109 protein-coding genes, 10 tRNA genes and 3 pseudogenes (1 of these 122 only partly in view) are annotated in these 112,383 nt (G+C 59.4%); 43 read left to right on the forward strand and 79 right to left on the reverse strand.

The genetic code is table 11. The features are described from left to right. Positions 1–317: 317 nt before the first annotated feature. On the forward strand, positions 318–536 hold the full coding sequence (locus tag KW840_RS28560) for a hypothetical protein (RefSeq protein ID WP_223510931.1): 219 nt from the start codon (positions 318–320) through the stop codon (positions 534–536). Between the two features lie 119 nt (positions 537–655). Here KW840_RS28560 and KW840_RS17345 read toward each other — a convergent pair. The 10 genes and pseudogenes from KW840_RS17345 to thrS all read right to left on the reverse strand — a co-directional run. Then, positions 656–955 (reverse strand): annotated as a pseudogene (locus tag KW840_RS17345) (tyrosine-type recombinase/integrase); the annotation flags it as partial. Positions 956–1,365: 410 nt separating this feature from the next. Next, a tRNA-Pro gene (locus KW840_RS17350) sits at positions 1,366–1,442 on the reverse strand. Positions 1,443–1,531: 89 nt separating this feature from the next. After that, positions 1,532–1,888 carry a MerR family transcriptional regulator gene (locus KW840_RS17355; RefSeq protein WP_003179985.1) on the reverse strand — a complete coding sequence of 119 codons (357 nt, stop codon included), beginning with the start codon at positions 1,886–1,888 and terminating at the stop codon, positions 1,532–1,534. Continuing rightward, entirely contained in the window at positions 1,869–2,171 is a 303-nt protein-coding gene (ihfA, locus tag KW840_RS17360; protein ID WP_002553164.1) for an integration host factor subunit alpha, read from the reverse strand. Before ihfA ends, KW840_RS17355 begins: the two co-directional genes overlap by 20 nt. 3 nt (positions 2,172–2,174) lie before the next feature. Beyond that, positions 2,175–4,553, reverse strand: coding sequence for a phenylalanine--tRNA ligase subunit beta (gene pheT, locus KW840_RS17365; protein ID WP_218496529.1), 2,379 nt, complete (start codon positions 4,551–4,553; stop codon positions 2,175–2,177). 26 nt (positions 4,554–4,579) lie between these two features. Next, the gene (pheS, locus tag KW840_RS17370) at positions 4,580–5,596 is read right to left on the reverse strand and encodes a phenylalanine--tRNA ligase subunit alpha (RefSeq protein WP_007975711.1); all 1,017 of its coding nucleotides are present in this window, start codon (positions 5,594–5,596) and stop codon (positions 4,580–4,582) included. Positions 5,597–5,705: 109 nt separating this feature from the next. Then, the gene (gene rplT, locus KW840_RS17375) at positions 5,706–6,062 is read right to left on the reverse strand and encodes a 50S ribosomal protein L20 (RefSeq protein ID WP_007905879.1); all 357 of its coding nucleotides are present in this window, start codon (positions 6,060–6,062) and stop codon (positions 5,706–5,708) included. Positions 6,063–6,090: 28 nt separating this feature from the next. Continuing rightward, on the reverse strand, positions 6,091–6,285 hold the full coding sequence (gene rpmI / locus KW840_RS17380; protein ID WP_002553160.1) for a 50S ribosomal protein L35: 195 nt from the start codon (positions 6,283–6,285) through the stop codon (positions 6,091–6,093). Between the two features lie 60 nt (positions 6,286–6,345). Further along, the gene (gene infC, locus KW840_RS17385) at positions 6,346–6,897 is read right to left on the reverse strand and encodes a translation initiation factor IF-3 (protein ID WP_172435703.1); all 552 of its coding nucleotides are present in this window, start codon (positions 6,895–6,897) and stop codon (positions 6,346–6,348) included. Further along, positions 6,897–8,819, reverse strand: coding sequence for a threonine--tRNA ligase (thrS, locus tag KW840_RS17390; protein WP_090454263.1), 1,923 nt, complete (start codon positions 8,817–8,819; stop codon positions 6,897–6,899). Before thrS ends, infC begins: the two co-directional genes overlap by 1 nt. Positions 8,820–9,194: 375 nt before the next feature. Between thrS and KW840_RS17395 the strand changes: the two genes are divergently transcribed. Both KW840_RS17395 and KW840_RS17400 read left to right on the forward strand, forming a co-directional pair. Further along, a complete protein-coding gene (locus KW840_RS17395) occupies positions 9,195–9,497 on the forward strand; it encodes a hypothetical protein (protein WP_218496530.1) in 303 nt (100 codons plus the stop codon). A 292-nt stretch (positions 9,498–9,789) separates the two neighbouring features. Then, complete coding sequence (locus KW840_RS17400; protein ID WP_003179963.1) at positions 9,790–10,002, forward strand: cold-shock protein; 213 nt, start codon at positions 9,790–9,792, stop codon at positions 10,000–10,002. Positions 10,003–10,072: 70 nt separating this feature from the next. On the opposite strand, the gene KW840_RS17405 is transcribed toward KW840_RS17400, so the two are convergent. Both KW840_RS17405 and KW840_RS17410 read right to left on the reverse strand, forming a co-directional pair. Further along, on the reverse strand, positions 10,073–10,393 hold the full coding sequence (locus KW840_RS17405; RefSeq protein WP_008047240.1) for an I78 family peptidase inhibitor: 321 nt from the start codon (positions 10,391–10,393) through the stop codon (positions 10,073–10,075). A gap of 165 nt (positions 10,394–10,558) precedes the next feature. Then, positions 10,559–10,864, reverse strand: a complete 306-nt coding sequence (locus KW840_RS17410) for a hypothetical protein (protein WP_102668728.1) — start codon at positions 10,862–10,864, stop codon at positions 10,559–10,561. A gap of 132 nt (positions 10,865–10,996) precedes the next feature. Between KW840_RS17410 and KW840_RS17415 the strand changes: the two genes are divergently transcribed. Continuing rightward, complete coding sequence (locus tag KW840_RS17415) at positions 10,997–11,209, forward strand: hypothetical protein (protein WP_218496531.1); 213 nt, start codon at positions 10,997–10,999, stop codon at positions 11,207–11,209. Between the two features lie 33 nt (positions 11,210–11,242). On the opposite strand, the gene KW840_RS17420 is transcribed toward KW840_RS17415, so the two are convergent. The 8 genes from KW840_RS17420 to KW840_RS17455 form a co-directional block, all read right to left on the reverse strand. Then, the gene (locus tag KW840_RS17420) at positions 11,243–12,211 is read right to left on the reverse strand and encodes a nucleoside hydrolase (RefSeq protein ID WP_218496862.1); all 969 of its coding nucleotides are present in this window, start codon (positions 12,209–12,211) and stop codon (positions 11,243–11,245) included. A 103-nt stretch (positions 12,212–12,314) separates the two neighbouring features. Continuing rightward, positions 12,315–12,719: a D-ribose pyranase gene (gene rbsD, locus KW840_RS17425; protein WP_057715542.1), complete on the reverse strand. Its 405-nt coding sequence runs from the start codon at positions 12,717–12,719 to the stop codon at positions 12,315–12,317. Further along, positions 12,716–13,633, reverse strand: a complete 918-nt coding sequence (rbsK, locus tag KW840_RS17430; protein ID WP_218496532.1) for a ribokinase — start codon at positions 13,631–13,633, stop codon at positions 12,716–12,718. Before rbsK ends, rbsD begins: the two co-directional genes overlap by 4 nt. A gap of 91 nt (positions 13,634–13,724) precedes the next feature. Further along, on the reverse strand, positions 13,725–14,744 hold the full coding sequence (locus tag KW840_RS17435) for a LacI family DNA-binding transcriptional regulator (RefSeq protein ID WP_218496533.1): 1,020 nt from the start codon (positions 14,742–14,744) through the stop codon (positions 13,725–13,727). A 3-nt stretch (positions 14,745–14,747) separates the two neighbouring features. Next, complete coding sequence (locus tag KW840_RS17440) at positions 14,748–15,725, reverse strand: ABC transporter permease (RefSeq protein WP_218496534.1); 978 nt, start codon at positions 15,723–15,725, stop codon at positions 14,748–14,750. Then, on the reverse strand, positions 15,722–17,275 hold the full coding sequence (locus KW840_RS17445; protein WP_150812526.1) for a sugar ABC transporter ATP-binding protein: 1,554 nt from the start codon (positions 17,273–17,275) through the stop codon (positions 15,722–15,724). The genes KW840_RS17440 and KW840_RS17445 overlap by 4 nt, the downstream gene beginning before the upstream one ends. A 55-nt stretch (positions 17,276–17,330) precedes the next feature. Further along, positions 17,331–18,287, reverse strand: a complete 957-nt coding sequence (locus KW840_RS17450) for a sugar ABC transporter substrate-binding protein (protein ID WP_057715547.1) — start codon at positions 18,285–18,287, stop codon at positions 17,331–17,333. Positions 18,288–18,478: 191 nt separating this feature from the next. Beyond that, complete coding sequence (locus tag KW840_RS17455) at positions 18,479–18,940, reverse strand: hypothetical protein (protein ID WP_218496535.1); 462 nt, start codon at positions 18,938–18,940, stop codon at positions 18,479–18,481. A gap of 351 nt (positions 18,941–19,291) precedes the next feature. On the opposite strand from KW840_RS17455, the gene KW840_RS17460 reads away from it, so the two are divergent. The 3 genes from KW840_RS17460 to KW840_RS17470 all read left to right on the forward strand — a co-directional run bounded on the left by KW840_RS17460 (position 19,292) and on the right by KW840_RS17470 (position 21,525). After that, positions 19,292–20,380, forward strand: coding sequence for an asparaginase (locus KW840_RS17460; RefSeq protein WP_218496536.1), 1,089 nt, complete (start codon positions 19,292–19,294; stop codon positions 20,378–20,380). A gap of 181 nt (positions 20,381–20,561) precedes the next feature. Beyond that, a complete protein-coding gene (locus KW840_RS17465; protein ID WP_218496537.1) occupies positions 20,562–20,831 on the forward strand; it encodes a DUF1654 domain-containing protein in 270 nt (89 codons plus the stop codon). A 4-nt stretch (positions 20,832–20,835) separates the two neighbouring features. Further along, a complete protein-coding gene (locus KW840_RS17470; protein ID WP_057715550.1) occupies positions 20,836–21,525 on the forward strand; it encodes an endonuclease in 690 nt (229 codons plus the stop codon). A gap of 84 nt (positions 21,526–21,609) precedes the next feature. On the opposite strand, the gene KW840_RS17475 is transcribed toward KW840_RS17470, so the two are convergent. Then, complete coding sequence (locus tag KW840_RS17475; RefSeq protein ID WP_057715551.1) at positions 21,610–21,975, reverse strand: hypothetical protein; 366 nt, start codon at positions 21,973–21,975, stop codon at positions 21,610–21,612. 250 nt (positions 21,976–22,225) lie between these two features. On the opposite strand from KW840_RS17475, the gene csrA reads away from it, so the two are divergent. Then, positions 22,226–22,417, forward strand: a complete 192-nt coding sequence (csrA, locus tag KW840_RS17480) for a carbon storage regulator CsrA (protein WP_007975691.1) — start codon at positions 22,226–22,228, stop codon at positions 22,415–22,417. A 185-nt stretch (positions 22,418–22,602) separates the two neighbouring features. On the opposite strand, the gene KW840_RS17485 is transcribed toward csrA, so the two are convergent. Then, on the reverse strand, positions 22,603–23,058 hold the full coding sequence (locus tag KW840_RS17485; RefSeq protein WP_057715552.1) for a DUF2214 family protein: 456 nt from the start codon (positions 23,056–23,058) through the stop codon (positions 22,603–22,605). Between the two features lie 203 nt (positions 23,059–23,261). Between KW840_RS17485 and KW840_RS17490 the strand changes: the two genes are divergently transcribed. After that, complete coding sequence (locus KW840_RS17490; protein WP_218496538.1) at positions 23,262–24,014, forward strand: carbonic anhydrase; 753 nt, start codon at positions 23,262–23,264, stop codon at positions 24,012–24,014. 75 nt (positions 24,015–24,089) lie between these two features. Here the strand turns inward: KW840_RS17490 and KW840_RS17495 are convergent, their stop codons facing one another. Next, positions 24,090–24,284 carry a hypothetical protein gene (locus KW840_RS17495; RefSeq protein WP_057715554.1) on the reverse strand — a complete coding sequence of 65 codons (195 nt, stop codon included), beginning with the start codon at positions 24,282–24,284 and terminating at the stop codon, positions 24,090–24,092. A gap of 251 nt (positions 24,285–24,535) precedes the next feature. Between KW840_RS17495 and KW840_RS17500 the strand changes: the two genes are divergently transcribed. Beyond that, the gene (locus tag KW840_RS17500; RefSeq protein WP_057715555.1) at positions 24,536–24,742 is read left to right on the forward strand and encodes a hypothetical protein; all 207 of its coding nucleotides are present in this window, start codon (positions 24,536–24,538) and stop codon (positions 24,740–24,742) included. 249 nt (positions 24,743–24,991) lie between these two features. On the opposite strand, the gene KW840_RS17505 is transcribed toward KW840_RS17500, so the two are convergent. Further along, a complete protein-coding gene (locus KW840_RS17505) occupies positions 24,992–25,648 on the reverse strand; it encodes a trypsin-like peptidase domain-containing protein (protein WP_057715556.1) in 657 nt (218 codons plus the stop codon). A gap of 659 nt (positions 25,649–26,307) precedes the next feature. On the opposite strand from KW840_RS17505, the gene KW840_RS29030 reads away from it, so the two are divergent. The 3 genes and pseudogenes from KW840_RS29030 to KW840_RS17520 form a co-directional block, all read left to right on the forward strand. Continuing rightward, on the forward strand, positions 26,308–26,604 hold the full coding sequence (locus tag KW840_RS29030) for a winged helix-turn-helix domain-containing protein (RefSeq protein WP_371318475.1): 297 nt from the start codon (positions 26,308–26,310) through the stop codon (positions 26,602–26,604). Positions 26,605–26,629: 25 nt separating this feature from the next. Further along, positions 26,630–26,776, forward strand: coding sequence for a hypothetical protein (locus KW840_RS17515; protein WP_218496541.1), 147 nt, complete (start codon positions 26,630–26,632; stop codon positions 26,774–26,776). A 429-nt stretch (positions 26,777–27,205) separates the two neighbouring features. Beyond that, positions 27,206–27,523, forward strand: a pseudogene (locus KW840_RS17520) (tyrosine-type recombinase/integrase); the annotation flags it as partial. Between the two features lie 99 nt (positions 27,524–27,622). On the opposite strand, the gene KW840_RS17525 reads toward KW840_RS17520, so the two are convergent. Beyond that, positions 27,623–27,699: transfer RNA gene (locus KW840_RS17525), tRNA-Val, on the reverse strand. Positions 27,700–27,882: 183 nt separating this feature from the next. Here KW840_RS17525 and KW840_RS17530 point away from each other — a divergent pair. Further along, on the forward strand, positions 27,883–29,166 hold the full coding sequence (locus KW840_RS17530; RefSeq protein WP_090454245.1) for an FAD-binding oxidoreductase: 1,284 nt from the start codon (positions 27,883–27,885) through the stop codon (positions 29,164–29,166). Positions 29,167–29,283: 117 nt separating this feature from the next. On the opposite strand, the gene KW840_RS17535 is transcribed toward KW840_RS17530, so the two are convergent. From KW840_RS17535 to KW840_RS17555, 5 genes are all read right to left on the reverse strand, one after another. Next, positions 29,284–30,255, reverse strand: a complete 972-nt coding sequence (locus tag KW840_RS17535) for an XdhC family protein (protein WP_218496543.1) — start codon at positions 30,253–30,255, stop codon at positions 29,284–29,286. Between the two features lies 1 nt (position 30,256). Next, a complete protein-coding gene (locus KW840_RS17540; protein ID WP_218496545.1) occupies positions 30,257–31,495 on the reverse strand; it encodes a cytochrome c in 1,239 nt (412 codons plus the stop codon). A gap of 2 nt (positions 31,496–31,497) precedes the next feature. Further along, positions 31,498–32,037 (reverse strand): (2Fe-2S)-binding protein, encoded by a 540-nt coding sequence (locus tag KW840_RS17545; RefSeq protein WP_015095868.1) that lies wholly within the window; start codon positions 32,035–32,037, stop codon positions 31,498–31,500. Next, a complete protein-coding gene (locus KW840_RS17550) occupies positions 32,030–34,861 on the reverse strand; it encodes a xanthine dehydrogenase family protein molybdopterin-binding subunit (RefSeq protein WP_218496547.1) in 2,832 nt (943 codons plus the stop codon). Before KW840_RS17550 ends, KW840_RS17545 begins: the two co-directional genes overlap by 8 nt. 176 nt (positions 34,862–35,037) lie before the next feature. Then, entirely contained in the window at positions 35,038–35,979 is a 942-nt protein-coding gene (locus tag KW840_RS17555; RefSeq protein ID WP_057715562.1) for a LysR family transcriptional regulator, read from the reverse strand. A gap of 125 nt (positions 35,980–36,104) precedes the next feature. Between KW840_RS17555 and KW840_RS17560 the strand changes: the two genes are divergently transcribed. Genes KW840_RS17560 through aldA form a run of 4 tightly spaced genes read left to right on the forward strand, consistent with a single transcriptional unit; the run spans position 36,105 to position 40,870 of the window. Further along, positions 36,105–37,400, forward strand: coding sequence for an MFS transporter (locus KW840_RS17560; protein WP_090454238.1), 1,296 nt, complete (start codon positions 36,105–36,107; stop codon positions 37,398–37,400). Positions 37,401–37,417: 17 nt separating this feature from the next. Next, entirely contained in the window at positions 37,418–38,602 is a 1,185-nt protein-coding gene (gene rhmD, locus KW840_RS17565; protein WP_008067008.1) for an L-rhamnonate dehydratase, read from the forward strand. 14 nt (positions 38,603–38,616) lie between these two features. Beyond that, entirely contained in the window at positions 38,617–39,417 is an 801-nt protein-coding gene (locus KW840_RS17570) for an aldolase/citrate lyase family protein (RefSeq protein ID WP_218496549.1), read from the forward strand. Between the two features lie 19 nt (positions 39,418–39,436). Continuing rightward, positions 39,437–40,870, forward strand: a complete 1,434-nt coding sequence (gene aldA / locus KW840_RS17575; RefSeq protein ID WP_218496551.1) for an aldehyde dehydrogenase — start codon at positions 39,437–39,439, stop codon at positions 40,868–40,870. A gap of 75 nt (positions 40,871–40,945) precedes the next feature. Here the strand turns inward: aldA and KW840_RS17580 are convergent, their stop codons facing one another. From KW840_RS17580 to leuC, 27 genes are all read right to left on the reverse strand, one after another. Continuing rightward, positions 40,946–41,728 carry an IucA/IucC family C-terminal-domain containing protein gene (locus KW840_RS17580; protein WP_218496554.1) on the reverse strand — a complete coding sequence of 261 codons (783 nt, stop codon included), beginning with the start codon at positions 41,726–41,728 and terminating at the stop codon, positions 40,946–40,948. Then, positions 41,725–42,516, reverse strand: coding sequence for an ABC transporter ATP-binding protein (locus tag KW840_RS17585; RefSeq protein ID WP_218496556.1), 792 nt, complete (start codon positions 42,514–42,516; stop codon positions 41,725–41,727). Before KW840_RS17585 ends, KW840_RS17580 begins: the two co-directional genes overlap by 4 nt. 12 nt (positions 42,517–42,528) lie before the next feature. Continuing rightward, the gene (locus KW840_RS17590; protein ID WP_218496558.1) at positions 42,529–43,560 is read right to left on the reverse strand and encodes an iron chelate uptake ABC transporter family permease subunit; all 1,032 of its coding nucleotides are present in this window, start codon (positions 43,558–43,560) and stop codon (positions 42,529–42,531) included. Further along, positions 43,553–44,542, reverse strand: coding sequence for an iron ABC transporter permease (locus tag KW840_RS17595; RefSeq protein ID WP_218496559.1), 990 nt, complete (start codon positions 44,540–44,542; stop codon positions 43,553–43,555). The genes KW840_RS17590 and KW840_RS17595 overlap by 8 nt, the downstream gene beginning before the upstream one ends. Further along, positions 44,539–45,483 carry an ABC transporter substrate-binding protein gene (locus KW840_RS17600; RefSeq protein ID WP_218496560.1) on the reverse strand — a complete coding sequence of 315 codons (945 nt, stop codon included), beginning with the start codon at positions 45,481–45,483 and terminating at the stop codon, positions 44,539–44,541. Before KW840_RS17600 ends, KW840_RS17595 begins: the two co-directional genes overlap by 4 nt. Before the next feature lie 78 nt (positions 45,484–45,561). Then, positions 45,562–47,985, reverse strand: a complete 2,424-nt coding sequence (locus KW840_RS17605; protein ID WP_218496561.1) for a TonB-dependent siderophore receptor — start codon at positions 47,983–47,985, stop codon at positions 45,562–45,564. A gap of 67 nt (positions 47,986–48,052) precedes the next feature. Further along, positions 48,053–49,003: a FecR domain-containing protein gene (locus tag KW840_RS17610; protein WP_218496563.1), complete on the reverse strand. Its 951-nt coding sequence runs from the start codon at positions 49,001–49,003 to the stop codon at positions 48,053–48,055. Beyond that, the gene (locus tag KW840_RS17615; RefSeq protein WP_218496564.1) at positions 49,000–49,509 is read right to left on the reverse strand and encodes a sigma-70 family RNA polymerase sigma factor; all 510 of its coding nucleotides are present in this window, start codon (positions 49,507–49,509) and stop codon (positions 49,000–49,002) included. The genes KW840_RS17610 and KW840_RS17615 overlap by 4 nt, the downstream gene beginning before the upstream one ends. Positions 49,510–49,888: 379 nt before the next feature. Next, positions 49,889–49,965, reverse strand: a tRNA-Asp gene (locus tag KW840_RS17620). Positions 49,966–50,070: 105 nt separating this feature from the next. Then, positions 50,071–50,147: transfer RNA gene (locus KW840_RS17625), tRNA-Asp, on the reverse strand. A gap of 53 nt (positions 50,148–50,200) precedes the next feature. Then, positions 50,201–50,276: transfer RNA gene (locus KW840_RS17630), tRNA-Val, on the reverse strand. Positions 50,277–50,494: 218 nt separating this feature from the next. Continuing rightward, positions 50,495–51,271: an SDR family oxidoreductase gene (locus KW840_RS17635; RefSeq protein ID WP_090454230.1), complete on the reverse strand. Its 777-nt coding sequence runs from the start codon at positions 51,269–51,271 to the stop codon at positions 50,495–50,497. Next, positions 51,268–52,479, reverse strand: coding sequence for an O-succinylhomoserine sulfhydrylase (locus KW840_RS17640; RefSeq protein ID WP_057715568.1), 1,212 nt, complete (start codon positions 52,477–52,479; stop codon positions 51,268–51,270). Before KW840_RS17640 ends, KW840_RS17635 begins: the two co-directional genes overlap by 4 nt. A gap of 81 nt (positions 52,480–52,560) precedes the next feature. Further along, the gene (gene purF / locus KW840_RS17645) at positions 52,561–54,066 is read right to left on the reverse strand and encodes an amidophosphoribosyltransferase (RefSeq protein ID WP_007975670.1); all 1,506 of its coding nucleotides are present in this window, start codon (positions 54,064–54,066) and stop codon (positions 52,561–52,563) included. Positions 54,067–54,107: 41 nt separating this feature from the next. Further along, positions 54,108–54,668, reverse strand: coding sequence for a CvpA family protein (locus tag KW840_RS17650; RefSeq protein WP_007975669.1), 561 nt, complete (start codon positions 54,666–54,668; stop codon positions 54,108–54,110). Positions 54,669–54,766: 98 nt separating this feature from the next. Next, positions 54,767–55,435, reverse strand: a complete 669-nt coding sequence (locus KW840_RS17655; RefSeq protein WP_090454228.1) for an SPOR domain-containing protein — start codon at positions 55,433–55,435, stop codon at positions 54,767–54,769. After that, positions 55,419–56,726, reverse strand: a complete 1,308-nt coding sequence (gene folC, locus KW840_RS17660) for a bifunctional tetrahydrofolate synthase/dihydrofolate synthase (protein ID WP_218496565.1) — start codon at positions 56,724–56,726, stop codon at positions 55,419–55,421. The genes KW840_RS17655 and folC overlap by 17 nt, the downstream gene beginning before the upstream one ends. Beyond that, positions 56,723–57,643 (reverse strand): acetyl-CoA carboxylase, carboxyltransferase subunit beta, encoded by a 921-nt coding sequence (gene accD, locus KW840_RS17665; protein ID WP_008047319.1) that lies wholly within the window; start codon positions 57,641–57,643, stop codon positions 56,723–56,725. The genes folC and accD overlap by 4 nt, the downstream gene beginning before the upstream one ends. 191 nt (positions 57,644–57,834) lie before the next feature. Next, on the reverse strand, positions 57,835–58,461 hold the full coding sequence (locus KW840_RS17670; RefSeq protein WP_218496566.1) for a phosphoribosylanthranilate isomerase: 627 nt from the start codon (positions 58,459–58,461) through the stop codon (positions 57,835–57,837). 63 nt (positions 58,462–58,524) lie between these two features. Continuing rightward, positions 58,525–59,349 carry a tRNA pseudouridine(38-40) synthase TruA gene (truA, locus tag KW840_RS17675; protein ID WP_032829430.1) on the reverse strand — a complete coding sequence of 275 codons (825 nt, stop codon included), beginning with the start codon at positions 59,347–59,349 and terminating at the stop codon, positions 58,525–58,527. Positions 59,350–59,629: 280 nt separating this feature from the next. Continuing rightward, the gene (locus tag KW840_RS17680; protein ID WP_218496567.1) at positions 59,630–62,239 is read right to left on the reverse strand and encodes a FimV/HubP family polar landmark protein; all 2,610 of its coding nucleotides are present in this window, start codon (positions 62,237–62,239) and stop codon (positions 59,630–59,632) included. 206 nt (positions 62,240–62,445) lie between these two features. Next, positions 62,446–63,456 carry an aspartate-semialdehyde dehydrogenase gene (locus tag KW840_RS17685; protein WP_090454222.1) on the reverse strand — a complete coding sequence of 337 codons (1,011 nt, stop codon included), beginning with the start codon at positions 63,454–63,456 and terminating at the stop codon, positions 62,446–62,448. Positions 63,457–63,711: 255 nt separating this feature from the next. Then, the gene (asd, locus tag KW840_RS17690) at positions 63,712–64,824 is read right to left on the reverse strand and encodes an aspartate-semialdehyde dehydrogenase (RefSeq protein ID WP_057715575.1); all 1,113 of its coding nucleotides are present in this window, start codon (positions 64,822–64,824) and stop codon (positions 63,712–63,714) included. Positions 64,825–64,890: 66 nt separating this feature from the next. Beyond that, positions 64,891–65,973, reverse strand: a complete 1,083-nt coding sequence (gene leuB / locus KW840_RS17695) for a 3-isopropylmalate dehydrogenase (RefSeq protein ID WP_007997553.1) — start codon at positions 65,971–65,973, stop codon at positions 64,891–64,893. A 50-nt stretch (positions 65,974–66,023) separates the two neighbouring features. Beyond that, the gene (locus KW840_RS17700) at positions 66,024–66,791 is read right to left on the reverse strand and encodes a class I SAM-dependent methyltransferase (protein ID WP_057715576.1); all 768 of its coding nucleotides are present in this window, start codon (positions 66,789–66,791) and stop codon (positions 66,024–66,026) included. 144 nt (positions 66,792–66,935) lie between these two features. Continuing rightward, positions 66,936–67,580, reverse strand: a complete 645-nt coding sequence (gene leuD / locus KW840_RS17705) for a 3-isopropylmalate dehydratase small subunit (RefSeq protein WP_015095895.1) — start codon at positions 67,578–67,580, stop codon at positions 66,936–66,938. Positions 67,581–67,591: 11 nt separating this feature from the next. Then, positions 67,592–69,010, reverse strand: coding sequence for a 3-isopropylmalate dehydratase large subunit (leuC, locus tag KW840_RS17710; protein ID WP_057715577.1), 1,419 nt, complete (start codon positions 69,008–69,010; stop codon positions 67,592–67,594). Positions 69,011–69,158: 148 nt separating this feature from the next. Between leuC and KW840_RS17715 the strand changes: the two genes are divergently transcribed. Together KW840_RS17715 and KW840_RS17720 are read left to right on the forward strand one after the other, a co-directional pair. After that, the gene (locus KW840_RS17715) at positions 69,159–70,049 is read left to right on the forward strand and encodes a LysR family transcriptional regulator (protein ID WP_057715578.1); all 891 of its coding nucleotides are present in this window, start codon (positions 69,159–69,161) and stop codon (positions 70,047–70,049) included. A 65-nt stretch (positions 70,050–70,114) separates the two neighbouring features. Then, a complete protein-coding gene (locus tag KW840_RS17720) occupies positions 70,115–73,393 on the forward strand; it encodes a PAS domain S-box protein (protein ID WP_057715579.1) in 3,279 nt (1,092 codons plus the stop codon). A 46-nt stretch (positions 73,394–73,439) separates the two neighbouring features. On the opposite strand, the gene KW840_RS17725 is transcribed toward KW840_RS17720, so the two are convergent. The 10 genes from KW840_RS17725 to gltX all read right to left on the reverse strand — a co-directional run bounded on the left by KW840_RS17725 (position 73,440) and on the right by gltX (position 79,463). Continuing rightward, positions 73,440–73,886, reverse strand: a complete 447-nt coding sequence (locus tag KW840_RS17725; RefSeq protein WP_057715580.1) for an Hsp20 family protein — start codon at positions 73,884–73,886, stop codon at positions 73,440–73,442. A 132-nt stretch (positions 73,887–74,018) separates the two neighbouring features. Beyond that, positions 74,019–74,978 (reverse strand): tRNA-dihydrouridine synthase, encoded by a 960-nt coding sequence (locus tag KW840_RS17730; RefSeq protein WP_057396160.1) that lies wholly within the window; start codon positions 74,976–74,978, stop codon positions 74,019–74,021. Between the two features lie 201 nt (positions 74,979–75,179). Beyond that, positions 75,180–75,617, reverse strand: coding sequence for a thioesterase family protein (locus tag KW840_RS17735; RefSeq protein ID WP_057715582.1), 438 nt, complete (start codon positions 75,615–75,617; stop codon positions 75,180–75,182). A 49-nt stretch (positions 75,618–75,666) separates the two neighbouring features. Then, positions 75,667–76,500: an alpha/beta fold hydrolase gene (locus KW840_RS17740; RefSeq protein ID WP_057715583.1), complete on the reverse strand. Its 834-nt coding sequence runs from the start codon at positions 76,498–76,500 to the stop codon at positions 75,667–75,669. A 29-nt stretch (positions 76,501–76,529) separates the two neighbouring features. Continuing rightward, positions 76,530–77,069 carry a TetR/AcrR family transcriptional regulator gene (locus KW840_RS17745; RefSeq protein ID WP_218496568.1) on the reverse strand — a complete coding sequence of 180 codons (540 nt, stop codon included), beginning with the start codon at positions 77,067–77,069 and terminating at the stop codon, positions 76,530–76,532. A 193-nt stretch (positions 77,070–77,262) separates the two neighbouring features. Then, positions 77,263–77,338, reverse strand: a tRNA-Glu gene (locus KW840_RS17750). An 80-nt stretch (positions 77,339–77,418) separates the two neighbouring features. After that, positions 77,419–77,494 (reverse strand) — tRNA-Ala (locus KW840_RS17755). Between the two features lie 53 nt (positions 77,495–77,547). Further along, positions 77,548–77,623: transfer RNA gene (locus tag KW840_RS17760), tRNA-Glu, on the reverse strand. A gap of 79 nt (positions 77,624–77,702) precedes the next feature. Next, positions 77,703–77,778, reverse strand: a tRNA-Ala gene (locus tag KW840_RS17765). 203 nt (positions 77,779–77,981) lie between these two features. Continuing rightward, positions 77,982–79,463, reverse strand: coding sequence for a glutamate--tRNA ligase (gene gltX, locus KW840_RS17770; RefSeq protein WP_090454210.1), 1,482 nt, complete (start codon positions 79,461–79,463; stop codon positions 77,982–77,984). A 230-nt stretch (positions 79,464–79,693) separates the two neighbouring features. Between gltX and KW840_RS17775 the strand changes: the two genes are divergently transcribed. Next, positions 79,694–80,782, forward strand: coding sequence for an HlyD family secretion protein (locus KW840_RS17775; RefSeq protein ID WP_218496569.1), 1,089 nt, complete (start codon positions 79,694–79,696; stop codon positions 80,780–80,782). A gap of 49 nt (positions 80,783–80,831) precedes the next feature. Then, positions 80,832–82,322, forward strand: coding sequence for an MDR family MFS transporter (locus tag KW840_RS17780; protein WP_218496865.1), 1,491 nt, complete (start codon positions 80,832–80,834; stop codon positions 82,320–82,322). A gap of 103 nt (positions 82,323–82,425) precedes the next feature. Here KW840_RS17780 and uvrB read toward each other — a convergent pair whose 3' ends face one another. Then, positions 82,426–84,441 (reverse strand): excinuclease ABC subunit UvrB, encoded by a 2,016-nt coding sequence (gene uvrB, locus KW840_RS17785; protein ID WP_057715588.1) that lies wholly within the window; start codon positions 84,439–84,441, stop codon positions 82,426–82,428. Between the two features lie 336 nt (positions 84,442–84,777). On the opposite strand from uvrB, the gene KW840_RS17790 reads away from it, so the two are divergent. Both KW840_RS17790 and KW840_RS17795 read left to right on the forward strand, forming a co-directional pair. After that, positions 84,778–85,974, forward strand: a complete 1,197-nt coding sequence (locus tag KW840_RS17790) for an amino acid aminotransferase (RefSeq protein ID WP_057715589.1) — start codon at positions 84,778–84,780, stop codon at positions 85,972–85,974. Between the two features lie 251 nt (positions 85,975–86,225). Then, positions 86,226–86,435: a hypothetical protein gene (locus tag KW840_RS17795; protein WP_057715590.1), complete on the forward strand. Its 210-nt coding sequence runs from the start codon at positions 86,226–86,228 to the stop codon at positions 86,433–86,435. Here KW840_RS17795 and KW840_RS17800 read toward each other — a convergent pair. Next, entirely contained in the window at positions 86,432–86,662 is a 231-nt protein-coding gene (locus tag KW840_RS17800) for a hypothetical protein (protein WP_057715591.1), read from the reverse strand. The genes KW840_RS17795 and KW840_RS17800 overlap by 4 nt on opposite strands. 227 nt (positions 86,663–86,889) lie before the next feature. Between KW840_RS17800 and KW840_RS17805 the strand changes: the two genes are divergently transcribed. Next, positions 86,890–86,965, forward strand: a tRNA-Asn gene (locus KW840_RS17805). Between the two features lie 134 nt (positions 86,966–87,099). Here the strand turns inward: KW840_RS17805 and KW840_RS17810 are convergent. Then, positions 87,100–88,617, reverse strand: a complete 1,518-nt coding sequence (locus KW840_RS17810) for a nucleobase:cation symporter-2 family protein (protein WP_057715592.1) — start codon at positions 88,615–88,617, stop codon at positions 87,100–87,102. A gap of 254 nt (positions 88,618–88,871) precedes the next feature. On the opposite strand from KW840_RS17810, the gene KW840_RS17815 reads away from it, so the two are divergent. Next, positions 88,872–89,153, forward strand: a complete 282-nt coding sequence (locus KW840_RS17815) for a BrnT family toxin (protein WP_057715593.1) — start codon at positions 88,872–88,874, stop codon at positions 89,151–89,153. 3 nt (positions 89,154–89,156) lie between these two features. Further along, positions 89,157–89,462 carry a BrnA antitoxin family protein gene (locus KW840_RS17820; protein ID WP_090454198.1) on the forward strand — a complete coding sequence of 102 codons (306 nt, stop codon included), beginning with the start codon at positions 89,157–89,159 and terminating at the stop codon, positions 89,460–89,462. Between the two features lie 55 nt (positions 89,463–89,517). Here the strand turns inward: KW840_RS17820 and KW840_RS17825 are convergent, their stop codons facing one another. Beyond that, positions 89,518–90,348 (reverse strand): arylamine N-acetyltransferase, encoded by an 831-nt coding sequence (locus KW840_RS17825; RefSeq protein WP_218496570.1) that lies wholly within the window; start codon positions 90,346–90,348, stop codon positions 89,518–89,520. Positions 90,349–90,462: 114 nt separating this feature from the next. Continuing rightward, positions 90,463–91,257 carry an exodeoxyribonuclease III gene (locus KW840_RS17830; RefSeq protein WP_218496571.1) on the reverse strand — a complete coding sequence of 265 codons (795 nt, stop codon included), beginning with the start codon at positions 91,255–91,257 and terminating at the stop codon, positions 90,463–90,465. 355 nt (positions 91,258–91,612) lie between these two features. Between KW840_RS17830 and KW840_RS17835 the strand changes: the two genes are divergently transcribed. Further along, positions 91,613–91,939, forward strand: a complete 327-nt coding sequence (locus KW840_RS17835) for a hypothetical protein (protein WP_218496572.1) — start codon at positions 91,613–91,615, stop codon at positions 91,937–91,939. Between the two features lie 35 nt (positions 91,940–91,974). Here the strand turns inward: KW840_RS17835 and KW840_RS17840 are convergent, their stop codons facing one another. Both KW840_RS17840 and KW840_RS17845 read right to left on the reverse strand, forming a co-directional pair. Then, positions 91,975–93,381 (reverse strand): DUF1254 domain-containing protein, encoded by a 1,407-nt coding sequence (locus KW840_RS17840; RefSeq protein WP_218496573.1) that lies wholly within the window; start codon positions 93,379–93,381, stop codon positions 91,975–91,977. Between the two features lie 112 nt (positions 93,382–93,493). Further along, the gene (locus KW840_RS17845) at positions 93,494–95,065 is read right to left on the reverse strand and encodes a GGDEF domain-containing protein (RefSeq protein ID WP_218496583.1); all 1,572 of its coding nucleotides are present in this window, start codon (positions 95,063–95,065) and stop codon (positions 93,494–93,496) included. A gap of 243 nt (positions 95,066–95,308) precedes the next feature. Between KW840_RS17845 and KW840_RS17850 the strand changes: the two genes are divergently transcribed. Beyond that, entirely contained in the window at positions 95,309–95,776 is a 468-nt protein-coding gene (locus KW840_RS17850) for a hypothetical protein (RefSeq protein ID WP_218496591.1), read from the forward strand. Between the two features lie 187 nt (positions 95,777–95,963). Here KW840_RS17850 and KW840_RS17855 read toward each other — a convergent pair whose 3' ends face one another. Beyond that, the gene (locus KW840_RS17855; protein ID WP_218496593.1) at positions 95,964–97,718 is read right to left on the reverse strand and encodes a murein L,D-transpeptidase; all 1,755 of its coding nucleotides are present in this window, start codon (positions 97,716–97,718) and stop codon (positions 95,964–95,966) included. A gap of 81 nt (positions 97,719–97,799) precedes the next feature. Here KW840_RS17855 and KW840_RS17860 point away from each other — a divergent pair, with 81 nt between their 5' ends. The 6 genes from KW840_RS17860 to KW840_RS17885 all read left to right on the forward strand — a co-directional run bounded on the left by KW840_RS17860 (position 97,800) and on the right by KW840_RS17885 (position 103,467). Continuing rightward, entirely contained in the window at positions 97,800–98,501 is a 702-nt protein-coding gene (locus KW840_RS17860) for a murein L,D-transpeptidase catalytic domain family protein (protein WP_057715601.1), read from the forward strand. Positions 98,502–98,608: 107 nt separating this feature from the next. Beyond that, positions 98,609–100,315 carry a copper resistance system multicopper oxidase gene (locus tag KW840_RS17865; RefSeq protein WP_218496595.1) on the forward strand — a complete coding sequence of 569 codons (1,707 nt, stop codon included), beginning with the start codon at positions 98,609–98,611 and terminating at the stop codon, positions 100,313–100,315. Between the two features lie 10 nt (positions 100,316–100,325). Then, the gene (locus KW840_RS17870) at positions 100,326–101,228 is read left to right on the forward strand and encodes a copper resistance protein B (protein WP_218496597.1); all 903 of its coding nucleotides are present in this window, start codon (positions 100,326–100,328) and stop codon (positions 101,226–101,228) included. Between the two features lie 52 nt (positions 101,229–101,280). Beyond that, positions 101,281–101,664, forward strand: coding sequence for a copper homeostasis periplasmic binding protein CopC (gene copC / locus KW840_RS17875; RefSeq protein WP_090454177.1), 384 nt, complete (start codon positions 101,281–101,283; stop codon positions 101,662–101,664). Positions 101,665–101,667: 3 nt separating this feature from the next. Further along, complete coding sequence (gene copD / locus KW840_RS17880) at positions 101,668–102,591, forward strand: copper homeostasis membrane protein CopD (RefSeq protein WP_218496599.1); 924 nt, start codon at positions 101,668–101,670, stop codon at positions 102,589–102,591. Positions 102,592–102,681: 90 nt separating this feature from the next. After that, positions 102,682–103,467, forward strand: a complete 786-nt coding sequence (locus tag KW840_RS17885) for a transporter substrate-binding domain-containing protein (protein WP_218496600.1) — start codon at positions 102,682–102,684, stop codon at positions 103,465–103,467. Positions 103,468–103,535: 68 nt separating this feature from the next. Here KW840_RS17885 and KW840_RS17890 read toward each other — a convergent pair whose 3' ends face one another. Continuing rightward, on the reverse strand, positions 103,536–103,757 hold the full coding sequence (locus KW840_RS17890; RefSeq protein ID WP_150812485.1) for a hypothetical protein: 222 nt from the start codon (positions 103,755–103,757) through the stop codon (positions 103,536–103,538). 104 nt (positions 103,758–103,861) lie between these two features. Next, positions 103,862–104,158: pseudogene (locus KW840_RS28565) on the reverse strand (DUF6124 family protein); the annotation flags it as partial. 3 nt (positions 104,159–104,161) lie between these two features. On the opposite strand from KW840_RS28565, the gene KW840_RS17895 reads away from it, so the two are divergent. From KW840_RS17895 to KW840_RS17905, 3 genes are read left to right on the forward strand one after another with little or no spacing between them, the layout of a single operon-like run. Next, positions 104,162–104,794 (forward strand): hypothetical protein, encoded by a 633-nt coding sequence (locus KW840_RS17895; RefSeq protein ID WP_218496608.1) that lies wholly within the window; start codon positions 104,162–104,164, stop codon positions 104,792–104,794. Then, positions 104,772–105,140: a hypothetical protein gene (locus tag KW840_RS17900; RefSeq protein WP_218496611.1), complete on the forward strand. Its 369-nt coding sequence runs from the start codon at positions 104,772–104,774 to the stop codon at positions 105,138–105,140. The genes KW840_RS17895 and KW840_RS17900 overlap by 23 nt, the downstream gene beginning before the upstream one ends. Then, positions 105,137–105,418, forward strand: a complete 282-nt coding sequence (locus tag KW840_RS17905; protein WP_218496613.1) for a pyocin activator PrtN family protein — start codon at positions 105,137–105,139, stop codon at positions 105,416–105,418. The genes KW840_RS17900 and KW840_RS17905 overlap by 4 nt, the downstream gene beginning before the upstream one ends. Here the strand turns inward: KW840_RS17905 and KW840_RS17910 are convergent. Further along, positions 105,415–106,527, reverse strand: a complete 1,113-nt coding sequence (locus tag KW840_RS17910) for a tyrosine-type recombinase/integrase (protein ID WP_218496622.1) — start codon at positions 106,525–106,527, stop codon at positions 105,415–105,417. The genes KW840_RS17905 and KW840_RS17910 overlap by 4 nt on opposite strands. A gap of 101 nt (positions 106,528–106,628) precedes the next feature. Here KW840_RS17910 and dusA point away from each other — a divergent pair, with 101 nt between their 5' ends. After that, positions 106,629–107,639 (forward strand): tRNA dihydrouridine(20/20a) synthase DusA, encoded by a 1,011-nt coding sequence (gene dusA / locus KW840_RS17915; protein ID WP_218496623.1) that lies wholly within the window; start codon positions 106,629–106,631, stop codon positions 107,637–107,639. A gap of 54 nt (positions 107,640–107,693) precedes the next feature. Here the strand turns inward: dusA and KW840_RS17920 are convergent, their stop codons facing one another. Beyond that, entirely contained in the window at positions 107,694–108,527 is an 834-nt protein-coding gene (locus KW840_RS17920; protein WP_218496625.1) for an undecaprenyl-diphosphate phosphatase, read from the reverse strand. 523 nt (positions 108,528–109,050) lie between these two features. Between KW840_RS17920 and KW840_RS17925 the strand changes: the two genes are divergently transcribed. The 4 genes from KW840_RS17925 to KW840_RS17940 all read left to right on the forward strand — a co-directional run. Further along, entirely contained in the window at positions 109,051–109,791 is a 741-nt protein-coding gene (locus KW840_RS17925; protein WP_218496628.1) for a winged helix-turn-helix domain-containing protein, read from the forward strand. A gap of 29 nt (positions 109,792–109,820) precedes the next feature. After that, positions 109,821–110,564 carry an EAL domain-containing protein gene (locus tag KW840_RS17930; protein ID WP_057715618.1) on the forward strand — a complete coding sequence of 248 codons (744 nt, stop codon included), beginning with the start codon at positions 109,821–109,823 and terminating at the stop codon, positions 110,562–110,564. Between the two features lie 34 nt (positions 110,565–110,598). Next, positions 110,599–111,285 carry a winged helix-turn-helix domain-containing protein gene (locus tag KW840_RS17935; RefSeq protein ID WP_218496631.1) on the forward strand — a complete coding sequence of 229 codons (687 nt, stop codon included), beginning with the start codon at positions 110,599–110,601 and terminating at the stop codon, positions 111,283–111,285. A gap of 352 nt (positions 111,286–111,637) precedes the next feature. Next, positions 111,638–112,383, forward strand: the 5' portion of a protein-coding gene (locus tag KW840_RS17940) for an undecaprenyl-phosphate glucose phosphotransferase (protein ID WP_090454165.1). The gene runs 649 nt beyond the window's last position; only the first 746 of its 1,395 coding nucleotides appear in the window; it begins with the start codon at positions 111,638–111,640; its stop codon lies off the right edge, out of view.

The raw sequence follows: 112,383 nt of genomic DNA on the forward strand, positions 1-112,383 counted from the left end.
TTGAACGAGTAAAACAGCCGTTCCTGCCCACTCGATAACTGTCCCATCATGCTGCGTGCTTCCCTGCTGGCCAATGCAGAGATTTTGCCGCAGGCCAGACAGGGGAGCTACTTTTTCAACAGAATCGGCCGATTTCTGCCTGTCGCCACAGTCAACTTTAGGTCGCCCTCTACCGGTCAAAAATTAGGAGCGTGAGCAAGCGCAATTCAGGTGAATGTTGAATGCAAACAGCTAGATAGAACTAGGTAATTAGCCACCAGTCTCAGCCAGCGTGAGATGAGCTAGGCTTCCGGCAACATTTCTCAAGGATGACCGTCATGCTAGATAGCTCAGACTGCAAGATCGCGACGGCTGACGCTCTGACATTGCTACTCCACAATCAACACGCCCTAGGTGCAGCAATAGAAGAAATAACCAAGTGGCTTTTAGAAAATGGGGTTGGCAGTGTTGCCGCTAATGCGATATCGGCCATGGAAACGCTGGACACAAATGCTCAAGCCATCACAGATTCCATAATGAGGATACGCCAGTCTTAGGATCACTCAGTGCAGTCTAAGGCTGCCCTCTGATCTGAATCGGTCCCTGATTTTATAGGCACATTTGACCGATAGTGGAACGAGTAGCGACGGCCTAGCACGACCGTCACAATGAATGGTCAGACTTCCGTCTGCTCCGCCATTTCCAAGGCATCATCGACCTCGACTCCCAGGTACCTAACAGTGCTTTCAAGCTTCGTATGACCTAGTAAGAGTTGGACGGACCTCAGGTTCTTTGCCCTGCGATAGATCAAAGAAGCCTTGGTTCTCCGAAGCGTGTGAGTACCGTACATGGTTGGATCAAGGCCAATGGCTGCCACCCAATCTTTGACTATTCGAGCGTATTGTCTGGTGGAAAGATGGTCTGAGGCGTGCAACCAGCTCGGGCACAAGAAATCCTCGCCGCGAAGGCACTTTTGAGCAGGAAATCAGCGCAGGGGCAATCGTGCCGTTCCCCGCCTATGACCCTGCCCTGCGTACCCGTTATGCCTTCAGCCACCTGAAAGAGCGCTCACTGCCACCCGCGGTAGAGATTTAGAGCCAGTCTCTTACGGGCTCTGCTTGGAGATATGTGGCGGATACGTGGAGGTTCATACCCGAAGAGGAAAACGTTCCTCCCTATTAACGATGCAATCGTGCACGCCTCGCACCCGATGCTCTTGAACACCCCGCGTTGGAGCACTCTACGTTAATTCCCCTCCCTCTCGACCAGCGGATAATCGAAATCCTCAGTGGGGCAAAAAGTGGGGCAAAAATCAGCTCCGCGCAAAAACAATAAATCATAAAAAATCCAGTCACCGCTAAGTGACTGGATTTCTTTAAGAATAAATGGTCGGGACGGAGTGATTCGAACACTCGACCCCTAGCACCCCATGCTAGTGCGCTACCGGACTGCGCTACGCCCCGACTAGGCGTGAAACCCATCCCTCATCTCGAGGAACGCTCAAGAATATATCGCAAGCTTTTGAAAACTGGAAGTATTTAAAAGCGAGAATTTATTTCTTGAGTACCACCAGAACATCTTCGAGCTCGGCGATCATCTGGCGGATCATTTGCTTGTATTGGGTGGTGTCGTCTTTGGCTTCATCACCGGACAAACGCAGGCGCGCTCCGCCGATGGTGAACCCCTGATCGTAAAGGAGCGCGCGGATCTGCCGGATCATCAGCACGTCCTGGCGCTGATAATACCGGCGGTTTCCGCGGCGTTTGACAGGGTTGAGTTGAGGAAACTCCTGCTCCCAGTAGCGCAGCACGTGTGGTTTTACCGCACACAGCTCGCTGACTTCACCAATGGTGAAGTAGCGTTTGCCCGGGATGACGGGGAGCTCGTCGTTATGACTTGGTTCCAGCATAAGCCTCAACTCGGGCCTTCAACTTCTGCCCTGGACGAAAGGTGACCACACGGCGAGCCGTGATCGGGATTTCTTCCCCCGTTTTCGGATTGCGGCCAGGCCGCTGGCGTTTGTCCCGAAGGTCGAAATTGCCGAAACCGGACAATTTGACTTGTTCGTTGTCTTCGAGAGCGTGCCTGATTTCTTCAAAAAACAGTTCGACCAATTCCTTGGCCTCCCGTTTGTTCAGGCCCAGCTCTTCATACAGACGTTCCGCCATCTCAGCTTTCGTCAGAGCCCCCATACGTCACTTCCTTAACGTGGCGTTCAACCTTTGTTCGAGCGAGGTGAGGATGTTTTGCGTTGCGGTATTCACCTCATCGTCATTAAGAGTGCGCGATGGATGCTGCCAGGTCAAGCCGACTGCGAGGCTTTTTCTATCAGGATCAATGCCTTTACCCTGATACACGTCAAATAGCCTGAGGTCTGTCAGCCATTCGCCTGCATTTTCACGGATTACGTCCAGTACAGCCGTGGCTGCAACGTCTTTGTGCGCAATCAGTGCAAGGTCACGACGCACTTCAGGAAAGCGCGATAACTCGTGGAATTTTGGCATTTTGCCCGACGCCACTTCCGCCAGAACCAACTCGAAGACGAAGACCGGACAGTCGAGACCGAGGGTTTTCGACAATTCAGGGTGGATAGCTCCAATGAAGCCGACCAGACGACCGTCACGTTCGATGCGCGCGGTTTGACCCGGGTGCAGCGCTGGGTGCTTGCCTGGCACGAAAGTGAACGAATCCAGGGCACCGGCAAAACCCAGCACCGCTTCCACGTCTGCCTTGACGTCAAAGAAGTCGACGGTATCGCGACCCTGCGCCCAGCCTTCCGGCAGGCGACTACCGCAAACGACACCCGCCAACATTGGCTCTTGCTTCAGACCTTCAAGCTGGCCAACGAAACGCAGGCCGCTTTCGAACAGACGCACGCGATCCTGCTGACGGTTCAGGTTGTGCTGAAGCGCCTTGACCAGACCCGGCCACAGCGACGAACGCATGGCAGCCATGTCATTGGAGATCGGATTGGCCAGCAGCAACGGCTCCACACCCGGATTAAACAGTTCGAACTGTTTCGGATCGATGAAGCTATAGGTAATTGCTTCCTGATATCCACGGGCAACCAGCAGGCGCCGCAGTTCAGGCAGGTCGCTACGGGCTTCTGCCTTGGCTTGCGGCGCCAGACGCGCTTGCGGATAACGAACCGGCAAACGGTTGTAGCCATACAGGCGTGCCAGTTCTTCGATCAGGTCCACTTCCAGGCTGATATCGAAGCGATGGCTTGGAACTTCTACGCGCCACTGCCCTGCCCCATCGGCAGTAATGGTCAGGCCCAAGGCGTTGAGCAGACGCTCCACCTCGGCCGAATCCATTTCCATACCCAGCATCTGGGTAATACGCTGGGCACGCAGGGTGATCGGAGCAATTTTCGGCAGGTGCTGTTCGCTGACGGTCTCGATGATCGGACCCGCTTCACCACCGGTGATTTCCAGCAGCAAACCAGTCGCGCGCTCCATGGCTTCGCGGGCCAGCTGCCAGTCCACGCCACGCTCATAGCGATGGGATGCATCGGTGTGCAGGCCATAGGAACGGGCCTTGCCTGCTACGGCGATCTGATCGAAGAAGGCGCTTTCCAGGAACACATCACGTGTGGTCGCGGAAACACCGCTGTGCTCGCCCCCCATGACGCCGGCAATTGCCAGCGCGCGGGAGTGGTCGGCAATCACCAGCGTATCGCTACGCAGGCTGACTTCCTGGCCGTCGAGCAGCACCAGCTTCTCGCCCTCTTCAGCCATGCGCACACGGATGCCACCGTTGATTTCGGCGAGATCGAAGGCGTGCAGCGGCTGACCCAGTTCCAGCATCACATAGTTGGTGATGTCGACGGCAGCGTCGATGCTGCGCACGTCGGCACGACGCAGACGCTCGACCATCCACAGAGGCGTTGCTTTGGACAGGTCGACGTTACGGATCACACGCCCCAGGTAACGCGGGCACGCGGCGGGCGCCAGCACTTCTACCGAGCGCACTTCGTCGTGGGCGGCAGGAACCGAAGCCACCACCGGACGGACCACCGCAGCGGCGTACAGGGCACCCACTTCACGGGCCAGACCGGCCAGGGACAGGCAGTCACCACGGTTCGGGGTCAGATCGACCTCGATGCTGGCGTCTTCCAGGTCCAGGTAAACGCGGAAATCCTCGCCCACCGGCGCATCGGCCGGCAGCTCCATCAGGCCATCATTACCTTCACCAACCTGCAGCTCGGTTTGCGAGCACAGCATGCCGTTGGACTCGACGCCACGCAGCTTGGCTTTCTTGATCTTGAAGTCGCCTGGCAGCTCGGCGCCGATCATGGCGAAAGGAATCTTCAGGCCCGGGCGCACGTTTGGCGCACCGCAAACAACCTGGAAGGTTTCCGAACCGTTGCTGACCTGGCACACGCGCAGTTTGTCGGCGTCTGGGTGCTGCTCGGTGCTCAGCACCTCGCCAACGACCACGCCACTGAAAACACCGGCGGCCGGCGTAACGCTATCGACCTCAAGACCGGCCATCGACAGACGAGCAACCAGCTCGTCGCGACTTACCTGCGGGCTAACCCAGCCACGCAGCCATTGTTCACTGAATTTCATCCTGCTCTCCTAAGAATTCGTTACGACTAGCGAAATTGCGCGAGGAACCGCAAGTCGTTGTCGAAGAACAGACGCAAGTCGTTCACGCCGTAACGCAGCATGGCCAGACGCTCTACGCCCATGCCGAAGGCAAAGCCCGAGAACTCTTCCGGGTCGATCCCGGACATGCGCAGCACGTTCGGGTGAACCATGCCGCAACCCATCACTTCCAGCCAGCCGGTCTGCTTGCAGACGCGGCAGCCTTTACCGCTGCACATCACGCATTCCATGTCGACTTCAGCGGACGGCTCGGTAAACGGGAAGTACGAAGGACGGAAACGCACCGCCAGTTCCTTTTCGAAGAACACCCGCAGGAACTCTTCGATGGTGCCTTTGAGGTCGGCGAAATTGATGTCGCGATCGATCAGCAGGCCTTCGACCTGGTGGAACATCGGCGAGTGGGTGATATCGGAGTCGCTGCGGTATACACGGCCTGGGCAGACGATGCGGATCGGCGGCTGTTTCGACTCCATGGTGCGGACCTGTACCGGCGAGGTATGGGTGCGCAACAACATGTTCGCATTGAAATAGAAGGTGTCATGCATCGACCGGGCCGGGTGGTGGCCGGGGATGTTGAGCGCTTCGAAGTTGTGATAGTCGTCTTCGACCTCAGGGCCTTCGGCGATGCCGTAGCCAATACGGGTGAAGAACTGTTCGACGCGTTCCAGAGTACGGGTAACCGGATGCAGACCACCGGAGGTCTGACCACGGCCAGGCAGGGTCACGTCAATGGACTCGGCGGAGAGTTTGGCAGCCAGATCGGCTTCTTCAAACAATGCCTTGCGCGCATTAAGGACCTCTGTGACACGCTCCTTGGCAACGTTGATCAGCGCACCGACCTGCGGACGCTCTTCTGCCGGCAAATTCCCCAGGGTCTTCATCACCTGAGTCAATTCACCCTTCTTGCCAAGGTAGTGAACCCGGATTTGCTCCAGGGCATTGATATCTTCAGCGCTTTGCACAGCCTCTAGAGCTTGAGAGACGAGCGCATCCAGGTTTTCCATGTACAGACTCCAGATACAAAATAGGGGAAGAGCTTGAAGGCTCTTCCCCTATTTATGACGTTTAACACCTGACCCCACAGATGCGAGGCCGGGTGACTGTCGGGGGTACTTAAGCCAAGGTGGCTTTAGCTTTCTCGACAATCGCAGCAAACGCCGCTTTTTCGTTCACTGCCAGATCAGCCAGAACCTTACGGTCGATCTCGATGGACGCTTTTTTCAGGCCGGCGATGAAACGGCTGTAGGACAGACCGTTGATACGAGCACCAGCGTTGATACGAGCGATCCACAGAGCGCGGAACTGACGTTTTTTCTGACGACGGTCACGGTAGGCGTATTGGCCTGCCTTGATTACCGCTTGCTTGGCAACACGGAATACGCGGGAGCGTGCGCCGTAGTAGCCTTTAGCAAGTTTCAGAATTTTTTTGTGACGCTTACGGGCAATGACGCCACGCTTTACACGAGCCATGAGTTACTTCCTCTATTCTTGACTAAAATTAACGAAGGCGCAGCATGCGCTCGACTTTTGCCACGTCAGACGGATGCAGCAAGCTGCTACCGCGCAGTTGACGCTTACGCTTGGTCGACATTTTGGTCAGGATGTGGCTCTTGAAAGCGTGCTTGTGCTTGATACCGTTAGCAGTTTTCAGAAACCGCTTAGCAGCACCACTTTTGGTCTTCATTTTTGGCATGTTCGGATACTCCGCATTCAGTTGATAAACATAATCAGAAGGCCTGCCGTGCCCTGTTGATTACTTCTTCTTTTTCGGGGCGATGACCATGATCAGCTGGCGTCCTTCCATCTTAGGATGCTGTTCGACCGAACCGTACTCGAGCAAGTCACCTTCAACTCGCTTGAGGAGTTCCATCCCCAGCTCCTGGTGGGCCATCTCACGGCCGCGGAATCGCAAGGATACCTTGGCCCTGTCCCCGTCACTCAGGAAACGTACCAGGTTGCGCAGTTTTACCTGGTAATCCCCTTCCTCCGTCCCTGGACGAAACTTGATTTCTTTAACCTGAATCTGCTTCTGGTTTTTCTTGGCCGCAGCAATCTGCTTCTTCTTTTCGAAGATCGATTTGCCGTAGTCCATCAGTTTGCAAACAGGTGGTACTGCATCGGCGGAAATCTCCACCAGATCCAGCTTGGCCTCTTCAGCCTTAAGAAGCGCGTCTTCAATTGACACAATCCCGAGCTGTTCACCTTCAGCCCCAATTAACCGAACCTCGCGTGCCGAGATATTCTCGTTGATCGGGGCTTTCGGTGCAGTTCGTTTATCTTGTCTCATTTCACGCTTAATAATAATTACTCCGAATCTTGGCGACCACGCCGGGAAACCGCTTGCGCGAGGAACTCAGCGAACTGGGCGACGGGCATCGAGCCCAGGTCAGCACCTTCACGAGTACGCACAGCGACAGTCTGCATCTCGACTTCCCGATCTCCGATAACCAAGAGATAAGGAACCTTGAGCAAAGTATGCTCGCGGATTTTAAAGCCGATTTTTTCATTTCTCAAGTCAGACTTGGCACGAAATCCGCTTTCGTTGAGGGTTTTTTCAACCTCGGCGGCGAAATCAGCCTGTTTGTCAGTGATATTCATCACCACTGCCTGGGTCGGAGCAAGCCACGCCGGGAATGCACCCTCGTAGTGCTCGATCAGGATTCCGACGAAACGCTCGAAGGACCCCAGGATCGCCCGGTGCAACATCACCGGGTGCTTGCGACTGTTGTCTTCGGAGACGAATTCGGCTCCCAGACGGACCGGCAGGTTAAAATCGAGCTGCAGGGTACCACACTGCCAGACGCGACCGAGACAATCTTTCAACGAGAATTCGATCTTCGGACCGTAGAACGCACCCTCGCCCGGCTGCAGATCGTACGGCAGGCCCGCGCTATCAAGGGCTGCGGCCAGCGCAGCTTCGGCGCGATCCCAAAGCTCGTCGGAACCGACGCGTTTTTCCGGACGAGTGGACAGCTTCATCTCGACGTCTTTGAAGCCGAAATCGGCGTAAACGTCCATGGTCAGCTTGATGAACGCAGCGGATTCGGCCTGCATCTGCTCTTCGGTGCAGAAGATGTGGGCGTCGTCCTGAGTAAACGCACGCACGCGCATGATGCCGTGCAAGGCACCCGATGGCTCGTTACGGTGGCACGCACCAAACTCTGCCAGGCGCATTGGCAGTTCGCGGTAGCTTTTCAGGCCCTGGTTGAACACTTGCACGTGGCAAGGGCAGTTCATTGGCTTGATCGCGTAATCGCGGTTTTCCGACTGGGTGGTGAACATGTTGTCGGCGTAGTTGGCCCAGTGCCCGGATTTCTCCCACAGGCTGCGGTCAACGACTTGCGGCGTCTTGATTTCCAGGTAGCCATTGTCACGCTGAACCTTGCGCATGTACTGCTCGAGCACCTGGTACAAAGTCCAGCCGTTCGGATGCCAGAACACCATGCCCGGCGACTCTTCCTGGGTGTGGAACAGGCCCAGGCGCTTGCCGATCTTGCGGTGGTCGCGCTTTTCGGCTTCTTCAATGCGCTGGATGTAAGCCGCCAGTTGCTTCTTGTCCGCCCATGCGGTGCCGTAGACGCGCTGCAATTGCTCGTTCTTGGCATCGCCGCGCCAGTAGGCACCGGACAGCTTGGTCAGCTTGAAGGATTTCAGGAAGCGGGTGTTCGGCACGTGCGGACCGCGGCACATGTCGACGTATTCTTCGTGATAGTACAGGCCCATGGCCTGCTCGTTCGGCATGTCTTCGACCAGGCGCAACTTGTAGTCTTCGCCACGGGCCTTGAACACTTCGATCACTTCGGCGCGCGGAGTGACTTTCTTGATCACGTCGTAATCTTTCTCGATCAGCTGCTGCATGCGCTGTTCGATGGCCGCCAGGTCGTCCGGAGTGAAAGGACGCTCGAAGGCGATGTCGTAATAGAAACCTTCATCGATGACCGGACCGATGACCATTTTGGCGGTCGGGTACAACTGCTTGACCGCGTGGCCAACCAGGTGGGCGCAAGAGTGGCGAATGATCTCCAGCCCCTCTTCATCCTTTGGCGTGATGATTTGCAGCGACGCGTCGCTGTCGATGATGTCGCTGGCGTCGACCAGCTTGCCATCGACCTTGCCGGCAACGGTGGCCTTGGCCAGGCCTGCACCGATGGATGCGGCGACCTCGGCTACGGAAACCGGATGATCGAATGAACGTTGACTGCCGTCGGGAAGAGTAATAGTTGGCATGGCGCCTCCTCTCCTAGTGGTGACCCCTACCAAAGGTCACGTGGGTTGGGATGAGCCAGTACAAGATCCGGTCCAGGCCATTCAATGACGAACGCCTGCCTTACAGCGGCAGGAGCCTTGCGGCCAACCGGAAAACCGAACCAGAGTGACTGGGATTCAAATCAGGGTTAATCGTGCATCTGCCGCCACCGGGACTGAAGGTCCGTCGGAGCCTGCAAACGCCCGAGCCACGCATGCTAGCACAGATGAACGGTTGCCACGGTGCGCAGGTTTTGCAGCAGGGTAAATTGGCTGTTTTTATGCCAGAGTGCTGAACTTGAAGCGCACTATCGCCCTCAGATAACAAGATATCTGACCCACAAGGAGTATCTCAGCATGCGTCTGAATCGTTTATTCGCCGTAGTCGCCCCCGTCATTCTCCTCCTGCCACTGGCCGCCCATGCAGAATGGCCAAAAGGCGAACGAGAGAAATACATGGCTCAGTGCGTTCCTGCCGCTGCCGAGAAGATTGGTACGCCGGCAGCAAAATCCCACTGCGCCTGCGGTGCCGATGCCATCAAATCGTACCCTGCCGCCGACATTCAGGCCCTGATGAACAACACGGCCAGCGACACATTGAAGCAGCAGGCACTGAGCAAAATTGCAGCCTGCAAGGCCACCAAAACAGAGCAAAAATAAGCCCGCCCCCATGCTTTCAGCCCCTGAAACACTGTTAAAAAGCCGCTGAAACAGGACCTTTCGTACAATTTATTCAGGTTTTTCAGCTTTTTTTATCGCCTTAACTTTCGGCCGAAAGCCTTATAGAACGGGGCTTTCAGCCGCTAAAGGATACAAAGAAAAAACGTCTGATTGGCAAACAGTGCGTCCGGGGGGCTCCCAAACCGAACATTTCGACTATGATACTCGGGTGTGCCCAGTTGGCCTGAGCAGCACAGTACTACTGAAAATATATGTTTCTTGGAGATACACCATGTCTAATCGCCAAACCGGCACCGTTAAATGGTTCAACGATGAAAAAGGCTTCGGCTTCATCACTCCTCAAGGTGGCGGTGACGACCTGTTCGTACACTTCAAAGCTATCGAAAGCGACGGTTTCAAAAGCCTGAAAGAAGGCCAGACTGTTTCCTTCGTGGCTGAGAAAGGCCAAAAGGGTATGCAAGCTGCTCAAGTCCGCCCAGAGTAATTTCCAGGCGCACTAAAAAAACCCCGTCCATGTGACGGGGTTTTTTATGGGTGAAACAAAAGTCGAACGATCAGCCGCAGTTGACGCGGGTCACTACCCGGCTGGCATCGGTGTTCAGGTTCAGGCGATCGGAACGGTACTCCAGCGTCACCATATCGGTTGGCAGCAGGAACCGTGCACTTTGCGCCCCGGCGCGGGTACGCGCCTGCTCGAGCAGCTGCGGCGATGCCTGTTTGCCGATGGTGAACTCGGCAGCCTTTGCCTCACAGCGACTGTGACCCGTGTCAGTCGTCGCAACATCCGTTGTTGCCGACTCCGTAGAGGGAGTGCTGCAACCGGCCAGCGTGGCAACGGCCAACAAAGTACCCAATGACGCGAGCTTCCAAGGCATGAAGCCTCCTTATTCAATGATTAAGCTGAGATCGTGCGACAACCAGACTGGCGTTTGGTTTCACAGGGAGCACTGGCACCCTGCCCATGATCCGGACGAGCCGCGATTCTGCCTGAGCGTCGCCCTGCCCTTAATCACTGAATCGTGACTGAATATGAACGACGCTCAATAGACGTCGATGTAGTCGTAAGGAGGATTGGGCCAGTTCTCTTTCAAGGCATTGAAGATTTGCATGACCCAGACTTCATCGCTGGCCGCGACCCGCCCGACATAACCGGAGCCCTTGGCCCAGGTTTCGAGCCGGAACAACAACCCGTCGATATCGGTACCGCCCACGACACCCGAGGAGATGTAGGCAATGCCTCCCTTGGTGACCCGCAACTGGGTGTGCTCATCGTCACTGGCGCCGGCCAGCAAATGACGCACCGCCTCGAGGGTCAGGCCATCCGGGGAGTTCAAATCGATCTGCACAGCGCGTTCCTTGAATATTCGTCAGAGACCAAGTGTCGCACAGCCCTCCTTTCATGCCTAAGTCGACGTGTCAAAAGCCCCGCAAAATGGTTAACTCGGTACTCAGACTTCCCCGACTTCACGAGTGCCATCATGACCACCGTAAGCATCGACGCTGACATCAAGGCCAAGTGGCAAGACGGCCACAGCTCCTACAGCCCAAGCAGCACGGAAGAGCTCGCCATTATCGGTATCGACCTTCTGGTCAGGGACCTTGGAACCGAAGCCGCCCAATCGTTCATCGAGCAGATTTTCGAGAAACATCTATCGGACCAAAAGACCGAAGCGGTGAGTACGAGGGAGTAAAACCCGCAGGCAAGCACCTGCGGGAGATGATGCTTACTTCAGGCGGGCCAGGCGCTCGGCCAGCAGATCGAAGAAGCCCTGGGCGTCGCCGCTTTCTACCCAGAAGGCGTTCTTTGGCGCTTTCAAGCCGTCATACCAGTCGACGATGGTTTGTCCAAAGGTCGGCCCTTCGCGGCTGTCGACCACCACGTTGACCGAACGACCGCTGAACAATTGCGGCTTGAGCAGATAAGCGACAACCGTGGCGTCATGCACCGGGCCGCCCGGAAGGCCGTAGTGTTCCATGTCGCCCTTGATGTACTCATTGAGAATACTGCCCACCAGACGACTGGCGTTGTTGTTCAGCGCGGCAATCTGGTTCAGGCGCGCTTCGCTGGTAAGGATCTTGTGGGTCACATCCAGCGGCAGGTAGGTCAGCTTCACGCCACTGTTGAGCACCACCTCGGCCGCTTGCGGATCGGCGAACAGGTTGAACTCGGCCACCGGCGTGATATTGCCGCCATTGAAGTGCGCGCCGCCCATGACCACCACTTCCTTGATCCCCTGAACGATACCCGGCTCCCGGATCAACGCCAGGGCCAGGTTGGTCTGCGGGCCAAGCATGGCGATGGTAATGCTGTGGGGCTCGGCAGATTTCAAGGTATCGATCAGATAGGTGATGGCGCTGCCCTTGGCCAGCCCCTTCCTGGGCTCATGCACGTCAATGCCCGACAACCCTTCCTTGCCATGAATGTCCTCGGCGTAGATGGGTGTGCGCATCAGGGGCCTGGGCGCGCCCGCATAGACCGGCACCTCTTCGCGCCCCGCCCACTCCCGGGCCAGCCGCGCATTGCGTGAGGTCTTGTCCAGGCGAACGTTGCCGGCAACGGTGGTCAATGCCCGGACATTCAGTTCGTCCGGCGATGCCAGGGCGAACAACAGGGCAACGACGTCGTCAGCCCCCGGATCGGTGTCGATGATCAGGTCGATCTTTGGTGCCGCCTGGGCGTTGGTTGCGGTCATCAGGGTCAAAAGCAGCAGGCTCCGGAGCAGTGGGTTCAGTTTCCGAGCATAGCGATACGGGGCGCACGCCTTGTGCCAGGGACATCAAAACGCGGACAGCCAGTCAAAACGTAACCCCGGCGACCAGCACAATGTTGCAGTACGGCTGGCATTCGCCTGTACGAACAATCGCCCTGGCTTGTCGGCTCAGGACCTTGAATTGTTCATGGGTGAGCAACTCACGCCGACCCAACGCGCCTTCGCCATCCAGCGCTTCCAGCGTGACCAGGGCCGACGGCTTTTTATCGAAGATTTCCTGAGCCAGCACATGGCTTTCGACCTGCATTTCACTGAGCACGACCTTCAAGGTGCTGACAAAGTCCGGAATGCCATGGGTCAGGGCCAGGTCGATCAATTCAACGCCCGGAGGAACCGGCAGCCCCGCATCCCCGATGACGACCCTGTCGCCATGTCCCAATGAAGCGATCAGTCGCGACAGCGCAATGTTGAGCAGGGGTGTCTTTTTCATGGGGTTTTAAACGCCTGTACATCGCTCAAGGCGGGAATTGAAGGCTGCGCGCCGGCACGGGTGACCGACAGCGCCGCGGCCACCTGTCCGAAGCGGATCGCCTGCGCCTCATCGTTACCCGCCGCCAGTGCCGCAGCGAAACCGCCGACGAACGTATCGCCGGCCGCCGTGGTATCGACAGCCTTTACCACGGGCGCGGGGAAATGTTCGAAGCGTTGGCCATCGGCAAACAGCGAACCTTGCGCACCGAGAGTGATGATCACCTTGCCGGCGCCCAGGGCAATCAGGCGGGTTGCCGCGGCTTGTGCGGTGTCCAGGGAGTCCACTGACAGACCACTCAGGGCCGACGCTTCGCTTTCGTTGGGAATCAGGTAATCGATGGACGCGTACCAGTCCGATGGCAGCGGACGGCTGGCCGGAGCCGGGTTGAGGATGACTGTCTTGCCCAGCTCGCGGCCGCGCTTGAGCGCATGGCCAACAGAAGCATCGGGCACTTCCAGCTGACAGATGAGCACGTCCGCCGCACGTATCACCGAATCAAAACGGTCAATGGTTTCTGCGGTCAATGCACCGTTGGCACCGGGGACGATCACGATGGAGTTCTGACTGCTGTCGTCGACCACAATCAACGCCACGCCGCTGGAACCGTCAACGGTGCTCACCGCCCGGCAATCGATCCGCTCGGCCAACAGCGCCCCGCGCAGTGCCTCACCATAAGCGTCATTGCCCACGCAGCCAATCATCGACACCTGGGCTCCCAGCCGCGCCGCAGCCACGGCCTGATTGGCGCCCTTGCCACCGGAGACGGTGGTAAACGATTGACCAATCAGCGTTTCACCGCCCTTGGGCAAGCGCGGGGCCCGGGTCACCAGGTCCATGTTCAAACTGCCAATTACCACTACTTTTGCTGACATACATTGCTACTCATCGATTCTGTTTCGGCGGCGCTTTTGATTCAGCGGCTTTCTGTTTTCAACGGCTCTCTGCTTTCAACGGCTTTTTGTTTCAACGGAACTGGGCAAACACGCCGGCCAGCGGCGCCGTCGATTCACGCATGACGATACTCGGCGTTACGATCCGCTGATCGGTCGCCAGACCCGGCGTGGCGATTCGGCGCAAAAGCACTTCGGCAGCCATTTCGCCGAGCTGCAGGATCGATTGCCCGACCGTGGTCAGCGACGGGTAGACATACCGACTCATCTGGATATCGTCGAAGCCGATCACCGACAACTCGCTCGGTACGCGAATATTGCGCTCGGCGGCGGCCCTCAGCACACCGATGCCGATCATGTCGTTGGCAGCAAAAACGGCGGTAGGCGGATTGCTTTCCAGCAGAATCGCGGCAGCGCTGTAACCGCCGGTGCTGGTGAAATCGCTTTCCAGCATGCGCCCGGGAGAGACTTCGACGCCCGCCTCCTTCAAGGCCCTGCGATAACCCGCCAGACGCATCTGCGCCACACTGGTGCTTTGCGGCCCGCTGATCGTGGCGATATCCCGGTGCCCCAACTCCAACAGGTGCCGGGTCGCCAGATACGCGCCGTATTCATGGTCGATGCGCACCAGGTCCGCATCGACACCGTCCAGTCCGCGGTCGACGATCACCATTGGCGTGCGGACGCCTTTCAGGCCTTGTGCCAGGCCACTGTCGCCGCCGGCCGAGGCGACGATCAGGCCGTCGATGCGTTTTTCCAGCAGCACACGCAGGTAGCTGCGCTGCTTGTCCGGATTGTCGTCGGAGTTGCACAGGATGACGCAGTAGCCGTTTCGCTCGCAGTAATCCTCGATACCCCGGGCCAGTTCGGCGAAATACGGGTTGAGACTGTTGGGCACCAACAGGCCGATGGTCGCCGTGGTCTTGGCCTTGAGCGAACGGGCCACGGCGCTGGGGACGTAGTCGAGGGTCTGGATCGCCGCCTCGACCTTGATCCGCACCTCTTCACTGACCGGCCGGGTCTTGTTCACCACATGGGAAACCGTGGTGTAGGAAATGCCTGCAAGGGCTGCCACATCTTTGATAGTCGCCATGACTCAGGTCCGCCGGCTTGCGCGTTGACTGCGATAAGTATCCAGCACCACCGCCACCACGATCACCGCACCGGTAATGATGCGCTTGGTCGGTTCGGTTGCCCCGATCTGCGCCAGCCCCGCGGCCAGCACGGAAATAATCAGGACGCCAAAAAACGTGCTGATCACCGAGCCGCGCCCACCCATCAGGCTGGTCCCGCCGATAACGACGGCCGCGATCACCTGCAATTCAAGACCGGAGCCAGCATTCGGGTCGGCGGCTTCCAGGCGAGAAATCTGGAACAACGCAGCAATACCGGCCAGCAACCCCATCAGGCTGAAGACCAGGACCTTGTAAGGCTTCGGGTTGATCCCCGCCAGCCGCACGGCCTCTTCGTTGGTGCCGATACCGATCAGGTAGCGACCGAAGACCGTGCGGGTCAACACGGCCTGGGCGACGAAAATGATCAGCAACGCAATGATGAACGACGGCGAAATGCCGAAGGCAATCGGATTGGACAACCAGGCGAACGCGTCGCCGATGTAGGCCGTACGCGAACCGGTCATCTGGTACGCCACACCGCGAGCCATTTCCAGCACGCCCAGGGACACGATGAATGATGGTATCCGCCACGCCACAGTGATCGAGCCGGTGATGGTACCGGCAAGCGCCGCGACGGCCATGCCCAGCAACGCCGCCGGCAGCACGCCCCAGCCCCACCCAAGAATCGCCACGCTCACGGTCGAGGCCGCCAGCGCCAGCACCGAGCCTACCGACAGGTCGATGCCACCGATGATCAACACAAAGGTCATGCCGACCGCCAGCACCATCAGGTCCGGAATCTGGTTGGCCAGGGTGCTGAAAGTATCGTACGACAGGAAGTGACTGCTCAGCACCGAGAACAGCACGATCATCGCCAACAAAGCACCCGCCAGCCCCAGATAGGTGCCCAGGCCGTAGAAGTTGCCACTGCGTTTGCCGGCATAAGAAGCGGTATTCATGGAAGATCCCTAGGCGCGGCTTCAACGAGCTGCGCATCACGTTTTTGGTAGCCGGCGAAAGCAGCGGCGAGCAACTCATCCTGGGTCCAGCTGTCGCGATCGAAGGTATCGATCAGGCTTCCTGCCGACAGCACGCCGATCCGGTCGCAGATCAGCATCAGCTCGCGCAAGTCGCTGGAGACCACCACCAGCGCCTTGCCCTGGCGGGTCAATTCACCGAGAAGGTTGTAGATATCGAACTTGGCGCCGACGTCAATGCCGCGGGTCGGCTCGTCGAACAGCAACACCGAGCAATCGCGCTCCAGCCAACGGCCGATGACGACTTTCTGCTGATTGCCGCCGGACAGCTCGGACACCAGCTGTGCCGGACCGGAGCTGCGGATGCGCATGGCGTCTATCTGACGCTGGGCCAGGGCGCGTTCCTTATCGTTGTCGACAAAGCCCGCGCCGGAGATGCCGGGCATGTTGCCCAAGGCGATATTGGCGCCGATCGACTGCGTCAACAAAAGGCCTTCGCCCTTGCGATCTTCAGTGATCAACGCGATGCCATGCCCGACCGCATCCACTGGCGAACGCACATTGATGACCCGCGCCGGCGCCCCCAGGGCAATCGTGCCGCTGTCGGCGATATCCGCACCGAAGATCAGACGCAGCAATTCAGTGCGCCCCGCGCCGATCAAACCGGATATCCCGAAAATCTCTCCGGCACGGACTTCGAACGACACGTCGCGAACCTTGTCGGACCGGCTCAGGCCCTTGACCGTCAACACCGGAGCGCCGATCTTGCGCGCCCCCATATCGATATGTTCGCCGAGTTCGCGGCCGACCATCAGCGTGACCAATTGCTCGCTGTTGTAGTTGGCCATCGGCTCAACACAGACCAGGTTGCCGTCGCGCAGCACGGCAATGCGTTGCGCGACCCGCGCCAACTCTTCGAGGCGATGGGAGATGTAGATAATCGATACGCCGCGAGCCTGCAGGCGGGTGATCTGCTCGAACAGCATTTCGACTTCGCGGGCAGTGAGCATCGCGGTCGGCTCGTCGAGAATCAGCACATGACAATCGCCAATCAGGTTGCGGGCGATCTCCACCATTTGCTGGTGGCCGATGCCCAGTTCGCCGACCAGGGTGTCCGGGTCAATGGCGTCTAGCCCGACATGAGCCATGGCCTCGATGGCGGCCTTGCGCAACTGCTTGCGACTGATCCAGCCGCCTTTGCTGGGCAAGTTGTCGAGAAACAGGTTTTCCGCCACCGACAGGGTCGGCAGCAGATTGAGTTCCTGCATGACCATGCGGATACCCAGCGCTTCAGCCTGAGCCCGGCTACCCGGACGGTAGTCCTGCCCCTGATACTGCATCTGGCCGGTGGTCGGCGTGACCAACCCGCCAATAATCTTCGAAAGCGTGCTTTTGCCCGCACCGTTCTCGCCGGTCAGCGCCAGCACCTCCCCGCGCATGAGCGTCAAGTCGATGCCGGCCAGGACCGGTTGGGCGTAAGTCTTGCCGATACCACTGACCGAAAGGACAGCGTTCGGAGCGCAAACTGACATAGAAACTCTCCATGCGCCCGTCCGGCTGGACGAGCGCCGTTACGTCGCCAGAAGGCTACTTGGTGACCAGTTCTACCGGCGTTTCGATCACGCCATTGGCGCCGCCGTCGACCTTCTCGCCCTTGAGAATCTTCAATGCAGTCTCGATGCCGAACACCGCCTGTTTAGCCGCGAACTGGTCCGCAGTGGCCAGCACGCGACCATCCTTGAGCATAGGCTGGATGGCATTGATGTTGTCGTAGCCCACCACCTGCACCTTGCCGGCCTTGCCCGCGGCGCGCACCGCAGACACCGCACCGACCGCCATGCTGTCGTTGCCGGCCAACAGGGCCTTGGTTTGCGGGTATTCGCTGAGAATCGACGCGGCTACCTTGTTGCCCTTGTCGATCTCCCAGTCTCCGGATTGCAGGGACACGACCTTGATCTGCGCCGCCTCCATCGCATCCTTGAAACCTGCGGTCCGCTGCTGGGCATTGGTGGTGGTGGACACACCTTCGATGATGCCGACTTCGTCACCGGCCTTCAGCTGTTTGGCCAGGTAGTCCCCCACCAGCCGTGCGCCCTTGCGATTGTCCGGGCCTACGAACGGAACATTGATGTTTTTGCTTTTGACGACGGCGGGGTCCAGCTGGTTGTCGATGTTGATCACGGTGATACCGGCATCGATGGCTTTCTTGATCACCGGGACCATGGCCTTGGAGTCTGCCGGCGCAATCACCAGTGCATTGACCTTGGCCAGAATCATCTGCTCGACGATACGCGTCTGGCCTGCGGTGTCGGTTTCATCCTTGATGCCGTTGGAGATGAGGTCGAATTCGCCGGAGTGATCTTTCTGGTAGGCCTTGGCGCCGTCTTCCATTGTCAGGAAGAACTCGTTGGCCAGGGATTTCATGACCAGTGCGACTTTCGGTTTTTCAGTGGTTTCAGCAAAAGCCGAAGAGACAGGCAATGCAGCGGATGCAGCAGCCAACATAGCGACAGCGAGAAGACGTCCAGCGAATGGCAGCTTCATGGGTTCACTCCGATCTTATGATTATTGTGAGCAACACTTGCGCTGGCGTAAGCTTCACGGCCCGCCGCGATGAAAAGCCATCATTGGAGCCGCGCAAACGTTTGCGTGAACCAAACTATGCGAACCCTGCCGGTATTTGTCAACGACCTGAAAAGCGCTTTCAGCTATGTTTGGCGAAAAACGGCATTCAGCTATGCCGTGGTATTGACCACCGATCCCGTGCCAGAACCCTTGGTCATTTCCTTGATCAGGCTCGCACTCACTTGCAAGATGGCGCCGTTGGTGTCGGCAACTTGCCCCTGTATGGCTGCTACTGCTGTGGTCTTGGCTTCCGGGGTTGGATAGGACGCTGCCTGGGCTTGTGCCAGTTGCTGCTGTTGCTCGCGCAATTGCTGCTGCAATTCCTTCAGACGCTTGAGCAAGACCTTCACCGCAACGCTAGTGTTATCGCTGGCTTCCGATTCGGCCTGTACGCCGGCACCCTTCCCCAGACCTACCGGGCCCGTCTTGACCTGGTTGCCGTCGCTTTCCTTTGCACCCAGCGCTTGAGCAGCCGAATCAGCGGCTGCGTCGCTCAAGGCACGAAGGGTGGTGGCCGATTTGCCAGCGATGGTGATGCCGGCGGCATTGGGAATGCCAACAGATAACGACATGTGAACTCCTGAAGAAAAAGATCCCTTGAAGGAGCATCGACCGGCTCGGGCGTTTCTTTAGTCATGACGGATGATTTGACCCGTTTAAATCCTAAACAAGACCGCGATCCGTTTCGGAGAGCCGAACGCGAAAGTTAAACATGTTCGGCATTCCGGACGCCCAGCCTCGAAACCGCTCTGGACACAAACAGCAATACCGTTACAAATCATTAACTTAGGTGTGTTTTTCGATTCAGCGTATTACTGGTACAGATCCTGCTCTTCCCCTCACACCCCCGGCGTTCAGATTCGCCCGGGGCGTATCTAGATGAACCTGCATCCGCACCGTCTCACAACTAGAAGAGAAAAATAATGACATCTGCACTCAAGACCTTCGTTCCGGGCGCCTTGGCCCTGCTGTTGCTTCTACCCACTGCCCTTCAGGCCAAAGAAGCCGAAGCCCAACAAAAACTGGCTAACGTGGTGATCCTCGCCACCGGCGGCACCATTGCCGGCGCTGGCGCCAGCGCCGCCAACAGCGCAACCTATCAAGCGGCGAAAGTCGGCATTGAACAGTTGATCGCCGGCGTTCCTGAGCTGAGCCAATTGGCTAACGTTCGCGGCGAACAGGTCATGCAAATCGCCTCCGAAAGCATCACCAACGAAAACCTGCTGCAACTGGGTCGCCGCGTAGCCGAGCTGGCCGACAGCAAAGACGTCGATGGCATCGTGATCACCCACGGCACCGACACCCTGGAAGAAACGGCGTACTTCCTCAACCTGGTGGAAAAAACCGAGAAGCCGATCATCGTCGTGGGCTCCATGCGCCCAGGCACCGCGATGTCCGCCGATGGCATGCTGAACCTGTATAACGCGGTGGCCGTGGCCAGCAGCAAAGACGCGCGAGGCAAAGGTGTACTGGTGACCATGAACGATGAAATCCAGTCGGGTCGCGACGCCAGCAAAATGATCAATATCAAGACCGAAGCGTTTAAAAGTGCCTGGGGTCCGCTGGGCATGGTGGTAGAAGGCAAATCCTACTGGTACCGCCTGCCGGCCAAGCGTCACACCATGGATTCCGAATTCGACATCAAGACCATCAAGAGCCTGCCTGACGTCGAGATCGCCTATTCCTATGGCAACGTCAGCGACACCGCCTACAAGGCCCTGGCTCAGTCCGGCGCCAAAGCCATCATCCACGCCGGCACCGGCAATGGCTCGGTATCGTCGCGAGTGGTGCCCGCCCTGCAAGCCCTGCGCAAGGATGGCGTGCAGATCATTCGTTCCTCCCATGTCAACGCCGGCGGTTTTGTACTGCGCAACGCCGAACAGCCTGACGATAAATACGACTGGGTCGTGGCCAACGACCTGAATCCGCAAAAAGCCCGGGTCCTGGCGATGGTCGCGCTGACCAAGACCAACGACAGCAAAGAACTGCAACGGATGTTCTGGGAATACTGATTCGCCCTCGCCCGACCGGATCCGGTCGGGCACCCCGTGCGCCATTCGCCAGCCTTGGCGAGTGGCTGCCGCGGATCTTACAAAAAAACTCCCTTCGCCTTACGCCAAACGGAACAAATCGCTGTCAGAGGATTTTCTTGGTTTTTAAGCAGTTGCGAAATGGCCTACAGTTAAATACTGTATGCACGTACAGCTTAATAAGGATAATTCCGTGGACACCACCTCAGCCTCTCCCGACACCTATGTACGCATGGGCCAGCGCGTTCAGAAAATCATCAACTCCCCTACCGCACAAAAAGCCAGGGCAGCGTTGATCTTCCGCCTTCCCGACGAGCCGGTGGATGAATGGGAGCGCTTGCTGGAAGAAATAGACGAAAACGACAACGTCACCCTCGCCTATCGCGACGATGGCGGTGTGCAGATTTTCTGGGTTGTGCCGAAGGAAGATTAAGTCGATGAGTGTCCGCTGGTTTGCTTTGCTGTTTCTGTTTTTTGTCATGGGGGCGCAGGCCGACGCGCCGCGCACTTTTACCGAAGCGAAAAAGGTCGCCTGGAAGCTCTACGCGCCCCAGTCCACCGAGTTTTACTGTGGCTGCAAGTACACCGGCAACCGGGTGAACCTTGAAGCCTGCGGTTATGTGCCACGTAAAAATGCCAAGCGCGCATCCCGCATCGAGTGGGAGCATATTGTTCCGGCCTGGCAAATCGGCCATCAACGCCAGTGCTGGCAAGAGGGCGGTCGCAAGAACTGCACCCGCTACGACCCGGTTTACCAGAAGGCCGAGGCTGATTTGCACAACCTGGTGCCCAGCATTGGCGAGGTCAACGGCGATCGCAGCAACTTCAGCTTTGGCTGGCTGCCCGAGCAGTCGGGGCAATATGGTTCCTGCCTGACCCAGGTCGACTTCAAGGCCAAGAAAGTCATGCCCCGCCCTTCCATTCGCGGCATGATCGCCCGTACCTACTTCTACATGAGCAAGCAGTATGGCTTGCGCCTGTCGAAACAGGATCGACAACTGTACGAAGCCTGGGACAAGACCTATCCGGTACAGGCCTGGGAACGCCAACGCAATCAGAGCGTGGGGTGCGTCATGGGGCGCGGCAACGAGTTCGTCGGCCCGGTAGACATGAAGGCCTGTGGCTGAATCCAGGACGGGACACTGAAACAAAAAAGGCCCCGGTGCTAAACGCCCGAGGCCTTTTTTTGTTTCTTCAACGTCTGCGCTACGTTATTGAGCGGCTGGACGCTCAAGCACCAGCAATTCGATGTTCTGTTTCTTCGCGCGAGTGAGTGCCGCGCGAACTTCATCCTGTTTGGCTTCGGCTTCGGCTTTCGAATTGAATGGCCCCACCAGGATTCGGGTATTGCCATTCTCCTTGACGACACTGGACATGAAACTGTGCTCGATCAGCCAGCCACTCAGATCACTGACCGCCTGAGGGGTTTCACCTCGCACTTCAAGATCCCATTGCGGACCGGACACTGGCGCGGGTACGGCAGCCATGGCCGGCTTGGGCTTCGGCGCATCCACACGGCTGCCCTCGCCACATCCCGCCAGTGCCAATATCGCGATGATCAAAACCATTTTGCGCACGACGCTTCCCTCCAAATGCATAAAGCGGCGATTTTAACACCCATGAATACTTCACGAGTGCCGTAAAATGGGCTCAAAACAACGAGATTGATGATTGCGGCCTCTGTATAGTTACGCCTTGGGAATTAATGCCACATCTGCGCGTCAGAAAGAGGCACCCAAACCACGAGACTTCGCACTAATCTATACATACCACCGACCTCTGCACTGTCCGAATCAGGTGCCCCACAAAGCAATCAAGGAGAAGACCATGCTGATACTCACCCGCAAAGTCGGTGAAAGCATAAACATTGGTGATGACATTACGATCACCATCCTGGGCGTAAGCGGCCAGCAAGTCAGGATCGGCATCAACGCTCCGAAGGACGTTGCAGTGCATCGTGAAGAAATTTACCAGCGCATTCAGGCCGGCCTGACCGCCCCGGAAAAGCCGCAATCCTGAATCCTGTTGCAGTCAGTAGCCAGCCCGTTCAGTCCGGAATTACGGCTGGCTAAAGATTCAGCACCCCATCGCCCTGCGCTTTCGCCCCCACCCAACCCCCTGGGGCCGATACTAGCGGCAAGCTCCATCCTTTTGCTGTCAGACTTTTCTGGTTTACCCCAGGGAAGGATGCGTTCACTGCGCAGTCAACCAAGCATCACGCCTCGCGCCATGCCAGTCGCTGCCACCACCATCAGCAACACCAGCAGCGCCTCGATATGACTGATCCGTGCAAACAGCTTCGCACGGCCGGTATCGATCGCCACTTTACGGGCAAGCGCTATCCGCCATTTGATCAGCGTCACCATCGGCGCAATCTCCAGCAACAAGATCAGGACGAACAGCGTCATCTTCAGATGAAACAGCGGCTGATGCAGGTAATAGTCCGCGCCCTTCTCGTACCCGCCAAAGGCTCGCATCCCGCCACTGATCAATAAAACGACAGCTGAAATACCCCAGATATTGTCCGCCATCAAAACACTGCGCACCTCTGTGGCGCCATCGGCCAAACGCCGAAAAGCCGTGCCTCGAACCAATACCGCCCAGAATCCCAAGGCAAATGCCAGAAGATGAACCGCCGCCAGAAACCATTGAGTCAGCATCGAGAAACTCCTGCCAGGTCGAAGTTGTATGAGCCTGTCAGTAGTAGCCCATGAAATGGCTGCGTGCACGCCATCCGCAGACAATGCCCGGAACACAATATGACAGACCTACTAGACTCCACTGCGCCGGTATTGAGCGTCCGTGACAGTACCCGCCCCAACAGCAACTCACTCTCACCCCATTGAACTGAGTAAACAAAATCATGTGTAAATCATGTGATTCAAGCTCTGCTTCAAACACAACAGGCCGTCGTCGTTTTCTTCAATTTGCCGGATTGAGCGCAGGCGCCCTGCTGCTGACCGGCACACTGCCCGGCAAGATCATCCAGGCAGCCGAAAAAGCGTCAGCCCCACCCAAACCTCAAAACGTAATCAGTCCCGACATGGCGTTGAAAAGACTGATGGAGGGCAATGCACGATATGTAGGCGGCACTTCCACGACGCACGATTTCAAGGCAGAGCGAGAGGCCTTGGTGTCCGGCCAAAATCCGTTCGTGGCCGTGCTGAGTTGCTCTGACTCGAGGATCGCCCCGGAATATGCGTTCGACACCGCGCGCGGCGATCTTTTCTCCATCCGCGTCGCGGGCAACTTCGTTACGTCGGAAGGCTTGGCCAGTCTTGAATACGGGGTTGCCGTACTGGGCGCCCCGCTGATTCTCGTACTCGGGCATGAGAGTTGCGGTGCCATCGAGGCCGGTATCAAGGCGGTCAAGGATCAGACGATTTTCCCCGGTCATATCCCGAAACTGACTGACGCACTCAAGTCGGCAGTCGAGGCAGTACTCAAGCAGCCGGGGAACCTGATGGAAAACGCCACCGCGCAAAACGTCAAAAATTCGGTCAACAGCCTGAAACAGGCCTCGCCATTGCTGACTGATGCGCAGAGCAAAGGCGCGCTCAAGATCGTGGGCGGTATCTATCGCCTGGCGAGCGGCAAGGTGGAGTTGATCGTCTGATCCGAAATGCGCACGCCCCCAGCATCGGTGCATGACCCCGCATGCAAAGAGCCCAGCGCGACGGCTGGGCTCTGGTTATCTTCGGTTTTGCATCATTTTATCCGCGAGGACTCTGGCCCTCTCGATCAACAGGTTCTGCCTGTCCTCGTGAGTAGCCTCGCCCACAATCGGGGCAGTCAGATTGCTTTCGGCAATCAATGCAGCGCAGAAATATCGATCCCAGACAGTCGTGTCCACAGGTGCCTGTTTGCTCATTTGATCGGCGTTCATAGGCGGCTCCTTTTGATAAGGTCGCATTGCTAGTTTACGCCTGAAAAACAAAAAATCCGGACCATCATTCACAGGCACCCGCCATTCGTCGCCTGCCGGAACACAACGAGGAATTCGCCCGTATCCATGGCTTGAGGCTTGCTAAGATCGCCCGTAGCAGCGCCGGAACGACATGATTCTGACGCCGCAGCCATTCAATCAATGCTTAAGGACGCCAGCGATACGCTTGGTCAGTCACCGGGAGATGTAACGTGTCAACGCTCAACGAAATCGCAATGAACCACGCGAGAATGGCCAAGGAAAAAGCAGGAAAGTCGACCGAACTGAGCGAGCGCCACCTCCAGATCGTAGGGAGCTTCGAAGTACCGTCCATTGAAGTACAACAGAACATCCCAATGCACCTGATCGCAGGAGCACAGGAAGGCCACCACGGCCTTGCAGCGACCTTTGCCCTCTGACGCCTATTGAGGCTGGCGACGACCTGAACGATTACCTGGCAATCACTGGTGGCCCGGTATCCGCTCAGCAATCGTCGCGCCCGCATCAACGTTCACATTGCCCAGCGTGAACGAGCCCGATACGTTGTGAACACCTGAAGAAATCCGGGACAACAAAAAGGGCCCACCTTTCGGTGAGCCCTTCCAGGCCGCCCGCCAGAGCGGACTTTTCCGGGTACGCGCGATGGCCAATTGGTTGAAAGCTAAAAGTTATTTCGCGACATACTTCGCGCCGTGCGGGTCGTCAAGTTTTGCCTGCAATATCCCCCACTCGCGCTGAATGATCGAGTAAGGAATAAAGATGCTGAGCCTCTCAGCCCCCTTTACGCCGGAGTGATTGCTCACATCGTTCAGGGTGGTTGAATAGAAACCAATATTGATGCCGACAATATGGCCGTCACTTGCAAGGACCGGCCCGCCCGACATGCCCTTGATCAGCGGGGCATCGTGGATGGCATAGAGATCACCGCTGTGTTCAGCGGCATTGACGAAAGGCGTTTCATACACCTTGCCCTTCCCGGTAGTGGTCATGAAGTAAGGACTCGCCCCAACGGCAGTTATGCTCTCGCCCACACGCGGTGCGCGCCATGACGGGTAGCGACCGTTGGCCTTGTGCAGGATGAAGACGAGATCACAACCTGTGCTGCAGCTGTATTTCACGTTGGGGATGAACGGAGTGTGGCGGGTGGTTACGGCGTAGTCCTCGTTCCATTGCACGGCCGAGGCCATGTATAGATACGGTGCGGGAAAGCCCGAGTAGACTAAAAAATATGAATCATTCGCAGATCCCGAAAAGTCGGGTTTTACGATGCCGTTGCATCCTGCAGTTACAGCTCCTATTAAAAAGCAGGCCATGATCTTGATCATGATATATCACCGACTTAATAGGGAGAATGTGACTGTTTTTTGTTGTCAATATTTTGTCTTTTATTGGGTTGCAGTACTCCTCGCCGCTTGTTCCAGTTTGACGCTTTCTTACTTATGGCTGAGATTGTAATGGGGCGTATGAATAAATCGCGCTAAGACCAATCGCTTTTCGATCAACTTAAAAAGTTCAAATATTTGGCGCCTGAAAAACGTTAAAGACGAGAATAAAAACCAAGAGTTTCTATGGACTCCCTCGTTAATTACGCCAACGGTCATGGGAAGTAGCACCTACCTGAATCATTCGCCATGCCCTTCACCCACAAAAGCAACAAGAAGCCTGAAGGCAATCCAGTTGTACTGCACTACAGCGGCGCCGTAACTCACTAACGAAACTCAATATATGCTGACGGATCAGCACCCACCTTTTTTTCTCACCCGTTAAGCCCGCCCATGCGGTTTTTTTTCGCCTGCTACCTACAGTGTGCGCACCTCTTGGCTACGATTTTTTTGCATGGAGGAAGCGCGATATCAGAATGTCTTACCGCCGCCCCGCTCAATCCTTCCGACGAAGACTTTATTGCCCTCGATGAAGTTGCTGCCTGGATCGACCAGCGCGGCTCTAAGTGTGTATCTGATCGCATCAATAGGCCGACGTTACGGTGTTTAACAAACCCCAACACCTGTCTTCTAACAATCTGACGATTATCAAATTAACTCGCATTGAATGTGTAGTGCTTGATTTACTAACAAGCGGTGAGGAGCGTGTTATTGGCAACGAGGAAATCCTTATGAAGTTAAATAAGGACCCTTATAATTACAAAGGATTGCCCATATGCCTCAGTAGACTGCAAGCGAAATTCAAGAAGCTCACTAAAGGCAACAACTCCCTCCATTCAGTAAGAAGCCGCGGTTACTGCTTGATCATGTGCATCAATCATCACTTGAATGGCGTTTAGCACATGCGTCAAGGTGATGAAGAGCATGCCGGACAACTGCATCGACAGGGTGCTGGCCGATCTGCCCTACTGCACTACCCAGTGCGCGCGGGGCATGATTATCCCCTTCGAACGGCTCTGGCGTGAGTACCTGCGGATCGCTAAACCGGAAGCGGCCATTGTGGCTACGTGACTTCAGCAAGCGGCAGCTCAAAGTCATGTTCGGTTTTTTTTTGGGGGGGGGGCGCGAATGCACCGCCGACGAGGCAAAGGATCATCTGCTTGAGGCATTGGCCCAAGTAAAGAGGCCTTGCCGTTCGGATCGCCTTGCCAGGGCTTTGACTTCTCCGGCAGAGGCTGCCCCGACAAGGGGCGTGCGCTGAACGCCTGCAAGGTGCGAAAGCAGTGGCAGATCCGCCACGCTGAACTACTTGGTTTTTGTCGCCTGCACCTTATCTCGAATTGGTGCCCACCCTGACCAGTTGCTGGCCATTCAGTAATCCATCTGAAACACACCAGGCCGGGCAAGCGGTAATGACTTTACCCAGCGCAGCGCCAAGTGTCCCGAACACAACCCTGAAAAAAAATAACATTGAGTCTGCCGGTGGACGGAGGGCGATAAATCGCTATGAGGGCCGCGCTACGTGAGGTTGTCAGTGAATGCCTGCGGTCGCCGCTGGCGTCACCGCGCCTGATCCACTACAGGCCCGAGGCCCGGGGCGCCGCGCACACCTACGACCACGTACCGGCCGGAGAGCGCCCCACTTTTCATGAGATCCGAGCTTTAGGGGCATGGCTGTACGAACAGCAGAATTTCCCGGTGGAATATATCCAGGCGCTGATGGGCCATGCGGACGAGAAGATGGCGAAACACTATCAGGAGGGGCACGACGAAAAGAAGATCTTGTATCTGGAGGTGGGCGCCGAATTGGCGTTCTGAGGTGGGAGTTTTTGCAAAAGTTTTGCAAATCGCAGAAAGCAAAAAGGGGCCACCGTTTCCGGTGACCCCTCTAGACCGCCCAGCAGAGCGGATTTTGTTTGGTAGGCGCGATTGGACTCGAACCAACGACCCCCACCATGTCAAGGTGGTGCTCTAACCAACTGAGCTACGTGCCTGCTGTGAGGCGGCATTCTACGGAATTCCGGAGGGGTGTCAACACCTTTTTTCGCGCTAACCCTATGAATATGCAAAATATTTAATTTTGCCGGTACAAAGAAGATTTTCCGGGTGCTGGCGGGCGATTTTCAACTCGGGTAGGATCAACGCACTCGTAAAATATATTAAACAGAGGCTGCCGGATGGCTAACACTCCCTACCCAGAATCCTATTACGCCGCATCGGCCAATGCGGTTCCACCGCGCCCGGCGTTGCAGGATGACGTGGAGACCGATGTCTGTGTGATTGGCGCCGGTTATACGGGGCTGTCCGCTGCCCTGTTTCTGCTGGAGAACGGCTTCAAGGTCACGGTGCTCGAGGCGGCCAGGGTGGGTTTCGGGGCGTCCGGGCGTAATGGCGGCCAGATCGTTAACAGCTATAGCCGCGATATCGATGTCATCGAGCGCACGGTCGGTCCCAAGCAGGCTCAGTTGCTGGGGCAGATGGCGTTCGAGGGTGGGCGAATCATTCGTGATCGGGTCGCCAGGTACAACATTCAGTGTGACTTGAAAGACGGTGGCGTGTTCGCCGCGATGACTGCCAAGCAGATGGGTCATCTCGAATCCCAGAAGCGCCTGTGGGAGCGTTTCGGGCACACCCAGCTTGAGTTGATGGATCAACGCCGCATCCGCGAAGTGGTGGCTTGCGATCAATACGTCGGCGGGATGCTCGACATGAGTGGCGGTCATATCCATCCGCTTAACCTGGCGCTGGGTGAAGCGGCGGCGGTCGAGTCCCTGGGCGGGACGATCTATGAGCAGTCACCGGCCATACGCATCGAGCGCGGCGCCAGCCCGGTGGTGCATACGCCGCAGGGTAAGGTTCGGGCCAAATTCATCATCGTCGCCGGCAACGCTTATCTGGGCAATCTGGTGCCGGAACTGGCCGCCAAGTCGATGCCTTGCGGCACACAGGTGATTACCACCGAGCCACTGGGTGAAGAACTGGCCAAGACCCTACTGCCTCAGGATTACTGTGTCGAAGACTGCAATTACCTGCTCGACTACTACCGCCTCAGCGGCGACAAGCGTCTGATTTTCGGTGGTGGCGTGGTGTATGGCGCGCGGGATCCGGCGAACATCGAAGCGATCATCCGGCCGAAGATGCTCAAGGCCTTCCCGCAGCTCAAGGACGTGAAGATCGATTACGCGTGGACGGGCAACTTCCTGCTGACCCTGTCGCGCCTGCCCCAGGTCGGACGCCTGGGCGACAACATCTACTATTCCCAGGGCTGCAGCGGCCATGGCGTGACCTACACGCACCTGGCGGGCAAGGTGCTGGCCGAAGCGCTGCGCGGCCAGGCCGAGCGTTTTGACGCCTTTGCCGACCTGCCCCACTACCCGTTCCCCGGCGGCCAATTGCTGCGCACACCGTTTGCGGCATTGGGTGCGTGGTATTACGGATTGCGGGATAAATTCGGGTACTAAGCGACACGCAATACATTGTGGGAGCGAGCCTGCTCGCGATATCGGTCTGGCAGCCAACGAATGTGTTGGATGTTACGACCTCATCGCGAGCAAGCTCGCTCCCACAGGTTTTGGGGGTTAGAGACGATCTCGTGGGATACCGCTGCGAATCCGCAGGATGTCCGCCAGTACCGCCAGGGCAATCTCGGCTGGCGTCTTGCTGCCCAGGTTCAAGCCGATCGGCGCATGAATCCGCGCCAGTTCGGCATCGCCCAAGCCACCAATACGCCGCAACCGCTCGAAGCGCTTTTGCGAGGTCTGCATGGAGCCCATCACACCGATGTAGAACGCCTCGGTGCGAACAGCCTCCATCATTGCCAGGTCATCGATACGTGGATCATGGGTCAACGCCACCACCGCCGTGTCGCTGTGGCAACCGCCGTCAGCAATGAACACCGACGGCAGTTGACGGCGAATCTCCACGTTTTCCAGCACGACGCCTTCGAGCACTTCGTCCCGCGGGTCACACAAAATCACCTCGAACCCAAGCCCCACGGCAAACTCCGCACAGGCCTGGGCGACACTGGAATACCCCGCCAGCAGCAAGCGCTGGGCCGCGCCGACGCGTACACGCACCCGGTCGATTTCACGCTCGATACGCACCCCCTGCTCACGATCATCGAACAGGCTGCGCGCACCGCTTTGCAGATCCACTTCGCGGATCAACCGACGTCGGCCCAACAGCGCCGACTCCAGTTCCCGCAGATGCGCTTGTACCTCGCAATCGGCCTCGAGCTTCTCGACCAGCACGTCCAGCACCCCGCCACAGGGCAGGCTGACGCGTGAGCGTGGATCGTCGCCTTCGCCGTAACGAACAACGCTGACTGGCTCCAGAAACGCGCCCTCGGCGACTCGCTCGAGAAAGTCTTCCTCGACACAGCCACCGGACAGCGAGCCAATCCAGTGCCCCTGCGTGTTCACCGCCAGCAGCGAACCCGGTGCGCGCGGTGCCGAGCCGTAAGTGGCCAGCACCGTACACAGCCAGATGCGCTGACCAGCCGCCGACCACTCCAGCGCCCGACGCACCACTTGCAGATCCAGATGCTGCATATCAATGGGCCTTGTGCTCGAGCGGCGGCGCATCGGCCCGCAACTTCTGCACGTCGTTCACTGCCAGATCATTCGGCTGACCACCCCAGCCCTGACGCAGGTAGTTCAGCAGGTCCGTGAGTTGTTCGTCATTCAGCTTGTCGACAAACCCTGGCATCGGTTGCATGTGTTCGAAACCGGAGAACTTCTGCTCACCGATACCGTCGTCGATCACCCGCACCAGGTTGCGCGGATCTTCCAGGCGCAGCGTGGTGTTGCCGCGCATGGCGACGGCGATGTGCGGTTTGCCCTCACCGCCCGGTGCATGGCAACCGGCGCAGACATTCAAATATTCCTGACGGCCACGCTGGGCGCTCGGGCTCAGTTTGTCCAAAGGCACTTCGACGAGCACTTTCGCCGCAGGCGGCTGATCGCCGAGCAGGAAAGTCGCCATCGCCGCCAGATCCGGATCGCTGAGGCCCTGGGTGCTGTTGTGGAACACCGGGAACATCTCGTTGAACATCGTGCCCTGGGCGCTCATGCCGTGCTTGAGGAACGAGCTCAGGTCCTGATGATTCCAGCCACGGGCCGCCAGATCTGTCGCCAGCAGGCTCGGCGCCAGATAACCATTGAGAATGCCGCCGGTCATGCGTTTGTCCATCTGCATAGCACCGGGCAGGCCGCGCGGGGTGTGGCACTCGCCACAGTGCCCCAGCACGTCGACCATGTACTGACCGCGCTTCCAGGCTTCGCTTTTGCCTTCAGCCGGTTCCAGCTTCACGTCCTTGCCGTACATCATGTTCCAGCCCATCAGGCCCAGGCGCACGTTGAACGGGAAGCTCAGGCTGGTGACCGGTGCTGCGCGCTCGATCGGCTCGACGGTTTTCAGGTAGGCATGAATCGCGTCGGAATCTGCACGCGGGATCAGGTGATACGAGGTGTAGGGCATCGCCGGATACAGGTTCGCGCCATCACGGCGCTTGCCTTCGGTCAGCGCGGCGAAGAACTCGTCATCGTTGTACAGACCGATACCGTGCTCTTTGCTCGGGGTGATGTTGGTGCCGTAGATCGTGCCGAACGGCGACACGATCGGCAGGCCGCCCGCGTACGGCGCGCCACCCGGTGCGGTGTGGCACGCCATGCAGTCGGCGGCGCGGGCGAGGTACTCGCCTTGCTTGACCTGCGCATCATCGGCGTGAGCTGCCACCACAGGCGCAGCCAGACCAACCGCCAACGCCAGGCGGCTAAGTAGAAGCTTCATGCTTAACCCTCCTTGACCAGGCCGAGATCGGTCAGCACGTTGCGGGTGGCGCTGTAGTAGCGCACGTACCCGGTGCAACGGCAGATGTGATGACCGAGGCTGTCCTCGATGACTTTTTCCAGCTGGCTTTTGACGATGGGCTGACGCTGCAGCTTTTCCACCAGCACGGTCGCGGCATTCACGAAGCCCGGCGCGCAGTAGCTGCACTGGAAGGCGAACTCGTCGACGAAGCGCTGCTGGATCGGGTTCAGCTCGGTGACCTTGCCCTGCTCGTCGCAGGTCGCATGGCCTTCGATGGTCCTAACCTTCTTGCCTTCGAAATAGTGCGCGCCGGTGATGCAAGTGCGCACTTCTTCACTGGTGCCGTCCGGGTTGTCGACAATCACCACGCAGGCGTGGCAGATGCCCTGGCCGCAGCCCAGGCGCGAACCGGTGAGGTTCTTGTATTCGTGCAGGTAGTCGATCATCGGCAGGTCATCAGGGATGTCCACCGGGCCGACGGATTGACCGTTGAGGGTCAGTTGAAGCGGACGGTTAGCCATTGAGGGCCTCCTTGATGCGTGCAGAAGTGATAGGCAGGTCGCGGACACGTTTACCGATGGCATGGGCCACGGCGTTACCGATGGCACCGACCACCGGGATCATCACCACCTCGGCGATGCCCTTGGACGGGTCGCTCGGCGACAATGGCGGCAGGATTTCCGCAGTCTGTTTCCACACCGCGACGTGACGCGCCATCGGCAAGCGGTAACGGTTGAAGTTCCAGTCACCCTCCCCCGGCCCGCCTTCGTACAACGGCATCTCTTCCATCAGCGCATGGCCGATGCCCATGGCGATCCCGCCTTCGAGCTGACCCCTGACCAGTTCTTCCACCAGCACCCGACCGCACTCGACCCACGAGTGATGGTTGAGTACCGACACTTCGTTCGAACCCTTGTTGACCTTCACTTCCACCAGCGTCGCGACCGGGCTGTAGTAAGTCACCGCCGCGTTGTTCAGCTGGGTCGCCGGGTAGGCGATTTCCTGCCGATCCAGCAGATGGAAACCGGCGCTGTTCATCTGCGCCTTCTTCGCCTTCGGTGCACCGTCGCCGTACTTCACGGCCAGACCGTCGAGCGGCAAGCGCTCACGCACGCCGTCGATGCTGAACTCGGCCTCGGCCCAGCTCCAGCGGTTGAAACCGTGCACAGTGGCGCCGCTCACCAGGCCACGTTCGTGAACGCGCTTGGCCAGCATGGCGAAAGGCAGTGGCTCCATACCGTTGGCCGTTAGCTTGCCGTCGACCCAATGGGCGTCTTCGCGACGCACCACGTAAGGGTTGGCCTGACCGCCGTAAGGGCCTTGTCGCCAGATTTCCAGCGCCGCCGGCCACAGGCCGTGGTTGAACAGCACGCGCGCCGCTTCACGGGTCGCGTGGCTGAAGTAGTACGCCGAGTTGGTGGCCGACGAAGCCGAAGCGACCTTGCCGACCCAGCGCGGATTGCGCAGGAAGTTGTCCTGCTCGGCCTGGCTCATGATGTACGGGTTGCCGCCACTGACCAGCTGCAACTCTTTCCATTCGGTTTCGCCGGTCTTCACTTCGTGCGCCGGAACACCGAGGAAATCGGCCACGACCATGGCCTGGGAGGTGGACATGCCGGTGCCGATTTCGATACCGATGTGGCGCAGGCTGATGCGACCTTCGGCGGTGAATTCAATGCTGGCCATCGGCGCTTCGGAACCGGTGCCGAAGTCTTTCTGGCAGATGGCGAAACCCACCCCGTACCAGTTGTCCGGATCGGCGGCTTCGCGTTGTTTCTTGATCGCGTCGCGGTTTTTCCAGGTGTCGTGGACTGCCGCCTTGTCGAGAATCTCATGCAGGCGCAAGGCACCGGCCGGGATCGCGCCCTGGGTGTTTTTCATGCCCGAGCGCAGTGCGTTCTTGCGACGCAGCTCGATGGCATCGACACCGAGGCGACCGGCGATTTCATCGACCATCATCTCGGTCGCCGCCATGCTTTGCAGGGTGCCGTAGCCACGCATCGACCCGGCCTCAACGGCGCGGGAGTGATAAGCCGTGACCTGCAGATCGTTCTGCGGCATGTAGTAGATCGACTGTGCCGCCGTGGCGCCCACCGCAGCCACCGATGGGCTGTAGTTGATTCGTCCGCCACCGTCGACGCTCATCTCGGAGCGGAAAATCTTGAAGCTGTGGTCGTTCTTGTCCACCGCCAATTGGTAGCGAATGTCGAACGGGTGACGCTTGATGCCACTCTGGAACTGCTCGTAGCGGTCGTTGGCCAGGCGTACCGGTACACCCGCGCCGTACAACGCCGCGAGGGCTGCGTAGTAGACGAAAATGTTGTGGTCCTTGGAGCCGTAACCGACGGTGTAACCCGGATGCATGTTCAGGTTGGCCAGGCCGAAACGCGACGGCGCGATCATCTTCGCGGTTTCGGTCGCGGCTTCCAGCGGACACTGGGTGGCGACGACGAAATGCAGGGTCTTGGTGGTCGGGTCGTACCAGCCGTTGCCGTTGTCAGGCTCCAGGGCGGCCGGTTCGATCGACGGGGTCTTGTAGCGTTCGTCGAACACCAGCCAGTTGTCCGGCGGCGTATCGATCTGCTGCTTCATGCGCTCGGCGTAGAACAACCCGCGCTCGGTCAGATTGCCGTGCAGGTTCGGCTGGGAGTTCCACACCGGACGACGGTTTTTCAGCATCGGGAACAGAATCGAATCCTTGAGGCTGGCGAATTCGTCTTCGTCCGCCGAAGTCGCGCCGCCGACGCGCACGTAGCGGAAGCTGCCGTACGGATCGCCTTCGTAGAACGGCACCTGGGCACCGTAACGAATCGCCTTGTCATTGAATTTGAGTTGGTTCTTGGCCTGACGGAAGCGCTCGAAGTCGTTCCAGATCAGGATCGCCACCGGGTGCCCGATGAACATCGGCACCTTGCCGGCAGGCAACAGCGGATCCGGGGCGTGCTCCTCGGGGAACACGATACCGTCCTTGACCAGGTCTTCGGCCGTGACGATGCGGTCCGGTTGCAACTCGGCACCGAGCCACGACAGGTCGATGCCTGCAAAGATGTGGTCGGCCTTGATGGTTTTGAGCAGCATGGCGTGGCCTTGCTGCTGCGGCCAGCCCGGCATGTCCTTGGCGCGGATGTCGCGGGCAAAGACCTTGCTGCCGCAGACCTTGGACAAGGCATCGTTACGGGCGCGCGCCTTGCCATTGTTGCCGAGCCACTGCTCGGACGGCACGGTCACGCTGTTTTCCATCAAGGCGGCCAGCGCCTGGCTGCTCAATGGCGTGAGCGTCACGCTCACACCCGCTACCAGCCCGCCCTGAAGGAACGAGCGCCGGGATATATCACGGTTGGACATGGATCATCCTCTGGGCGGTTATGGGGTCCGCCCTTCTGGTTATGTTCTGGAAATCTCGAGTCTTGCAGAAGCCCTTTTCGACGATGCAAAGGGCTGTTGTTGACAGTGCAAAGCTGACCGAAAGGTTAAGTTTATAGGCTTATGCCTTCGCGGAAAACTAAAAACTGACCAAGAAATCAAAAAACCGCGGCTTTTCGTCGCAGCAGATCGATGAACAACCCCAACTCCCGGCTGATGTGCTCGCCCTTGCGCAACAACAACCCGAAGGGCGCCATCTGCACATCCAGTTCCACCGGCAGCGCCACCACCAGGCCCATTTTAAGATAGTCGCGCAATGCGGTTTCCGACAGGACCATGATCGCGTCGGTCAGCTGAATCAGTTGCTGCATGGAGTACACCGAACTGCATTCGATGATGTCTGCCGGCAACGGCAACGCCAGGCGCTGCAACGCCTGATCCAGACCGATGCGCGCCGGACTGGTTTCCGGTTGCAGGATCCACGGCCAACCGCTGACCAGCTCCGCCATCTCCAGTTTTTTGCGTCGCGCCAGCGGGTGGCCGGCGTGCACCACCACCAGCAAGCGTTCGTTACCCAGTTGCTCGAAGACGTAATGCTCACTGTCGGTGGCGGCATTGCGCCGGGCGATGGCAAGGTCGATGCGACCCTGTTCCAGCAACTGGATCACCTGGTCGCTGGTGTCGCCCATGATGCGGATCCGCAGCTGCGGATTGAGCGACTTGATTTCAGCAATCGAATCCATCACCAGGCCCGGCGCCGCGCCCATGATGGTACCGATCGACAGATAGCCGTAGCCGCCCAGCTGCCGCGCCATCAGATCCTCGGCACAACGGTCGAGGCCACTGAGGGCCGACTCGGCAAAGCGAATCAGCTCCTGGCCCAACGCTGTCGGGCGCATTCCCCGCGGCAGGCGTTCGAACAGATCGCAGCCGAACATGTCTTCAATCTCATGGAGCATGCGGGTTGCCGCCGGTTGCGACATGTTCAGGCTTTGCGAAGCGCGGTGCAGGTTCTGGCTGCTGCTGAGCGTCACCAACATGTGCAGATGCTTGTAACGCAGGCGATTGAGCAGGCTGCGGGAGATGATCGGCGTGGTCATGACGGGCCTTTTTTATCGATACCCTGAAGGTATCAGTTGTGAGCTAGATTCGATTTGTAACGCATCGATCAGCGGCCGTACAGTCTTCCCCATAAGAACAAATGCCCTACCAAAGGAAAACTGCGATGAAGACTCTACCCGCGCCTCTGCTCGCCAAAATTTCCTGGCGGCTACTCCCGTTTCTCCTGCTGATGTACATCATGGCCTTCCTCGACCGCGCCAACGTCGGGTTCGCCAAACAAGCCTTTCAAGCCGACACCAATATCAGCGATGCCGCCTTCGCCTTCGGCGCCGGGGTGTTTTTCGTGGGTTACGCGTTGCTTGAAGTGCCGAGCAACCTAATCCTGCACCGCGTCGGCGCCCGCCTGTGGATGTGCCGGATCATGGTCACCTGGGGGCTGGTCTCCGCCGCCATGGTCTTCGCCCACACAGAAACCAGCTTCTACATCCTGCGCTTTCTGCTGGGCGTGGCCGAAGCCGGCTTCTTCCCCGGCGTGATCCTCTACCTCACCTACTGGTTCCCCAGCGCCGTGCGCGGCAAGGCCATGGGTTTCTTCTATTTCGGTGCACCGCTGGCCTTCATCTTTGGCAGCCCGCTGTCCGGCCTGCTGCTGGAGCTGGACGGCTTCGCCGGCTTCCACGGCTGGCAATGGCTGTTTGCCGTTGAAGGCCTGATGGCGACGGCTGTGGGCATCTGGGCCTACTGGTATCTGGACAACCGCCCGGCCGACGCCAAGTGGCTGACCGTCGAGGAACGCCAACAAGTGCAAAGCCTGCTCGATCAGGAAGACAGCCATAAACAGAACCACGGCCGCAGCCTGCTCAACGTGATCTGCCAACCCTCGGTGCTGTACCTGTGCCTGATTTACCTGCTGATCCAGGCCAGCGTCTATGGCGTGGTGTTTTATCTGCCGAGCCAGGTCGGAGGGCTGCTGGGGACCAAGGTCGGGCTGATGGTCGGCCTGGTGACAGCGATCCCCTGGATCTGCGCATTGATCGCCGCCTACCTGATTCCCGGCTACAGCGACCGCACCGGCGAACGCCGCCGCACCGCGTGCCTGACCTTGCTCATGGCCGCCGCCGGGATCGCCTGCTCGGTGACCTTCAGCAACCCGCTGCTGGGGATCATCGCCCTGTGCTTTGCCGCCTCCGGCTTCATCGCCGTGCAACCAGTGTTCTGGACCTTCCCCTCCAGCTACCTCGCCGGCAGCGCCGCCGCGGCCGGGATCGCCCTGATCAACTCGTTCGGCGCTCTCGGTGGCTTCATCGCCCCGGTGCTGAAGAACTGGGCCGAAGGCGCCTTCCACTCACCGGCAGCAGGCTTGTACGTGCTGGCCGCTACCACCGTCATCGCCGCGTTGCTGGTGCTGGGCATACGCGCGCCCGGCCATAAAGCCTCGAACAAACCGGCCACCGTTTAAACCTGAGGAGTCACACCATGGGCATTCCAACCATCAAACACGTCCGCGCTTTCACCTTGCGAGGCGGTGGCGCGGATTATCACGATCAGGCGGACGGCCACTGGATCGACGATCACATCGCCACGCCGATGAGCAAATACCCGGAGTACCGCCAGAGCCGCCGCACCTTCGGCATCAACGTACTCGGCACCCTGGTGGTGGAAATCGAAGCCAGCGACGGCACCGTCGGTTTTGCCGTGACCACCGGTGGCGAACCTGCCGCGTACATCGTCGAGAAACACCTGGCGCGCTTCCTTGAAGGCGCCCGGGTCACCGACATCGAAAAAATCTGGGATCAGATGTACCAGTCGACCCTGTATTACGGGCGCAAGGGCATCGTCATCAACACTATCTCCGGCGTCGACCTGGCGCTGTGGGACTTGCTCGGCAAGATCCGCCAGGAGCCCGTGCATCAGTTGCTCGGCGGTGCGGTGCGCGACGAGTTGCAGTTCTACGCCACCGGCGCCCGTCCGGACCTGGCGCAGAAAATGGGTTTCATCGGCGGCAAGATGCCGCTGCACCACGGCCCGGCCGAGGGCGAGGAAGGCCTGCGCAAGAACCTCGAAGAACTGGCCACCATGCGCGAACGTGTCGGCCCGGACTTCTGGCTGATGCTCGATTGCTGGATGAGCCTGGACCTCAACTACGCCACCAAACTGGCGGTTGGCGCCCACGAATACGGCTTGAAATGGATCGAAGAAGCCCTGCCGCCGGACGACTACTGGGGCTACGCGGCCCTGCGCAACAACGTGCCCAAAGGCATGCTGGTGACCACCGGCGAACACGAAGCCACGCGCTGGGGTTTCCGCATGCTGTTGGAGATGGGCTGCTGCGACATCATCCAGCCGGATGTCGGCTGGTGCGGCGGGATCACTGAACTGGTGAAGATCTCGGCCCTGGCCGACGCCCACAACGCGCTGGTCATCCCCCACGGCTCTTCGGTGTACAGCTACCACTTCGTCGCCACCCGGCATAACAGCCCGTTCGCCGAATTCCTGATGATGGCGCCGAAGGCTGACGAAGTGGTGCCGATGTTCCACCCGCAATTGCTCGGCGAACCGGTGCCGGTCAATGGCCGCATGCGCCTGTCCGCGCTCGACCAGCCAGGTTTCGGCGTGACCCTCAACCCCGAATGCCAACTGCATCGGCCGTATAACCGCTGAGAAAGGAGTTCGACATGAACATGCCGCACAACGCGTTCAAGGCCGCGCTGAACAGCTCAGCGACCCAATATGGCATCTGGGCCGGGTTCGCCACCGGCTACGCCGCCGAGATCGTCGCCACCACCGGTTACGACTGGATGCTGATCGATGGCGAGCACGCGCCCAACACCGTGCCCGGAGTACTCGCTCAGTTGCAGGCCGTGGCGCCTTACTCGACCGCGCCAGTGGTGCGCGCAGTGAATGGCGATGCCAACCTGATCAAGCAACTGCTGGACATCGGCGCACAGACGCTGATGATCCCGATGGTCGAAACCGCCGAGCAGGCACAGGCACTGGTGCGCGCCATGCGCTACCCGCCCCACGGCATTCGCGGTGTCGGCGGCGGCCTGACCCGCGCCACCCGCTGGGACGGCGTGCCGGACTACCTGAATACCGCCCACGAACAACTGTGCCTGATCGTGCAGGTGGAATCGCGCACCGGTGTGGAAAACGTCGCAGCGATTGCCGCCGTCGAGGGTGTGGATGCGGTGTTTATCGGCCCGGCGGATTTGTCGATCGGCCTGGGCCACGCCGGCAACCCCGGCCATCCGGAAGTCCAGGAGCGGATTCAATACGCCGTGAACGCCACACTGGCAGCCGGCAAGGCCTGCGGCATCCTCGCCCCCAACGAAGAAGACGCCCGCCGCTACCAGCGCTGGGGCTGCCAGTTCATTGCAGTGGCCATCGACATCAGCCTGCTGCGCCAAGGCGCCATGGCCACCCTCGCCCGCTACCGCGAACCCGCTGCCACTCAAGCGCCGTCACGCACTTACTGATCTGCCAAGGAGTCGCACCATGTCATCCGTGCCTGTTTACGAAAACTTCATCGACGGCCAGTTCGTGGCCAGCGCTGCCCACCTCGATGTGATCAACCCGGCCACCGGCGCCGTGCTGTCGAAAGTCCCGGCCTCGACCGCCGAGGACGTCGAGCGCGCCCTCGCCGCTGCCCGAGCGGCGCAAAAGGACTGGTCGCGCAAACCCGCGAACGACCGCGCCGGCTACCTGCGCCGCATCGCCGCCAAGCTGCGGGAAAACGTCGCGCATCTGGCGCGCACCATCACCCTGGAACAAGGCAAGATCAGCGGCCTGGCTGAAGTCGAAGTCAATTTCACCGCCGACTACCTCGACTACATGGCCGAATGGGCCCGGCGCATAGAAGGTGAAATCATCACCAGCGACCGCCAGAACGAAAACATCTTCCTGTTCCGCAAACCGTTGGGCGTGGTGGCCGGGATCCTGCCGTGGAATTTCCCGTTCTTTCTGATCGCTCGCAAGATGGCCCCGGCCCTGCTGACCGGCAACACCATCGTCATCAAGCCCAGTGAAGAAACCCCGAACAACTGCTTCGAATTCGCCCGACTGGTGGCCGAAACCGACCTGCCGCCCGGCGTGTTCAACGTGGTCTGCGGTGACGGCCAGGTCGGCGCCGCCTTGAGCTCGCACAAGGGCGTGGACATGATCAGCTTCACCGGCAGCGTCGACACCGGCTCGCGGATCATGGCTGCCGCCGCACCGAACATCACCAAGCTCAACCTGGAACTGGGCGGCAAGGCACCGGCCATTGTGCTGGCGGATGCGGACCTCGACCTGGCGGTCAGGGCGATCCGCGATTCGCGCATCATAAACAGCGGGCAGGTGTGCAACTGTGCCGAGCGGGTGTACGTCGAACGCAAGGTGGCGGATCAATTTATCGAACGCATCGCAGCGGCCATGAGCGCGACCCGTTATGGCGACCCGATTGCCCAGCCCGACGTCGAGATGGGCCCACTGATCAACCGCCAGGGGCTGGACAGCGTCAACCGCAAAGTCCGCACCGCGCTGAGCCAGGGCGCAAGCCTGATCAGCGGCGGGCGGATGGCCGACCTGCCCAATGGCTTCCACTTCCAGCCAACGGTGCTGGCGGGTTGCCGCGCGGACATGGAGATCATGCGCGAAGAGATTTTCGGCCCAGTGCTGCCGATCCAGATAATCGACGACCTGGACGAAGCCATCGCCCAGGCCAATGACTGCGACTATGGCCTGACTTCATCGATCTACACCCGCGACCTGAGCAAAACCCTGCAGGCCATGCGTGAACTGGATTTTGGCGAAACCTACGTCAATCGCGAGAACTTCGAAGCGATGCAGGGCTTCCACGCCGGCGTGCGTAAATCGGGTATTGGTGGCGCGGATGGCAAGCATGGGCTGTACGAATACACCCACACCCACGCGGTCTATCTGCAAGGCTGAGCCTCGCACTTTCTGTGAAGGGTACGCGCCTATGCCATCGCTTAGGCGCCTGCCCATCCTCCTGAAATGGGCATCTCATCGGCATTTCCCCGGGCGCAGCAATGGGCAGGTTGAACAGTACTCAGCGGGTTCGGTGGCCAGGTAATAAAAGCAACAGGTTCGGCGAAAGCGAATGCTCCGCTGCCCATCCTCCACCAGCGTCGGCGGTCGGCGGAAATGGCTCAGCGGGTTGTAATCGAGGCCAAACAGCGCTGGTTCGGCTTGGGTCAGCAACCAATTGAAATCCGCTTCATAGCGCTCGCGTATCGAAGGGTCGTCGATTTTTGCCATGCGTTTTTCATACAGTGAATACACGCGCACGGCGGTGTTTTCCCAGAGGATGCGGCGGGAAACTCCGGTGACACGATTGAAGGTTTGCCACAGCGGTTTCAGCAGTCCGGCGAACAGTCCCTGCACCAGCATTTCCCGCCAGGCCTCGCGTTCATTGAGACCATAGGTCAGTGGCTGACCGTGATGCAGCGGCATCGAAGAAGTCCACAGCCCCTCATCGTGACCGTATTCGATCACCGTGTTATCCAGGGACATTTGCAGCCCCTTGTCATACACCGACATCGCGTACAGGCAGGCGCCAGTCGCCAGAAACGACAAACGCTTGCCCAGCAGCGAGGCCGTGATCGCCCGGGTTGGCGAGCCGATCACCGGGCCCAGTGCATCCAGCAGTTGCTCGCACACGTCTTCCTGCAACAAGTCCCGGGCCTTCATCGAACGCAACGGGTCGCGCTCGTCGCTGTCCTTGAGCCGCAAGCCACCGGACAACAGCGCCCACTCCGACGCAGTGAAATGACAGGCCAGGCTCATTGCGGCAACTCCCGGCCAAACGGAATGCACAACGGCGTTCCAAAGAACGGATCGGGAATGATCCGGCAATTGAGGTCGAACACGGTTTTGACCAGGGTCTCGGTCAACACCTCGTCGGGTCGCCCCTGGGCGAAGGCCGTCCGGTTGTGCACCGCCACCATGTGGTCGGCGTAACGACAGGCCAGGTTGAGGTCGTGCAGCACCATGATGATGGTTTTGTTTTCGAGCCGGTTGAGGTCGCGCAGCAGGTCCAGCACCTCGATCTGGTGCGCCAGGTCGAGAAAGGTGGTGGGTTCGTCAAGCAGCACGATACCGGTGTCCTGGGCCAAGGTCATGGCGATCCACGCGCGCTGGCGTTGCCCGCCGGACAGCGCGTCCACCGGTCGGTCCGCCAGTGTCTGCAGACTGGTTTGCGCCAGCGCGCGGTTGACCATGGCTTCGTCTTGCGCCGACCACTGTTGCATCCAGCTCTGATACGGATAACGCCCCAGCGCCACCAACTGCCTGACGGTGATGCCCTCCGGCGCGCTGGGGGTCTGGGGCAAAATGGCCAACTCCCGAGCCACGGCGGCCGTGGACTTTTGCTGGATATCCACACCGTTGAGAATCACCGAGCCCTGCTGCGGTTTGAGCAGTCGGGCGAAGGATTTGAGCAAGGTGCTTTTGCCGCAGCCGTTGCTGCCGATCAATACCGAAATCCTGCCCTGGGGCAGTTGCATGTCCAGCGCGTCAATAATCACCTGGCGCTGATAACTCAGGGTCAGGCCGCGACTTGCAATCGACGTCATACGTTGAATTCCTTAATGACGCTGTTTGATCAACAAATAGAGAAAAAAGGGTGTGCCCAGCACGGCGACAAAAATCCCGGCCGGCAGATCCAGCGGCAAAAACAGTACACGCCCGGCGAGGTCGGCCAGCACCACAAGATTTGCCCCGACCAACGCCGCCATCACCGCCTGACCACCGAAACCCGGGGTCACCAGACGTTTGGCAATGTGCGGCGCAATCAGCCCGACAAACGCAATCGCCCCGCCCCAGGCAATCGCCGCACCGGCCAATGCCACGCTCACCAGCAACAAGCCGGCGCGCAGCCACTGCACGTGCACGCCGATGCCTTGGGCCAGAGAGTCATCCAGTTGTTGCACCATCACCTGCCGGGCCAGCAGCACCAGCAGCGGGCAAATACCCAACAACCAGCGCCCCAGCGCCAGCGGTTCCGGCCAACTGGCGCCATACACGCTGCCGGTCAGCCAGACATAAGCCGACAGGGTCGTGGTCAGCGGACTGAAGACCAGAATGAAGGTGGTCGCGGCGGTCAACATCGCGCTGATGCCGACCCCGATCAACACCAGGCGCAGCGGTGAGGCCCCCTGTTTCCAGGCCAGCAGATAGATCGCCAATGCCGCCAGCCCGGCACCGAGCATCGCCGCCAGCGGCAGATACTGTTGGCCCAGTGCGACAGAGAAAAACGACAGATACAGCACTGCCGCCGCACTGGCGCCGCTGGTGATACCCAGCAGGTCAGGTGACGCCAGCGGGTTGCGGATGATGCTTTGCAGAATCAGCCCCGACACCGACAACGCCGCCCCCACCAGCGCCGCCAGCAGCATGCGCGGAAAGCGCAGTTGCTCGACGATGAACGTCAGGCTGGGGTCCTGGCTCGACAGCAAAATGCGCAGCACCTGCAATGGCGACAGCATGACTTTGCCCAGCGACAGCGAGGCGAGCATGATCAGCGCCGTCACCATCAGGACTGCCAGCAAGCGCCACAACGTGGCGACATTGATCCGCCGGGAAAACCCGCTGCGGCGCCAGGTCAGGACCTTATCCATAACGACCTCCGCGCCGGGCCAGCAGAATGAAAAACGGTGCGCCGAACAACGCCGTCATTACACCCACAGGCACCTCCTGCGGCAGGATCAACACCCGCGACAAGGTATCGGCCAGCAGCAGGACAATCGCGCCGAGTAGCGCACTCCCCGGCAGCAACCAGCGATAATCAATGGACAAGCCCTTGCGCACCATGTGCGGCACCAGCAAACCGATAAACCCGATGCTGCCGGCCAGTGCCACGGCACTGCCCGCCAGACAGATCACCAGCACGCTCATCAGCAGCCGGATCAAGCCGGTTCGCTGACCCAAACCGGTGGCGATCTCCTCGCCGGCGTTAAGCACGTTGACCTGCCCCGCCAGCAACATCGCGCCGAACAATCCGAGTACGCCACACACCAGCAGTGGCGCGGCGACCGACAGGCTGCGCTCGGTCAACGAGCCCGCCAGCCAGAACAGCACCGTATCCAGGCCATCCTGATTGACCACCAGCAACGCCTGGCTGAATGCGGAGAACAACGCCGCCATCGCCGCTCCCGCCAACACAATGCGCAACGGGCTGAGACTGCCCTGCCCCATGTTGCCGATCAGCCACACCAGGCTGCCGGCCACGGCCGCGCCGATGAACGCACACCACAACCAGGCATCCGGGGATGACAGAGAAAACAACGAGGAACACAGGATGATAAAAAAGGTCGCGCCGGCATTGATCCCGAACAAACCGGGGGACGCCAGCGGATTGCGCGTCAGTGCCTGCATCAAGGCCCCCGCCACGGCCAGGCTCGCGCCCACGGCCATCGCCATCAAGGTGCGCGACAGGCGTGTGGTGGTCACCAGCACATGGCTGACGCTCAGCGGGTCGGGGTGCACGAAGGCTGCGGCAATTTGCGAAAGCGGAATCCAGGTCGCTCCGACTGCCAGGCTCAGCACACTGCTGAGGATCAACACGACCCCGGCACAGCACAGTTTCAAACCATTGCTCATCCGGCCAGGTCCGCCGTGACCAGCCGCGCAACGTCATCGAGCATCAGGTTCGCACCGAGCATCCCGCCCGACAGGCTCCAGGCCACTCCGTCGATCCGCCACACCTGCCCCTGTTGCGGCGCACGCATTTGCTGCCACAGCGGATGCCGCACCAGGCTTTCATAATTTCGTTGCACTGCCGGTTTCTCCGCACGCAAGAAGACAAAGAAAATATCGGCATTGACCACCGCCAGACTTTCCTTGCTGGTGAGTTTGATCGATACCCCGCTCGCCGCCCGACTGGCCTCACTCCAGCCGAACCCCAGTTCAGTGACTATCGAACCTGGAAAACTGGCCGGCAAATAACTGCGGATATGGTCTTCGCGGACATCCAGAATCGACACCGTCGGCGGCCAGCGCCCGGCAAACTTTTGCTGCAGTTGCTGACGCAGTTGTGCCGTGCGCAACTGCCATCGGGCCAACATCTCGTCAGCCCGCTGCTGGCGGTGCAAGGCCAGGCCCATCAGTGCCAGGGTCTTTTTGAATTCGAACACCTCCTCCAGCATCACCACCGGAGCGATCTGCTTGAGCAAGGGTGCGATGCGCTCATGACGAAAACGCGAGGCGATGATCACGTCCGGCTTGAGCAGCGCGATGTCCTCAAGGCTCGGCTGGGTTTCCAGCCCGACATGGGGCACCGGCTCCAGCGCCGAGCGCAGATAGCGATAGGTGGGCTTTTCACTCCAGGAATCGACAATGCCGCACGGTATAATGCCTAACGCCACGGCGCTGTCCGTGGCACCCTGAAACAGGGTGATCACCCGCAGCGGCGCGGCGTCGGCCCGGGCCCACGCCGATGGGGTATACCTCAGCGCAAGCACGCCCAGGGAAAGGCGCAGCAGCGTGCGCCTGGAGGGCGTGTTGACCTGTTCGTTCTTGAGCGGGTAAGTGAGGCTGCGCATGCTCTTGTCCTCTGCAATCGATGCATGACACAACTCGGCGGCGCCCTTCCCTGTGGCGCAACGCACGGTTGAATCGATTCAGAAGTCGACGGTCGCCGAAAGGAGGTAGGTTCGTGGAGTCGCGAGCGTCAATCCAGGCTCGCTGTCATCCGAGGCCCCGGCAGAACTCCAGTAACGCTTGTCAGCCACGTTCTCGACATTGGCCCGCAGGGTGATGTTCTTTTCCTCGACCTTGAAGGCGTAGCGCGCGCCCACGTCGAAACGCGTCCAGGCATCGATTTCCTTGTTATTGGACTGGTCCAGATACTGCGAGCTGGAATAGATGCCGCGGCTGGTCAGGGTCAGGCCTTGTACATTCGGCACGTCCCACTCGGCACCCAGGTTGACGTTGTATTCAGGCGTGGCGGGAGCGCGGTTGCCGTCAAAAGTGCCCTTGGTGGTATTGGTCAGCTCGCTGTCGATGTACATGACGCCGCCGAGCAGGCGGAAACCTTTGAGTGGCTCACCGAACACACTGACTTCCACACCCTTGTTTTCACGTTTGCCGTTCGGGCCGAAAACCCGCGTCGTGGCGTTGGTTTCATAGGCCGGCTGCTTGATCCGGAACACCGCGGTGGTGATGGCGAATGCACCCGCATCATATTTGGCGCCGACCTCGACCTGCCGACTGATGAACGGCGGGAAGATCTCGTCTTCGTTCACCGAGGTCGACGGCGCGATCTTGCCCTGGCTCAAGCCTTCCATGTAGTTGGCATACAACGAGAGCTTATCGGTGGCCTTGAACAGGATGCCGCCCGATGGCGAAACCTTTTCCTCATCGTAGGCCGTGTCGCCTTTGACATTATCCGTCCAGTCGTCGACCTGCACTCGCTGCCAGCGGGCGCCGAGGGTCAGCAGTACCCGATCGTCGAAGAAACCCAATGTGTCGGACAACGCCACGCTGCTGGAGCGGTTCTCGGTATACACCTCGGAATCGAGTCGCGTGGGGGTAATGGGTGTCGGTGTTTGCACCGGGTTGTAGATGTTGCTCGGGGCGGCGGCGTAACGGGCGCCGCCGTTTTCGAAGTCCATGTAGAAATAGCTGGCCGCCAGGTTGATTTCATGGCTCACCGGACCGGTATGGAACCAGTTTCGCACCCCGACGTTGGCCGTGCGGACATTTTCGTCACGGGTGAAGTCACGTGGCAGAACGCTGAAATTACCCGCGTTGTTGGTGACCGCTACGGCGTGCCGGAGGAAGTCATGATTACTTTTACGCGCGCCCGCACCGGCGTACACCATGACGGAGTCGCTGACATCGTACTCGCCGGTCACCGTACCGAAGGTGTCCTTGGTCCGCGCCTTGCTCCACGGCTGCGCATAGTTGTGGCGAACATCGCTGGCATGGGGAACCTGGGCGTTGGCGCCCACCTGCACGCGCTCCTGCGGGGCGTCGGTGTCACGCTCGTTATGTCCGACGTCGGTCGAGAGCCGCAGGCGTTCACCGCGAAAATCCAGGCCCAGCACCGCCATCTCGCGGTCAACGCTCTGGTGATCCCATTCGGTGTCGCCGGACTGCTTCACGCCGTTGAAACGAACACCGAACATGTCCCCCTCTCCAAAGCGCCGACCGATGTCCACGGCCCCGCCGACCTGGCTATCGGAAGCATAGTTGCCGGTAAACGACGTAATGGGCACGTCGGTGGCGCGCTTGGGCACCACATTGATCCCGCCACCCACGCTGCCCCGCGGCGAGATGCCATTGATGAGCTGGCTCGGGCCTTTGAGGATGTCGACGCGGTCGGCCATCTCCATATCAATGGTGTAAGTCGGCAGGATGCCGTAGAGACCGTTGTAGGAGACATCACTGTTGAACAGGCTCATTCCGCGAATGGTGAACTGCTCATACCGCCCACCCGCCGGGTTGGTGGCGCGAACCGAGGGATCGCTGGCGACGAGGTCGCCCAAGGTACGCGCCTGCAGGTTTTTCACCAACTCACTGGTGTAGGTGGTCTCGCTGAACGGCGTCTCCATGAAGTCTTTCGAGCCCAGCAAGCCTTGCGATCCACGGCGTGCGACCTGCCCGCCGACATACGGATCACCGTGCGCCGTGTCCGCCGTCGCATAAATGGAGGTAGCGCCCAGTTGCAGGGTGCTGCCTGTTGGCGCCGGGGTCAGCATGTACGCCTGCTCGCCCACCGGCAGCAGTTGCAGACCGGAACCCTGTAGCAGTTGGGCGAAGCCCTCCTCCACCGCGAAGTCGCCGGAAAGACCGGGGCTGGTGCGCCCGCTCACCAGTGCCGGGTCCACTGACAGATTGACCCCTGCCAGCCCCGCGAAACGGGTCAGCGCAGCGTCGAGGCTACCGGCTGGCACCTGATAGCTGCGGCGCGGCGCGTCTTCGGCCCAACCGGCAGTGATGAACAATGGACAGGCACTCAGGCTCAACAACAGACTCAAGTGCAACAACGGGCGCAACCTGGATGGAGCCGGACGCATACTGCAAGACATCACTGCGGGCATTGTGAATCTCTCTGATTTCGTTTCACTTACCTTGAAAGACAAGCGGCACGAAAAAAGGGGACACGCTTTAAACACTATTTTTTCGCGGTACCAGCGTTACCCAATAACGCGTACGCGAATGCACTTCCAGTGGCAGGCTGGCCGCCAACAGAGCCAGAACGCGATCGGTGTCTTCAAGGCGGAAACTGCCGGTGATGCGCAGCGATTCCAGCTCTAGCGCCCAACGCAATACACCCGGACGATAGGTGCCGAGTTCACGCAGAAAATCCCCCAGGGGCTGGTTCTGCGCCATCAACACACCGTCACGCCAGCCTGGGGCCAGCACGTCGAATGGCTCCACGGCACCGGCACCCGCCGCTTGAAGGCCGACCTGCTGACCGCCGCGCAACGAAAAGACCGGCCCGCGCAGAGGCTGCAACTGCACCGCGCCGTTGAGCACTGACACTTTGCAACCCGCCTGCCCCTGACGAACACACACCTCGCCCTGACTGACGACCACCTGCCCGAAGCGCGTGAAAATCGTCAGCGGCGAGGCCCCGGGCACATTCAGTGCAATTTCGCCTTCCACGAGGGTCAGGCGCCGGTGCTTCAGGTCGATATCGACGGCACTGGCAGTATTCAATTGCACAGAGCTGCCATCGGCCAACCGGACTTTTTTGCTTTCCCCGGTGGCGGTCCGCAGGTTGGCACTCCAGGCGTCCAGAGGCAACTGTCGACTGATCAGCCAAGCGGTCGGCAGCAAAGCCACCGCCCCGACAGCGCGTTTGAGTACCGTACGTCTACTGGCTTGTGGCCGGTCCAGACTGGCCATGGCAAGGGCCGATGGCAAGTCGGCAAAGCGTTGGCGCAAGAGTTGCGCTTTCTGCCAGGCTTGCTCGTGACTGGAATGACTATCGCGCCAGCTCTGCAGCTGCGCCCGGTCCTGCTCATTAGCGCAGCCGGACTCCATGAGGGCCAGCCACTGCGCGGCGACCCGCACGACTTGCCGGGTCTGAGCCGAAGGTGCCGAACCGTTCACATGTCCACCAGCAGGCAATGTTCGTAGGCTTGAGCCATGTAGCGCTTGATCGTGCGTTCCGATACTTGCAGTCGCTCGGCAATCTCTTGATAGCCCAGGCCTTCCAGCTGACTCAAGAGAAACGCCCGGCGTACCGGGCCCGGTAATCCATCGAGCAATTCGTCCAGGGCTTGCAGGGTTTCCAGCAGGATCCAGCGTTGCTCGGGGGACGGCACGCAGTCCTCGGGCAGCAACGCCAATGCATCGAGATAGGCTTGCTCCAGGCTGCGGCGCTTGTAGAAGTTGGCCAGCAGCCGCTTGCCGACTGTCGCCAGGTAGGCGCGAGGCTCTTGCAGGTCGGCGATGCGCTGAGAGCTGGCGAGCAAACGAACAAAGGTATCCTGGCTCAGATCCGCCGCGTCGCTGCCATTGCCCATGCGTCGTCTCAACCATCCTTCGAGCCAGCTCCGGTGATCGCGGTACAGGTCGTGGAAGGTTTGCTCCGGCGGCATCGCTGCATCACTCATCTAAAGAAACCCTGCGCGAAGAAATATTTTAAATGCGACTCATTCTAATTAGTGTTGAGAGGTCAAACCAAGCCCTTTGTGCGATTCGCACCCGGTAAATGCTTGAATAATTGGATGACAGGCCGATATTTCGGCCGCGCGACGCCGGCTTATCGAGGCTGCGGATTATTGAGGGGGAGTTTTCAAGAGACAACGGAATTCACTGGCCATCCGCGCGTGGTCGGCGGATGCGAAACCGTGAGGGTCGTGAGGAAGTAGAAAAAGCCAAATCGCAGAAACAAAAAACCCCGGTCTTTCGACCAGGGTCTTTGCTATCGACTCGAAGTAACCAGTGGCTTCTTCGTAGCTCCAAGGCGTTCAGTGGGCCTCGGGGCAGATATGGCGCAGCGGACGGGACTCGAACCCGCGACCCCCGGCGTGACAGGCCGGTATTCTAACCGACTGAACTACCGCTGCGTATCGCTTTGAGCTGACGCTCAAGTAACTTGTCTGATTGAAAGCTCCGAGACTTTTCAATCTCTCTTTCAATCTCGAATCAAGGCATGCCTGACTCGGAAAATATGGCGCAGCGGACGGGACTCGAACCCGCGACCCCCGGCGTGACAGGCCGGTATTCTAACCGACTGAACTACCGCTGCGCGTCGGTGGAGGCATTTCAGCCTACCTCTTGCTTTCGCAAGTATCTCGGAAGTGGTGGGTGATGACGGGATCGAACCGCCGACATTCTGCTTGTAAGGCAGACGCTCTCCCAGCTGAGCTAATCACCCGTTTGCATCTCCGAGGCCGCGAAATTTACGCAGGTAGCGAACCTAAGTCAATAGCAGGATTGAAGTTTTTCTGAAAAAGACAAAATTATGTATGTGCAGCAAGTGCGCTTTCGCGAGCAAGCCCGCTCCCACAGGGGAATGCATTCCAAATGTGGGAGCGGCGGTGCGACGATTCGACTTGCTCGCGAAAGCAGCACATTCAACATCAATCCCGGAGCTTACTCGCTGTAAATCATCTTCTTGGTCATGCCGCCATCGACCACGAATTCCTGGCCGGTGACAAACCCGGCGTTTCTCGACAGCAGCCAGGCCACCATCGCCGCGACATCCTCGACCTTCCCCACCCTGCCCGCCGGATGCTGGGCATGATCGGCCTCGGTCAAGGGTTCGGCACGTTGCACCGAGGGGTCGCGCGCATCGATCCAGCCAGGACTGACGGCATTGACCCGGATCTCCGGGCCAAGGCTGATGGCCAACGCATGCGTCAGGGCCAACAAACCGCCCTTGCTCGCCGCATAGGCTTCTGTGTCGGGCTCCGACTGCCCGGCGCGGGTCGAGGCCAGATTGACGATGGCGCCGCTGTGTGCGCGCAGGTACGGTGCACAGTGCTTGGCCAGCAACATCGGCCCACTGAGGTTCACCGCCAACACCCGATTCCAGTGAGCCAGGTCGAGGCTTTCCAGGGTGATGTTGTGCGGATCGGCAACCGCTGCATTGCATACCAGCGCATCCAGGCGCCCGAACTGACCGAGCACCTCGGCTACGCCCAGCGCGACTTGCCCCTCGTTGGAGACATCCATGGCGATGAACCAGGCGTTGTCGCCCAGCACTTTCGCCACTTTCGAACCGCGCTCCCGGTCCAGATCCGTCAGCACGACTTGCCAGCCTTCGCTGATCAGCCAGGCCGAAATCCCCAGGCCAATGCCCCGCGCAGCACCGGTCACCAGCGCTACGCGACCATTTGAGCCGGTGGTCGGCGCAGACAACTCGATCACAACGCAGCCAGGCCGCGCGCCAGATCGGCTTGCAGGTCCGCCACGTCTTCCAGGCCGACCGCAACGCGGATCAGGCTGTCACGAATGCCCGCCGCTTCACGCTCTTGCGGCGCCAGGCGACCATGGGAGGTGGTGCTCGGATGGGTGATGGTGGTTTTGCTGTCACCCAGGTTGGCGGTGATCGAAATCAGGCGCGTGGCGTCGATAAAGCGCCAGGCGCCCTCTTTGCCGCCCTTGACCTCAAAACTGACGACCGCACCGAAGCCCTTCTGCTGGCGCAGCGCCAGTTCGTGCTGCGGATGGCTCTTGAGGCCGGCGTAATGGACTTTCTCGATACCGTCCTGCTGCTCCAGCCACTCGGCCAGTTGTTGGGCGTTGGCGCAATGGGCCTTCATCCGCAGGTTCAAAGTTTCCAGGCCCTTGAGGAAGATCCAGGCGTTGAACGGGCTCAGGGTCGGCCCGGCGGTGCGCAAGAAACCAACCACCTCTTTCATCTGCTCGCCGCGACCGGCCACGACACCGCCCATGCAACGACCCTGGCCGTCGATGAATTTGGTGGCCGAGTGCACGACGATGTCCGCGCCCATTTTCAGCGGCTGTTGCAGCGCCGGGGTGCAGAAGCAGTTATCGACCACCAGCATCGCGCCTTTGGCGTGAGCGATTTTCGCCAGTTCGGCAATGTCCACCAGCTCGGCCAGCGGGTTGGACGGCGATTCGACGAACAGCAATTTGGTGTTGGCCTTGATTGCCGCGTCCCAGCCGGACAAGTCCGCCAAGGGCACGTAATCGACTTCGATACCGAAACGCTTGAAATACTTCTCGAACAGGCTGATGGTCGAGCCAAACACGCTGCGCGACACCAGCACGTGATCGCCGGCGCTGCACAGGCTCATCACCACCGCCATGATCGCGGCCATGCCGGTCGCGGTGGCCACGGCCTGCTCGGCGCTTTCCAGCGCGGCAATGCGCTCTTCAAAGGCACGCACAGTCGGGTTGGTGTAGCGCGAGTAGACGTTGCCCGGCACTTCGCCGGCAAAACGCGCGGCGGCATCGGCGGCGGTACGGAATACATAGCTGGAAGTGAAGAACATCGGATCACCGTGCTCACCTTCCGGCGTACGGTGCTGACCGGCACGTACGGCCAGGGTATCGAACGCTACGCCTTCGAGGTCGCTGTCCAGCCGACCGGCATCCCAATCCTGACTCATGCTGTCACTCCTTGCCTTGCTCTTGATAGATAAAAGTCTTTTTGCCAGATACAAAACCGGCCCCTCAGGGCCGGTAGTTACTCAGTTGTTGTACAGATCGATGATCGCACTGACTGCCTGCGTCTTGACCTTGGAGGCATCGTTGCGTGCCTGCTCGATCTTGTTCAGATAAGCCTCGTCGACGTCGCCGGTGACGTACTGGCCGTCGAACACCGCGCAATCGAACTTGTCGATCTTGATCTTGCCGCCCCCGACCGCTTCGATCAAGTCAGGCAAGTCCTGATAGATCAGCCAGTCGGCGCCGATCAGGTCTGCCACGTCCTGGGTCGAACGGTTGTGGGCGATCAGCTCGTGAGCGCTCGGCATGTCGATGCCGTAGACGTTCGGGTAGCGGACCGCTGGCGCCGCGGAGCAGAAGTAGACGTTCTTGGCGCCGGCTTCGCGGGCCATCTGGATGATCTGCTTGCAAGTGGTACCGCGAACGATGGAATCGTCCACCAGCATCACGTTCTTGCCGCGGAATTCCAGCTCGATGGCGTTGAGCTTCTGGCGTACGGATTTTTTCCGCGCGGCCTGGCCCGGCATGATGAAGGTCCGGCCGATGTAGCGGTTCTTCACGAAGCCTTCGCGGAACTTCACGCCCAGGTGGTTCGCCAGCTCCAGCGCGGCGGTGCGGCTGGTGTCCGGAATCGGGATGACCACGTCGATGTCGTGATCCGGACGCTCGCGCAGGATCTTCTCGGCGAGTTTCTCGCCCATGCGCAGACGGGCCTTGTAGACCGAAACGCCGTCGATGATCGAGTCCGGACGCGCCAGGTAGACGTGTTCGAAGATGCACGGGGTCAGGGACGGGTTGGTCGCGCACTGACGGGTGTACAGCTTGCCCTCTTCAGTGATGTAGACCGCCTCGCCCGGTGCCAGGTCGCGAATCAGGGTGAAGCCGAGCACGTCCAGGGAAACGCTTTCCGAGGCGATCATGTACTCGACGCCTTCGTCGGTGTGACGCTGGCCGAAAACGATCGGGCGGATACCGTGCGGGTCACGAAAGCCCACGATGCCGTAGCCGGTGATCATCGCTACGACGGCATAACCACCGACGCAACGGTTGTGCACGTCGGTGACGGCGGCGAAAACGTCTTCTTCGGTCGGCTGCAACTTGCCGCGCTGGGCCAGTTCGTGCGCGAACACGTTGAGCAGTACTTCCGAATCGGAACTGGTGTTGACGTGGCGCAGGTCAGATTCGTAAATCTCCTTGGCCAGTTGTTCAACATTGGTCAGGTTACCGTTGTGCGCCAGGGTGATGCCGTAAGGCGAGTTGACGTAAAACGGTTGAGCTTCAGCCGACGTCGAGCTGCCCGCGGTTGGATAACGCACATGGCCAATACCCATGTGACCGACCAGGCGCTGCATGTGACGTTGCTGGAACACGTCACGCACCAGGCCGTTGTCCTTGCGCAGGAATAACCGGCCATCATGGCTGGTCACGATACCGGCAGCGTCCTGGCCGCGGTGCTGGAGGACGGTTAGCGCGTCATACAGCGCCTGATTGACGTTCGACTTACCGACGATACCGACGATGCCACACATGCGACGCAACCCCTACTTAATGGATCTGAACTGAGCACTACTCACTGAGGCGTTTTGGCCATCGGCAAGAGTTGCTCCTTGAACGGAATATCAGCGGGTACGCTGATTCCGCTGGCAAGCCACTGACTGCTCCACCCGAGGATCAGGTTTTTGGACCAGTCTGCAACCAATAGAAATTTTGGCACGAGCTGTGACTCTTTCCACCACCCGTCCTGCTGTACCGGCCCCAGGCTCAACAGCCCGACGGCGATAACCACCAGCAACCCGCCACGCGCGGCGCCGAAGGCCATGCCGAGGAATCGGTCGGTCCCGGAGAGCCCGGTGACGCGAACCAGTTCGCCGATAAGATAATTGATCATTGCGCCTACGATTAAAGTGGCGACAAACATGATGGCACAGCCCGTTATTATACGTGCCGATGGCGTTTGAATGTACCCGCCGAGGTACTCGGACAGTGAGCCACCGAACATCCAGGCTACGACTCCTGCGATGATCCAGGTCAGCAGCGACAGTGCTTCCTTGACGAAGCCGCGGCTCAGACTGATCAATGCGGAGATGGCGACGATTGCAACGATCGCCCAGTCAACCCAGGTAAATGGCACAGTGCAGCCTACAGACGGATAAGGCGGCGCATTTTAGCAGAGCCCATGCTTATCGGTAAGCTGCGATTGTCAGTGCATTTCATATCGGGGCGATAGTTTTAACCACGTTCCGGTTGAAAGCGCACCACAAACCCCTTGAGGTTCTGCTGGCGGTTGAGCAAGTCACGCAGCCGGTCGGCTTCGGCACGCTCGATCAGCGGCCCGACAAACACCCGATTTTTGCCGTCGGCGGTACGGATGTAGGCGTTGTAACCCTGGCTGCGCAGGGTTTTCTGCAGTTTTTCCGCGCTTTCACGGTTCGACAGGCTGGCCAGTTGCACCGACCAGCTGACAGACAAACCATTGGCATCGACACGGCTTTGCGTGGTGTCCGGCTTGCCCGGCGCCGCGGTGATCGGCTGGGCAGGCGCCGTTGCAGGCTTAGCCGCCAAAGCCGGGACCGGCGCGGGTGCAGCCGGCTTGGCTGCTGGCGCTGGAGCCGCAGGCGCTGGAGCCACCGGAACAGCTGGCACCGCCGATTCCTGCTGGGCGATTTCGTCATCGCTCGGCACGGGTTCCTGAGGCAGGGCTTGCGGCTCAGGCACCGCCACGGGCTCGACCTGTACCTGGGGCATCGCCGGCGCTTGCGGAGCCGCGGGCGCTTCGACCGTCACCTGGCGCTGTTCGTCCTGGCGGGAAAACAGCATCGGCAGAAAAATCACCGCCAGCGCGACCAACACCAGGGCGCCAACCATGCGCTGCTTGTATGCCTTATCCAGCAATGCCATTTGCCGCTTCCTCCGTGGAGCGCCGGGCCAGCCATTCAAGGGCCTCGGCGACACAATAAAATGATCCGAACAACAGGATTTCGTCGTCGCTCGTGGCCTGCGCGCACTGCCCTTCCAGGGCGGCCGCGACACTGTCGTATGACGTGACCGACGCACCAAGACCTTGCAACGCGGCGTGCAAATCCGCAACCGAACGCGCCCGAGGCGAATCCAGAGGTGCGACAGCCCAGTGCTGGACACTAGCATTCAATTCGCCGACAACACCACCCAGGTCTTTGTCCGCCAGCAACCCGAACACCGCCAGACGCTTGCCGACCGGCGGGCGGCTGGCCAGGCGACGAGCCAGATACTCCGCCGCATGGGGGTTATGCCCCACATCCAGCAATAGATTCAAGCGCTTGCCTTGCCACTCGAACTCACGGCGATCCAGGCGACCGACCACCCGGGTGGCCCGTAGCGCCTCGGTAATCTGCGCATCCGCCCAAGGCAAGCCGAGCAGCAGGTAAGCCTGCAACGCCAGCGCGGCATTTTCCATCGGTAGATCGAGCAGTGGCAGGTCGCGCAGCTCCACCACGCGCCCTTGCCCATCGACACCGCGCCATTGCCAGTTGTGATCGGTCACACCGAGGTCAAAATCGCGCCCACGCAGGAAAAACGGGCAATTAAGCTCGCGCGCCTTGTCCAGCAGAGGTTGTGGAGGATTCAGATCGCCGCAGAGCGCAGGCGCGCCCTGACGGAAAATACCGGCCTTCTCGAAGGCCACGGACTCCCGGGTATCACCGAGGTAATCCGCATGATCGACACCGATACTGGTGACCAGCGCCATGTCGGCGTCCACCACGTTGACCGTGTCCAGGCGACCGCCCAGACCGACTTCCAGCACCACTGCATCGAGCCCGGAGCGCTGGAACAGCCAGAATGCCGCCAAGGTGCCCATTTCGAAGTAAGTCAGGGAAGTGTCGCCGCGCCCGGCCTCTACCGCGGCAAAGGCCTCGCACAGCTCGGCATCCGTGGCTTCGACGCCATTGACTGTTACCCGCTCGTTATAACGCAGCAGGTGTGGGGAGTTGTACACCCCCACTTTCAAGCCCTGGGCCCGCAGCAAGGACGCCACGAACGCACAGGTGGAACCCTTGCCGTTGGTCCCGGTGACCGTGATCACCCGAGGCGCCGGCTTGCCCAGTCCCATACGGGACGCTACCTGCTGCGATCGCTCCAGGCCCATGTCGATGGCCGAAGGGTGCAACTGTTCAAGGTAGGCGAGCCATTCGCCAAGGGTACGTTGGGTCATAGGCTGGCGGGTACCGGTGGAACCACGATCGGCTCGATAGGGGCAGCAACGAACTTCGGCGTCGGCAGGCCCATCATTTGCGCCAGCAGGTTGCCCAGACGCGGACGCAGCTCCTGACGGTCGATGATCATGTCGATGGCACCGTGCTCCAGCAGGAACTCGCTGCGCTGGAAGCCTTCCGGCAGTTTCTCGCGCACGGTTTGCTCGATCACACGCGGACCGGCAAAACCGATCAACGCCTTCGGCTCACCGACAATCACGTCGCCCAGCATCGCCAGACTGGCGGAAACGCCGCCGTAGACCGGGTCGGTCAACACGGAGATGAACGGGATGCCTTCTTCACGCAGACGGGCCAGCACCGCGGAGGTCTTGGCCATTTGCATCAGGGAAATCAGCGCTTCTTGCATCCGCGCACCGCCGGAAGCGGCGAAGCAGATCATCGGGCAACGTTTTTCCAGGGCGTAGTTGGCGGCGCGAACGAAACGCTCACCGACGATGGCGCCCATCGAACCGCCCATGAAGGAAAATTCGAACGCCGAAACCACAACCGGCATGCCCAGCAAAGTGCCGCTCATGGAAACCAGTGCGTCTTTTTCGCCAGTCTGCTTTTGTGCAGCGGTCAGGCGGTCCTTGTACTTCTTGCCGTCGCGGAATTTCAGACGGTCAACCGGTTCCAGGTCTGCACCCAGCTCGGCACGGCCTTCAACATCGAGGAAGATGTCGATACGGGCGCGGGCGCCGATACGCATGTGATGGTTGCACTTGGGGCAAACGTCCAGGGTCTTTTCCAGCTCCGGACGATACAGCACAGCCTCGCAAGACGGGCATTTGTGCCAAAGACCTTCAGGCACCGAGCTCTTCTTGACCTCGGAACGCATGATCGAAGGGATCAGTTTGTCTACTAACCAGTTGCTCATGCTTTCTTTCTCCAGTACCGGCGGCCCGAACGCTCTGGTTCGCGGCCCCGTGTATGCCCTAGCGCTAAATTCATGTGTGCGGCGATGATCAGTGAATGGCCGGGTCAGCGAAACGTGACCTGCGTACCACCCCATAACCCTCAGCCGTTTTGTACAGTGCAGTGGACGGCGGCAGACTGCCAGCCGTCACATCAACGGGTGCTACCGCGTACCGCTTTGATAAATGCCTGAATCCTTGCGTGATCCTTGATGCCCTTGCTCGCCTCAACCCCGCCGCTGACATCCACGGCATAAGGCCGAACGCGCGCAACCGCCTCGGCGACGTTATCCGGCGTCAGACCGCCCGCCAGAATGACCGGCTTGCTCAGGCCTTGCGGTATCAGTGACCAGTCAAACGCCTCCCCGGTTCCTCCGGGAACGCCTTCGACATAGGTATCGAGCAAGATTCCGCTGGCGCTGGCATAAGCATCGCAGGCCGCTGCGATGTCATCACCGGCCTTGACCCGCAATGCCTTGATGTACGGCCGGTGCCAGCCTTCGCACTCAGCGGCGGTTTCGTCGCCATGGAACTGCAACAGGTCCAGCGGCACCGCGTCGAGGATTTCCCCCAGCTCGCAACGGCTGGCATTGACGAACAAGCCCACGGTGGTCACGAACGGCGGCAGCGCCTTGATGATCGAGCGCGCCTGCTGGACCGTCACCGCACGGGGGCTTTTGGCGTAGAACACGAATCCGATGGCATCCGCCCCGGCCTCGACGGCTGCCAACGCATCCTCTATGCGGGTAATCCCACAGATCTTGCTGCGAACGGCTGACATGTCGATACAACTCCAAGACAAATCCGGGAAAGTCCCGGATGGTAACAAAAGCGTTCGAGGGCGTCAGCCGCCAAGTTCCGAGAAGCCGGTCAGGAAGTGCGGACCGATGTAGCGCTCGGGCAACTCGAACTCGTCACGGTACTCGACCTGAACCAGATACAAGCCGAATGGATGCGCGGTCACGCCACCGGTCCGTCGAATCCGGCTCTCCAGCACCTCTTTCATCCACTCCACCGGCCGCTCTCCGGCGCCAATGGTCATCAGCACACCGGCAATGTTGCGCACCATATGATGCAGGAAGGCGCTGGCGCGAATATCCAGCACGATCATCTTGCCGTGACGGGTAACGCGCAGGTGATGCAATTCCTTGATCGGCGACTTGGCCTGGCACTGACCGGCGCGAAAAGCACTGAAATCATGGGTGCCGAGCAGGTACTGGGCGGCCTCGGCCATGCGCTCGACGTCCAGCGGACGGTGGTTCCAGGTCACCTCTTCGTTCAAGTGCGCCGGGCGGATCTGATCGTTGTAGATCACGTAGCGATAACGCCGGGCAATGGCCTTGAACCGCGCATGGAAATGCGCCGGCATGACCTTGGCCCAACTGACACTGACGTCATGGGGCAAGTTGATGTTGGCGCCCATGGTCCAGGCCTTCATCGAGCGCTCGACCTGAGTGTCGAAATGCACCACCTGTCCACAGGCATGCACCCCGGCGTCGGTACGCCCGGCGCACATCAGCGAAACGGGCGAGTCGGCGACTTTGGACAAGGCGTTTTCGAGGGTTTCCTGCACGGTGAGCACCCCGGACGCCTGGCGCTGCCAGCCGCGGTAGCGCGAGCCTTTGTATTCGACGCCCAGCGCGATCCGGAAAAAGCCGTCGGCTGCCATTTCGGCGGCCGGGTTATCTATATTTGCCAAGGAGGGACAGCCTGATGATGTACCAAAGGCGGGCATTATAAGGCCGCCGGGCGGGGATGCCAGAGAGTTCTCCATTGACTGTCCCGGCCTCATCGCGGGCAAGCCCGCTCCCACAGGTTTTGTGAACGACATAAATCTCTGTGGGAGCAGGCTTGCCCGCGATGAGGCCCAAGCAAACAACATCCATTAATGAGCCAAACAAAAACGGCAGCCTCAATGGGCTGCCGCTTTTTTTCAACCTGCCGATCAATCAAGCCAGGCGCGAAAGCATCTCCTCGGCTTCACTCTTCTGCTCGGCACTGCCTTCGCTTACCACCTCATTGAGGATGTCGCGAGCACCGTCGCTGTCGCCCATGTCGATATAGGCCTGAGCCAGATCGAGCTTGGTAGCGGCTTCGTCAGTGCCCGAGAGGAAGTCGAAGTCATCATCGCCATCCAGCGCGGCATCAGCTTCGGTAAAGGTCGGCTCGCCGATGCTGTTGGACAAGCTCTCCAGTTCGGCGTTGACATCATCCAGCTCTGCCGCGAACGCATCCGGCGCGTCCAGTTCCTCGGCCAGCGACAGATCGAAATCGGCCGGCAACTCCAGATCGTCCAGCGCGACCTCAGGAACAGCCGGGGTTTCGGCAACCGGGAAATCCTTCACACCCTCATCCAGATCCAGCAGGAAATCGTCTTCAGCCAGCATCGCCGGCGACGGTTGCGCACCGAGATCCAGGTCGAGGTCGAAGTCCGACAGATCGTCGAGGTTTTCCTTGATTTCAGTCTGCTGCTGCAACACCGACTCAAAGCTCAGATCGTCGTCCAGCGGGAACTCACCAAGGTCTGGCAACGCCGCCACTTCAGGCTCCGCTGCAGGTGCAGGTGCAGGCGCCAAAGGCGTAATCGCGTCCAGATCATCCAGGCTCAGGTCGAAGGCGCTGTCGAGGTCATCCTCGAACGGTGCTGGTTCTGGTTCTGGCGCCGGTGCTTGCGGCTCATCGAGCAACAGCTCCTTGACGTATTGCGCATCCAGTTCGGCAGCAACGGCGGCCGCGGCGATGCCACCGGCAGCCACCAGCGCCATGGCCGGGAAGCGACTTTTGAGTTTTTCAACCTGGGCGAAGTTGTCGCCATTAGCCACCAACTGACGCTCCTGGCCGACGAACGCATCGCGGTCGCCTTGCTGGCCGTAGACTTCCATCAGTTTCAAGCGCAGATCGCTGCGCTTGGGCTCTTGCTTGACGCCGTCCTCCAGCAACGCGGCGGCCTGGTTCAGGCGACCGGCATTGATGTGCGACTGAGCCTGACCCAGCACGTCGTCGGAACGCTCGGCAGCCGGCGCCACCAATGGTGCGGCGATCGGCGTGGTCATCACCACCGGAGCAACCACCGGCGCTGGCGCGGGAGCAGGCGTCGGGGCAGTCGCCAGCTTCACGCTCGGCGGCGGAACTTCCAGACCTTCGAAGCTGCTTTCCGGCAAGTCGAAATCGGCCGAGAACGGCTGATCTTCGGCCAAGGCACGGGCCATGCGCAGATGTTTCTCGGCTGCTTGCTGGGCTTTGCGTCGACGCGCCAGCAACAGCAGCAGGAGCAGGAGAATCACCGCACCGCCACCGACCAGGCCCAGCAGCAGCGGATTGGTCAGCAATTCATTGAACTTCTGATCGTCAGATGCCGCCGGTGTCGCCTCGACGGGCTTCTCGGCTGGCGCGGGCGTTGCCTCAGGGGCAGGCGCAGCGGCAACCGGTGCAGGCGCTGCCTCCGGGTTGGCAGCCAGCTCGGCCGACATTGCCGGCGCGGTCGCAGCCGCTGGAGCAGCGGCAGCGCCCTCGGTTTGCAACTTGGCCAGTTGGTTGTTCTTCAACTCGAGCAGGCGCTGCAGCTTGTCCACCTGGCTTTGCAGATCGGCCATGCGGCTTTTCAGTTCGGCGTTATCACGACGACTGGTGTCGAGGCTTTCCTGGGTCACCGCCAGCTTGTTGCTGAGGGCCTTGGCATCTCCGGCAGCCCCTTTGCCAGGGTTCTTGCCGGACTCGGCAGACACCAGGCTCAACTTGTCGGAGGCCGCTTGCGCCGGAGCACCCTCGGTACGAGCGCGATTGGTGGCGTCGAGCTGTTGCTGCCCTGCCCCGGGTTTCGCCACATAGCGGCGACCCTGGCGCCAGGCCTTGTTCTGTGCGGCCACTTCGGCAATGGCCTTGGCTTGCGGCAGGCCAGTGCTCTGCGCCTGGTCCGGCATGCGCAGCACCTGGCCGGTTTTCAGGCGATTGATGTTGCCGTCGATAAAGGCATCCGGGTTCAACGCCTGGATGGCCAGCATGGTTTGCTGGATCGAACCACCATTACGCGCCTTTGCGGCGATTTCCCACAGGGTATCGCGCGGCGTGGTGGTGTATTGGGACGGTTTGGTCGCACCGGTGACGGGCGCGGCAACCGTCGACGTCGGCTGTGCAGCCGCTTCAGCGGTTTGCGGCGAGAATTTGGACGGATCGAGCAGCACACTGTAGTCGCGCAGCAAGCGGCCGTTCGGCCACATGACCTGAACCAGAAACTTCACCATGGGTTCGGAAAGTGGCTTGCTGGAGGTCACGCGCAGAATGCTTTTGCCGCTGGCGTTGAGCACCGGGGTGAAGGTCAAGTCGTTGAGAAACGCCTGGCGGTCAACACCGGCCTTGGCGAAATCGTCTGGTGAGGCCAGGCTCGGTACCACTTCGGCGGCGGTGAGATCCTTGACATCGAGCAGCTCGATTTCCGCCACCAGCGGCTGGTTGAGCGTCGATTTCAGGGTCAACTCCCCGAGCCCGAGGGCATGCGCCATACCGGAGGACAGCGCCGAGGCGGCCGCTATTGCTAACACCAGTTTGCGAACTTGAACCATTAGCTCATCCTTAGTTTGAACATTCCTCGGCCAGCGAGAAGGTATTGATAGTCGCTGCCGTAAGGCATTGCACGCAACGGCGAGGGTCGTCGCGCGCGATCATTTCATTGATGCCCGGCAAAGCCCCGCAGAGTGGCTCTGCCTTCAGCACTCCGGCAAGCATAGGCTCGCGCGGAATCATTCGACAAATTGTTGCAAAGTATCTTTTACAGCAGGTCTTTTATCAACAACTCGGCCAGCTGCACAGCGTTGAGCGCCGCGCCTTTGCGTACGTTATCTGACGTCAGCCACAGATTAAGTTCCGACGTGTCGTCAATACCATGGCGAACCCGACCAACGTAGACCACATCCTGGCCTACCGCATCGCCCACCGGCGTCGGGTAATCACCGGCTTCCACCAGTTCGATGCCAGGGGCGTCTTCCAGGGCCGCATTGACTTTCCCCAGGTCGATTTCACTCGCGGACTGCAGGGTCACGCTATAGCTATCGCCAAAAAACACCGGGGCTTGAATGCAAGTGACGGAAATCTTCAATGAAGGCCGCGCCATGACCTGGCGCAGCTCACGCACCAGGCGTTTTTCCAGCAGCGTATGACCTTGCTCATCCGGTTTACCGACCTGGGCCAACAGGTTGAAGGCCATCTGCCGATCAAAGAATTTCGGCTCCAGCGGCCGCACATTCAGCAGTTCAGCGGTTTGCCGGGCGAGCTCGCTCACGGCTTCGCGGCCCTGGGCCGATACCGCCAGGCTGGCGGTCAGGCTGATGCGCTGCAAATCAAGCAAATCCATCAGTGGCGCGAGCACCACCGCCAGCGTGGTGGCCGACGGGCTTGGACTGCTGACCTGAAAGGGTTTGTTCAAGCCGGCCAACACCTGGGCATTGGCTTCAGGCACAACCTGTGGCGCCTTTTCGGCCGGCAGGGCACCGGAGAGATCGATAACCGAGCAACCGGCATCGGTCGCGCGGGAAGCGAAACTCAACGAAACCGCCGGGCCGGCGGCAAAGAATGCCAACTGCACCTTGCTGAAGTCGAACTGATCGACTTCCCGCACCCGCACGTTCTTGCCGCGAAACGGCACCGAACTGCCGGCCGACTCGCTGCTGGCCAACAGGTGCAGGTTACCGATCGGAAAATCGCGCTCTTCGAGAATCTGCACGAGTGTTTCGCCGACAGTACCGGTGGCGCCGATCACGGCAATATCAATGGACTGGCTCATGGTTTGACCTCTGGCGAAACGGGGGGAGCGGCACTTTACCGGGTGGGTGGGATACAGGCAATTTCTGCCGGGGATTTGTAGTGTCTGTACCGGCCTCATCGCGAGCAAGCTCGCTCCCACGGGGGTACGCATTCCAATGTGGGAGCGAGCTTGCTCGCGATGACGGAATATCAGGCAACCCATAAACATCAGGTTGCCGGAAATAAAAAACCCGCGCCTCTTTCAAGGCGCGGGTTCTTTCATTGCATCAACCGATCAACGCTCGAGCAGGATCCGCAGCATGCGACGCAGCGGTTCGGCCGCGCCCCACAGCAACTGGTCGCCGACGGTGAACGCGCCGACGAATTGCGAGCCCATGTTCAGCTTGCGCAGACGGCCAACCGGGATGTTCAGGGTGCCGGTGACCTTGTTCGGGCTCAGCTCCTGAATGCTGGTTTCGCGGTTGTTCGGCACCAGCTTGACCCAAGGGTTGTGCTGGCTGATCAACCCTTCGATATCGGCGATCGGTACGTCTTTGTTCAGCTTGATGGTCAGCGCCTGGCTGTGGCAGCGCATGGCGCCGATGCGCACGCAGATGCCATCGACCGGGATCGGGCTCTTGAAGCGACCGAGGATCTTGTTGGTCTCGGCCTGGGCCTTCCACTCTTCGCGGCTCTGACCGTTCGGCAGTTCCTTGTCGATCCACGGGATCAGGCTGCCGGCCAACGGTACGCCGAAGTTTTCAGTCGGGTAAGCGTCGCTGCGCATGGCTTCAGCCACACGGCGGTCGATGTCGAGGATCGCGCTGGCCGGATCGGCCAGTTGATCGGCAACAGCGGCGTGGGTCGCGCCCATTTGCTTGATCAGTTCACGCATGTTCTGCGCGCCGGCACCGGAGGCCGCCTGATAAGTCATGGCGCTCATCCACTCCACCAGGCCAGCTTCGAACAGGCCACCGAGGCCCATCAGCATCAGGCTGACGGTGCAGTTGCCGCCGATGTAGTTCTTGGTGCCCGCGTCCAGTTGCTGGTCGATGACCTTGCGGTTGACCGGATCCAGAACGATCACCGCATCATCCTGCATACGCAGGCTGGAAGCGGCGTCGATCCAGTAACCCTGCCAGCCGGCTTCACGCAGCTTGGGGAAGACTTCGCTGGTGTAGTCGCCACCCTGGCAGGTCAGAATCACGTCGAGGGTTTTCAGCTCTTCAATGCTGTAAGCGTCCTTGAGCGGAGCAATGTCCTTGCCCACGGACGGGCCTTGGCCACCGACATTGGAAGTGGTGAAAAACACCGGCTCGATAAGATCGAAATCCTGCTCTTCCAGCATCCGCTGCATGAGCACGGAACCGACCATGCCGCGCCAACCGATCAGACCTACACGTTTCATCGCAACTACACCTTCTTGAAATGTGGGCCGCTGCCTTGTCTTGAATTTGGCAGCGGGCCCGAGAGATTACAGATTCCGCAGCGCGGCGACTACTGCGTCACCCATTTCCTGCGTACCGACTTTAGTGCAACCGGCCGACCAGATGTCACCGGTGCGCAAGCCCTGATCCAGCACCAGGCTGACGGCTTTCTCGATGGCATCGGCCGCGGCCTGCTGGTTGAAGCTGTAACGCAACATCATCGACACCGACAAAATGGTCGCCAGCGGGTTGGCGATGCCCTTGCCCGCGATGTCCGGGGCCGAACCGTGGCACGGCTCGTACATGCCCTTGTTGTTGGTGTCCAGGGACGCCGACGGCAGCATGCCGATGGAACCGGTGAGCATCGAGGCCTGGTCGGACAGGATGTCGCCGAACATGTTGTCGGTAACGATCACGTCGAACTGCTTCGGTGCGCGCACCAGCTGCATCGCGGCGTTGTCGACGTACATGTGGCTCAGTTCGACTTCAGGATAATCCTTGGCCACTTGTTCGACCACTTCACGCCACAGTTGGCTGGAGGCCAGTACGTTGGCCTTGTCCACCGAGCACAGCTTCTTGCCACGAACCATGGCCATGTCGAAACCGACACGGGCGATGCGGCGGATTTCGCTTTCGCTGTACGGCAGGGTGTCATAGGACTGACGCTCGCCGTTTTCCAGGGTACGGGTACCACGAGGCGCGCCGAAGTAGATGCCGCCGGTCAGCTCGCGAACGATCAGGATGTCCAGGCCGGCCACGATTTCCGGCTTCAGGCTGGAAGCCTCGGCCAGTTGCGGGTACAGGATCGCCGGACGCAGGTTGCCGAACAGGCCCAGTTGCGCACGGATTTTCAGCAGACCGCGTTCAGGGCGGATGTCACGTTCGATGGCATCCCATTTCGGGCCGCCAACGGCGCCCAGCAACACGGCGTCGGCCGCGCGGGCACGCTCCAGAGTCTCGTCGGCCAACGGCACGCCGTGCTTGTCGATGGCAGCGCCACCGATCACGTCGTGGCTCAGTTCGAAACCCAAGGCGAACTTGTCGCTGGCCAATTCCAGCACCTTGACCGCTTCGGCCATGATTTCCGGGCCAATACCGTCACCTGGGAGAATCAGAATCTGCTTGCTCATGCTTTCCTCATGTCATCAGTCGGTGCGCCTTGGGCGCACCCGGAAAAATTCTATCGCTCGGCCATCAGTACCAGCACATCCGTACTGAACGAACCATCGGCCTCAATCTCAAAATATTCGCGTACTTCATTGCCCATCGACTGCTGCAACTCGCGGATCGCCGCGCGCATCACTTGCGGTGTGCGCATGCGCTCGACCCAGCTGTTGTATTCCAGGCGCAAGCGCTGACGGGTGGTACTGCGGGTGTGCAGCCCCGCCTCGCTGACCTGGCGCAACCACTCGCCAGCGGAATAATCGCGCACATGGCTGGTGTCGCGCAGCACTTCGACGCTTTGCAGGTAAGTGTCGAACAGCGGGCTACCCGGTGACAACACGTCGACGAACGCCGCCACACCGCCCGGCTTCAGGACTCGACGCACCTCCCGCAGGGCCACGCCCAGATCGCTCCAATGGTGCGCCGAATAGCGGCTGAAGACGAAATCGAATTCGCCATCGGCGAACGGCAGGCGCTCGGCGGCACCGTTGACCGTGGTTACGTTGCTCAAGCCACGGTCGACAGCAGCGGCAGCGACCACGTCGAGCATTTGCTGCGACAGGTCGTAGGCCACCACCTCTTTCACCAATGAGGCTACGTGAAAACTCACGTGACCTGCGCCGCAACCCAGATCCAGGACCCTGGCCTCGCCCTGCCCCGCCAGTTCGGCCTGTAGCAGCGCGAATTCGGTGCCTTGAGCGTGTACGGCGCTGCTCAGGTAGGCCGAGGCCTGTTCACCGAATTGCTTCTGGACTACCTGGCTGTGTCGGGCGGTGCTGGTCATGGGGACTTCCTTTTTGGGGTGAGTCTTGGGGTGTCTGTTCTGGCCTCATCGCGAGCAAGCTTGCTCCCACAGGTTTTGTTTACGCCGCAAATCCAATGTGGGAGCGAGCTTGCTCGCGATGGCGTCATTACGTCTTACGCAAATTCAAGCGTCGCGAAACAACCAAGGCTGGCTCGCACGATGTTTGGCCTCAAATGCCGCAATCGCATCGCCGTCCTGCAAGGTCAGGCCGATATCGTCCAGGCCGTTCAACAGGCAATGCTTGCGAAACGCATCAATCTCAAAGCTCAACACCTTGCCATCCGGACGGGTCACGGTCTGGGCCTGCAGGTCAACCTGCAACTGATAGCCCGGATTAGCCTCGACCTGCTGGAACAGTTCGTCGACTTCGGCGTCGCTCAAGATGATCGGCAGCAAGCCGTTCTTGAAGCTGTTGTTGAAGAAGATGTCGGCATAGCTCGGCGCGATGATGCTGCGGAAACCGTACTCTTCCAGCGCCCACGGCGCGTGTTCACGGCTGGAGCCGCAACCGAAGTTCTCGCGGGCCAGCAACACGCTGGCGCCCTGGTAACGTTCGGCGTTGAGGACGAAGTCCTTGTTCAGCGGACGCTTGGAGTTGTCCTGGTAAGGCTGGCCCACATCCAGGTAACGCCATTCATCGAACAGGTTCGGGCCAAAGCCCGTGCGCTTGATCGACTTCAAGAACTGCTTCGGGATGATCTGGTCGGTGTCGACGTTGGCACGATCCAAAGGCGCGACAAGACCAGTGTGCTGGGTAAAAGCTTTCATGCTGCGCTCCTTCAGATCAATTCACGGACGTCGACGAAACGACCGTTTATAGCAGCGGCTGCGGCCATGGCCGGGCTGACGAGGTGAGTACGACCACCGGCACCCTGACGGCCTTCGAAGTTACGGTTGGAGGTCGAGGCGCAATGCTCACCAGACTCCAGGCGGTCCGGGTTCATCGCCAGGCACATCGAGCAACCCGGCTCACGCCATTCGAAACCGGCCTCGAGGAAAATCTTGTCCAGGCCTTCCGATTCAGCCTGGGCTTTAACCAGGCCCGAGCCCGGCACCACGATGGCCTGCTTGATGGTCGAGGCCACTTTACGGCCCTTGGCGATCACGGCCGCCGCACGCAGGTCTTCGATCCGCGAGTTGGTGCAGGAACCGATGAACACGCGGTCGAGCTGAATGTCGGTGATCGCCTGATTGGCGGTCAAACCCATGTACTTCAAGGCACGGACGATGGAGTCGCGCTTGACCAGGTCCATTTCCTTCGCAGGATCCGGCACGTTCTGGTCTACCGCCAGCACCATCTCAGGCGAAGTACCCCAGCTGACTTGCGGCTTGATCTGGGTCGCATCGAGCTCGACAACCGTATCAAACGTGGCATCGGCGTCAGACACCAGGTCTTTCCAGGCTTCAACGGCCAGGTCCCATTCCGCGCCTTTCGGGGCAAATGGACGGCCCTTTACGTAAGCCACGGTTTTTTCGTCCGCAGCCACCAGGCCTACGCGAGCGCCGGCCTCGATGGACATGTTGCAGATGGTCATGCGGCCTTCGACGGACAGGTCGCGAATCGCGCTGCCGGCGAACTCGATGGCGTGGCCGTTACCGCCGGCGGTGCCGATCTTGCCGATCACCGCGAGCACGATGTCCTTGGCGGTCACGCCGAACGGCAATTGGCCTTCGACGCGCACCAGCATGTTTTTCATTTTCTTGGCGACCAGGCACTGGGTGGCGAGCACATGCTCGACCTCGGAAGTGCCGATACCGTGAGCCAATGCGCCGAATGCGCCATGGGTCGAGGTATGGGAGTCGCCGCAGACCACGGTCATGCCGGGCAAGGTTGCGCCTTGCTCCGGGCCGATGACATGGACGATGCCCTGGCGAACGTCGTTCATCTTGAACTCGACGATGCCGTATTCATCGCAGTTGTCATCGAGGGTCTGGACTTGCAGGCGCGAAACCTGGTCAACGATGGCGTCGATGCCGCCCTTGCGCTCCGGCGTGGTCGGTACGTTGTGGTCCGGGGTCGCGATGTTGGCATCGATGCGCCATGGCTTGCGCCCGGCCAGACGCAGGCCTTCGAAGGCTTGCGGCGAGGTCACTTCGTGGATGATGTGACGATCGATGTAGATCAGCGCAGAGCCATCGTCGCGCTGCTTGACCAAATGCGAATCCCAGAGCTTGTCGTAGAGCGTTTTGCCGGCCATCAGACGGTTTCCTCATCAGCTTGTTTCTATGCCCTGGGTCTTGAGCGACTCAATAACCCCTTGGCTTGTGAGGCTGATCCTATGGGGTTACATTAAATAACTCAAATTCATATTTTTTATGCTTTGGATAACCAACTGGAATGCAACTATGGACCTGGCTAACCTCAATGCCTTTATTGCCATCGCCGAGACCGGAAGCTTCTCCGGCGCCGGGGAACGGCTGCACCTGACCCAGCCGGCCATCAGCAAGCGCATCGCCGGGCTGGAGCAGCAATTGAAGGTGCGGTTGTTCGACCGTCTGGGTCGTGAAGTGGGTCTGACCGAGGCCGGGCGCGCCCTGCTGCCGCGGGCTTATCAGATTCTCAATGTCCTCGATGATACGCGCCGTGCCCTGACCAACCTCACCGGCGAAGTGACCGGCCGTCTGACCCTGGCCACCAGTCACCACATCGGCTTGCACCGTTTGCCACCCTTGCTGAGGGAGTTCACCCGACTCTACCCACAAGTGGCGCTGGATATTCAGTTCCTCGATTCGGAAGTGGCCTACGAGGAAATTCTCCATGGCCGCGCCGAACTGGCGGTCATTACCCTGGCGCCAGAACCCCATGCGCTGGTCAAGGCCACCCCGGTATGGGACGACCCGCTGGACTTCGTGGTTGCGCCGGAGCATTCGTTGCTCAATAACGGCAAGGTCAGCCTGGCGGACATCGCCCGACACCCGGCGGTCTTCCCCGGTGGCAATACCTTTACCCACCACATTGTGCAGCGGCTGTTTGAAGCCCAGGGCCTGACGCCAAACATCGCCATGAGCACCAACTACCTGGAAACCATCAAGATGATGGTCTCGATCGGCCTGGCCTGGAGCGTTTTGCCGCGCACCATGCTCGATGACCAGGTGGCGCGCATACCTTTGCCGGGCATACAGCTCACTCGCCAGCTAGGCTATATCTTGCACACAGAAAGGACGCTGTCGAATGCTGCGCGGGCCTTCATGGCCTTGCTGGACGCTCAACTCGATCAGCCAGGGACTCAAGGCTAAGCTGTGCTAATCCTGTAGAGCCGCGAATTCCTGCCCCAAACGCCCATTCAGCCCAAGGCTTGCCAATGCCCAAATCTGTTGACCGTATTCCGCCAATGCCGCGTATACAGGCACTTGACCCGAAAAGCTCCGAACAGAGCTGGGAAAGTGCCCCGCAATTGTTGGCCGCGCTCAACGGCGCGCGCCTGGGTGCGTGGTATTGGGACATCGAGCGCGGAAAGATCAGTTGGTCCCGGGGCACGCAGGCGCTGTTCGGCTTCGACCCCCGCAAACCGTTGCCATCGGATCTGGAATACCTCGACTTGCTGCCTCCGGAGGATCGCGCGAAAACCGTTCGCGCGTTCCACGCAGTCATCGCTGGCGCACCGCTGGAGCAAGCGATGCATCACCGCATCCGCTGGCCCGATGGCAGCCTGCACTGGCTGGAAATCAGCGGCAGCCTGTTACCGGACAAGCACGGCCGGCCACGGATGATCGGTGTAATCCGCGAGATTACCCACCAGCGCCAGCGCGAACAGGCGTTGAGCAGCTCGGAAAAACGCTTCGCCACCCTGTTCCACCTGTGCCCCAACATGGTCCTGCTGACCCGCCAGGAAGACGGCCTGATCACCGAAGCCAACCAGTATTTCGAAAGCCTGTTCGGCTGGCCGGTGCAAAACGCGATCGGCCGCACCACCCTGGAACTGGGCCTGTGGGTGCATCCAGAACAACGGGCCGAACTGGTCAAGGCCACCAAAGCCAAAGGCGACCTGGTCAGCATGGAAGTGCAGTTTCGCGCCAGCAATGGCCAGGTCCACGACGGCATCCTCAGTGCGCAAAAGGTCGAGCTCGAAGGCCAGCCCTATCTACTGAGCACGTTCCTTGACACCACCGAGCGCAAAGTCGCCGAACAGGCCCTCAAGGACAGCCAGGAACGCCTCGACCTGGCACTGGACTCGGCGCAACTCGGCACCTGGGACTGGCACATTCCCAGCGGCATGCTCTACGGATCGGCACGGGCCGCCCAACTGCACGGTCTGGACGCCAAGCCCTTCCACGAGTCCTTCGACGAGTTCTTCGAAGGCGTGCCCGGCGAAGAACGCGACACCATGCGCGACGCTTACCGCAGTCTGCGTGAAGGCCCGGCCGGCAACTATCAATTGACCTACCGCGTGCAATTGCCCGACGGCACCTCGCGCTATCTGGAAAGCCGTGCCCGCCTCTACCGCGATGACAACGGTGTGCCGGTGCGTATGGCCGGCACCTTGCTCGACATCACTGATCAGGTGGAACGCGAACAACGGCTGGTGGCCTCCGAAGAGAAATTCGCCACGCTGTTCCAGGTCAGCCCCGATCCGATCTGCGTCACCCGCCAGGACTCCGGCCAGTTCATTGAAATCAACTCCAGCTTCACCCAGACCTTCGGCTGGAGCACCGCCGATGTGATCGGCCGCAGCGCCGACGAAATCGGCCTGTGGGACGCTTCGGCGAAAAGCCTGCGACGAATCGAACAAGTGATCCGCGAACAAGGCCTGAACAACGTGGCCATTCTGGTCCAGCACAAGGAAGGACAGACCCTGACTTGTGTGATTTCCAGCCGCCAGATCAGCGTCGGCGACCAGCCCTGCATCGTCACCACCCTGCGCGATATCACCCAGCAACAGCGCTCGGAAGCGGCGCTCAAGGCCAGTGAAGAGAAATTCGCCAAGGCCTTCCACTCCAGCCCCGACGCCATCACCATCACCGAGCGCGACACCGGACGCTATCTGGAGGTCAACGACGGCTTCTGCCGCCTGACCGGCTACCGCGCCGAGGAGGTGGTGGGCCGCACGGTGTACCAGGTCGGGATCTGGGCCGAAGAAAAACAACGCTCGGCGCTGCTGGCCGAATTGCAGATCAAGGGACGGGTTCATCACCAGGAAATGCTCGGGCGCAACAAGCGCGGCGAACTGCTCACCGTCGAAGTCTCGGTGGAACCGATCACCCTCAATGAAACCGCCTGCCTGCTGCTGACCGCGCGCGACGTCAGCCTGCTGAAAAATGCCGAAGCGCAGATCCGCCACCTGGCCTATCACGACCCACTGACCAACCTGCCCAACCGTGCCTTGCTGATGGACCGCCTGAGCCAGCAGATCGCCCTGCTCAAACGGCATAACCTGCGGGGCGCGCTGATGTTCCTCGACCTCGACCATTTCAAGCACATCAACGACTCCCTCGGGCACCCGGTGGGCGATACCGTGCTGAAAATCATCACCGCGCGCCTGGAGGCCAGCGTGCGCATGGAGGACACCGTTGCGCGCCTGGGCGGTGACGAATTCGTGGTACTGCTCAGCGGCCTCGAAGGCTCGCGCAGCGAGGTCAGTGAACAGGTTCGCGAAGTGGCCGACACCATCCGCGAGCTGCTGTCCGAACCGATGTTCCTCGACGGCCAGCGCCTGCAAGTGACACCCAGCATCGGCATTGCGCTGATCCCCGATCACGGCTCGACCCCGACCGACCTGCTCAAGCGCGCCGACATCGCGCTCTATCGCGCCAAGGACTCGGGTCGCAATACCACGCAGATGTACCACAACACCATGCAGAAGGCCGCGAGCGAACGCCTGCGCATGGAAACCGACCTGCGCCTGGCCCTTTCCCGGGGCGAGTTTCGCGTGCATTACCAACCCCAGGTCGACGCCCGGGGCGACCGCATCGTCGGTGCCGAGGCCCTGGTGCGCTGGAATCATCCGGAACTCGGCCCGCAGTCACCCGCCGAGTTCATCAAGGTGCTGGAAGACAGCGGACTGATTCTGGAGGTCGGCACCTGGATCCTCGACGAAGCCTGCCAGGCCTTCAAACGGTTGATCGACGACGGTCTGGTGAATCCGTATAAATTCAGCCTGTGCGTGAACATCAGCCCGCGCCAGTTCCGCCAGAACGATTTCGTCGAACGTGTCGAAAACAGCCTGAACACCTATGGCCTGCCCTGCTCCCTGTTGAAACTGGAAATCACCGAAGGCATCGTGATCCAGAACCTGGAAGACACCATCAGCAAAATGCGCCGCCTGAAAAAACTCGGTGTGAGCTTCGCCATGGACGACTTCGGCACTGGCTACTCCTCGCTGACCTACCTCAAGCGCTTGCCGGTCGACACCCTGAAAATCGACAAGTCTTTCATCCGCGACGCCACCAGCGACCCGAACGACGCCGAGATCATCCGCGCCATCGTCGCCATGGCCCACAGCCTGGATTTGAAAGTGATAGCCGAAGGGGTCGAAACAGCGGAGCAGCTTGAGTTCCTGCAGGGGCTGGAGTGTCACTTCTACCAAGGGTATTTGCACAGCCTGCCGTTGCCGGTGGAGGAGTTTCAAAAACTGCTGAAGTGACAGGCACAAAAAAGGGCGCCAATGGCGCCCTTCTTCTTGCTCCGACTCAGTGTTGCAGAGCCGGCTTTTGCGTCCCGTTGATCGGGATGCGCTTGGCTTTCGCCTCTTCCGGAATCACCCGTAGCAGGTCGATGCTCAACAGACCGTTGCTCAGGCCGGCAGCCTTGATCTCGATGTGGTCCGCCAGACGGAAGGACAGCTTGAACGCACGCTGGGCAATGCCCTGATACAGATAAGTGACGTCTTCGTTCGCGTCGCGTTTACCGCCACTGATGGTCAGCACACCTTTCTCGACTTCGAGCTCCAGATCTTCTTCCTGGAAACCGGCCGCGGCAATTACGATGCGGTATTGATCGTCGCCGTGTTTCTCCACGTTATAGGGTGGATAGCTGCTGCCTGGCTCGTTGCGCAGGGCGGTCTCGAACAGGTCGTTGAAACGGTCGAAACCTACCGAGGAACGGAACAGTGGGGCCAAGGATAATGTAGTAGCCATGATGCAAATCTCCTGAAAACAATCAGCAAGGTTTTTTGTCTCCGCGACCCGAATTCGGCATCGCGTAATCCTTAAATAGGGACCGCTGATTGCATTTCAAGAGATTGTTTTCTGCTTTTTTTACAAAAAATTTCAGGCCGCTTCCGCCACCGGCAGCCCCAGCAAACGCGAGACGTTATCCAGCTCGGTTTCACGACGCAGCACGGTAAAGAGCTCTACCGCCTCGGGATAATTGCGGGTCAGCATCGCCAGCCATTGCTTCAGACGACCCGGCGACTGGCGTGGCGTCATTTGTGCCTTGGCTTGCAGCCAGAAGTCCTGGATCAGCGGCAACAACTCGGTCCAGGTCATCTCGACCACCTCTTCACCGGCCCGCGCCGCGGCGATCTGCCGGGCGAGATCCGGGCGCGAAACCAGGCCGCGACCGAGCATGATGTCTTCCACGCCGCTGATCTCGCGGCAACGACGCCAGTCTTCGACGCTCCAGATGTCGCCATTGGCGAACACCGGCACCTTGACCACGTCCTGCACTCGCGGAATCCACTCCCAGTGTGCCGGCGGCTTGTAGCCGTCGACCTTGGTCCGCGCATGCACCACGATATGTTCGGCACCGCCTTCGGCCAGGGCCGTGGCACACACCAGCGAGCCGTCCGGACTGTCGAAGCCCAGGCGCATCTTGGCGGTGACTGGAATGTGCGCGGGGACGGCACGACGGACGTGCTCGACGATCTGGTTGAGCAGCTCGGGTTCCTTGAGCAATACCGCACCACCACGGGATTTGTTGACGGTCTTGGCCGGACAGCCGAAGTTCAGGTCGATCACTTCGGAACCCAGCTCACAAGCCAGCGCGGCATTTTCCGCCAGGCACACAGGATCGGAACCGAGCAGTTGCACACGCAGCGGCACACCGGAGGCCGTCCGGGCACCGTTGAGCAACTCCGGACCGAACTTGTGGAAATAGGCAGGTGTGAGCAACTGGTCGTTGACCCGGATGAACTCGGTCACGCACCAGTCAATACCACCCACACGGGTCAGCACGTCGCGCAGGATGTCGTCGACCAACCCCTCCATGGGCGCCAAAGCAATTTGCATGAAAAACACACTCGAGGAAAAACGTGCGGCAGTTTACTGGATAATCGAGCAAAAGACTTGCGCATACCCTTGTGGCGAGGGGGCTTGCCCCCGTTGGGTCGCGAAGCGGCCCCGGCATTTCGTCAGATAAAATGCATCGACAGGTTTTGCGACTGCTTCGCAGCCGAACGGGGGCAAGCCCCCTCGCCACAGGAACCAGTGTCAGGCCGGGGTTTGCAACGCCGGGCCATAACCCTCGATGAACTCCGCCGGCATGCGCTTGGGCTTGCCCGTGGACAGTTCGATGCAGACGAAGGTGGTCTGCGCGCGCAATAGCGTGGTGTTGTCGCTGGGACGGACCAACTGGAAGTGCCGGGTCATTTTAAGGCGCTGGTCCCAATCGACGATCCAGGTCGCCAATTGCAACTCATCGTCCTCATAGGCTGCCGCCAGGTAATCGATCTCGTGCCGCACCACCGCCATCGCCCGGTCCAGCCGCCGATACTCGACCAGGTCCAGGCCAAGACGCTGGGAGTGGCGCCAGGCACAGCGTTCGAGCCAGGTCACGTAGACCGCGTTGTTCGCGTGCCCCAACCCGTCAATGTCCTCGGCGCTCACTTGCAGATCAATGATGAACGGCGTTTCCCGATCCCAGCCCATGCCCGACTCCCTGGTCAGATAATTTCGACCGGGGCAGTGTAACGGAAGCTCAGGCGGATTGGCGTGATTGCAGACTGCGCCCGGCCAGCAGTGATAACACGCCATCAATCACCCGAGGGTCGGCCAACACTCGCTGATGACCACCGTCTTTCAAACGCAACAAGCGGCTGTCGAACCAGGCTTCATGGATCAGCTGGGATTCCTTCACAGAGACAAAGTTGTCGTCTTCGGCGTGGACAATCAGGCCGGGCATGTCGAGTTGATAGTGCGCGACATCCAGCGTCGCGGCTCGCATGCCGACGTCTTGCTCGACCTGGCGAATGAACGCCGAGCGGGCCTTCGGTGGCAGCCCGACATAACGGGCAAAACCACGCAACACACCGAGAATCCGCGCCGGGGCCGCAATGCTGACCAGGGTTTCGGTGCGCAGGCCCAACTGGACCGCGAGCATCGCACTGGCGCCGCCCATGGAGTGGCCGATGACCGCTTGCAGGGGTGGCAGTTCGGCGGCCGCTTCCAGCATGGCGCGGGCGAACAGCACCACATTCGCTTCACTGCCCGGTGAGCGACCGTGGGCCGGGCCATCCAGGGCCACGACCGAGTAACCGGCATCGACCAGCGCGGTGATGAGGCTGGCAAACTGCGTCGGCCGCCCTTCCCAGCCATGCATCAGCAATACTGCCGGGCCCTGACCCCAACGCAAGGCCGAGAGACCGAAACGCAGGGTGACCCGCTCGGACTTGGCCAACAGTGGCAGCTCCCAGTCACGCAGCGGCAGGTCCCTTGGCGTCATGAACGCCTGTCGCATTTTGCTTGCGACCAGTTTCGGGGCAAACCAGCCCAAGGTGCCATTAACGCCACGAACCCACTTTAACGTGCTCATCGCATTCTCCTCAGGCCGCAGCCTTCAGGTCAACGCACCGCCGATTTGGCGGCGCGCAGTAATCGATCGGACAACTCTCCTGGCCCCAACGCCCGCGCCAGAGCCAGCCCACCCACCATCAAGGCCATGTCGGCCAGGGCTTTTTCGGTTTCTTCAGGGCTGGCCGCCAACTGCACGACCATCAATTCCACATGCTCATTGAGCGCGACACGAAACGCTTCCGGCAGCCGCCCCAGTTCGCCGACCGATGCCGGGATCGGACAGGCCGATTCGGAGGAATCACGGTGCTTGCGCGACAGATAGAACGCCGCCACCAGCGCGCGGCGCTCTTCGCCGGTCAACTCCGCGTCCATGTCGGCAATCAAGTCACGGCGGTGACCGAGCAATTGCCTGAACGCCTCCAGCATCATCGCGTCCTTGCTTTCGAAGTGGGCGTAGAAGCCGCCGACCGTCAGGCCCGCCGCGCCCATCACTTCGCCCACGCTTGGCTCGGCCGGGCCGCGCTGAATCAGCGCTGCGCTGGCAGCCTTGAGGATGCGTTCGCGGGTTTGGGCTTTTTTATCGTTCATCGTTGCCTCCGAATATTACGATTGAAATATTATTCTCATAATAAATTTTAGCAAGTCATGGGCGTGACCGCTGGTCTGAAGAACAGTTTTTTTGGAAATTTTGGAAATGGAGGAATTTGGCCAAACGCCAGACAAACAAAAGGGCCATTCAATAATTGAATGACCCTTATAAATCCCGCAGAGCGGGTAATCGTGGCGTCCCCTAGGGGACTCGAACCCCTGTTACCGCCGTGAAAGGGCGGTGTCCTAGGCCACTAGACGAAGGGGACACAAACCCTTCTATACAACTGATCAGTGCTGAGTGCTGATCGATTCAAGGCCGGTGTGGCCAGACCTTGAACTGTAAAATTGGTGGAGCTAAGCGGGATCGAACCGCTGACCTCCTGCATGCCATGCAGGCGCTCTCCCAGCTGAGCTATAGCCCCGGATTTTTCGCCTCGCGGCGGAGCGACATCTTGCAACATCGCTTCTGTAAAACTGGCGTCCCCTAGGGGACTCGAACCCCTGTTACCGCCGTGAAAGGGCGGTGTCCTAGGCCACTAGACGAAGGGGACGCAAACCCTTCTATACAACTGATCAACGCTGAGTGTTGATCGCTTCAAGGCCGGTGTGGCCAGACCTTGAAGTGTAAATTGGTGGAGCTAGACGGGATCGAACCGTCGACCTCTTGCATGCCATGCAAGCGCTCTCCCAGCTGAGCTATAGCCCCTCATCGTTGATGTCATCGCTGAGGACGGGGCGAATCTTAAGGGCGTATCGAAAGCCTGTCAAACTTATTTTTCAAAAAAATTAAAATTTTTTGCCGACATAACAATCACTTACCGCCCTCCCCCCCGAAAAATCGGGGTCTGAGGACCACTGCGCGCCCAACGACGGGCACACACAATGGCCATCAGCCCTTCATCAAGCGTGTCAGGCAATCGCGCCCAACAGCTTTTCCCACTCCTTGTTTTCTTTCTTCGACACGCCGCCCAGCAGGTCAATGGCCTGGCGCAGACGGAAACGGGTCAGGTCCGGCCCGAGGATTTCCATCGCATCGAGCACCGACACCGAGCTGGCCTGGCCAGTGATCGCAGCGAACATCAGCGGCATGGCATCACGCAGCTTCAGCTCCAGGGATTCGACCACCGCCTGAATGGTCGCGGTGATGCTGTCCTTTTCCCACTGACGCAGGCTTTCGAGCTTCCACAGAATCAACTGCATCAACTGACGAACCTGATCACCCGACAGCTTCTTCGATTCGAACAACTTCGCATCCGGGTTCACGCCACCGGCAAAGAAGAACCCGGCCAGCGGTGCCACCTGGCTGAAGGTTTCGACCCGGCCCTGTACGTGCGGTGCGATCTTCATCATGTATTCGGAATTGAACGCCCACTTCTGCACGCGCGCGGCGAACTCTTCCACCGGCAGGTCGCGCAGCCACTGGCCGTTGAGCCACGACAGCTTCTCGATGTCGAAGATCGGCCCGCCGAGGGACACGCGCTTGAGGTCGAAGTTGTCGACCATTTCCTGCAGCGAGAACTTCTCGCGCTCGTCCGGCATCGACCAGCCCATGCGACCCAGGTAGTTGAGCATCGCTTCGGGCATGAAGCCCATGCGCTCGTAGAAGGTCACCGAGGTCGGGTTCTTGCGCTTGGACAGTTTGCTCTTGTCCGGGTTACGCAGCAGCGGCATGTAGCACAGCTCCGGTTGTTCCCAGCCGAAGTATTCGTAAAGCAGGATCAGCTTCGGTGCCGATGGCAGCCATTCTTCGCCACGCAATACGTGGGTGATGCCCATCAGGTGGTCGTCGACCACGTTGGCCAGGAAGTAGGTCGGCAGGCCGTCGGTCTTCATCAGGACTTGCATGTCCATGCGGTCCCACGGGATTTCAACGTCGCCACGGAGCATGTCCGGCACCACGCAAACGCCTTCGCTCGGTACTTTCATACGGATGACGTGCGGCTCGCCAGCGGCAAGGCGACGGGCGACCTCTTCCTTGGACAGCAGCAGCGCGCGGCCGTCATAACGCGGGGTTTCGCCGCGAGCCATCTGCTCGGCGCGCATCTGGTCAAGCTCTTCGGCGGTGCAGAAGCACGGGAAGGCATGGCCCATTTCGACCAGTTGCTGGCAATACTTCTGGTAAATGTCGCCACGCTCGCTTTGACGGTACGGACCGTGCGGGCCGCCGACATCCGGGCCTTCGCTCCAGTCGATCCCGAGCCAGCGCAAGGCGTCGAAAATCTGCTGTTCGGACTCGCGGGTCGAACGCAGCTGGTCAGTGTCTTCGATCCGCAGGATGAACTCACCGCCGTGCTGCTTGGCAAAGCAGTAGTTGAACAAGGCGATGTAGGCGGTACCTACGTGGGGATCCCCGGTAGGCGATGGCGCGATGCGAGTGCGGACGGTGGTCATGGCATGTCTCGAAAAGAATAAAAGCGAAGTTCAAACAAGGCGCGAATGGTAACAGGCGACACCCGCCCGGCTCCAGTGAACAGGGCATTTAAGCCAAGGTTGCGTCTGTAACGCCCGTACAGGGAGGTGAATGGCCGAAAATCAGCCGACAGCATTTACCGCTTATCGGCTGTATGCCAGATTTGCCCGCTGATAACTTCTCTTACAATTTCTCGACTACAGTTTGCCCCATGCCTGCCCAACTCAAGCGTCGCCTCTTCTCGTTCCTGCTGATTGTCCTGTTGATTGCCGGGGGCCTGTTTGCCCATTGGCTCTTGAAGGGGCGCTTTTATGAAAGCACCGACAACGCTTATGTCCAGGGCGAGATCACCCGCGTGTCGAGCCAATTGGGCGCGCGTATCGATCAGGTGCTGGTGCAGGACAACCAGCATGTCGAGAAAGGCCAGTTGCTGGTCAAACTCGAAGGCGACGACTTCCGCCTCGCTGTCGACCGCGCCAATGCCGCCCTGGCCACCCGCCAGGCCGAACGCCTGCAAGCCCAGAGTAAACTGACCCAGCAGGCCAGCCTGATTGCCGCCAGCGAAGCGCAAGTCGCGTCCAGCCAGGCCAGCCTGGGTCGCTCGCAGATCGACCTGACCCGCGCCGAGACCCTGCGCAAACCCGGCTATATTTCGGAAGAACGGGTGACCACCCTCTCCGCCGACAACCACATCGCACGCTCGCAAGTGGCCAAGGCCCAGGCCGACGCGCAAAGCCAGCGCCAGCAGGTCAATGCGCTGAATGCAGAGATCAAACGCCTCGACGCGCAGATCGCCAACGCCAAAACCGACCTGGCCCAGGCCGAACTGAACCTGACCCGCAGCGAAATCCATGCCCCCATCAGCGGCCTGATCGGCCAGCGTGCAGCCCGCGAAGGCCAATATGTGCAGGCCGGCGCTTACCTGTTGTCGATCGTGCCGGACGAAGACATCTGGATTCAGGCCAATTTCAAGGAAACCCAGATTGGCCACATGCAACCCGGCCAGGAAGCCGAACTGACCTTCGACGCCTACAGCGACACCCCGATCAAAGCCAGGGTCGACAGCCTGTTCGCCGCCTCGGGCGCGCAGTTCAGCCTGTTGCCGCCGGACAATGCCACGGGCAACTTCACCAAAGTCGTACAACGGATTCCGGTCAAACTGACCTTCGCCGCGGACAATCCGCTGCGCGGCAAGATCCGCCCGGGCATGTCGGTCACCGCCAAGGTGAACATCAAGGACGCCCCTGAAGAAATCACCCCCAAAGTGAGCCACAAAGACGCCCCTGACGATGGCCGGTGATCAACTGATCCGCCCGGTCGGCGAACCGACCCGGCGGGACTGGATTGCGGTGATGAGCGTGATGCTCGGTGCGTTCATGGCGGTGCTGGACATCCAGATCACCAACTCCTCGCTCAAGGACATCCAGGGTGCACTGTCGGCGACCCTGGAAGAAGGTTCGTGGATTTCCACCTCGTACCTGGTGGCGGAAATCATCATGATCCCGCTCACGGCCTGGCTCGTGCAGCTGCTGTCAGCCCGGCGCCTGGCGGTGTGGGTGTCCCTCGGATTCCTGGTCGCGTCCCTGCTCTGCTCCATGGCGTGGAGCCTGGAAAGCATGATCGTGTTCCGCGCCCTGCAAGGCTTTACCGGTGGCGCGCTGATTCCGCTGGCGTTCACCCTGACCCTGATCAAGCTCCCGGAACACCACCGCGCCAAAGGCATGGCCATGTTCGCCATGACCGCCACCTTCGCGCCCTCCATCGGCCCGACCCTCGGCGGCTGGCTGACGGAAAACTGGGGCTGGGAATACATTTTCTACATCAACATCCCGCCCGGCCTGATCATGATCGCCGGCCTGATGTACGGCCTGGAGAAGAAAGAAGCCCACTGGGAATTGCTGAAAAGCACCGACTACGCCGGCATTCTCCCCCTCGGCGTCGGGCTCGGTTGCTTGCAGGTGTTTCTGGAGGAAGGGCATCGCAAGGACTGGCTGGAATCGAGCCTGATCGTAACCCTGGGCAGCATCGCACTGGTCAGCCTGATCAGCTTTGTGATCGTGCAGACCTCCAAACCCAACCCGCTGATCAACCTCGGCATCCTGCGCAATCGCAACTTTGGCTTATCAAGCATTTCCAGTGTCGGGATGGGGGTCGGGCTGTACGGCTCGATCTACCTGTTGCCGCTGTACCTGGCGCAGATCCAGAACTACAACGCCCTGCAGATCGGCGAAGTGATCATGTGGATGGGCGTGCCGCAGCTGTTTCTGATTCCGCTGGTGCCCAAGTTGATGAAATACGTCTCGCCCAAATGGCTGTGCACACTGGGCTTCGGGCTATTCGGGTTGGCGAGTTTCTCTTCGGGCGTGTTGAACCCGGACTTTGCCGGACCGCAGTTCAACCAGATCCAGATCATCCGCGCCCTGGGCCAACCACTGATCATGGTCACCATCTCGCTGATCGCCACCGCCTACATCCTGCCCCAGGATGCGGGATCGGCCTCGAGCCTGTTCAACATCCTGCGCAACCTCGGCGGCGCCATCGGCATCGCCCTGCTCGCCACGCTGCTGGATGCGCGGACCAAGGTTTACTTTGATTACCTGCGTGAATCCATCGTGCCGAGTAATCCGCAGGTCGCTGAACGGATCGCCTCACTGGCTGACCGGCTGGGCAATGAAACGGCAGCCCTGGGCAAACTCAGCGAAATCGCCCACCAGCAGGCGTCGATCATGGCCTACAACGATGCGTTTCATTTTGTCGGGATTGCGTTGGGGATCAGCATGGTGGCGGTGTTGCTGACCAAAAAGTTGCCGGAGGGGTTGAAGGCTGGGGAAGCACACTAATTGATACTTGCAGCGCCCTGACCGGCCTCATCGCGAGCAAGCTCGCTCCCACAGGGATCACACCGAACCTTGCTCGCGATGAGGCCAGTTCAGACACTACAAATCAAACAGTAATCAACCGCTCGCGCAACTTGCCAATCTCATCACGCATCTGCGCCGCCGCTTCAAACTCCAGATCGCGCGCCAACGCATACATCTTCTCTTCCAGGGCCTTGATACGCTTGGCGATCTCGCCCGGCGAACGCAATTCCGCTTCGTATTTGGCGTTCTCTTCCGCCGCCTTGGCCATGCCCTTGCGCTTCTTGCTGCGCGAACCCGGCACGGTGGCGCCTTCCATGATGTCGGCGACGTCCTTGAACACACCTTTGGGGGTGATGCCGTTGGCCAGGTTGAAGGCGATCTGCTTGTCGCGACGACGCTCGGTTTCGCCGATCGCGCGCTCCATGGAACCGGTAATCCGGTCGGCATACAGAATCGCCCGGCCATTGAGGTTACGTGCCGCACGCCCGATGGTCTGGATCAGTGAGCGCTCGGAACGCAGGAAACCTTCCTTGTCGGCATCAAGGATCGCCACCAGCGACACTTCCGGCATATCCAGGCCTTCGCGCAGCAGGTTGATCCCCACCAGCACATCGAAAGTACCCAGGCGCAGATCACGGATGATCTCGACCCGCTCCACGGTGTCGATGTCCGAGTGCAAATAGCGCACGCGCACGCCATGATCGGCCAAATAGTCAGTCAAGTCTTCGGCCATGCGCTTGGTCAGCGTCGTGACCAGCACTCGCTCTTCCAGAGCGACGCGCTTGGTGATTTCCGACAGCAAGTCGTCGACTTGGGTCAGTGCCGGGCGAATCTCGATTTGTGGGTCCACCAGCCCGGTCGGGCGCACCACCATGTCAATGACGCGGCCAGCGTGTTCGGCTTCGTAGTTGCCCGGGGTCGCCGAGACGAAAATCGTCTGCGGGCTGATGCTTTCCCATTCATCGAAACGCATCGGCCGGTTATCCAGCGCTGAAGGCAAGCGGAAACCGTATTCCACCAGCGTCTCTTTACGCGAACGGTCGCCTTTGTACATCGCACCGACCTGCGGAACGCTGACATGGGATTCGTCGATCACCAGCAAGGCATCGGCAGGCAGGTAATCGTAAAGGGTGGGTGGTGCCGCGCCGGCTTCGCGGCCGGACAGATAGCGCGAGTAGTTTTCGATGCCGTTGCAGTAACCCAGCTCGAGGATCATCTCCAGGTCGAAACGGGTACGCTGCTCCAGGCGCTGGGCTTCCACCAGTTTGTTGTTGGAGCGCAGGTATTCCAGGCGCTCCTGCAACTCGACCTTGATGCCCTCGACCGCGCCCATCAGGGTTTCCCGTGGCGTCACGTAGTGGCTCTTCGGGTAGAAGGTGAAGCGCGGCAGTTTGCGAATGACTTCGCCGGTGAGCGGATCGAACGCCGACAGGCTTTCCACTTCATCGTCGAACAGCTCGATGCGGATCGCCTCGAAGTCGGATTCCGCCGGGTGGATATCGATCACATCGCCACGCACGCGGAAGGTCGCACGGGCAAAATCCATGTCATTGCGGGTGTATTGCAGGTCAGCCAGGCGTCGCAGCAATTCGCGCTGGTCGAGCCGGTCGCCGCGATCCACGTGCAACACCATCTTCAAATAGGTTTCCGGGCTGCCCAGACCGTAGATGCACGACACCGTCGTGACGATGATCGCGTCCTTGCGCTCGAGCAATGCCTTGGTCGCCGACAAACGCATCTGCTCGATGTGGTCGTTGATCGACGCATCCTTCTCGATGAAGGTGTCCGAGGACGGCACGTAGGCTTCCGGCTGGTAGTAGTCGTAGTAGGAAACGAAATACTCCACCGCGTTGTTCGGGAAGAACGCCTTGAACTCTCCGTACAACTGCGCCGCCAGGGTCTTGTTCGGCGCCAGCACCAGGGTCGGGCGCTGCACCTGGGCGATCACATTGGCGATGCTGAACGTCTTGCCCGAGCCGGTCACACCGAGCAGCGTCTGGTGCGCCAGCCCGGCTTCGATGCCCTCGACCATCAGGCGGATGGCTTCCGGCTGATCGCCGGCGGGCTCGAAACGGGTGACTAGCTGGAATTCAGACATGAAATACCTCTGGAATCACGCTTGCCGGCAAAACCGGCACGAACGAGAAAGACCGCAAACGACCGATGTCGCCCGAAGAAAAAACTGGATTGTGCTCAATGTGGAGCCGATTGCCAGCGCTTTCAAGGCAAACGTCCTACATCGCGCAAAACCATTGCCGACGCCTTTCGACTAACGGTCGCAAAATAATCGGAAAAACTTACCTTAAAAGCCGAATAGCCTGTCGCCATTGATCGCGGATGGCCTCTATACTAGCTCCCCGTTTGTGCACCGCTCTAGTGCATTCGGCTGGAGCGCGACACGTCCCTCCACTCTCCATTCAGAGCCGCCGCAATAATGAGCCTGTTCTCCGCTGTCGAAATGGCACCACGCGATCCAATCCTGGGCCTCAACGAAGCATTCAACGCCGATACCCGGACCAACAAAGTCAACCTGGGGGTCGGTGTTTACTGCAACGAGGAGGGGCGAATTCCACTCCTGCGCGCCGTTGTCGAAGCCGAAACCATTCGCGCCGCTCAACACGTTTCCCGTGGCTACCTGCCAATCGACGGCATCGCCGCCTACGACCAGGCCGTGCAAAAGCTGCTGTTCGGCAATGACTCGCCGCTGATCGCTGCTGGCCGTGTAATCACCACCCAGGCCGTTGGCGGTACTGGCGCACTGAAAATCGGTGCCGACTTCCTCAAGCAACTGCTGCCGAACGCCGTTGTGGCGATCAGCGACCCGAGCTGGGAAAACCACCGCGCACTGTTCGAAACCGCCGGTTTCCCGGTGCAGAACTACCGTTACTACGACGCCGCGACCCACGACGTGAACCGTACCGGCATGCTGGAAGACCTGAACGCGCTGCCAAACGGCTCGATCATTGTGCTGCACGCCTGCTGCCACAACCCGACCGGCGTGGACCTGAGCCCGGCGGACTGGAAAAACGTCCTGGACGTGGTTAAAGCCAAAGGCCACGTGCCGTTCCTCGACATGGCCTACCAGGGCTTCGGCGATGGCATCGACGAAGACGCCGCTGCCGTACGCCTGTTTGCCGAGTCGGGCCTGACTTTCTTCGCCTCCAGCTCCTTCTCCAAGTCGTTCTCGCTGTACGGCGAGCGCGTGGGTGCCCTGTCGATCGTCAGCGAATCGAAAGAAGAAAGCGCGCGCGTGTTGTCGCAAGTCAAACGCGTGATCCGCACCAACTACTCCAACCCGCCGACCCACGGTGCCAGCGTTGTCGCTGCAGTGCTGAACAGCCCGGAACTGCGCGCCCAGTGGGAAGCCGAACTGGCCGAAATGCGCCTGCGCATTCGTGGCATGCGTACCCAGATGGTCGACCTGCTGGCACAAAAAGCGCCTCAGCGCGATTTCAGCTTCGTCGGTCGTCAGTGCGGCATGTTCTCCTACTCCGGCCTGACGGTTGAGCAAGTTCACCGCCTGCGCAACGAGTTCGGCATCTACGCCCTGGACACCGGCCGCATCTGCGTGGCCGCGTTGAACCAGAGCAACATCAAGGTTGTGACGGACGCTATCGTCCAAGTCATCTGATGACACCTTGAAATGAAAAACGGGAAGCCATGGTGCTTCCCGTTTTTTATTTGTCACAGATAATTTTCGGCAACTAGAGCGAGCCCTCTAAACTGCACACAACCATCCACTGTGGGAGCGAGCTTGCTCCGGGCGGCGTTCCGACGATAGCGATTGTCCTGCCAACATCAATGTTGAATGTGATGCCCTCATCGCGAGCAAGCTCGCTCCCACAGGTTTGAATACACCCTGGAATTTCTGCGAGAACCCATATGAAAAACGACGACCTGCGCGCCGACCGCGATGACCTGGATGACCTGGATCACTTCACCCCACGCGCCCCGGCAAAACGCGGCAACAACCTGGTGATGCAAGTGGCCGCCGGTGTGTTTCTCGGCGGCCTGGCCCTGTGGCTGGTGCAATTGGGTGCCACGGCGCTCTACGCCAAACTGATGCTTGGCACGATTACCTTCGGCGGTTAAGCCAGTTCGGTCGCGCGCTGGCTGGCAGCGTCGTCGTAGGCGACATACAGCGATTCAGCGACCTGGCTCTTGATCGCTTTAGTGCTTTCCAGGCCCAGGACAAAACCTTCAGCCTTGCCGCCAGCACGGTTCAATGCTTCAGCGGTGCCGGCCTGAGTGATGGCGTCGAACAACTTTTCGGCGTGAGGGCCGACACCTTTGGGCAGGCTGATCAGAGAGATGCTCATGGGTGCACCCCGTGGTGTCGAGGTGTGAGGGTCAAATGATTCATGGCGCGTACCTTTTCGGCGAATGGCCGGCAGCGCGTGTCACCACTTCCGGGCAGCCATGGTAGACCTCTGGGGCGATCCTGGTAACCGCCAATCGCCGCTAAACCACCGCCCGTCCCGATGATTCGCTCAAATTGTTATTCGGTGCTTGACTTCTCTTTTTGAATCAGTAAGATACGCGCCATTCCGCGATAGCTCAGTTGGTAGAGCAAGTGACTGTTAATCACTGGGTCCCTGGTTCGAGTCCAGGTCGTGGAGCCAGACAGCAACATCGAAAAGCCCCTGAATCGAAAGATCCAGGGGCTTTTTTGTGGTCGATTGAAAAGCCAACGCCTGAAAAGCAAAAAGCCGATCTGTCTATTCGACAGATCGGCTTTTTTCAGTTGCCGTGAACGTCAGACATGCTCACTGCTTTTCGTGTGGACCGCCCGTGGTTCCGCCACGCCGTGTTCCGATTCCAGCACCGGAATCTCCTTGCCGTCGCAATCGTGCAGTTTACCGTCGCTGAAGTAGTCCCCTTCACGCAACGCCGCCAGATCCTGATAACGCAGCACCCGCTCGGTACCGGCCGCAAACACCGATTGCTGGTCGGAGTTACCGGCAGTCAGATGGTTGAAGGTCAGGTTCAGCACGATGGCCATGATTGCCGAAGAACTGATGCCCGAATGGAAAATGGTCGCGAACCAGCTCGGGAAGTGATCGTAGAAGCTAGGTGCCGCGATCGGGATCATGCCGAAGCCAATCGAGGTCGCGACGATGATCAGGTTGACGTTGTTGCGGTAGTCGACCTTGGACAAGGTCCGAATGCCGCTGGCCGCGACGGTACCGAACAGCACGATGCCAGCGCCACCCAATACGGAGGTCGGTACGGCGGCGATGACCCGGCCCATGAAGGGCAGCAGACCGAGGATCACCAGGAACAGACCGCCGGTGGCCACCACGTAGCGGCTCTTGATGCCGGTGACCGCCACCAGACCGACGTTCTGGGCGAAGGCGCTCTGGGTGAAGGAACCGAAGATCGGCGCGAACATGCTCGACAGCATGTCGGCGCGCAGACCGTTGCCCAGGCGCTTGGAGTCAACCTTGGTGCCGATGATCTCGCCGACGGCCAGAATGTCCGCCGAGGTCTCCACCAGCGTCACCATCACCACGATGCACATCGACAGGATCGCAGCAAAGTGAAAGGTCGGCATGCCGAAGTGGAACGGCGTCGGGAAGCCGAACATCGGGCCCTGGGTTACGGACGAGAAATCCGCCATGCCAAGGAACACCGCGATCACCGTACCAATGACCATGGCCAACAGAATCGACAGGCGGGAGATGGTCGCACTGCCGATTTTGCTCAGAAACAGCACCAGCACCAGCGTTACCGCCGCCAGACCGATGTTCGCCATGCTGCCGAAGTCCGGCGCATGGCTGTTGCCGCCCATTGCCCAGCGCGCGGCTACCGGCATCAGCGTCAGGCCGATGGTGGTAATCACGATGCCGGTCACCAGCGGCGGGAAAAACTTGGTGATACGCGAGAACACCGGGGTTATCAGTAACCCGATCAGGGACGCCGCTATCACCGCCCCCAGCACCGATTGAAACCCGCCCTCCCCGCCACTGCTGACAATCGCCACCATGGTCGCGACGCCGGAGAAGGATACGCCCTGCACCAGCGGCAATTGACAACCAAAAAACGGTAAACCCAGGGTTTGCAGCAGTGTTGCCAGCCCCCCCGCAAACAATGAAGCAGCAATCAACAAACCGATGTCCGCCGGCGAGAGCCCGGCCGCCTGGCCGATGATCAATGGCACCGCGACGATACCGCCATACATGGTCAGAACATGTTGCAGGCCATAAGCCATATTCGCGCCGATCCCAAGATTTTCGTCCTCGGGTCGTTGGTGTGAAACATGGGGCGTTTTCATGGAGGGGGTTCCCTGGTTTTTGTTATGCGCACACTGTATGCAAGACATAGGACAAATGTCTATAGAGTTGTATACAACTTGTCAGTCACAAAATGGATACTTGTCCATTTCCGCCTGACGCCCACCCTCCTGGCCCCACCAAAAACCTTGAAATACATCCCTCGCTGCCCGCACCCGCGTGCTGACTAGTCTTTTGAATTCCTGGCGACCATCGGTAAGGCCCGCCTCTTCTACATACATATAAAGTATGCATAATGAAGTCATTCGAAATTCAGTTCCACAAGGCCAAGAACGCAGCCAACAAACTCAAGCACCAAGGCATCAGCCTCGCAGAGACTGAACCGGTATTCCATGACGAGCGAGCGCTGACCATCGAGGACAACCACCATGATGAACAACGCTGGATCACCCTGGGGCTGGACGCCAAAGGCCGGTTGCTGGTTGTCGTGTACACCCACCGTGATCCGAATTTCGTTCGAATCATTTCCGCGCGCATCGCCACCAAAAGCGAGCGTCGTCAGTACCTGGAGGCATGACCGATGAAAGACGAATACGATTTCAGTAACGCCAGGCGGGGGGCCGTGGCGCCTGCCAAAGGCAAGACCCGCATTACCATCATGCTCGATGATGCAGTCATCGAAGCGGCCCGCGCACTGGCAGAACACGAGGGGTACGGCTACCAGACGGTGATCAACAATACCTTGCGCCGAGCCCTGCTCAACGAAGGCAAGAGCGCACACCTGAAACAAACCCTCACCCCTGCCGAACTCAAGGGGCTGGAGCAGAAACTGGCAGAGGCCTTGCGCGAAATCCAACGGGTGATGGAGCCGGGTGTTCGGCCCTGAAACACAAAGGGCCGATCAATCGGCTCAGCTCTGTGCGATGTCCAGGATCAGCCTGTTACTGCGGTGCTGCGATCAATCGTTTCAGAGTCCGTGCCAATTGCGCCTGTTCCGGTACGCGAATGCCGAACTCGCTGCCCAGCAGGCCAATCAGTTCCTGAACATCCGTCACCTCCCGCCGCTCGCTGTCATGGCCAATCCGGTGAATCGCGAAGCTGCCATTGTTGAGCGTGCGTCGCCACCCCTCCCCGGTGCGCGCCACCATCAACTGCTTGACGAAAGACGACTCGGGGTGGGTCGAGACGTACCAGTTGCCCACAGCAAAATCGATATCTTCCTGGCGTTGCAGGTCGAAGATGTACATCGCTCGCCATTCACCCGCAACGTTGGCGCGCAGGGTAAAGCCGTCGACGTGCAGATCGATGCGATACGACTCGTGCGGGGTGGGTTGTTCGGCGCGGGTATCAAGCAACAGGGGCGCGGTCGGTACCATGCCGCCGAAGCCGACGTCGGTGATGTAGCGCACGTCATCGATGATGACCAGGCTCAGGCGGTGGGTCCGGGCAGTCCAGGAGCCCTCCGGCTGACCCATCACCACCCGGCCGCTGATGGCACGGGCGTCGAAACCCAATTCCTGTAGCAAGGCCAGGAACAGGTTGTTGAGTTCGTAGCAGTAACCGCCACGACCATCGTGCAAGACCTTCTGCTCTATGGACGGCAAGTCGATCAGCACCGGCTCGCCGGATAATGTGGTGAGGTTTTCAAACGGGAAAACGCCGGTATGGCGCAGTTGCAGCTGGCGCAAGGTTTCCAGGGTCGGTGCTGGAGGTGCATCGAAGCCCAGGCGTTGCAGATACAAATCACGGTCGGTCAGGCGTGGCTCGCTCATCGTTCAGTCCTTTTGCACGCAAGCGGCGGATTGCTCCGCCAGTGGCCGCTATGTATACGGGATCAAGCACTGCCGCCGACAATTGATTTAGCCAATCACCCGGCATGAAAAAACTCAACGCCGCTTGTGCGAGCCCAATTGAATCCAGGTGGGCGCGTGGTCGCTGGCATGGGGCTCGTTGCGCACCCACGCATCCACCCCGGCGTCTTGCAGATACGGACTCAGGGCCGGGTTGAGCAGCAGATGGTCAATGCGCAGCCCCGAGTTTTTCTGCCAGTGCTGACGGAAATAATCCCAGAACGTGTAGAGCCGATCCCGTGGATGCAAGTGCCGCAATGAATCGGTCCAGCCCTGGTCCAGCAACCGTTGGTAGCACTCGCGACTTTCCGGTTGCAGCAAGGCGTCCTTGAGCCAGGAGCGCGGGTTGTAGATGTCCAGGTCGGTGGGCACCACGTTGTAGTCCCCCGCCAGCACCACCGGATGTTCGCTTCCTTCAAGCGTCTGCGCGTAACGGATAAGCCGTTCGAACCACGCCAGCTTGTAATCGAATTTCGGCCCCGGTTGCGGGTTGCCGTTGGGCAAATACAGGCAACCCACCAGAACTCCGTGGACAGCGGCTTCCAGATACCGACTATGGTTGTCGCTGTCATCGCCGGGCAACCCGCGTCGGCTTTCCAGCGGCTGCGCATCCCGCGCCAGGATCGCCACGCCGTTCCAGGACGCCTGACCCTGCCAAATGGCACCGTAGCCGGCCGCTTCAAGCTCAGCCGCCGGGAATGCGCTGTCCACTGCCTTCAATTCCTGCAGGCAGGCGATATCCGGTTTTTCCCGCTCAAGCCAGGCCAACAGATTCGGCAGGCGTGCGCGCAGGCCATTGACGTTGAACGTGGCGATCCGCAACTTTTTCATGAACGGACACTCCTGATGACGAGGTGCCTGACGTGTGACACCAGCAGGTTTCGCAGGTTGCGTCAGCGGTCCCGGGGGGGGGGGGCGGTAGCACCTTGAGCGCAAGCTGGTCGATCATAGGCCTTGCTGACGCTGAGAGCTGTGTGGGAGCGAGCTTGCTCGCGATGGCGTCGTATCAGTGGCCAACCATTTGCCTGACCTGTCGCTTTCGCGGGCAAGCCCGCTCCCACAGGGTTCTCGTTTGGCCATGGATCGGTGGCGCCCTAAGGCCCCGTGCCATTCGTCAACCGGGGCGGCACCAACCGCGTGACCCTTCACACTAACATCAGGTAACGACTCATCCCGGGAGACGACCATGATGAACATAAAAATGACTTCGCTGCTCATGGCCGGATGGTTGTCGGCGACGTCCCTGGCCACGTTTGCGGCGTCCGGCGATGGTCCTGGCGCGACCGGTACGGCACCCGGCGCAACCCGCAATTCAACTCTGCTGCCAGACAACAACAGGCCCAGCGATCCCTCGAGTAATAACGGGCGCGGACAAACCCCCGGCTCGTCAAGCGGCAGCACCGGCGTCAATGGCCCGGGCAGTGGCGCGGGCGGCGGCACCGGTGCGCCCGGTGGCGGAACCGGCGGTGCTGGCGGCGGAACAGGTAGCTGGACAGGCAAAAGCCGCCAATGACATGCCGTCATTGGCCGCTTTTTGTGACCTGAGGCCTACATCGGCTTGACCGCTGGCGGGTTCCACTTGCCATTCAGCGCCTCGGCTTTCGGGCCGTACAGACGCATGGTCAGGTTGAACGGCCCTTTGGGTGCCGGTAGCCAGTTGGCCTCCAGATCCTTGCCAGGGCTTTCGTTCTGGAAGTAGAGATCCAGCGAGCCATCGGCGTTGTTCTTGAACGGCATCCAGCTACTGACCGCAAAACGATTGAGTGAGTTGGCGACCTGGAACCCTTCCGGGTCATACAGGGTGATCGACCAGAAGGCATTCACTGGCGGCGCCTCGCCCTTGTTGAAATGCAGCACATACTTGTTTGCGCCCTCGAGCGGCTTGCCGTTGCTGTCGCCGATGTTCAACGGATAAATCGCGTCCTCGGGCAGGTTGGCACCGAGCCCCACCTGCGTAACGATGGCGCGCTTGAGGTAGTAGTTGCCGTAGACGCCCATGGTGTCAGTGTTCATCGACCAGCCATTGACCTCCCGCGCCAGGGTCGGCACTTTCCAGGTCATCAAGGCCTGCGCATCCTGGGGCACGCTTTGCAGCGCGGCCTGGATTTGCGGATCCAGCGTGTCCATGTCGAACGACTTGCCGGGTTCGATGCCGATCCGTTTGATCTGCGCCAGCATGGGCTGGTCGGTGCTGTGCGGCGGATTCACTTTCAGCAGTTCGGCAGCGTAAGTGAAGTAGTTGGCAGCCGACATGGAATCGACCTGAATCTTCGGTGGCGTTTTCATGTCCACCGCCGGGTCGACCTTCACGGTGACGGCTTCAGGCTCCTTGCCGAACCGGGACAACGGCGTAACCGTGTAACCGGCCTGGATCTTGTGCACCGCCGCGTAATCCGCCGCGCCATCAGTCTTGGTACGGCCGATGACCCAGACAAACGGAGTTGGCGCCGGCAGGTGGCTCATCCCGGCGGGCACCGTCCCGGTCCATCCCGGCGGCGTCACCAGAAATTGCCCGGCCTCAGTGCCCGTGGTGCGCCAGCCCGGCGAAGCGAATACGTCGGTCCACATATCCAGCATCGGTAACAGGTAGAAACGCCCATCGGTATCGGGCGCGGCGATCACCAGCGGTTCCTTGGTCAAGTCCAGCCAGGCAATCGAATACAACGTGTCGAAATTAGAGCGCACCACCCCTCTGAAATCGGCAGGCGGGTACTGCGGCACACTCACAAACATGTTCATCGGGCCTTTACCGAACTCCTTGCCCGGCTCGATGTTGGTGAACTGCTTGCGAGTGACGTCCATGCTCAGCAGCGGGTAAAAATAGATGTAGGCATCCACGCCGATCGAGTGAGCTTCTTCGGCGGTGATTTTCGATTGCGCGTGGCTGGCCAGCGGAAAGATGGCAGTGGCTGCGACGGTCAAAGCAACGGCTGTCAACGTTTGAGGTATCAACATGTTGGCGATCGTCCATGCGAGTGGATGTCTGCCGGGATCGACAGAACAATCGGAACTCTAGACGATCAATTCCGCCAGACCAGGGAGACAGACCACCGGCAGCAACAGCACCTCAACGGTCGGAGCGCATCAACGCCTCGACGCCACCGGCCATCGACAACGTTGCCACGCGGTTTCTCCCCGAATGCTTGGCCTGATACAACGCCGCATCCGCCCGCTCGACAAACACATCCATGCTGTCACGCCCCGACGGCACGAACGAATAGCAACCAAGACTCACCGTCACGTAGCCATTGGGCGAGCCGGTGTGGCTGATGTTCTTGTCGATGACGCTGCGGCGGATCTGCTCGGCAATCGTCATGGCGCCGTGGATGTCGGTGTCCGGCAGCAGCACCGCAAACTCTTCGCCGCCGTAACGCACCGCCAGATCGGCCTTGCGGTGGCAGCAACTCTTCAGCGCGCGTGCCACTTCGGCCAGACAGTGATCCCCCACCACGTGGCCGTAGGTGTCGTTGTAGCGCTTGAAGTAATCGATATCGAGCATGATCAGGCTCAAAGGGCTCGCCTGCCGGGCGCCGCGCCCGAACTCGACGTCCAGCGCCCGCTCGAACAATCGGCGGTTGGCCAATCCGGTCAGGCTGTCGTGGGTGGCGATCAGCTCCAGCGCTTGCTGTGCCCTGCGCAAATCCGACTCGACCCGCTCGCCAACACGCACCTGATGCAGGAACACCCACCCGAACAGCCCCACGCCCAGCAATACCAGGGCAACAATGAGACTGGAGCGAAACGCCGTGTCGTACCAGCCCGCGAGAATGGATTCCGTGGACGACGCCGCCGTGACCACCAGCGGATACGCCTCCAGCTGTCGGTAACCGTAAAGGCGTGTCACACCATCGATGATGGATGTGAACATCGCATTGCCGGAGCTGGCCAATGGCAGGGACTTCTGGAAAATCTCGCTCTGGGCCAGCGACGTGCCAATCTGCGCCTCCACAAAAGGTCGACGCGCCAACAGCGTGCCATCGGTCAGGCCGAGAAACATCGAGCCGTTGTCGTCGAGGCTGAAGCTTTTGAAGAACTGGTCGAAGTACGACATCTTGATCCCGGCCAGCAATACGCCTTGGAAACGGCCGCTCTTGTCGTTAACCCGTTTGGAAACCGGAATGATCCACTCACCGTTTTCCCGACTGCGAATGGCTGGGCCGATATGCGCCACCGACGATACGTTCTGCTGGTGATACTTGAAGTACTCGCGATCGGCGACGCCGGGCCCCCGAGGCAGATTTTCAAACGAGGTCACCACCCACTGGCCCTTCTCGTCGAACAGCAGGATGCCGTGCAACTGATCCAGCGCCAGCACGCGCCGAGCGAAGGTCTGCTGCAAGCGTGGCCGTTGGTCCGGACCGAACCCGTCGACCTGAATCCAGTCCACCAGACTGGTCAACACCAGGTCGGCCTTCATGAAGGTGTCTTCGGCTTGCTGCGCCATGGCCCGCGTCAGGTTCGAAGACGCCACTTGCGCCAGGCTCAGGTCGTGGCGACGGGACTGTTCCAGTTGCAGGTAGAGCAAACCGCACAGACACAGGCACACCGTGGCAATGAACAATACCGCGGCCTTGCGCAGCGGTATGCGTTTCAATGCGATGCCAGGGGCGTGGTCCGGGTCGTTAAAGCGCGTGGGCAAAAGTTCATCCTGTCGGGGGCAAGGCATGGGCAACGACCCAAAGCCCTCAGTCTTCGGGTGGCGTAGTTTACGGGGTTATCCAGGACAAATGGGTGGCCACTTGCCCAGCGGTATCAAACCGCCCGTCGGTGCTGCCCGGACACAATGTCCGCACCCTGCCTGCGCTGCAAACATGACCCAGGGCAAGCGCTAGCTGTGCGTCAACGAGCTACGATTAGACAAACCTCAATACAGGGAATCGACATGAGCAAGGCAGACGAACTCGCCGCAAAATTGAAACAGACACGGCTGGCCAGCGCGGATCAGGCGATCGATGGCTGGCCGGGCCAGGTCTACGAACTGTATCAACGGATAGAGACCTGGCTACAACCCTTGACCGAAGCGGGCCTGATCCTGCGGCGCAACCCCACCCACGTCTTCGAGAGCCACCCCGATGGCGACGCTTGCGACTACGCCATCGACCAGTTGGTGATCACCGGCAACGGGCACAGCATTACCTTTGACCCGGTTGCACGCTTCACCGCCGACGGTGAGGGGCGGGTCGAGATCCACACAACAGACAACGAACTCGCCCTGTTGCGCACCGTGGACGAACACGGTGAAACACACTGGTGGCTACAAACGATCGAGCAGGCCACCACACAGCTGGACGCAGTGGCGCTGACTGAAACTGATCTGCTTGTCGTGGTGCAACAAGGGTTGGCGCTTTAGGGGCTAATGCCAGTCAGTTAAGTGTTTGAACACCGCAAATCTTGTGGGAGCGAGCTTGCTCGCGATGACGGTTGGACAGTCACGTAAGGGGTGCCTGACAGTCCGCTATCGCGAGCAAGCTCGCTCCCACAGGTTTCGTGTGTTAAGTGATCAGTAATACGCTCCGGCGCCCGTTTCCAGTCTTTCGTTACTGCTTGTTCTGCCCCGTCACCACCAGCGGTATCTCTGCGCGACGCAAGTCCAGAGCTGGCAATTTCGTAGGCTGACTCAAGCCCTGCAGCACCCTGGCATCGTAATCATAAATGTCGGGCTTGAACGTCACCCGCCCGTCATTGCTCAGGTCCACGGTCCAGTAAGCCAACAACACCGGCACTTTCACCGGTAGCGGGATGTTCTCGGTCCTGCCATTGGCCAACTGTTTTTGAATCCCGGCGCTGTTCCAGCGTACCGGGTCGTTAAACAACAGCTCGACCAGTTGCAAGGGGTTTTCCACGCGGATGCAGCCTGAACTGGTGGCCCGGACTGTCTTGGCAAACAGCTCGCGGTGCGGCGTGTCATGCAGGTAAATCGCATAGTCGTTGGGGAAGCGGATCACCACCTGCCCCAGCGAACTGTCGGGGCCGGCATCCTGACGCAGGTGGATGCCTCGCGGGTTGCTCCAGTCAACACTCGACGGATCGAGCACATTGCCTTCGCGATCCAGCACGCGAATCCGGTTGGCCGCCAGATAACCCGGATCGTTCTGGACTTTCGGAATCACGTCCTGCTTGAGGATGGTCGGCGGCACGGTCCAGGTCGGGTTGAACGTGATGTAGGTGATTTCGGCCTGGAATACCGGCGTACTGCGCACCGGCTTGCCGACTTGCACTCGCGAACGCCAGATCGGCAGACCGTCACGGTACATCGCCACCTTGTATCCGGCGATATCGACGATCACAAACGTGCCCTGCAGTTTGTACAAAAGCCACCGGGCGCGCTCCATGTTGACCCGCACCTGATCGATCCGCGCCTCGACCGGCACGTTCAGCGCCGCCAACGTCACCGCCCCCGCCACGCCATCGGCCCCCAGGTATTGCTCGGCCTGATACTTCTTCACCGCGGCAATGACCTTGTCGTCGTAACCGGCTTTTTTCGACAGGTGCGCGTCCAGGTAACCGCCCGCCACCAGACGCGCACGCAATTGAGCCACCGCCACCCCGTCCATGCCGGGCTTGAGCGATTGCCCTTCAGTGACTTTCGGCCAGCCGCCCGCATCATGGACCTGGCGCAACCGGGCCAGGCCTTCACGCAAATTGCGGTAAATCTCTTCCTGAGGAGGCGCATCGGCGAATGCACGCGCAACGTCATGGGCATCGAGGGCGGCGAACAGGTTGTTCATGTCCTCGTGGGCATTGCCGCCGGCAGGATCGAAATTCCAGTGAATGTCCAGCCGCGACGGATCGACTTTACCCCGGCGCAGTTGCAGCAGCGCGGTGATGAACGTGCGGGTCGCCGCCATATCGAACATCGCCCGTTGCGCCGTGGAAGGCATGGCAGCCACCAGCGACTCATGGGCCTGAGCCAGTTCGGTGATGCGGAAATCCGCCGGATTCAGGCCGTCGATCCGGGTGGCTTCGAGGCTCTTGAGTAATTGCGCCACGTCACGATCATCCGTCCACGCGGCGCGATAGTTGCGATGCATATAGAAATCCAGCACCACCCGACTGACATCCACACGCTGATGGCGCCTGGACGTGAGCAACGGCGGAAAGGCCGATCGCAGCGGTTCCAGGGTCGCTTGAATCGCTTGGCCGACCGCGTCGTCGGGCGCCGCGGCATCGATTGTGCTGCTCGCCGCAGATACCGGCTCAATCGGCGAAACTTGCCCAAACGCTGCACCGCTGATCAGAAAGCCCATAAAAAATATGCGGCTTATGACGAATGACCTTGTTAACTGCACCATGGATAATCCTTAATCCCCCGTTTCAAACGGCTAGTTTTCCGCTCGCTGCTAGACTCGAAATTATCATGATGAGACCCGACTATGGCGCTAATCCGCTTTGGCCTTTTATTTGCCATTTTACTGACGTGCCTTTCAGTAACGTCAGCCTACGCCGATTCGCTTGAAAACGCGCTGGTCAAAGCAGCACCCGGCGCCGACGCCAAAGTGATTGCCCTGGCCGTTCGTGCCACTCAATGCAGCCGTGCCCAAGGTGTCGCCCCCGCCCAACGACTGGCGGTGATCGATTACTCCCTGCCCTCGACCGAACAACGCCTGTGGGTCTTCGACCTTAAACGGCGCAAGTTGCTGTTTCACGAACTGGTCGCCCATGGCCGCAACAGCGGTGAAAACATGGCCACGCTGTTCTCCAACCGCAACGAAAGCCACGCCACCAGCATCGGTCTGTTCCGCACCCAGCAAAGCTACCTCGGACAGAACGGCTACTCGTTGCGCATGGAAGGCCTGGAGCCCGGCTTCAACGATAACGCCTTTGACCGGGCCATCGTCATTCACGGCGCGCCCTATGTCAGCCCGGTGCTGGCCCGCGCCAATGGCCGCATCGGCCGTAGCCTGGGTTGCCCGGCCGTCAGACCGGCGATTGCCCATCGGCTGATTGATTCGATGAAGGACGGGCAATTGTTGTTTTCCTACTACCCGGACCAACGCTGGCTGAAGTCGTCTTCCTACATCAACTGCAGCGGCGACACGGTGGCCTCAAGGGAAAAGTCCACTTCACGCCGGTAAGCGACGCCCAACCTGTCAAAACTGTAATCTTCGCCTCAGCCAGCTGAAAGGCACCGCCTGCTAGCCTCATCGACAAGTTCAACAGGCTGACGGGCGGAACAGACGGCATGCACTCCCACACTTCAAGACGCACCTTCGTCAAAGGCCTGGCCATCGGCGGGCTCTTCGGCGGCCTCGGGTTATGGCGCACGCCGGCCTGGGCAATCAGCAGTCCCGGCGAACCGCAGGTGTTGGCCGGTAATGATTTCGACCTGTTCATCGGCGAATCCCCGGTCAACTTCAGCGGCAACCCACGCACCGCGATGACCATCAACGGCGGCATCCCCGGCCCGCTGCTGCGCTGGCGTGAAGGCGATACGGTGACACTGCGGGTGCGCAACAGACTCAAGGACAGCACGTCCATTCACTGGCACGGCATCTTGCTGCCGGCCAACATGGACGGCGTGCCGGGGCTGAGCTTCAAGGGCATCGAGCCCGGCGGCATGTACGTCTACCAGTTCACGGTGCGCCAGAACGGCACCTACTGGTATCACAGCCATTCGGGGTTTCAGGAACAATCCGGCGTCTACGGCCCGCTGGTGATCGACGCCAAAGATCCGGAGCCGTTCCAGTACGACCGCGACTACGTCGTGATGCTCAGCGACTGGACCGACGAAGACCCGGTCGGCCTGATGAAGACGCTGAAAAAACAGTCCGATTACTACAACTTCAACAAACGCACCGTGGGCGACTTCATCCACGACGTCAGCGAAAAAGGCTGGGGGCCGACCGTCGCCGACCGCAAAATGTGGGCCGAGATGAAGATGAACCCCACCGATTTGGCGGACGTCGGCGGCGCCACTTACACCTACCTGTTGAACGGCCAGGCGCCGGATTCGAACTGGACCGGGGTGTTCCGCCCCGGGGAAAAGCTGCGGCTGCGCTTCATCAACGGCTCGGCCATGACCTACTTCGACGTGCGCATCCCCGGCCTGAAAATGACTGTGGTCGCCGCCGATGGCCTGTACGTCAAACCCGTGAGCGTCGACGAGTTTCGCATCGCCGTGGCGGAAACCTTCGACGTTATCGTCGAACCGACCGAAGCGGCCTACACCCTGTTCGCCCAAGCGATGGATCGCACCGGCTACGCACGGGGCACCCTGGCGGTGAAGACAGGACTGGTTGCGCCGCTGCCGCCACTGGACCCGCGCCCCCTGGTGACCATGGATGACATGGGCATGGGCGGCATGGACCACGGCAGCATGGCGGGCATGGATCACAGCAACATGGCTATGGGCGATATGCCCGGCATGCAGTCCCACCCGGCCTCGGAAACCGACAACCCGCTGGTGGACATGCAAGCCATGTCCACCTCACCGAAACTCGACGACCCCGGCATGGGCCTGCGCAACAACGGGCGCCGCGTACTCACCTACTCCGACCTGCGCAGCACCTTCGAAGACCCGGACGGCCGCGAGCCTGGCCGCAGCATTGAGCTGCACCTGACCGGCCACATGGAAAAATTCGCCTGGTCGTTCAACGGCGTGAAGTTCTCTGATGCAGAGCCGTTGCGCCTCAAGTACGGCGAGCGGCTGCGGATCGTGCTGGTCAACGACACGATGATGATGCACCCCATCCACCTGCATGGCATGTGGAGCGACCTCGAAGACGAAAACGGCCAGTTCATGGTGCGCAAACACACCATCGACATGCCACCGGGCTCCCGGCGCAGCTATCGGGTCACGGCCGATGCGCTCGGCCGCTGGGCCTATCACTGCCATCTCCTGTACCACATGGAAATGGGCATGTTCCGTGAAGTTCGCGTGGAAGAATGAGGTGCGCCCCATGATTCGATTCACCCCGGTTTTTTTCGCACTCGTGACCTCGACGGCAATGGCCGCCAGCGATGACATGCAAGGCATGGATCACAGCCAGATGGACCACGGCCAGATGCAAGGCATGGATCATAGCCAGATGAACCACGACCAGATGCAAGGCATGGACGAGGGCCAGATGCAGCCCGCCACCCCCAGCGAAAGCCGCACGCCGATCCCGGTGCTGACCGATGCCGATCGCGCTGCGGTGTATGCCGATCCCGCCGGCCACCACGTACATGACAGCACGCTCAACTCCTTTTTCCTCGCCGACAAACTGGAATGGCAGGACGCCGACGACGGCAGCACCCTGGCCTGGGACTTGTCCGGTTGGGTCGGCGGTGACATTGATCGCCTGTGGCTGCGCTCCGAAGGCGAGCGCACCAACGGCGTGACCGAGGACGCGGAAATCCAGGCCCTGTGGGGCCACGCCATTTCCCCGTGGTGGGACGTCGTCAGCGGCGTGCGCCAGGACTTCAAACCCGGTGCCCCGCAAACCTGGGCCGCGTTCGGCGTGCAAGGCATGGCGCTGTACAACTTCGAGGCCGAAGCCACGGCCTTCATCGGCGAAGGCGGTCAGAGCGCCGTGCGGCTGGAGGGCGACTACGACATCCTGCTGACCAATCGGCTGATCCTGCAGCCGACCGTCGAGCTCAACGCCTACGGCAAAAACGATCCGCAACGGGGCATCGGCGCGGGGCTGTCCAACACCGAGGCTGGCTTGCGCCTACGCTACGAAATCCGCCGGGAATTCGCGCCCTACCTCGGCGTGACCTGGAACCGCACCTACGGCAACACCGCCGACTATGCCAACGACGAAGGCGAGGACCGCAGCGAAACCCGCCTCGTGCTCGGTGTTCGGATGTGGTTCTGAACAGACTCACCCAAAACCAACAACAACCGCTTCGAGCGGTAAAGGACCTTGCATGCGCATCTTCAAACCCACCGCTATCGCAGTCGCGTTGCTCAGCGGCCTGCTTGTTAGCACCCTCGCTCAAGCGCACCCCAAACTACTCTCTTCCACCCCGGCGGAAGGCGTAGAAGGTGCATCACCCGACAAGATCGAACTGCACTTCTCCGAAAACCTCGTCACCCAGTTTTCCGGTGCAAAACTGCTGATGACCGAAATGTCCGGCATGGCCCATGCCCCGATGCCGGTCAAGGCCAAAGTCAGCGGCGGCAGCGATCCGAAGACCATGTTCATCATCCCGGCAGCGCCCCTGGCTGCCGGCACCTACAAGGTCGAATGGCGCGCGGTGTCGTCGGACACCCACCCGATCACCGGCAACGTCACCTTCAAAGTGAAATGATCGATGAGCGACTCGGCCAACGTCGTGCTGCGGTTTGTGTTGTATGTGGATTTGATGCTGTTGTTTGGCGTGGCGCTGTTCGGGCTCTACAGCTTCAAGGGACAGGAACGGCTATCCGGGACAGTCTTGCCCTTTCGCCGGTTATTGACGGGAACAGCCGGGCTCGGCGCGCTGCTGTCCATCGCCGGCATGGTGCTGATGGTCCGCGTCATGAGCGGTGAATCAGACGTTACCGAGTTGCGCCCTCACCTCGAAATGATGCTGTTCGAGACAGACGTCGGGTTGGCCTGGGCCGTGCGGATGATTGCATTAGCGGTCGCGGGTTTGGCGTTGATATTCAACCCACGCGCCCCCGGCATCAGCCTGGTGATCGCCGCCACGGCCGGCGGCATCGCCCTCGCCAGCCTGGCCTGGAGCGGGCATGGCGCCATGGACGAAGGCAGTCGCCGTTACTGGCATTTCGCTACGGACATCCTGCACCTGTTGGTGGCGGGTGTCTGGCTCGGCGCGTTGCTGGCGTTTGCGTTGATGGCGCAACCCCGGGCCCTGCAAACCGAAGCGCACATACGGTTGCTGGCTCACGCAGTCAGGCGATTTGAGCTTGTCGGTGCGCTGGTCGTTGTGATCATCACCGTGACGGGCGTGGTGAACTACCTCTTCATTGTCGGACCGAAACTCGATGAGGTTTTACTCAGCCGCTACGGAATTTTGCTGGCGATCAAAGTTCTGCTGTTTGCCGGGATGCTGGTGTTGGCGGCGCTGAACCGCTTCTATCTTGGCCCCTTGCTGGAGCGGTCGTTGCGAGAGGGCCAGTATCGCGTGGCAGCCCATGCACTTCGGCGTAGTGTGTGGGTGGAAATGGCCGCGGCGATATTGATTGTGGGGTTGGTGGCGTGGCTGGGTACGTTGAGCCCGGAAGTGGAGTGAGTCATCTTCAGGGGCGTTGATTTTTCACACCGGTGAAAGTTTCACTACACTCCCCTTTCAAAACCACTCCAGCACAAAAGCCCGATAACAATGACGAAAATCAAAAGAGCAATGATGCTCGGCGGCTTGCTCGCACTTTCCCTTGGCGTCCAGGCAGAACCTTCGCATCTGGACAGCGTCATGCAACAGGGACAACTTCGAGTCTGCACCACCGGCGACTACAAGCCCTACACCCTCAAAGCCGAGGACGGCGAATACTCCGGCATCGACATCGCCATGGCCCGAGCCCTGGCCGACAGCCTTGGCGTCAAGGTCGAGTGGGTGCCCACCACCTGGAAAACCCTGATGCCCGACATGCTCGCCGGCAAGTGCGACATCGCCATGGGCGGCATCTCGGTCACCCTGGAACGGCAGAAAAAAGCCTTCTTCAGTAGCATCCTGGACGTCGACGGCAAAATCCCGCTGGTGCGCTGCGAAGACCAGGCGCTGTACCAGACCGTCGAACAGATCAACCAGCCAACGGTTCGCCTGGTCGAACCCGCCGGCGGTACCAACGAAGCCTTCGTCCACGCCTTCCTACCCAAGGCGCAATTGAAGTTGCACGACAACGTGACCATCTTTCAGGAACTGCTGGATAAAAAAGCCGACGTGATGATCACCGACGCATCCGAGGCGCTGTATCAGCAGAAGCTCAAGCCGGGCCTGTGCGCGGTCAACCCCACCCACTACATGCAATACGGCGAAAAAGCCTACCTGCTGCCCCGCGACGACATCACCTGGAAGCTGTACGTCGATCAGTGGCTGCACCTGGCCAAGGCGACAGGCAACTACCAGAAGATTCTGCGCCAATGGCTGGCGGTGCCTGACGCCAAGTAACGGATCGTTTTTTTCGCACAACAAAGGGCGCCCCCAAAGGAGCGCCCTTCTTCATTGCGGAGCGCGTATCAATCGTCGTGCAGCAAACCTGAGCCGTATTCGCCAAAGCTATTGCCGAGCGCACTGCCATGGAAATTCATCTTGTCGGGATTGCTGCTGGTCGGCCCCGGGCCAAACCCGGCCGGCTGCACCGAGTCGGCCGAATAATCACGATGGGCGCTCACACCCGAACAGGCGCTCAACAACAAAGCACCGGCAAGCAGCGAGACTTTGACGAGGTTTGCGATCATTTTTTGATTCCTGTGGGTTGAAGCGCGGGGCATGGCGTTTGGCGGTCATCCTATGCCTCGTCTGTGCTGGGCAACATGAAACTTTGGAGGGTGACAGCGTTGGTTCAGGAACCGTGCGCACCTGGCGATCTCTCACATCCACTACCTTGTGGATCGACATTGTCCAATGCCCGATTCACCAACAACTCCCCCACCACCGCCAGTTGCTGAATCGACAGCGCCAAACTGCGTGTTGAACCTTCGAGCTTGCAAGCCAGGTCAGTGGTCAAGACGTTCAACGATGCAAGGGTTTCACAGGCGTGACAGAGGAGCGTTTCAGTGTCGACGTTGGGCAGAATGGTGAACACATGGCAGACGGGATCAGCGTGATTCGGATTTCGTAGACGTTTGCTGACAAAGCGATCATGGCCACCAGCTTGACCATGTCACTTGAAGAGATCAATCAACTGATGGAAAAAGCCTCGCTGCAACTTCCAGAAGACATGGACGACCGGCCGCGCTACTCGTATCAGGTGGTCTTGTTGGGTCTGTGGATACTCTCTGAGATTTGTGGGCAACTTCACCTGTTCAAAGCGATGCCTGAGTTGGATGCAGTGATTAAGTCGATAATCGAGCGGTATGGCGAGGATGGCGATGGCTATGTACAGAGTGAGATTGACTTGGTGCTGCAGAAGATCGCAATCATCGTGGCGATTTCGCGCAGCGCCCAGGAGCGCGGCGCCGGCCACGTGCATCTGACCGAGGGCCAACACTACTCAGTAACTCCCGAGTACCTGATTCTCGACCCGGTCCTGTCCCATGCCATTTACACGCGGTATTGCAATGTGGATGACCGCAGCGCGCCGGTGATCAGCAGCGGCGTACAGTTCGCCAAGCTGATCGTCGAAGAACCCTATTTTGTGAAGTGCGAACCGTATGCCGATATGGGGGGTGGCCGTGAAATGTTGTTCCTATCGTTGAAAATGCTGCAGGAAAAGAACATCGACATCAGCCTGCTCGGCTGGGGAGGTAACCATGGAGGCAATAACTTTAACTGAGCATTTCCAGCCGGCCCGAATCAAGCGCTCCCCAGTGCTCACCTGCTTCATGCAGTTGGATAAGAAATTGTTCAAATCCAAAGTGCCAAAGATAAACCTCTGCACTCATAACCATTGGTACAAAACGCCCTACGAACCGGACAGTGAGAAATCAGTACAGGCGGTGGGGGCCGCCCCGCATTACATCTACATGAACATCCTTAAGCTGCTTCGCGTCACCAGCAAAAACTGGAACAACACTAGCAGTGAGGGCGGCGAACACACCAATCTCAACTTGATGCAGCGGGTCTTTGCTCTTGACCACGAACTGGCCATGGCCAGGAAGTCGATAACAGGTGCGGTATGAATACGGCCTTCCTGCTAATGGCCCAGTACAATGGCCAGGCAATCATCCCGCTTGAGCGAGTCTGCGCTGACTATTTCAGCCATCTGACGCCGGAGAAAATGAAGCTCAAGGTCGCGGCTGGCCAGATAGACCTAACACTGGTGCCAATGGAGAGCAGCCAGAAATCCGCGCGAGGTGTCCACCTGTCTGACCTGGCTGACTACCTCGACGCTCAGCGCAGCAAGGCCAAGGCCGAGCACGAAAAACTGATGGGTCGAGGTATACACCGAGCATCTTAATGGGACATGGCCCCAATCACGGGGCCAGTTACAACTCTCTCCAACCACGGCCAATCCTTGTACGGGTCGCCATTCCCCCGCAGGTGCGTATAGCGTCGCATCGAGTTCCAATCTCGGTGGCCCGACACGCTGGCTACTTTCGGAATATCCCACCCCATTTCAAACAGCCGACTCACGCCATCATGGCGCAGGTCGTGAAAATGCAAGTCTTCGATTTCGAGGAAATGACAGGCCCGGGTAAAGGACGCGGATACGGATCTGGCATTATATGGAAACACCTCGTCGGCGATCTTCGGCATGGACCTCAATATCTTCCAAGCCTCGTCCGGAACATAACACCAAACATCGTTGCCATATTTCTGCCCAGGGTTCTTCATGTCGGTGATCAGCACCGACTGGCGAGCCTCGTCCATGGCGTCCCAACGAATCCGGGTGATCTCTTCCTGTCGACGCGTTGAGAACAGTGCGAAAGCAGTCACCCTGACCATGTCGATCTCTTGCTTACGACGCGCCCGCATATCGACAAAGTAGGTCAGGATTTTATCAAGCTCTTCCAGTGTGGGCCTACGGCCTCGCTCCTTGCTCTTTGATACGGCACCCATCTTGCGCAACACGCGGCGTGCGTCCGGCATGGCCATGGGGTCGATATCATATCCCCAGGCGGGTCGAGCAATAGATAACACTGCGCCAAAGTGTGCCAGGTCGTTACCCACGGTTTGCGGTTGAATGCCGTCGCTCTGCATCCGGTCGTTGGCGTACTCCACCAGCTTCTGGCTGGTGATGTCCTTATCTTCGAGCTTACCCAGCCAGGTTTCGCTGATAGCCTTGAGGGTGGCGCGCTTGGTCTTGCCCAGTGGCCGGAGTTTTTCATACTCCCCGAGGTAGCGCTCGATCATTTCCTTGACCGTCACGCCCTTACGGTTGGCCTTGGCAATCGCGCCAGGTTCGGCCATTTCCGTCTCGCGCCGCTTGATCCAGGCCTGAGCCGTGGTCTTACGGTCGAACGTCTGGCTTTCCTGATAAACTGTCACACCCTTTTGCATGATGCGAATCTGCGCGGTGTACGCTGCAGAGCCATCCTTGCGCTTGCGAACGGTGATTGATCCCATGGATTTTGCTACACGGCTGGTTTTAGTTGCTACATTGTAGCAACGACCATCCCAAAATAAGCAAAAACCGTAGCAAACAGTGGCAAATGAGAAGTAGCTAAATGCTGACTAAACCCGCAGAAAACCTAGAAATTCCAGCACATTCGGTATCCAGAAGGTTTTCTGTTGCGCCCATGATGGATTGGACAGACCGCCACTGCCGCTTCTTCCTGCGCCTGCTGTCGAAAAACGCCCTGCTCTACACCGAAATGGTCACTACCGGTGCCCTGCTCAACGGCGATCACGAGCGTTTCCTGCGGCACAACGAAGCCGAGCATCCGCTCGCGCTGCAGCTCGGTGGCAGTGTGCCGCTGGACCTGGCCGCGTGCGCGCGCATGGCGCAGGAGCATGGTTACGATGAGGTGAACCTGAATGTCGGCTGCCCGAGTGATCGGGTGCAGAACAATATGATCGGCGCGTGCCTGATGGGACATCCGCAGTTGGTGGCCGATTGTGTGAAGGCGATGCGTGATGCGGTGTCGATTCCGGTGACGGTCAAGCACCGTATCGGGATCAATGGCCGGGACAGTTACGAGGAGCTGTGTGATTTCGTCGGCACGGTGCGGGATGCCGGGTGCACCAGTTTTACCGTGCATGCGCGGATCGCGATTCTGGAGGGATTGTCGCCGAAGGAGAACCGTGACATCCCGCCCCTGCGTTATGACGTGGCAGCGCGGTTGAAGGCGGATTTTCCTGAGCTGGAGATTATCCTCAACGGCGGGATCAAGTCGCTGGAGGCTTGCCACGAACATTTGCAGACGTTTGACGGCGTGATGTTGGGCCGCGAGGCGTATCACAACCCTTATGTGATGGCCGAGGTGGACCAGCAACTGTTCGGCAGCGCGGCGCCGGTGATCAGCCGGGCTGAGGCGCTGGCGCAGTTGCGTCCTTATATAGCGGCGCACATCGCAGCAGGTGGTTCGATGCACCACATCACTCGCCATGTGCTTGGACTGGGAACCGGGTTCCCGGGAGCACGCAAGTTTCGGCAGTTATTGTCGGTGGATATTCACAAGGCCAAAGAACCTTTGGCCTTGCTGGATCAAGCGGCGGAGTTGCTTGAGGGGCGTTAACGGTTAGCCGCTGCCCTGCGACCAGGCTGCATGTCCTGCAGCCTGGTGCAAGTGTCAGAGCGCTGCAGCTTCGGTCCAGTCAACCCAACCGAATACCCACGTTGCCAGAATCAGCAAACCGAATCCGATCCGGTACCAGGCGAACAGGGCGTAACTGTGGCTGGCGATGAACTTGAGCAAACCACGCACGGCGATCATGGCGAAAAAGAACGCCGTCACGAAACCCAGCGCAAATACTGGCAGGTCGCCAGCCTGAAACAGATCCCGATACTTATAGCCTGAATACACTGCTGCACCGACCATGGTCGGCATCGCCAGAAAAAACGAAAACTCCGTGGCAGCCTTACGCGACAGGCCAAACAGCAACCCGCCGATAATCGTCGATCCGGAGCGCGAGGTGCCCGGGATCATCGCCAGGCATTGCGCGAAACCGACCTTGAGGGCGTCGGCCCAGCGCATATCGTCAACATGCTCGACAGACACCACATGTTCCCGCTGCTCGGCCCACAACATGATGATGCCACCCACCACTAATGCCACTGCTACAGTGATTGGATTAAACAGATACTCATGGATCTTATCGGCGAATAACACCCCCAGGACCACTGCCGGAAGAAAGCCGATCAATAGATTCAAGGTGAAACGTTGTGCATTGCGTTGAGTCGGTAAGCCGGTAACGATCTCGAGAATCTTGCGACGGAACTCCCAGACAACTGCCAGGATCGCGCCCAATTGAATGATGATGTTAAAAGCCATTGCTCGCTCGCCGCCGAAGCTGAGCAAGTCCGCGACAACAATCTGGTGCCCTGTACTTGATATCGGCAAAAACTCCGTCAGACCTTCGACCATCCCTAAAACCAACACTGATATGGTTGTCCAAAGATCCATTAATTCCTCCCTCAACGACAAATACCCATGCGTCGACTTCGCTCTGATTCAACGCCAACGCGAAAGTAAAGCGCATTAGACAAACTAATAAAACTCAATGTTATGAAATGTCCATGGTCAACACCACCAACATGAACGTTATATAACGGTTAATATTGGATAGCTCCGAGCCAAACAAGAGCAATCACTCGCACTTGAATCAACAAAGCCCTACTGCCTCATGGCACCCAATGAAAAAAATCAAGCCGCGGGAACTTTAGCGGCATCCACGGTCGTATTGATGCGAAAAACCGGGACATCGGGACAAAAGATGGCACAATGATATGACCTGTCAGCCCGCGAGATTCCAATAGGCCATCAGGCCTCTTGAGCCATTGGTAAGCAAACGATCACGTGAGAATCACCAGCAACGTTAAAAAAGGTAGCGACCGCTTGAAAAACGAGTGAAATGTTACCAATTGTCAGTCACAACCGAGAATGAGTGCTTTAACATTCAAATGCCAGCACCCAGCCGAGTCAAAGCATGATGCTTACAGGGAAAATAACGACTACAGACCACAGCTACGCGAAGGAGGAGAAAGGTATTCTCACCGTTGGGCGAACCCACACGCTAGCTGAGGGCTTTAGGGAATTAGTCGCAAGCCACGTAGGCAAGGATATTGCCGTTGATGCAATGTGCTATAGCAACTCATTCAAAAGAAACAAGAATACTGATTCATACCGTGCAATTTTTATCGTAATCGACAGCCCTCAAGCATTTGTTGAAAGCCTCACCACGGTAGAAAATATTCGCGCCGAAAATCTGGCGTCAATAATTTTCGTAGCCATCACCGGTAGAGGCACCTACAACAAGATGAAGTATTACTTTGCCGGGGCCGACTACTGTATTAATTGCGATACTTTTGCAGACAAAAAGTCTGACGTACTGTCCGAATTTTTTAACAGTCCAGAATGGCAAAAAAAGCATAATCTGCTTTTGGACCCCACTCGCATGTGCCTGATTGGCGAGTATAAAAAACTGGATGTATCGTTTGCAGAAATGAAAATTCTTGAGGCTTTTTCTCAGACCAAAAACCAAATATTGAGCCATGATGAAATCGCCAGGATCATGGGGCTGAATATAAATTTTTATGACCCAAGAGCCTTGGAAAAGTCGATCAGTCGCCTTCGCGGCAAAATAAAAGGCATGTATGGAACCAACGCCATTCAAAGTATCCGTGGGCATGGATATCGTTTAATCAGGGGTCTGATCTCGACAACCTGATTCTTAATGTAAAAGGGAGTTTCTGTTTTATGAACGCAACAGGGAGCGTGCGATTCTACGATCACGCAGAGCATTACCTGTCTCGACAATTGATCCTCACTCGGGATGACTGCCCGTTTGCCAGCGAGATCAGAATACATTTTGACGATTCTGCTTCCGCGCCCTGCGCGCCAGAGGCGTATCAGATGAGTGGGATCTACAGTGAAGTACTGATGCAAACCAGGCTGATTGCGTTCTCACTAAAAGATCGCGACACCACTAACGGGAGCAAGTACTTAAGCCGTAGTTTTGTTTGCGTAAAACAGTCGGACCTCGCCAACTCTGCGCTCACGGAAGAGTTGATACAGTCCGGCGCTGCTCTGCGCGAATTTGGCCAGACACTGGTTATCGCGCTCAATGAACTACCCCTCTCGGCAGTCAGCTTCGCAGAAAAAAAGAAAATCCTTCATAACGTGTATCTATTGAAAGATCACGGCATAGAAATCGCGCTCGACGATTACAACATCGATGATGAAAGTATCGAAATCTTTACAACCCTGAATCTATTCGACTATATAAAGATTTCCACTTCCTCTCTAGACTTGAGTCTCAAGCTCAGCGGCAATCCAGAATTATTCAATCGCCTCCACGAACGCATGACCATGCTCACTCACAACACAAAAGTCTCCTTTATAGCGGACAGAGTCGAGCATGCTGCCAGCCATATACTGGCACGTGCGCTGCCCTTTGATTACTTCCAAGGGAGCCATTACTCCCCCGCCGACAACCTTTAAATCAACACCCAGATGTGCAAATCAGGAGAGAGCCATGGATAGCAGCACAAACCTCCCTAGAAAATACTTTGTCGTGGTTACTCACAACCCCGCACTACAACTAGAGCTTGAGGCATTACTGACCAGCAAGCGATATAACAGTTACGGCACGTCACAGGCAAAGATGTTTTATGAAGGCGTTGCCCCACCCACTTCTGCCCCCAAGCTTATGGAATTTATTTCCCCGCAGGTAGCCAAGATGGTTCCTCCGGTTATCAAGCATGATACCCAGCGCATCCTTTCGACGTTCAAGTCCGAATGGCAAGCAGTCCAATCCGTAACGAAATTTACTCACTTCACATCAACTGCGGACAACGCCAGAGATGACACCAGGGAATGCGTCTCCCAGGCGTCCAAACCGCACGCTCCACTGACTGAAACCTGGCGACTGAGCGATGCCAACGGCGCGCTGACCAAAGATGGCATGGAGATTGCGTTGACTGGCCTGGAGGCCACGCTGCTGAAAAAAATGCTGCACCATGAAGATCGCGTGGTCAGCAAGGACGATCTTATCCGCAGCATCGGCAGAGAACCTGAACACTATCGGGGTCTCGAAATGTGCCTGAGCCGACTACAGGAAAAGTTTAAAAACGCCAGCAACGGCGAACGTCTTTTCCGTGCAGTAAGGAATCGTGGGTACTGCCTGATACAAAAAATCGTGCGCGTAAAAAAATCAGCCTGAACCATTCAGGCGTTCGCCCTGGCAGTGCAATACAACAATAAAAAAGCACGCCAATTTATCTCCCCCCCTCTCCACCCGCCCCCCTTTTAAAAAGCCGTGTTAATAAAGTTGAATCCAGACTATTTCTAACGCCACTCTCGCCCAGATATATCAACCATATACACCGCCCTCTCGTTAAAAGTCGTCAGACAGTGCTCCCCCTAATAACTTAATCTATCCATTGATGACGGCGCCGCCCTCTTGGCGTTTCGATCATCAATGCTCCGCCATCTAATATGAACAATAACTCTTATTTCATTAATTTTGGCTTTTGTCTGTCGAAACGCGAATGGACGTATTTTGGGGATAACGTATGGTTAACAATCTTCGTATCAATCGAAATACCACTCTCAAAGGACTGACCTTCTGGGGACAGTGGGCTCTTGGCCTGGGCTTTGTTGTTGCCCTATTGTTAATACTGGTTTATTACAAGACGGGTACGGTTGAGTTCTATTATCGAGTATGTGCAACCCTTACTGTACTTGCATCGGTTCCAGCCTATTCCTGGTGTGGCGTCTACGCCAAGAAGGACAACTACCTGGAGGGTCTGGTAAGACTTCTGATGGGTTGGTCAATGACACTGGCAGCGCTGGCTATTGTCGCCTTCCTCTGTAAGGCCAATGAACTGTTTTCTCGTCAAATCATTCTGATATGGGCTATCTGCAGCTACCTCGGGCAGGCGCTGTTGTACGTCCCACTGCATGGTTTTTCGAAGTACTACCAACGGGCGCTTCAAGTTGAGCGCAGAACGCTGATTGTGGGTACTGGCGAACTGGCACTGGGACTGGCTAACAAGCTTCGTGCCCTCGAGCACTTCCCATTGGTCGGCCTGGTAAGCTCCGACACCACTCCTTTGCTGGAGACCGGCGCACCACCGGTTGTAGGCCCGCAAGAGGAACTGCTCGAACTGATCAAGACTCATGACATCCGACGTCTGTACATCACGCTTCCCCTGAGCGAAGCGGTACAAATCGAAGAAATGTATGTCGACTTGCTGGATGCCCACGTCGATGTTGTCTGGGTCCCGGACTTGAACAGCCTGACGCTGCTCAATCACTC

Source organism: Pseudomonas sp. PDM30, assembly GCF_019218985.1.
Taxonomy (GTDB): domain Bacteria; phylum Pseudomonadota; class Gammaproteobacteria; order Pseudomonadales; family Pseudomonadaceae; genus Aquipseudomonas; species Aquipseudomonas jessenii.

Bases quoted from the DNA above. Each gene is read 5' to 3' on its own strand.
- KW840_RS17700 (WP_057715576.1), bottom strand. From the start codon at position 66,791: ATGACCAGCACCGCCCGACACAGCCAGGTAGTCCAGAAGCAATTCGGT.
- KW840_RS17490 (WP_218496538.1), top strand. From the start codon at position 23,262: ATGTGTAAATCATGTGATTCAAGCTCTGCTTCAAACACAACAGGCCGT.
- KW840_RS17570 (WP_218496549.1), top strand. From the start codon at position 38,617: ATGAACATGCCGCACAACGCGTTCAAGGCCGCGCTGAACAGCTCAGCG.
- KW840_RS17590 (WP_218496558.1), bottom strand. From the start codon at position 43,560: ATGGATAAGGTCCTGACCTGGCGCCGCAGCGGGTTTTCCCGGCGGATC.
- truA (WP_032829430.1), bottom strand. From the start codon at position 59,349: ATGGCAGCCGACGGCTTTTTCCGGATCGCGCTGGGCGTCGAATACAAA.
- rbsD (WP_057715542.1), bottom strand. From the start codon at position 12,719: ATGAAAAAGACACCCCTGCTCAACATTGCGCTGTCGCGACTGATCGCT.
- KW840_RS17600 (WP_218496560.1), bottom strand. From the start codon at position 45,483: ATGCGCAGCCTCACTTACCCGCTCAAGAACGAACAGGTCAACACGCCC.
- KW840_RS17415 (WP_218496531.1), top strand. From the start codon at position 10,997: ATGACCACCGTAAGCATCGACGCTGACATCAAGGCCAAGTGGCAAGAC.
- thrS (WP_090454263.1), bottom strand. From the start codon at position 8,819: ATGCCAACTATTACTCTTCCCGACGGCAGTCAACGTTCATTCGATCAT.
- KW840_RS17685 (WP_090454222.1), bottom strand. From the start codon at position 63,456: ATGAGCCAGTCCATTGATATTGCCGTGATCGGCGCCACCGGTACTGTC.
- KW840_RS17850 (WP_218496591.1), top strand. From the start codon at position 95,309: ATGAGCAAGGCAGACGAACTCGCCGCAAAATTGAAACAGACACGGCTG.
- KW840_RS17435 (WP_218496533.1), bottom strand. From the start codon at position 14,744: ATGGCGACTATCAAAGATGTGGCAGCCCTTGCAGGCATTTCCTACACC.
- KW840_RS17595 (WP_218496559.1), bottom strand. From the start codon at position 44,542: ATGAGCAATGGTTTGAAACTGTGCTGTGCCGGGGTCGTGTTGATCCTC.
- KW840_RS17860 (WP_057715601.1), top strand. From the start codon at position 97,800: ATGGCGCTAATCCGCTTTGGCCTTTTATTTGCCATTTTACTGACGTGC.
- KW840_RS17725 (WP_057715580.1), bottom strand. From the start codon at position 73,886: ATGGCTACTACATTATCCTTGGCCCCACTGTTCCGTTCCTCGGTAGGT.
- KW840_RS17790 (WP_057715589.1), top strand. From the start codon at position 84,778: ATGAGCCTGTTCTCCGCTGTCGAAATGGCACCACGCGATCCAATCCTG.
- KW840_RS17920 (WP_218496625.1), bottom strand. From the start codon at position 108,527: ATGGATCTTTGGACAACCATATCAGTGTTGGTTTTAGGGATGGTCGAA.
- ihfA (WP_002553164.1), bottom strand. From the start codon at position 2,171: ATGGGGGCTCTGACGAAAGCTGAGATGGCGGAACGTCTGTATGAAGAG.
- KW840_RS17640 (WP_057715568.1), bottom strand. From the start codon at position 52,479: ATGAGTCAGGATTGGGATGCCGGTCGGCTGGACAGCGACCTCGAAGGC.
- KW840_RS17540 (WP_218496545.1), bottom strand. From the start codon at position 31,495: ATGAAGCTTCTACTTAGCCGCCTGGCGTTGGCGGTTGGTCTGGCTGCG.
- rpmI (WP_002553160.1), bottom strand. From the start codon at position 6,285: ATGCCAAAAATGAAGACCAAAAGTGGTGCTGCTAAGCGGTTTCTGAAA.
- copD (WP_218496599.1), top strand. From the start codon at position 101,668: ATGAGCGACTCGGCCAACGTCGTGCTGCGGTTTGTGTTGTATGTGGAT.
- KW840_RS17835 (WP_218496572.1), top strand. From the start codon at position 91,613: ATGATGAACATAAAAATGACTTCGCTGCTCATGGCCGGATGGTTGTCG.
- KW840_RS17355 (WP_003179985.1), bottom strand. From the start codon at position 1,888: ATGCTGGAACCAAGTCATAACGACGAGCTCCCCGTCATCCCGGGCAAA.
- uvrB (WP_057715588.1), bottom strand. From the start codon at position 84,441: ATGTCTGAATTCCAGCTAGTCACCCGTTTCGAGCCCGCCGGCGATCAG.
- KW840_RS17720 (WP_057715579.1), top strand. From the start codon at position 70,115: ATGCCCAAATCTGTTGACCGTATTCCGCCAATGCCGCGTATACAGGCA.
- KW840_RS17465 (WP_218496537.1), top strand. From the start codon at position 20,562: ATGCACGTACAGCTTAATAAGGATAATTCCGTGGACACCACCTCAGCC.
- KW840_RS17935 (WP_218496631.1), top strand. From the start codon at position 110,599: ATGGATAGCAGCACAAACCTCCCTAGAAAATACTTTGTCGTGGTTACT.
- KW840_RS17535 (WP_218496543.1), bottom strand. From the start codon at position 30,255: ATGCAGCATCTGGATCTGCAAGTGGTGCGTCGGGCGCTGGAGTGGTCG.
- KW840_RS17815 (WP_057715593.1), top strand. From the start codon at position 88,872: ATGAAGTCATTCGAAATTCAGTTCCACAAGGCCAAGAACGCAGCCAAC.
- pheT (WP_218496529.1), bottom strand. From the start codon at position 4,553: ATGAAATTCAGTGAACAATGGCTGCGTGGCTGGGTTAGCCCGCAGGTA.
- KW840_RS17460 (WP_218496536.1), top strand. From the start codon at position 19,292: ATGACATCTGCACTCAAGACCTTCGTTCCGGGCGCCTTGGCCCTGCTG.
- KW840_RS17655 (WP_090454228.1), bottom strand. From the start codon at position 55,435: ATGGCATTGCTGGATAAGGCATACAAGCAGCGCATGGTTGGCGCCCTG.
- gltX (WP_090454210.1), bottom strand. From the start codon at position 79,463: ATGACCACCGTCCGCACTCGCATCGCGCCATCGCCTACCGGGGATCCC.
- KW840_RS17895 (WP_218496608.1), top strand. From the start codon at position 104,162: ATGGCCACCAGCTTGACCATGTCACTTGAAGAGATCAATCAACTGATG.
- KW840_RS17515 (WP_218496541.1), top strand. From the start codon at position 26,630: ATGCCGGACAACTGCATCGACAGGGTGCTGGCCGATCTGCCCTACTGC.
- KW840_RS17775 (WP_218496569.1), top strand. From the start codon at position 79,694: ATGCCTGCCCAACTCAAGCGTCGCCTCTTCTCGTTCCTGCTGATTGTC.
- KW840_RS17865 (WP_218496595.1), top strand. From the start codon at position 98,609: ATGCACTCCCACACTTCAAGACGCACCTTCGTCAAAGGCCTGGCCATC.
- KW840_RS17795 (WP_057715590.1), top strand. From the start codon at position 86,226: ATGAAAAACGACGACCTGCGCGCCGACCGCGATGACCTGGATGACCTG.
- KW840_RS17745 (WP_218496568.1), bottom strand. From the start codon at position 77,069: ATGAACGATAAAAAAGCCCAAACCCGCGAACGCATCCTCAAGGCTGCC.
- KW840_RS17670 (WP_218496566.1), bottom strand. From the start codon at position 58,461: ATGTCAGCCGTTCGCAGCAAGATCTGTGGGATTACCCGCATAGAGGAT.
- KW840_RS17395 (WP_218496530.1), top strand. From the start codon at position 9,195: ATGCGTCTGAATCGTTTATTCGCCGTAGTCGCCCCCGTCATTCTCCTC.
- leuC (WP_057715577.1), bottom strand. From the start codon at position 69,010: ATGGCCGGCAAAACGCTCTACGACAAGCTCTGGGATTCGCATTTGGTC.
- KW840_RS17485 (WP_057715552.1), bottom strand. From the start codon at position 23,058: ATGCTGACTCAATGGTTTCTGGCGGCGGTTCATCTTCTGGCATTTGCC.
- KW840_RS17560 (WP_090454238.1), top strand. From the start codon at position 36,105: ATGAAGACTCTACCCGCGCCTCTGCTCGCCAAAATTTCCTGGCGGCTA.
- KW840_RS17870 (WP_218496597.1), top strand. From the start codon at position 100,326: ATGATTCGATTCACCCCGGTTTTTTTCGCACTCGTGACCTCGACGGCA.
- KW840_RS17530 (WP_090454245.1), top strand. From the start codon at position 27,883: ATGGCTAACACTCCCTACCCAGAATCCTATTACGCCGCATCGGCCAAT.
- KW840_RS17550 (WP_218496547.1), bottom strand. From the start codon at position 34,861: ATGTCCAACCGTGATATATCCCGGCGCTCGTTCCTTCAGGGCGGGCTG.
- KW840_RS17420 (WP_218496862.1), bottom strand. From the start codon at position 12,211: ATGACCGCAACCAACGCCCAGGCGGCACCAAAGATCGACCTGATCATC.
- folC (WP_218496565.1), bottom strand. From the start codon at position 56,726: ATGACCCAACGTACCCTTGGCGAATGGCTCGCCTACCTTGAACAGTTG.
- KW840_RS17930 (WP_057715618.1), top strand. From the start codon at position 109,821: ATGAACGCAACAGGGAGCGTGCGATTCTACGATCACGCAGAGCATTAC.
- accD (WP_008047319.1), bottom strand. From the start codon at position 57,643: ATGAGCAACTGGTTAGTAGACAAACTGATCCCTTCGATCATGCGTTCC.
- KW840_RS17605 (WP_218496561.1), bottom strand. From the start codon at position 47,985: ATGCCCGCAGTGATGTCTTGCAGTATGCGTCCGGCTCCATCCAGGTTG.
- KW840_RS17455 (WP_218496535.1), bottom strand. From the start codon at position 18,940: ATGTCGTTATCTGTTGGCATTCCCAATGCCGCCGGCATCACCATCGCT.
- KW840_RS17680 (WP_218496567.1), bottom strand. From the start codon at position 62,239: ATGGTTCAAGTTCGCAAACTGGTGTTAGCAATAGCGGCCGCCTCGGCG.
- KW840_RS17890 (WP_150812485.1), bottom strand. From the start codon at position 103,757: ATGATCGCAAACCTCGTCAAAGTCTCGCTGCTTGCCGGTGCTTTGTTG.
- copC (WP_090454177.1), top strand. From the start codon at position 101,281: ATGCGCATCTTCAAACCCACCGCTATCGCAGTCGCGTTGCTCAGCGGC.
- KW840_RS17615 (WP_218496564.1), bottom strand. From the start codon at position 49,509: ATGAGTGATGCAGCGATGCCGCCGGAGCAAACCTTCCACGACCTGTAC.
- KW840_RS28560 (WP_223510931.1), top strand. From the start codon at position 318: ATGCTAGATAGCTCAGACTGCAAGATCGCGACGGCTGACGCTCTGACA.
- KW840_RS17505 (WP_057715556.1), bottom strand. From the start codon at position 25,648: ATGATCAAGATCATGGCCTGCTTTTTAATAGGAGCTGTAACTGCAGGA.
- KW840_RS17900 (WP_218496611.1), top strand. From the start codon at position 104,772: ATGGAGGCAATAACTTTAACTGAGCATTTCCAGCCGGCCCGAATCAAG.
- KW840_RS17400 (WP_003179963.1), top strand. From the start codon at position 9,790: ATGTCTAATCGCCAAACCGGCACCGTTAAATGGTTCAACGATGAAAAA.
- KW840_RS17470 (WP_057715550.1), top strand. From the start codon at position 20,836: ATGAGTGTCCGCTGGTTTGCTTTGCTGTTTCTGTTTTTTGTCATGGGG.
- dusA (WP_218496623.1), top strand. From the start codon at position 106,629: ATGCTGACTAAACCCGCAGAAAACCTAGAAATTCCAGCACATTCGGTA.
- KW840_RS17905 (WP_218496613.1), top strand. From the start codon at position 105,137: ATGAATACGGCCTTCCTGCTAATGGCCCAGTACAATGGCCAGGCAATC.
- KW840_RS17885 (WP_218496600.1), top strand. From the start codon at position 102,682: ATGACGAAAATCAAAAGAGCAATGATGCTCGGCGGCTTGCTCGCACTT.
- KW840_RS17730 (WP_057396160.1), bottom strand. From the start codon at position 74,978: ATGCAAATTGCTTTGGCGCCCATGGAGGGGTTGGTCGACGACATCCTG.
- csrA (WP_007975691.1), top strand. From the start codon at position 22,226: ATGCTGATACTCACCCGCAAAGTCGGTGAAAGCATAAACATTGGTGAT.
- KW840_RS17810 (WP_057715592.1), bottom strand. From the start codon at position 88,617: ATGAAAACGCCCCATGTTTCACACCAACGACCCGAGGACGAAAATCTT.
- KW840_RS17440 (WP_218496534.1), bottom strand. From the start codon at position 15,725: ATGAATACCGCTTCTTATGCCGGCAAACGCAGTGGCAACTTCTACGGC.
- KW840_RS17840 (WP_218496573.1), bottom strand. From the start codon at position 93,381: ATGTTGATACCTCAAACGTTGACAGCCGTTGCTTTGACCGTCGCAGCC.
- purF (WP_007975670.1), bottom strand. From the start codon at position 54,066: ATGTGTGGCATCGTCGGTATCGTCGGTAAGTCGAACGTCAATCAGGCG.
- rplT (WP_007905879.1), bottom strand. From the start codon at position 6,062: ATGGCTCGTGTAAAGCGTGGCGTCATTGCCCGTAAGCGTCACAAAAAA.
- KW840_RS17820 (WP_090454198.1), top strand. From the start codon at position 89,157: ATGAAAGACGAATACGATTTCAGTAACGCCAGGCGGGGGGCCGTGGCG.
- KW840_RS17450 (WP_057715547.1), bottom strand. From the start codon at position 18,287: ATGAAGCTGCCATTCGCTGGACGTCTTCTCGCTGTCGCTATGTTGGCT.
- KW840_RS17825 (WP_218496570.1), bottom strand. From the start codon at position 90,348: ATGAGCGAGCCACGCCTGACCGACCGTGATTTGTATCTGCAACGCCTG.
- KW840_RS17545 (WP_015095868.1), bottom strand. From the start codon at position 32,037: ATGGCTAACCGTCCGCTTCAACTGACCCTCAACGGTCAATCCGTCGGC.
- KW840_RS17405 (WP_008047240.1), bottom strand. From the start codon at position 10,393: ATGCCTTGGAAGCTCGCGTCATTGGGTACTTTGTTGGCCGTTGCCACG.
- KW840_RS17580 (WP_218496554.1), bottom strand. From the start codon at position 41,728: ATGAGCCTGGCCTGTCATTTCACTGCGTCGGAGTGGGCGCTGTTGTCC.
- rhmD (WP_008067008.1), top strand. From the start codon at position 37,418: ATGGGCATTCCAACCATCAAACACGTCCGCGCTTTCACCTTGCGAGGC.
- KW840_RS17735 (WP_057715582.1), bottom strand. From the start codon at position 75,617: ATGGGCTGGGATCGGGAAACGCCGTTCATCATTGATCTGCAAGTGAGC.
- asd (WP_057715575.1), bottom strand. From the start codon at position 64,824: ATGAAACGTGTAGGTCTGATCGGTTGGCGCGGCATGGTCGGTTCCGTG.
- KW840_RS17910 (WP_218496622.1), bottom strand. From the start codon at position 106,527: ATGGGATCAATCACCGTTCGCAAGCGCAAGGATGGCTCTGCAGCGTAC.
- leuB (WP_007997553.1), bottom strand. From the start codon at position 65,973: ATGAGCAAGCAGATTCTGATTCTCCCAGGTGACGGTATTGGCCCGGAA.
- KW840_RS17445 (WP_150812526.1), bottom strand. From the start codon at position 17,275: ATGTCAGTTTGCGCTCCGAACGCTGTCCTTTCGGTCAGTGGTATCGGC.
- KW840_RS17925 (WP_218496628.1), top strand. From the start codon at position 109,051: ATGATGCTTACAGGGAAAATAACGACTACAGACCACAGCTACGCGAAG.
- leuD (WP_015095895.1), bottom strand. From the start codon at position 67,580: ATGAAAGCTTTTACCCAGCACACTGGTCTTGTCGCGCCTTTGGATCGT.
- aldA (WP_218496551.1), top strand. From the start codon at position 39,437: ATGTCATCCGTGCCTGTTTACGAAAACTTCATCGACGGCCAGTTCGTG.
- KW840_RS17855 (WP_218496593.1), bottom strand. From the start codon at position 97,718: ATGGTGCAGTTAACAAGGTCATTCGTCATAAGCCGCATATTTTTTATG.
- KW840_RS17715 (WP_057715578.1), top strand. From the start codon at position 69,159: ATGGACCTGGCTAACCTCAATGCCTTTATTGCCATCGCCGAGACCGGA.
- KW840_RS17585 (WP_218496556.1), bottom strand. From the start codon at position 42,516: ATGACGTCGATTGCAAGTCGCGGCCTGACCCTGAGTTATCAGCGCCAG.
- KW840_RS17740 (WP_057715583.1), bottom strand. From the start codon at position 76,500: ATGAGCACGTTAAAGTGGGTTCGTGGCGTTAATGGCACCTTGGGCTGG.
- KW840_RS17495 (WP_057715554.1), bottom strand. From the start codon at position 24,284: ATGAACGCCGATCAAATGAGCAAACAGGCACCTGTGGACACGACTGTC.
- KW840_RS17800 (WP_057715591.1), bottom strand. From the start codon at position 86,662: ATGAGCATCTCTCTGATCAGCCTGCCCAAAGGTGTCGGCCCTCACGCC.
- pheS (WP_007975711.1), bottom strand. From the start codon at position 5,596: ATGGAAAACCTGGATGCGCTCGTCTCTCAAGCTCTAGAGGCTGTGCAA.
- rbsK (WP_218496532.1), bottom strand. From the start codon at position 13,633: ATGTCAGCAAAAGTAGTGGTAATTGGCAGTTTGAACATGGACCTGGTG.
- KW840_RS17830 (WP_218496571.1), bottom strand. From the start codon at position 91,257: ATGAAAAAGTTGCGGATCGCCACGTTCAACGTCAATGGCCTGCGCGCA.
- KW840_RS17555 (WP_057715562.1), bottom strand. From the start codon at position 35,979: ATGACCACGCCGATCATCTCCCGCAGCCTGCTCAATCGCCTGCGTTAC.